This is a genomic window from Catenulispora sp. GP43 (assembly GCF_041260665.1).
GTDB lineage: Bacteria > Actinomycetota > Actinomycetes > Streptomycetales > Catenulisporaceae > Catenulispora.
In genome coordinates this window covers 618,590-732,003 of record NZ_JBGCCT010000002.1, presented here as the reverse complement: position 1 = coordinate 732,003, position 113,414 = coordinate 618,590, and the positions used below count along the sequence as shown (strand labels likewise).

100 protein-coding genes (2 of these 100 running past the window's edge) are annotated in these 113,414 nt (G+C 72.0%); 59 read left to right on the top strand and 41 right to left on the bottom strand.

All coding sequences use genetic code 11. The annotated features are described in order from the left end of the window. Nucleotides 1-553: the 5' portion of an EfeM/EfeO family lipoprotein gene (locus ABH926_RS07020; RefSeq protein ID WP_370364527.1), read on the bottom strand. Its footprint begins 614 nt before the window's first position; only the first 553 of its 1,167 coding nucleotides appear in the window; the start codon lies at nucleotides 551-553; the stop codon falls past the left edge of the window. A gap of 120 nt (nucleotides 554-673) precedes the next feature. Then, on the bottom strand, nucleotides 674-1,573 hold the full coding sequence (locus ABH926_RS07015) for an alkaline phosphatase family protein (RefSeq protein ID WP_370364578.1): 900 nt from the start codon (nucleotides 1,571-1,573) through the stop codon (nucleotides 674-676). A 256-nt stretch (nucleotides 1,574-1,829) separates the two neighbouring features. Between ABH926_RS07015 and ppk2 the strand changes: the two genes are divergently transcribed. Together ppk2 and ABH926_RS07005 are read left to right on the top strand one after the other, a co-directional pair. Next, the gene (gene ppk2 / locus ABH926_RS07010) at nucleotides 1,830-2,780 is read left to right on the top strand and encodes a polyphosphate kinase 2 (protein ID WP_370364526.1); all 951 of its coding nucleotides are present in this window, start codon (nucleotides 1,830-1,832) and stop codon (nucleotides 2,778-2,780) included. 69 nt (nucleotides 2,781-2,849) lie between these two features. After that, entirely contained in the window at nucleotides 2,850-4,961 is a 2,112-nt protein-coding gene (locus tag ABH926_RS07005; RefSeq protein ID WP_370364525.1) for a cell wall-binding repeat-containing protein, read from the top strand. Between the two features lie 138 nt (nucleotides 4,962-5,099). Here the strand turns inward: ABH926_RS07005 and ABH926_RS07000 are convergent, their stop codons facing one another. Next, complete coding sequence (locus ABH926_RS07000) at nucleotides 5,100-7,619, bottom strand: BTAD domain-containing putative transcriptional regulator (RefSeq protein WP_370364524.1); 2,520 nt, start codon at nucleotides 7,617-7,619, stop codon at nucleotides 5,100-5,102. A 192-nt stretch (nucleotides 7,620-7,811) separates the two neighbouring features. Between ABH926_RS07000 and sbnA the strand changes: the two genes are divergently transcribed. From sbnA to ABH926_RS06910, 18 genes are all read left to right on the top strand, one after another. Further along, entirely contained in the window at nucleotides 7,812-8,825 is a 1,014-nt protein-coding gene (sbnA, locus tag ABH926_RS06995) for a 2,3-diaminopropionate biosynthesis protein SbnA (protein WP_370364523.1), read from the top strand. Further along, a complete protein-coding gene (locus ABH926_RS06990; RefSeq protein ID WP_370364522.1) occupies nucleotides 8,812-9,759 on the top strand; it encodes an ACP S-malonyltransferase in 948 nt (315 codons plus the stop codon). Before sbnA ends, ABH926_RS06990 begins: the two co-directional genes overlap by 14 nt. Further along, nucleotides 9,756-10,538 carry a 3-oxoacyl-ACP reductase FabG gene (gene fabG / locus ABH926_RS06985; protein WP_370364521.1) on the top strand — a complete coding sequence of 261 codons (783 nt, stop codon included), beginning with the start codon at nucleotides 9,756-9,758 and terminating at the stop codon, nucleotides 10,536-10,538. The genes ABH926_RS06990 and fabG overlap by 4 nt, the downstream gene beginning before the upstream one ends. A 36-nt stretch (nucleotides 10,539-10,574) precedes the next feature. Then, nucleotides 10,575-10,898: an acyl carrier protein gene (locus ABH926_RS06980; RefSeq protein WP_370364520.1), complete on the top strand. Its 324-nt coding sequence runs from the start codon at nucleotides 10,575-10,577 to the stop codon at nucleotides 10,896-10,898. Next, nucleotides 10,895-11,428, top strand: coding sequence for a 3-hydroxyacyl-ACP dehydratase FabZ (gene fabZ / locus ABH926_RS06975; RefSeq protein WP_370364519.1), 534 nt, complete (start codon nucleotides 10,895-10,897; stop codon nucleotides 11,426-11,428). The genes ABH926_RS06980 and fabZ overlap by 4 nt, the downstream gene beginning before the upstream one ends. After that, the gene (locus ABH926_RS06970; protein ID WP_370364517.1) at nucleotides 11,415-13,727 is read left to right on the top strand and encodes an N-acetyltransferase family protein; all 2,313 of its coding nucleotides are present in this window, start codon (nucleotides 11,415-11,417) and stop codon (nucleotides 13,725-13,727) included. Before fabZ ends, ABH926_RS06970 begins: the two co-directional genes overlap by 14 nt. Further along, the gene (locus ABH926_RS06965; protein ID WP_370364516.1) at nucleotides 13,724-14,776 is read left to right on the top strand and encodes a hypothetical protein; all 1,053 of its coding nucleotides are present in this window, start codon (nucleotides 13,724-13,726) and stop codon (nucleotides 14,774-14,776) included. The genes ABH926_RS06970 and ABH926_RS06965 overlap by 4 nt, the downstream gene beginning before the upstream one ends. 3 nt (nucleotides 14,777-14,779) lie before the next feature. Beyond that, nucleotides 14,780-17,188 (top strand): beta-ketoacyl synthase N-terminal-like domain-containing protein, encoded by a 2,409-nt coding sequence (locus ABH926_RS06960; protein WP_370364514.1) that lies wholly within the window; start codon nucleotides 14,780-14,782, stop codon nucleotides 17,186-17,188. After that, nucleotides 17,188-18,231, top strand: a complete 1,044-nt coding sequence (locus ABH926_RS06955; RefSeq protein WP_370364513.1) for an ABC transporter ATP-binding protein — start codon at nucleotides 17,188-17,190, stop codon at nucleotides 18,229-18,231. Before ABH926_RS06960 ends, ABH926_RS06955 begins: the two co-directional genes overlap by 1 nt. A gap of 8 nt (nucleotides 18,232-18,239) precedes the next feature. Continuing rightward, complete coding sequence (locus ABH926_RS06950; protein WP_370364512.1) at nucleotides 18,240-19,421, top strand: ABC transporter permease; 1,182 nt, start codon at nucleotides 18,240-18,242, stop codon at nucleotides 19,419-19,421. Further along, the gene (locus ABH926_RS06945; protein WP_370364511.1) at nucleotides 19,418-20,896 is read left to right on the top strand and encodes a pyridoxal-phosphate dependent enzyme; all 1,479 of its coding nucleotides are present in this window, start codon (nucleotides 19,418-19,420) and stop codon (nucleotides 20,894-20,896) included. Before ABH926_RS06950 ends, ABH926_RS06945 begins: the two co-directional genes overlap by 4 nt. Further along, the gene (gene sbnB, locus ABH926_RS06940) at nucleotides 20,890-21,876 is read left to right on the top strand and encodes a 2,3-diaminopropionate biosynthesis protein SbnB (protein ID WP_370364510.1); all 987 of its coding nucleotides are present in this window, start codon (nucleotides 20,890-20,892) and stop codon (nucleotides 21,874-21,876) included. The genes ABH926_RS06945 and sbnB overlap by 7 nt, the downstream gene beginning before the upstream one ends. Nucleotides 21,877-21,908: 32 nt before the next feature. Next, nucleotides 21,909-23,291 carry a carotenoid oxygenase family protein gene (locus ABH926_RS06935; protein ID WP_370364508.1) on the top strand — a complete coding sequence of 461 codons (1,383 nt, stop codon included), beginning with the start codon at nucleotides 21,909-21,911 and terminating at the stop codon, nucleotides 23,289-23,291. Nucleotides 23,292-23,418: 127 nt separating this feature from the next. Further along, entirely contained in the window at nucleotides 23,419-23,922 is a 504-nt protein-coding gene (locus ABH926_RS06930) for a SigE family RNA polymerase sigma factor (protein ID WP_370341551.1), read from the top strand. A 33-nt stretch (nucleotides 23,923-23,955) separates the two neighbouring features. Then, on the top strand, nucleotides 23,956-24,420 hold the full coding sequence (locus ABH926_RS06925) for a hypothetical protein (protein ID WP_370364507.1): 465 nt from the start codon (nucleotides 23,956-23,958) through the stop codon (nucleotides 24,418-24,420). An 82-nt stretch (nucleotides 24,421-24,502) separates the two neighbouring features. Continuing rightward, nucleotides 24,503-25,852, top strand: coding sequence for a preprotein translocase subunit SecY (gene secY / locus ABH926_RS06920; protein ID WP_370364506.1), 1,350 nt, complete (start codon nucleotides 24,503-24,505; stop codon nucleotides 25,850-25,852). Nucleotides 25,853-26,067: 215 nt separating this feature from the next. Then, nucleotides 26,068-26,700 (top strand): hypothetical protein, encoded by a 633-nt coding sequence (locus tag ABH926_RS06915; RefSeq protein WP_370364505.1) that lies wholly within the window; start codon nucleotides 26,068-26,070, stop codon nucleotides 26,698-26,700. Nucleotides 26,701-26,887: 187 nt separating this feature from the next. After that, on the top strand, nucleotides 26,888-29,296 hold the full coding sequence (locus ABH926_RS06910; RefSeq protein WP_370364504.1) for a lamin tail domain-containing protein: 2,409 nt from the start codon (nucleotides 26,888-26,890) through the stop codon (nucleotides 29,294-29,296). A gap of 41 nt (nucleotides 29,297-29,337) precedes the next feature. On the opposite strand, the gene ABH926_RS06905 is transcribed toward ABH926_RS06910, so the two are convergent. Together ABH926_RS06905 and ABH926_RS06900 are read right to left on the bottom strand one after the other, a co-directional pair. After that, nucleotides 29,338-29,865 (bottom strand): S26 family signal peptidase, encoded by a 528-nt coding sequence (locus ABH926_RS06905; RefSeq protein WP_370364503.1) that lies wholly within the window; start codon nucleotides 29,863-29,865, stop codon nucleotides 29,338-29,340. Between the two features lie 370 nt (nucleotides 29,866-30,235). After that, on the bottom strand, nucleotides 30,236-31,198 hold the full coding sequence (locus ABH926_RS06900) for an amidohydrolase family protein (RefSeq protein WP_370364502.1): 963 nt from the start codon (nucleotides 31,196-31,198) through the stop codon (nucleotides 30,236-30,238). 137 nt (nucleotides 31,199-31,335) lie between these two features. Between ABH926_RS06900 and ABH926_RS06895 the strand changes: the two genes are divergently transcribed. Both ABH926_RS06895 and ABH926_RS06890 read left to right on the top strand, forming a co-directional pair. Then, nucleotides 31,336-32,247, top strand: a complete 912-nt coding sequence (locus ABH926_RS06895; RefSeq protein WP_370364501.1) for a LysR family transcriptional regulator — start codon at nucleotides 31,336-31,338, stop codon at nucleotides 32,245-32,247. 10 nt (nucleotides 32,248-32,257) lie between these two features. After that, complete coding sequence (locus ABH926_RS06890; RefSeq protein ID WP_370364499.1) at nucleotides 32,258-32,635, top strand: hypothetical protein; 378 nt, start codon at nucleotides 32,258-32,260, stop codon at nucleotides 32,633-32,635. A gap of 48 nt (nucleotides 32,636-32,683) precedes the next feature. Here ABH926_RS06890 and ABH926_RS06885 read toward each other — a convergent pair whose 3' ends face one another. Next, nucleotides 32,684-33,043, bottom strand: a complete 360-nt coding sequence (locus tag ABH926_RS06885) for a hypothetical protein (protein WP_370364498.1) — start codon at nucleotides 33,041-33,043, stop codon at nucleotides 32,684-32,686. A gap of 95 nt (nucleotides 33,044-33,138) precedes the next feature. Here ABH926_RS06885 and ABH926_RS06880 point away from each other — a divergent pair, with 95 nt between their 5' ends. Then, nucleotides 33,139-34,620, top strand: a complete 1,482-nt coding sequence (locus ABH926_RS06880; RefSeq protein WP_370364497.1) for an SDR family oxidoreductase — start codon at nucleotides 33,139-33,141, stop codon at nucleotides 34,618-34,620. Here ABH926_RS06880 and ABH926_RS06875 read toward each other — a convergent pair. Continuing rightward, complete coding sequence (locus tag ABH926_RS06875; RefSeq protein ID WP_370364495.1) at nucleotides 34,560-35,159, bottom strand: DUF4383 domain-containing protein; 600 nt, start codon at nucleotides 35,157-35,159, stop codon at nucleotides 34,560-34,562. The two genes, ABH926_RS06880 and ABH926_RS06875, sit on opposite strands and share 61 nt — an antisense overlap. Before the next feature lie 168 nt (nucleotides 35,160-35,327). Continuing rightward, the gene (locus tag ABH926_RS06870; protein WP_370364494.1) at nucleotides 35,328-36,044 is read right to left on the bottom strand and encodes a TetR/AcrR family transcriptional regulator; all 717 of its coding nucleotides are present in this window, start codon (nucleotides 36,042-36,044) and stop codon (nucleotides 35,328-35,330) included. A gap of 120 nt (nucleotides 36,045-36,164) precedes the next feature. Between ABH926_RS06870 and ABH926_RS06865 the strand changes: the two genes are divergently transcribed. Continuing rightward, complete coding sequence (locus tag ABH926_RS06865; RefSeq protein WP_370364493.1) at nucleotides 36,165-37,166, top strand: zinc-binding dehydrogenase; 1,002 nt, start codon at nucleotides 36,165-36,167, stop codon at nucleotides 37,164-37,166. 71 nt (nucleotides 37,167-37,237) lie between these two features. Here the strand turns inward: ABH926_RS06865 and ABH926_RS06860 are convergent, their stop codons facing one another. The 4 genes from ABH926_RS06860 to ABH926_RS06845 form a co-directional block, all read right to left on the bottom strand. After that, the gene (locus ABH926_RS06860) at nucleotides 37,238-38,371 is read right to left on the bottom strand and encodes a hypothetical protein (RefSeq protein WP_370364492.1); all 1,134 of its coding nucleotides are present in this window, start codon (nucleotides 38,369-38,371) and stop codon (nucleotides 37,238-37,240) included. 76 nt (nucleotides 38,372-38,447) lie between these two features. Then, nucleotides 38,448-39,155, bottom strand: coding sequence for a LuxR C-terminal-related transcriptional regulator (locus ABH926_RS06855; protein WP_370364491.1), 708 nt, complete (start codon nucleotides 39,153-39,155; stop codon nucleotides 38,448-38,450). A 55-nt stretch (nucleotides 39,156-39,210) separates the two neighbouring features. Next, on the bottom strand, nucleotides 39,211-39,789 hold the full coding sequence (locus tag ABH926_RS06850; protein ID WP_370364490.1) for a helix-turn-helix domain-containing protein: 579 nt from the start codon (nucleotides 39,787-39,789) through the stop codon (nucleotides 39,211-39,213). Further along, nucleotides 39,786-40,553, bottom strand: a complete 768-nt coding sequence (locus ABH926_RS06845; protein WP_370364489.1) for a metal-dependent hydrolase — start codon at nucleotides 40,551-40,553, stop codon at nucleotides 39,786-39,788. The genes ABH926_RS06850 and ABH926_RS06845 overlap by 4 nt, the downstream gene beginning before the upstream one ends. Before the next feature lie 34 nt (nucleotides 40,554-40,587). Between ABH926_RS06845 and ABH926_RS06840 the strand changes: the two genes are divergently transcribed. Next, the gene (locus tag ABH926_RS06840; protein ID WP_370364488.1) at nucleotides 40,588-41,514 is read left to right on the top strand and encodes a hypothetical protein; all 927 of its coding nucleotides are present in this window, start codon (nucleotides 40,588-40,590) and stop codon (nucleotides 41,512-41,514) included. Between the two features lie 22 nt (nucleotides 41,515-41,536). Here the strand turns inward: ABH926_RS06840 and ABH926_RS06835 are convergent, their stop codons facing one another. Then, on the bottom strand, nucleotides 41,537-41,854 hold the full coding sequence (locus tag ABH926_RS06835) for a hypothetical protein (protein ID WP_370364487.1): 318 nt from the start codon (nucleotides 41,852-41,854) through the stop codon (nucleotides 41,537-41,539). Nucleotides 41,855-41,924: 70 nt separating this feature from the next. Here ABH926_RS06835 and ABH926_RS06830 point away from each other — a divergent pair, with 70 nt between their 5' ends. Both ABH926_RS06830 and ABH926_RS06825 read left to right on the top strand, forming a co-directional pair. Continuing rightward, entirely contained in the window at nucleotides 41,925-42,782 is an 858-nt protein-coding gene (locus ABH926_RS06830) for a LysR family transcriptional regulator (protein ID WP_370364486.1), read from the top strand. A gap of 77 nt (nucleotides 42,783-42,859) precedes the next feature. After that, a complete protein-coding gene (locus tag ABH926_RS06825) occupies nucleotides 42,860-44,002 on the top strand; it encodes a nuclear transport factor 2 family protein (RefSeq protein ID WP_370364485.1) in 1,143 nt (380 codons plus the stop codon). Nucleotide 44,003: 1 nt separating this feature from the next. On the opposite strand, the gene ABH926_RS06820 is transcribed toward ABH926_RS06825, so the two are convergent. The 3 genes from ABH926_RS06820 to ABH926_RS06810 all read right to left on the bottom strand — a co-directional run bounded on the left by ABH926_RS06820 (nucleotide 44,004) and on the right by ABH926_RS06810 (nucleotide 46,210). Beyond that, the gene (locus tag ABH926_RS06820; RefSeq protein ID WP_370364484.1) at nucleotides 44,004-45,125 is read right to left on the bottom strand and encodes a TIGR03364 family FAD-dependent oxidoreductase; all 1,122 of its coding nucleotides are present in this window, start codon (nucleotides 45,123-45,125) and stop codon (nucleotides 44,004-44,006) included. Between the two features lie 162 nt (nucleotides 45,126-45,287). Next, nucleotides 45,288-45,752 (bottom strand): PPOX class F420-dependent oxidoreductase, encoded by a 465-nt coding sequence (locus tag ABH926_RS06815; RefSeq protein ID WP_370364483.1) that lies wholly within the window; start codon nucleotides 45,750-45,752, stop codon nucleotides 45,288-45,290. A 23-nt stretch (nucleotides 45,753-45,775) separates the two neighbouring features. Beyond that, on the bottom strand, nucleotides 45,776-46,210 hold the full coding sequence (locus ABH926_RS06810; RefSeq protein ID WP_370364482.1) for a cupin: 435 nt from the start codon (nucleotides 46,208-46,210) through the stop codon (nucleotides 45,776-45,778). A gap of 273 nt (nucleotides 46,211-46,483) precedes the next feature. On the opposite strand from ABH926_RS06810, the gene ABH926_RS06805 reads away from it, so the two are divergent. Together ABH926_RS06805 and ABH926_RS06800 are read left to right on the top strand one after the other, a co-directional pair. Next, nucleotides 46,484-47,380 carry a helix-turn-helix domain-containing protein gene (locus ABH926_RS06805; protein WP_370364481.1) on the top strand — a complete coding sequence of 299 codons (897 nt, stop codon included), beginning with the start codon at nucleotides 46,484-46,486 and terminating at the stop codon, nucleotides 47,378-47,380. A gap of 61 nt (nucleotides 47,381-47,441) precedes the next feature. Further along, nucleotides 47,442-48,290, top strand: coding sequence for an SAM-dependent methyltransferase (locus ABH926_RS06800; protein ID WP_370364480.1), 849 nt, complete (start codon nucleotides 47,442-47,444; stop codon nucleotides 48,288-48,290). Between the two features lie 24 nt (nucleotides 48,291-48,314). Here the strand turns inward: ABH926_RS06800 and ABH926_RS06795 are convergent, their stop codons facing one another. Both ABH926_RS06795 and ABH926_RS06790 read right to left on the bottom strand, forming a co-directional pair. After that, entirely contained in the window at nucleotides 48,315-48,680 is a 366-nt protein-coding gene (locus ABH926_RS06795; protein WP_370364479.1) for a cupin domain-containing protein, read from the bottom strand. A gap of 67 nt (nucleotides 48,681-48,747) precedes the next feature. Then, a complete protein-coding gene (locus ABH926_RS06790) occupies nucleotides 48,748-48,945 on the bottom strand; it encodes a DUF1059 domain-containing protein (protein ID WP_370364478.1) in 198 nt (65 codons plus the stop codon). A 221-nt stretch (nucleotides 48,946-49,166) separates the two neighbouring features. Between ABH926_RS06790 and ABH926_RS06785 the strand changes: the two genes are divergently transcribed. Continuing rightward, nucleotides 49,167-50,330, top strand: coding sequence for a DUF2332 family protein (locus tag ABH926_RS06785; RefSeq protein ID WP_370364477.1), 1,164 nt, complete (start codon nucleotides 49,167-49,169; stop codon nucleotides 50,328-50,330). Between the two features lie 16 nt (nucleotides 50,331-50,346). Here the strand turns inward: ABH926_RS06785 and ABH926_RS06780 are convergent, their stop codons facing one another. After that, entirely contained in the window at nucleotides 50,347-53,031 is a 2,685-nt protein-coding gene (locus ABH926_RS06780) for a penicillin acylase family protein (RefSeq protein ID WP_370364476.1), read from the bottom strand. Nucleotides 53,032-53,079: 48 nt separating this feature from the next. Here ABH926_RS06780 and ABH926_RS06775 point away from each other — a divergent pair, with 48 nt between their 5' ends. Continuing rightward, nucleotides 53,080-53,811, top strand: coding sequence for a VOC family protein (locus ABH926_RS06775; RefSeq protein ID WP_370364475.1), 732 nt, complete (start codon nucleotides 53,080-53,082; stop codon nucleotides 53,809-53,811). An 18-nt stretch (nucleotides 53,812-53,829) separates the two neighbouring features. Here the strand turns inward: ABH926_RS06775 and ABH926_RS06770 are convergent, their stop codons facing one another. The 5 genes from ABH926_RS06770 to ABH926_RS06750 form a co-directional block, all read right to left on the bottom strand. Next, nucleotides 53,830-55,230 (bottom strand): GGDEF domain-containing protein, encoded by a 1,401-nt coding sequence (locus ABH926_RS06770; protein ID WP_370364474.1) that lies wholly within the window; start codon nucleotides 55,228-55,230, stop codon nucleotides 53,830-53,832. Next, entirely contained in the window at nucleotides 55,227-58,592 is a 3,366-nt protein-coding gene (locus tag ABH926_RS06765; RefSeq protein WP_370364473.1) for a putative bifunctional diguanylate cyclase/phosphodiesterase, read from the bottom strand. Before ABH926_RS06765 ends, ABH926_RS06770 begins: the two co-directional genes overlap by 4 nt. 101 nt (nucleotides 58,593-58,693) lie before the next feature. Further along, nucleotides 58,694-59,383 carry a hypothetical protein gene (locus ABH926_RS06760; RefSeq protein ID WP_370364472.1) on the bottom strand — a complete coding sequence of 230 codons (690 nt, stop codon included), beginning with the start codon at nucleotides 59,381-59,383 and terminating at the stop codon, nucleotides 58,694-58,696. Between the two features lie 32 nt (nucleotides 59,384-59,415). Continuing rightward, the gene (locus ABH926_RS06755) at nucleotides 59,416-60,534 is read right to left on the bottom strand and encodes a winged helix DNA-binding domain-containing protein (protein WP_370364471.1); all 1,119 of its coding nucleotides are present in this window, start codon (nucleotides 60,532-60,534) and stop codon (nucleotides 59,416-59,418) included. Next, nucleotides 60,534-61,028, bottom strand: coding sequence for a nitroreductase family deazaflavin-dependent oxidoreductase (locus ABH926_RS06750; RefSeq protein ID WP_370364470.1), 495 nt, complete (start codon nucleotides 61,026-61,028; stop codon nucleotides 60,534-60,536). The genes ABH926_RS06755 and ABH926_RS06750 overlap by 1 nt, the downstream gene beginning before the upstream one ends. An 84-nt stretch (nucleotides 61,029-61,112) precedes the next feature. Between ABH926_RS06750 and ABH926_RS06745 the strand changes: the two genes are divergently transcribed. Further along, entirely contained in the window at nucleotides 61,113-62,003 is an 891-nt protein-coding gene (locus tag ABH926_RS06745; protein ID WP_370364469.1) for a GNAT family N-acetyltransferase, read from the top strand. Nucleotides 62,004-62,019: 16 nt separating this feature from the next. Here ABH926_RS06745 and ABH926_RS06740 read toward each other — a convergent pair whose 3' ends face one another. After that, nucleotides 62,020-62,778, bottom strand: coding sequence for a hypothetical protein (locus ABH926_RS06740; RefSeq protein WP_370364468.1), 759 nt, complete (start codon nucleotides 62,776-62,778; stop codon nucleotides 62,020-62,022). A gap of 119 nt (nucleotides 62,779-62,897) precedes the next feature. On the opposite strand from ABH926_RS06740, the gene ABH926_RS06735 reads away from it, so the two are divergent. After that, on the top strand, nucleotides 62,898-64,055 hold the full coding sequence (locus ABH926_RS06735; protein ID WP_370364467.1) for a GDSL-type esterase/lipase family protein: 1,158 nt from the start codon (nucleotides 62,898-62,900) through the stop codon (nucleotides 64,053-64,055). A gap of 76 nt (nucleotides 64,056-64,131) precedes the next feature. On the opposite strand, the gene ABH926_RS06730 is transcribed toward ABH926_RS06735, so the two are convergent. The 3 genes from ABH926_RS06730 to ABH926_RS06720 all read right to left on the bottom strand — a co-directional run bounded on the left by ABH926_RS06730 (nucleotide 64,132) and on the right by ABH926_RS06720 (nucleotide 69,124). After that, entirely contained in the window at nucleotides 64,132-66,336 is a 2,205-nt protein-coding gene (locus ABH926_RS06730; RefSeq protein WP_370364466.1) for a germacradienol/geosmin synthase, read from the bottom strand. Nucleotides 66,337-66,384: 48 nt separating this feature from the next. After that, a complete protein-coding gene (locus ABH926_RS06725) occupies nucleotides 66,385-66,552 on the bottom strand; it encodes a hypothetical protein (protein ID WP_370364465.1) in 168 nt (55 codons plus the stop codon). Between the two features lie 169 nt (nucleotides 66,553-66,721). Further along, nucleotides 66,722-69,124, bottom strand: a complete 2,403-nt coding sequence (locus ABH926_RS06720; RefSeq protein ID WP_370364464.1) for a phosphoketolase — start codon at nucleotides 69,122-69,124, stop codon at nucleotides 66,722-66,724. An 87-nt stretch (nucleotides 69,125-69,211) separates the two neighbouring features. Between ABH926_RS06720 and pta the strand changes: the two genes are divergently transcribed. The 6 genes from pta to ABH926_RS06690 all read left to right on the top strand — a co-directional run bounded on the left by pta (nucleotide 69,212) and on the right by ABH926_RS06690 (nucleotide 77,840). Beyond that, nucleotides 69,212-71,344, top strand: a complete 2,133-nt coding sequence (gene pta / locus ABH926_RS06715) for a phosphate acetyltransferase (protein ID WP_370364576.1) — start codon at nucleotides 69,212-69,214, stop codon at nucleotides 71,342-71,344. Continuing rightward, the gene (locus tag ABH926_RS06710) at nucleotides 71,341-72,483 is read left to right on the top strand and encodes an acetate/propionate family kinase (protein WP_370364463.1); all 1,143 of its coding nucleotides are present in this window, start codon (nucleotides 71,341-71,343) and stop codon (nucleotides 72,481-72,483) included. The genes pta and ABH926_RS06710 overlap by 4 nt, the downstream gene beginning before the upstream one ends. A 101-nt stretch (nucleotides 72,484-72,584) precedes the next feature. Continuing rightward, nucleotides 72,585-74,786, top strand: coding sequence for a hypothetical protein (locus ABH926_RS06705; protein WP_370364462.1), 2,202 nt, complete (start codon nucleotides 72,585-72,587; stop codon nucleotides 74,784-74,786). Continuing rightward, on the top strand, nucleotides 74,783-76,177 hold the full coding sequence (locus ABH926_RS06700; protein ID WP_370364461.1) for a hypothetical protein: 1,395 nt from the start codon (nucleotides 74,783-74,785) through the stop codon (nucleotides 76,175-76,177). The genes ABH926_RS06705 and ABH926_RS06700 overlap by 4 nt, the downstream gene beginning before the upstream one ends. A 32-nt stretch (nucleotides 76,178-76,209) precedes the next feature. After that, the gene (locus ABH926_RS06695) at nucleotides 76,210-76,968 is read left to right on the top strand and encodes a class I SAM-dependent methyltransferase (RefSeq protein ID WP_370364460.1); all 759 of its coding nucleotides are present in this window, start codon (nucleotides 76,210-76,212) and stop codon (nucleotides 76,966-76,968) included. Nucleotides 76,969-76,979: 11 nt separating this feature from the next. After that, nucleotides 76,980-77,840, top strand: coding sequence for a shikimate dehydrogenase (locus ABH926_RS06690; RefSeq protein WP_370364459.1), 861 nt, complete (start codon nucleotides 76,980-76,982; stop codon nucleotides 77,838-77,840). An 83-nt stretch (nucleotides 77,841-77,923) separates the two neighbouring features. Here the strand turns inward: ABH926_RS06690 and ABH926_RS06685 are convergent, their stop codons facing one another. The 3 genes from ABH926_RS06685 to ABH926_RS06675 all read right to left on the bottom strand — a co-directional run bounded on the left by ABH926_RS06685 (nucleotide 77,924) and on the right by ABH926_RS06675 (nucleotide 81,559). Next, on the bottom strand, nucleotides 77,924-78,619 hold the full coding sequence (locus ABH926_RS06685; protein WP_370364458.1) for a DNA polymerase beta superfamily protein: 696 nt from the start codon (nucleotides 78,617-78,619) through the stop codon (nucleotides 77,924-77,926). A gap of 26 nt (nucleotides 78,620-78,645) precedes the next feature. Continuing rightward, nucleotides 78,646-79,866, bottom strand: a complete 1,221-nt coding sequence (locus tag ABH926_RS06680) for a cytochrome P450 (RefSeq protein ID WP_370364457.1) — start codon at nucleotides 79,864-79,866, stop codon at nucleotides 78,646-78,648. 85 nt (nucleotides 79,867-79,951) lie between these two features. After that, entirely contained in the window at nucleotides 79,952-81,559 is a 1,608-nt protein-coding gene (locus ABH926_RS06675) for a hypothetical protein (RefSeq protein WP_370364456.1), read from the bottom strand. 93 nt (nucleotides 81,560-81,652) lie between these two features. Here ABH926_RS06675 and ABH926_RS06670 point away from each other — a divergent pair, with 93 nt between their 5' ends. Then, nucleotides 81,653-82,186: a GNAT family N-acetyltransferase gene (locus ABH926_RS06670; RefSeq protein WP_370364455.1), complete on the top strand. Its 534-nt coding sequence runs from the start codon at nucleotides 81,653-81,655 to the stop codon at nucleotides 82,184-82,186. 43 nt (nucleotides 82,187-82,229) lie between these two features. On the opposite strand, the gene cpt is transcribed toward ABH926_RS06670, so the two are convergent. Next, nucleotides 82,230-82,763 (bottom strand): chloramphenicol phosphotransferase CPT, encoded by a 534-nt coding sequence (gene cpt, locus ABH926_RS06665; RefSeq protein WP_370364453.1) that lies wholly within the window; start codon nucleotides 82,761-82,763, stop codon nucleotides 82,230-82,232. 128 nt (nucleotides 82,764-82,891) lie between these two features. Then, nucleotides 82,892-83,686: a crotonase/enoyl-CoA hydratase family protein gene (locus tag ABH926_RS06660; RefSeq protein WP_370364452.1), complete on the bottom strand. Its 795-nt coding sequence runs from the start codon at nucleotides 83,684-83,686 to the stop codon at nucleotides 82,892-82,894. 56 nt (nucleotides 83,687-83,742) lie between these two features. Between ABH926_RS06660 and ABH926_RS06655 the strand changes: the two genes are divergently transcribed. Then, nucleotides 83,743-84,027 carry a hypothetical protein gene (locus ABH926_RS06655; RefSeq protein ID WP_370364451.1) on the top strand — a complete coding sequence of 95 codons (285 nt, stop codon included), beginning with the start codon at nucleotides 83,743-83,745 and terminating at the stop codon, nucleotides 84,025-84,027. Nucleotides 84,028-84,072: 45 nt separating this feature from the next. On the opposite strand, the gene paaN is transcribed toward ABH926_RS06655, so the two are convergent. After that, nucleotides 84,073-85,740, bottom strand: coding sequence for a phenylacetic acid degradation protein PaaN (gene paaN, locus ABH926_RS06650; RefSeq protein WP_370364575.1), 1,668 nt, complete (start codon nucleotides 85,738-85,740; stop codon nucleotides 84,073-84,075). Nucleotides 85,741-85,861: 121 nt separating this feature from the next. Here paaN and ABH926_RS06645 point away from each other — a divergent pair, with 121 nt between their 5' ends. Genes ABH926_RS06645 through ABH926_RS06630 form a run of 4 tightly spaced genes read left to right on the top strand, consistent with a single transcriptional unit; the run spans nucleotide 85,862 to nucleotide 90,508 of the window. Further along, nucleotides 85,862-87,412 (top strand): 3-hydroxyacyl-CoA dehydrogenase NAD-binding domain-containing protein, encoded by a 1,551-nt coding sequence (locus ABH926_RS06645; protein WP_370364450.1) that lies wholly within the window; start codon nucleotides 85,862-85,864, stop codon nucleotides 87,410-87,412. Then, on the top strand, nucleotides 87,409-88,614 hold the full coding sequence (gene pcaF / locus ABH926_RS06640; protein WP_370364449.1) for a 3-oxoadipyl-CoA thiolase: 1,206 nt from the start codon (nucleotides 87,409-87,411) through the stop codon (nucleotides 88,612-88,614). The genes ABH926_RS06645 and pcaF overlap by 4 nt, the downstream gene beginning before the upstream one ends. Then, on the top strand, nucleotides 88,611-89,918 hold the full coding sequence (paaK, locus tag ABH926_RS06635; RefSeq protein WP_370364448.1) for a phenylacetate--CoA ligase PaaK: 1,308 nt from the start codon (nucleotides 88,611-88,613) through the stop codon (nucleotides 89,916-89,918). The genes pcaF and paaK overlap by 4 nt, the downstream gene beginning before the upstream one ends. Beyond that, nucleotides 89,915-90,508 carry a TetR/AcrR family transcriptional regulator gene (locus tag ABH926_RS06630; protein WP_370364447.1) on the top strand — a complete coding sequence of 198 codons (594 nt, stop codon included), beginning with the start codon at nucleotides 89,915-89,917 and terminating at the stop codon, nucleotides 90,506-90,508. Before paaK ends, ABH926_RS06630 begins: the two co-directional genes overlap by 4 nt. Before the next feature lie 90 nt (nucleotides 90,509-90,598). On the opposite strand, the gene ABH926_RS06625 is transcribed toward ABH926_RS06630, so the two are convergent. Then, a complete protein-coding gene (locus tag ABH926_RS06625) occupies nucleotides 90,599-90,910 on the bottom strand; it encodes a hypothetical protein (protein ID WP_370341447.1) in 312 nt (103 codons plus the stop codon). A 42-nt stretch (nucleotides 90,911-90,952) separates the two neighbouring features. Beyond that, a complete protein-coding gene (locus ABH926_RS06620; RefSeq protein WP_370364446.1) occupies nucleotides 90,953-91,327 on the bottom strand; it encodes a VOC family protein in 375 nt (124 codons plus the stop codon). Nucleotides 91,328-91,615: 288 nt separating this feature from the next. On the opposite strand from ABH926_RS06620, the gene ABH926_RS06615 reads away from it, so the two are divergent. Continuing rightward, nucleotides 91,616-92,017, top strand: a complete 402-nt coding sequence (locus ABH926_RS06615; RefSeq protein ID WP_370364445.1) for a hypothetical protein — start codon at nucleotides 91,616-91,618, stop codon at nucleotides 92,015-92,017. Here the strand turns inward: ABH926_RS06615 and ABH926_RS06610 are convergent. After that, nucleotides 91,987-92,790, bottom strand: a complete 804-nt coding sequence (locus tag ABH926_RS06610) for an aminoglycoside 3'-phosphotransferase (protein ID WP_370364444.1) — start codon at nucleotides 92,788-92,790, stop codon at nucleotides 91,987-91,989. The two genes, ABH926_RS06615 and ABH926_RS06610, sit on opposite strands and share 31 nt — an antisense overlap. Nucleotides 92,791-92,922: 132 nt before the next feature. Further along, nucleotides 92,923-94,098, bottom strand: coding sequence for a uroporphyrinogen-III synthase (locus ABH926_RS06605; protein WP_370364443.1), 1,176 nt, complete (start codon nucleotides 94,096-94,098; stop codon nucleotides 92,923-92,925). Between the two features lie 191 nt (nucleotides 94,099-94,289). Between ABH926_RS06605 and ABH926_RS06600 the strand changes: the two genes are divergently transcribed. Genes ABH926_RS06600 through ABH926_RS06580 form a run of 5 tightly spaced genes read left to right on the top strand, consistent with a single transcriptional unit; the run spans nucleotide 94,290 to nucleotide 101,899 of the window. Next, complete coding sequence (locus tag ABH926_RS06600; RefSeq protein ID WP_370364442.1) at nucleotides 94,290-96,413, top strand: molybdopterin oxidoreductase family protein; 2,124 nt, start codon at nucleotides 94,290-94,292, stop codon at nucleotides 96,411-96,413. Further along, a complete protein-coding gene (locus ABH926_RS06595; RefSeq protein ID WP_370364441.1) occupies nucleotides 96,410-97,555 on the top strand; it encodes an NAD(P)/FAD-dependent oxidoreductase in 1,146 nt (381 codons plus the stop codon). Before ABH926_RS06600 ends, ABH926_RS06595 begins: the two co-directional genes overlap by 4 nt. 46 nt (nucleotides 97,556-97,601) lie before the next feature. Further along, nucleotides 97,602-100,181, top strand: a complete 2,580-nt coding sequence (gene nirB, locus ABH926_RS06590) for a nitrite reductase large subunit NirB (protein ID WP_370364440.1) — start codon at nucleotides 97,602-97,604, stop codon at nucleotides 100,179-100,181. Next, nucleotides 100,181-100,561 (top strand): nitrite reductase small subunit NirD, encoded by a 381-nt coding sequence (nirD, locus tag ABH926_RS06585; RefSeq protein WP_370364439.1) that lies wholly within the window; start codon nucleotides 100,181-100,183, stop codon nucleotides 100,559-100,561. The genes nirB and nirD overlap by 1 nt, the downstream gene beginning before the upstream one ends. A gap of 33 nt (nucleotides 100,562-100,594) precedes the next feature. Continuing rightward, nucleotides 100,595-101,899: a nitrate/nitrite transporter gene (locus ABH926_RS06580; protein WP_370364438.1), complete on the top strand. Its 1,305-nt coding sequence runs from the start codon at nucleotides 100,595-100,597 to the stop codon at nucleotides 101,897-101,899. A gap of 19 nt (nucleotides 101,900-101,918) precedes the next feature. Here the strand turns inward: ABH926_RS06580 and ABH926_RS06575 are convergent, their stop codons facing one another. Next, nucleotides 101,919-102,428 (bottom strand): Lrp/AsnC family transcriptional regulator, encoded by a 510-nt coding sequence (locus ABH926_RS06575; protein WP_370364437.1) that lies wholly within the window; start codon nucleotides 102,426-102,428, stop codon nucleotides 101,919-101,921. Nucleotides 102,429-102,547: 119 nt separating this feature from the next. On the opposite strand from ABH926_RS06575, the gene pdhA reads away from it, so the two are divergent. From pdhA to ABH926_RS06560, 3 genes are read left to right on the top strand one after another with little or no spacing between them, the layout of a single operon-like run. Beyond that, nucleotides 102,548-103,687 carry a pyruvate dehydrogenase (acetyl-transferring) E1 component subunit alpha gene (pdhA, locus tag ABH926_RS06570; RefSeq protein WP_370364436.1) on the top strand — a complete coding sequence of 380 codons (1,140 nt, stop codon included), beginning with the start codon at nucleotides 102,548-102,550 and terminating at the stop codon, nucleotides 103,685-103,687. Further along, the gene (locus ABH926_RS06565; RefSeq protein ID WP_370364435.1) at nucleotides 103,684-104,700 is read left to right on the top strand and encodes an alpha-ketoacid dehydrogenase subunit beta; all 1,017 of its coding nucleotides are present in this window, start codon (nucleotides 103,684-103,686) and stop codon (nucleotides 104,698-104,700) included. Before pdhA ends, ABH926_RS06565 begins: the two co-directional genes overlap by 4 nt. Next, entirely contained in the window at nucleotides 104,697-106,043 is a 1,347-nt protein-coding gene (locus ABH926_RS06560; RefSeq protein ID WP_370364434.1) for a dihydrolipoamide acetyltransferase family protein, read from the top strand. Before ABH926_RS06565 ends, ABH926_RS06560 begins: the two co-directional genes overlap by 4 nt. A gap of 3 nt (nucleotides 106,044-106,046) precedes the next feature. Here ABH926_RS06560 and ABH926_RS06555 read toward each other — a convergent pair whose 3' ends face one another. Beyond that, on the bottom strand, nucleotides 106,047-107,309 hold the full coding sequence (locus ABH926_RS06555) for a serine hydrolase domain-containing protein (protein ID WP_370364433.1): 1,263 nt from the start codon (nucleotides 107,307-107,309) through the stop codon (nucleotides 106,047-106,049). Between the two features lie 78 nt (nucleotides 107,310-107,387). Then, entirely contained in the window at nucleotides 107,388-108,647 is a 1,260-nt protein-coding gene (locus ABH926_RS06550; protein ID WP_370364432.1) for an MFS transporter, read from the bottom strand. A 71-nt stretch (nucleotides 108,648-108,718) separates the two neighbouring features. Between ABH926_RS06550 and ABH926_RS06545 the strand changes: the two genes are divergently transcribed. From ABH926_RS06545 to ABH926_RS06525, 5 genes are all read left to right on the top strand, one after another. Continuing rightward, nucleotides 108,719-109,726 (top strand): GlxA family transcriptional regulator, encoded by a 1,008-nt coding sequence (locus tag ABH926_RS06545; protein WP_370364431.1) that lies wholly within the window; start codon nucleotides 108,719-108,721, stop codon nucleotides 109,724-109,726. Nucleotides 109,727-109,766: 40 nt separating this feature from the next. After that, the gene (locus ABH926_RS06540) at nucleotides 109,767-110,999 is read left to right on the top strand and encodes a hypothetical protein (RefSeq protein WP_370364430.1); all 1,233 of its coding nucleotides are present in this window, start codon (nucleotides 109,767-109,769) and stop codon (nucleotides 110,997-110,999) included. Between the two features lie 92 nt (nucleotides 111,000-111,091). Further along, a complete protein-coding gene (locus ABH926_RS06535; RefSeq protein WP_370364429.1) occupies nucleotides 111,092-112,072 on the top strand; it encodes an ABC transporter ATP-binding protein in 981 nt (326 codons plus the stop codon). Then, complete coding sequence (locus ABH926_RS06530) at nucleotides 112,069-113,211, top strand: ABC transporter permease (protein ID WP_370364428.1); 1,143 nt, start codon at nucleotides 112,069-112,071, stop codon at nucleotides 113,209-113,211. The genes ABH926_RS06535 and ABH926_RS06530 overlap by 4 nt, the downstream gene beginning before the upstream one ends. 2 nt (nucleotides 113,212-113,213) lie before the next feature. Further along, on the top strand, nucleotides 113,214-113,414 hold the 5' portion of the coding sequence (locus ABH926_RS06525) for an endonuclease/exonuclease/phosphatase family protein (RefSeq protein ID WP_370364427.1). It continues 558 nt past the right edge of the window; only the first 201 of its 759 coding nucleotides appear in the window; its start codon is at nucleotides 113,214-113,216; its stop codon lies beyond the right edge, outside the window.

The window sequence follows — 113,414 nt, the reverse complement described above, 5'->3', positions numbered from 1 at the left end:
CGGTGAGCCAGTCGATCTTTGCGGCTTGCAGATCGCCACGCGCGACGTCCGCGTCCAGTGTCTGAGCGGCCGTGAGCAGCTTCGGCAAAGCGGTGCCCAGCCAGGCGCGGTAGGCGTTGACCGGTGCGGTCAGGTCCAGGTCGGGCAGCGGCTTGTAGCCGGCGACCGCGCCGGGGGTCGTACCCGAGACAGAGAACTGCGACGTGGTGTGGATCGTGCCGTTGGACAGGACGCAGCGGATCGCGTACCGGCCCGCGCCGAGGGTGGTGGCCAGGGGCAGCGTGTGCCCCGGCGTCAGCCACGGGATCTCCGCGTAGACCCGGTCGGCGGGGTCCACGAGGTAGACCGTCGCGAAGACGTCCGTGTCGTCGGTGACCGCGAAGGCGACGCGGCCGGCGCCGGCGGCCGGGGGAGGGGTGCCGCATCCGGCGGCGCGGACGGCGATCGGGCCGCCGGCGGCCGCGGAGTGCGACCGCGCGACGCCCGTCGCCGCGGCGACCGCCACCGAGAGCGGCAGCACCGCGAGGCGAACCTGCCAGGAGGCACGGCGCATGAAGGTCGGAGTCCCTTTCCTTGTCTTCCTTGTCCTGGTGCGGTCCCGGCTCACAGCATGCCGCGGACGGCCCGAGGGTGCCCGGGCCGTCCGCTGCGCACTGCGGGGTGTCGCGTGCGCCTAGCTCCAGATGTCGCTGATGACAGCGGCACCCGAGCTGTTGCCGACCGGGGTCAGGCCGTACATCTGCTCCAGCGTGGCCAGCACGTTGTAGTGGTTGACCTGCTCGCTGTAGTGGCCGGTCTTCACACCGGCGCCGACGAAGATCGTCGGGATCTGGTTGCTCTCGCTGTAGTCGTCCTCGTCCCAGGTCACGATCAGCAGGCTGTTGTTGGCCTTGGCCCACGTGGCGTAGGCCGACAGGTTGTTCTTCAGCCAGGTGTCGCCGGCGCTGACGGTGCCGTCGTGCATGTCGTCGTTGAGGTTCGGGATGACGAACGACAGCGTCGGCAGGCTGGCGTAGTTGGAGCTGGACGGGAACTGGGTGAACGGCACCGAGTCCGAGCCCGGCACGTTGCTGAAGTTGACCCACGGCGAGTGCTTGCGCGCGTACTTGCCGGAGGAGCACGTCGTCGAACCGGCTTTCGGCAGACCTTCGGAGTAGCCCTTGAAGGTCTTGCCGGCCGCCAGCAGCTCCGAGCCGAGGTTGGCGGTGTTGCCCTCGCTGACCGGGCAGGCGTCCGAGGACAGGCCGAACGTGCTGCCGCCGAACAGCGCCATGTAGTTCGGCTCGCTGGGGTGGCTGACGGCGAACGAGTCGGTCAGCAGCGCACCGGAGGCAGCCAGGGAATTGATGTAGGGGGCGCTGGAGCTCCCGATGATGTCGCTGTAGGAGTGGTTCTCCTCCATCACCACGACGACGTGCGCGGGGGTCGGCACCACTCCGGCCGTGGCCGGGGCGGCGGCCGGGGCGGCCGAGGCGGTGGCGTACGGGATGACGGCGGCGGCCACGGCGACCGCGCCGACGGCTGCGGACAGTGACAGGGCCTTGCGGGAGATGCGCATGGATTCTCTCCTGATGGCGGGGAGGCGGTGGGAGTGGTGGGCGTGGGGAAGCCGGCACCGGGGATGCTAGACACAGACCGTGACGAATGGAACACCGACCGGGGCAAAGGATTCGTTAACATCAAGAAGCTGAATGCTGCGGCGCGGGAAACAGAACCGCCGCGCGTCGCCGGTCGCCATGCCTTGCCATACCCTGCCACGCCACGGGAGTTAGCCCAATGTTCGGCGCCCGGTCGATCACCAGGCGAACTCGCTCGGGGATATTGCCCTTGTGAGCGCAGAACCGACCCCCGACCCGCAGCCCTGGGACCTCGCCGACGTCACCGAGACCGCCGGTCTGCGCATCGAGGAGGCGGACGACGACGACCCGATCCTCATCGGCCCGGACGGCGTCCCGGTGGACACCTGGCGCCAGGACTACCCCTACCGGGAGCGCCTGGACCGCACACGGTACGAGCACGACAAGCGGCTGCTGCAGATCGAACTCCTGAAGCTGCAGAACTGGATCAAGGAGACCGGCGGCCGCCTGGTGATCCTGTTCGAGGGCCGCGACGCGGCGGGCAAGGGCGGCACGATCAAGCGGTTCACCGAGCACCTCAACCCGCGCGGGGCCAGAGTGGTCGCCCTGGAGAAGCCGACCGAGCGCGAGCGCACGCAGTGGTACTTCCAGCGCTACGTGACCCACCTGCCGGCCGCCGGCGAGATCGTGATGTTCGACCGCTCCTGGTACAACCGGGCCGGCGTGGAGCGCGTCATGGGCTTCTGCGACCCGGCCGAGTACCTGGAGTTCATGCGCCAGGCGCCGGAGTTCGAGCGCATGCTGGTCCGCGACGGCATCACGCTGGTGAAGTTCTGGTTCTCCGTCTCGCAGGCCGAACAGCGCACCAGATTCCTGATCCGCCAGGTGGACCCGGTACGCCAGTGGAAACTGAGCCCGATGGACCTGGCCTCCTTGGAGCGCTGGCAGCAGTACACGGACGCGAAGGAGGCGATGTTCTTCTACACCGACACCGCCGACGCGCCCTGGACGGTCGTCAAGAGCAACGACAAGAAGCGTGCGCGGATCGCCGCGATGCAGCACGTGCTCTCGATCTTCCCCTACGCGAACAAGGATCTTGAGATCGTACAGGCGCCCGACCCGCAGATCCTCGGTTCGGCCGCTTTGCTCGTCGAGCGATCCGACGCAGATCCGCAGCGTGTGCTGCCCCGCCTGTCTCAATAGACTTTGCGCGGCCCGGCATCCAGCTCGGGCATTCGCAGGACTGGGGAGGGACCCGTGACGTTTCGCAGTATGCGCAAGCCGTTAGCGGTGGCGGCGGTCGTCTCGTCGGCGATCGCCGGGGCCGCGGCGCTCGCGCCGGCGGCCGGTGCCGTCAATCCGGGGGGCGTGCCCGCGAAGAGCCCGCTGACCGTCGCCGACGGTACCGATCAGATCCAGGTGGTGGGCGGCAACGCCCTGCACGCGCCGGCCAATGTCTCCTCAATCGCGTGGTCGCCCAAGGGCGACCGGTACGCGTACATCGACAACACCAACGCCGTACACACCGTCAACCGCGACGGCAGCGGCGACGTCGTCGTGGCGGCGGCCACCGGCGTCCAGCGGCTGCACCCGACCTGGGGGGACGACGGCTTCACGGTCGGCTGGAGCGAGCTCGCGGGCTCCTCGGACGCCTCCGTCCTGCGCGTCACCAGCGCCGACGGCAGTGCCCTGAACTCCTCCGACCCGACCTGGGCGCCGACCGGCTACACGCCGAGCGCGTCGTTCGCCGACGACGTCAAGCCCGAGTTCGGCGGGGACCTGCTGGTCTTCGAGCGCGACATGCCGAACAACGGCCCCGGCCCCAGCGTCGTCATGCTGCGCGGCTACGACGCCGCCGGCCACGCCTTCCAGAAGCAGATCGCCGGCACCGGCCTGGTCTCCGGCAACGCCTGGGACCCGACCATCTCCCCGGACGGCAAGACCGTCGCCTTCCTGCAGAACGTCAACCTGGCCCCCGGCTCGAACATGCCCGCGGTCTTCACCGTGGACATCGCCCCGGACGGCAGCACGGTCGGCGCGCCGCGGCAGATCACGTTCCCGTCCGCGTCCGACGCCTTCAACCTGGCCCGCCCGACGTTCTCCGCGGACGGCAAGACCATCGCCGTCACGACCACGAACATCGACCCCTCCTCGCCGGCGCGCGGCACCTACACGGTCTCGGCCACCGTCGCCACCCCCGGTGTCAATCCCCTGACGAAGGTGTCCGACCACGACGGCACCGCCGCCTACGACACCGCCGCCTACGGCTTCGTCCACCGGCTGGCCGGCTACGACCGCTTCGACACCGCCGACAAGGCCTCGCAGTCCGTGTGGCGCACCCACACCGATGCCAACGACCCCAGGCCGCAGGCGAACGTCGCGGTCCTGAGCCGCTCGGACCTGTTCGCCGACGCCCTCGGCGGCTCGGCACTGGCCGCGCACGCCGGCGGCCCGCTGCTGCTGACCTCGACCGGCCAGCTCGACAAGTCCACCGCCGCCGAGCTGACCCGGGTCCTGGCCCCCGGCTCGACCGTGTACCTGCTCGGCGGCGACGCCGCGATCTCCCCGGCGGTCGAGACGGCGGTGCGCCACCTGGGCTTCGTCCCGAACCGCATCGCCGGGCCCGACCGCTACGCCACCGCGGTGGCGGTCGCCGAGCGCGCCGCCCCGAACCCGCGCGACATCCTGGTCGCCACCGGCGACGACTTCCCGGACGCGCTGTCCGCCGGCGCGGCGGCCGCGAACGACGCCGGCGGCGTCGTGGTCCTGACCAACGACAAGGCCATGCCCTCGGTGACGCGGGCTTACCTGCAGAAGTACGCCTCCCAGCTCCAGCGGCAGAACGGCACCGTGACCGCCTGGGCGGTCGGCGGCCAGGCGCTGGCGGCCTACGACACGCTGCCGGGCGTCTGGTACCGGGTCGACGTCCACGGCGCGGACCGGTACGCGACCTCGCTGAAGCTGGCGACCGAGTTCTTCGGCGGCGGCCAGCCCGCCTTCGGCGTGGCCACCGGCGCGAACTTCCCCGACGCCCTGTCCGGCGGCGCCCTGATGGGTGCGGTCGGCGGCCCGCTGCTGCTGGTCAACCCGGCCGTCGGTCTGTCCCCGGCGGACGCGGCCTACCTGAGCCTGAGCCATGAGACGTTGCAGGACGCCTATGTTCTCGGCGGTCTCAGTGCTCTGCCGAAGGCCGTCGACAATCAGGCCGGTTCGTTGGTGGCCGGCGCCGCAGGCTGGGTCGATCTGGGTGCCGACGGTGCGGTCGTCTCGCAGGCCGTCGGTACGGCGAACGGCAATACGGACATCGCCCGGGCGCGTGGCAACGCTACGGACCCGGCACACGCCAAGGCTGAGCCGCACGGGAACGCGCAGCCCTCGCGCTGATCCCGGGCTGATCCCGGGCTGATCTTGGGCTGAACCCGGGCTCACCGGGGCTGATCCCGGCGAGTGAGTGAAGACCGGCCGTGGCGGGAGGCGCCACGGCCGGTCTTTGTCGCGGTGGACCTCCTACCGTCGAGTGAATCAGCGCCCGAACGCCACCACCGGGACATGGACCCGCGCCGGCTCGACCCGTCCGGTCCAGGAGTACCCGGCGGCCGGCCGCTCGGGCCAACCGCGCTGCCGGTCCAGGACCGCCGACAGCGTCCAGGCCAGCTGCCAGGCGTGGGCGTCGTAGCCGGCCTCGCCGGCCCACTGCACCGTCGGGCGCAGCACGTGGTACTCGGCCAGCAGCCACTCGCGCGCCTGCTCCGGGTCGGCCGGGGCGTCGACCACGATGTCGGGCGGCGGCGCGGGCAGCGGGTCGGCCAGCGGCAGGACGATCGGCGCCGACGGGTCGGAGGCCACCGCCGCGGCGTACGTGGTGTGCAGGTAGTGGTCCAGGACGCGATGCACCGCGGCGTCCTGCTCGGCCGGATCCAGGGTGCGGGACCGGTCGACGGCGTAGGCGCGCAGCAAGTCGTGGAACGTGAAGCGGCCGAGGGCGTGCTCGGTCAGCAGATGGGCGCTGGAGAGCTGCGCCAGGTCCTGCTCGGCCTCGTCCCGGGGGACGCCGGCCAGGCTCGCCGCGGCCGGCACCGAGATGTCAGAGCCCTGATGCAGACCGAGCAGCGCGAACAGCCGCTGCGCCCGCTCCTCCAGCGCCCGGTACGACCAGGAGAACACCGCGCGAAGATCGGTGGCGCTGTCGCCGCCGTGCAGCAGGTCCAGCCGGTTGCGCGGGACGCGCAGCTGCGCCGCGATCGCGTCCAGCGCGAACCGCGGCCGTAGTGCGGCCCGGGCCGCCACGATCGCCAGCGCCAGCGGCAGGCGGGCGCAGTGCTCTGCGATGTCGTCCACGGCCGCCGGCGCCGTGCGCACCCTATCCGGGCTGAGCCGCTGGGCCAGCAGTTCGCGCGACTCCTCGGCGGAGAGCAGGTCCAGCGACAGCGCGAACGCGCCGGTGGTGGCGATCAGCCCCTGCAGCTGGCTGCGGCTGGTGATCACCACATGGCAGGTCGGCGCGGAGGGCAGCAGCGGCAGGACCTGCTCGGCCTCGCGGACGTTGTCCAGCACCAGCAGCATCCGCCGATTCGCCAGCAGACTGCGCAGCAATGCGGCGCGCGCGTCCACCTCGGACGGGATCCGCCGCCCCGGCTCGCCGAGCGCCTCCAGGAACCCGGCCAGCGCGTCGGCCGGCGCCACCGGCCGCTCGGTGGGGTCGAACCCGCGCAGGTTCACGTAGAGCTGCCCGTCCGGGAACCGGTCGCGGACCCGGTGGGCCCAGTGGACGGCCAGCGCCGTCTTGCCGACCCCGGCCGTGCCCGACACCACGGCGATCGCCACGGCCGTGCCGCCGGCGTCGATCTGGCCGGACAGCTTCGCGAGTTCACCGGTCCGGCCGACGAAGCCGAAGACGTCGGCGGGCAGCTGCGCCGGCACCGGTACCGGCGAAAGCACTGGTACTGGCGCCGGCACTGGCACCGGCGGCTGTACTGGCACTGGCACCGGCGATTGCGGCGCCGCTGGGACGCTGCCGGTCCGGACCGGGGGTGCCGGCCGGCCCGGCGATGCCTGTCCGAATCCCGCCTGTCCGAATCCCGCCTGATCGAATCCCGCCTGATCGATTCCTGCCTGCCCGAGTCCCGCCTGACCGAATTCCGCCTGATCGAGTCCCGCCTGCCCCAGTCCTGCCTGGCCGAGTGCTGCTTGCCCGAGTCCAGCCCGACCGAGTCCAGCCTGACCGAGGGGAACCCGGCCGCGCGAAGCCTGGCCGGGAAAGGGCCCCGGCGGCCGCCGCACCATGCTCCCCGCCGCCGGCCGTACCGCCTGCCGCGCCGCCGGCGGCCACACCCGCAGCAGCGCATAATGCGCCGCGGCCAGCTCCGGCCCCGGATCCAGGCCCAGCTCGTCGGCCAGCCGATGGCGCGCGTCGTGATAGACCGCGAACGCCCGATCCCGTTGCCCGGCCGCGTGATACGCGCGGATCAGGCGGGTCTGCGCGGCCTCGTCCAGCGGATGGTCCGCGGCGTCCTGGGCCAGCAGCGGCAGCGCCTCGGCGGCGGCCCCGGTGGCGATCATCGCGTCGGCGTAGCCGCCGAGCGCCGCGTGCCGCTCCCGGGCCAGTGCGACCACCGTCGGGTGCCCGGCCAGTGCGGGGATGTCGGCCAGCGGCGCGCCCCGCCACAGCCCCAGCGCCTTGCCGAGCAGGGCCGCCACGCCGCGCTGGTCGACCGCGGCGTCGCCGGCCGTGCCGACCAGGTTCCGGAACGACACCAGGTCCACGCCGTCGCCGGGCGGGCGCAGCACGTACCCGCTGCCGACCGTGGGCAGCAGGGCGCTGGAGGCGCGCGCCGGCCGTGCGGGTTCCAGCAGCCGGCGCAGCCGTTTGACGTAGGTCTGGATCACGTTGACGGCGCCGGACGGCGGCTCGCCCGCCCACAGCGCGTCGATCAGCTGCGTCCGCGACAGCGCCTGGCCGTCGGCGAGCACCAGCAGCCCGAACAGCGCACGCTGCGCGGGCGGCCCGAGGCTCAGCTCGGTCCCGGTCCGCCATGCGCGCACGGGTCCCAGCACCTGAATGCGCACCCTGCATCGCCCCCAAAAAGAGCACTGAAGCATTTGTGGCCCGAACGATTCAGCATGCTGATTCAAACAGCTGTGCGCCGGGCGCGTCCATCGCCGTCCACCGCCGGCGTCCACTCGGTCCAGTCCGCGTCCAACGGCCGTCCAGACCCCTTGGCAAGACTCTGGCGCATGGCAGCTGAGGCTCTCGACGGCCTGCCCGCGATCATCGGGCGGACGCCCCTGATCGAGCTGGAGAATCTGGTGCCCGGCTTTCGCGGCCGGGTGCTGGCGAAGATGGAGAGGTTCAACCCCGGCGGCAGTATCAAGGACCGCACCGCGCAGTCCATCGTGCACACCGCGATCCGGGACGGACGGCTGCGGCCCGGCCGCTCGGTGGTGGTCGAGTCCAGCTCCGGCAACCTCGGTATCGGCCTGGCCCAGGTCTGCCGCTACCACGGGCTGCGGTTCGTGTGCGTCGTGGATGTGAAGGCCACCTCGACGAACCGCCGGCTGCTGCGCGCGTACGGCGCCGAGCTGGAGGTCGTTACCGAGCCCGACCCGGACACCGGCGAGTACCTGCCGGCCCGGCTGCGCCGGGTGCGCGAGATCGTCCAGAGCACCCCGGACGCGTTCTGGCCGAACCAGTACGCGAACCCCGACAACCCGCGCGCGCACCGGCGCACCATGGCCGAGATCGACCAGGCCCTCGGCGGGCGGCTGGACTGCCTGTTCGTCTCGGTGGGCACCTTCGGCACGCTGCGCGGCTGTGCCGAGTACGTCCGCGAGCGCGGCCTGCCCACCCGGGTCATCGGGGTGGACGCGGTCGGCAGCGTCATCTTCGGCGGGCCGCCGGCGCCGCGGCTGCTGCCCGGCCACGGAGCCGGCATCCGGCCGCCGCTGGCCGACGCCGCGCTGGCCGACGAGGTCCTGTACGTCTCCGACGCGGAGAGCGTCGCGGGCTGCCGGCATCTGGTGCGCCGCGAGGGGATCCTGGCCGGCGGCTCCTCCGGCGCCGTCACCGCCGCGCTGCTCCGCCACCACACCGCGCTCCCGCCGACCGCGACCTGCGTCCTGATCTTCCCGGACGGCGGGGACCGCTACCTGGACACGATCTACGACGACGCCTGGGTGCGGCGGCACTTCGGCGACGTCCGGAACCAGCCGAGCCGAACGACGGGGGAGACCGTACATGTCAACGGATAGCGGTGCCGGCACACGCGGGGTGCGAGCCCTGTTCCCCGGGCAGGGCAGCCAGACGCCCGGCATGGGACGGGCCTTCGCCCTGGCGCGGCCGGAAGCCGCGGCGGTGTTCGACGAGGCCTGCGACGTGCTGGGCCTGGACATGCGCGCCCTGTGCTGGGAATCGGCGCCGCAGGAGCTGGCCGCCACCCACAACGCCCAGCCCGCGCTGGTGACGGCGGCGGTCGCGGCGTGGCGGGTGCTGGAGGCGCACGGCGTGCGCGCGGCGGCCGCGGCCGGGCACAGCGTCGGCGCGGTGGCCGCGCTGGTCGCCGCCGGCTGGCTGCCGTTCTCCGACGCGGTCCGCCTGGTCCGGCTGCGCGGCGAGCTCATGGCCGGGGCGCCGGGCCGGGGCGGCATGTGCGCGGTGATCGCCACCGGTACCGAGCGCGCCGACGCGCTCCAGACCGCCGACCGGCACGGCCTGGACCTGGCCGCCGACAACAGCCCGCGCCAGTGCGTGGTCTCCGGCGACCTGGACGCGGTGCACGCCTTCGCCGCCGAACTCGGCGCCCGGACCCGGCTGCTGGACGTCTCGCACGCCTTCCACAGCCGTCTGATGGCCCCGGTGGCCGAGCGCTGGAAGAGCGCCGTGAGCGAGCTGCGCCTGACCGCCGGCGCCCCGGTCGGGCTGCTGACCACCGGCGAGTTCAGCGGCGACCCGGCCGAGGTGGCCGCCGACCTGGCCGCCACGCTGTGCGCCCCGGTGCGCTGGCGGGAGCTGATGACCGCGGTCGCGGACGAGCGGTTCGAACCGGCCCGCTACGCGGCGCTGGGACCCGCGCAGGCCCTGGTCGGCCTGGCCAAACACCATCCATCCAAGCCGCGGGTGGCCCTGTTGGACACCCCTGTCGCGGTGGACGCGTTCGTGCGCCGCCTGGAGGTTGAGAAGGCATGAGTACGAACCCTGACGAGATACCGGCGGTCCTCTCCGGCCGCTTCCCGGCCGGCACGGCGGCGCTGGTCACCGGCGCCTCCCGGGGCATCGGCCGGGCCTGCGCGCTGGCACTGGCCCAGGCCGGCTGTGACGTGGCCGTGCACTACGTCTCGCGCGAGGACGCGGCCAAGGAGGTGGCCGAGCAGATCCGCGCGCTGGGGCGCCGGGCGATCACCGTGCCGGCCGACATCGGCGTGGAGAGCGAGGTCAAGGAGCTGTTCCGGCAGGTCCGGGCCGAATTCGGGCGCCTGGACGTGACCGTCGCGAACAGCGGGATCACCGCCGACGGCTTCCTGGCCACGATGAGCCTGGCCAAGTGGCAGAAGGTCATCGACACCAACCTCACCGGCGCGTTCCTGACCTGCCGGGAGTCGGTCAAGGCGATGCACCGCACCGGCGGGGCGCTGGTGCTGATCGGCTCGACCAGCGGCGTGGTCGGGCAGCCCGGACAGCTCAACTACACCGCGAGCAAAGGCGGCCTGATCGCCTTCGCCAAGGGCCTGGCCCGCGAGGTCGCGCAGCGCGGCATCCGGGTCAACGTCGTGGCGCCGGGGTTCATCGAGACCGACATGCTGCGCGGGATGGAGCCACGCTCCCGCGCCGAACTGGTGGGCACCGTACCGATGGGGCGCGCCGGCCACCCGGCGGAGGTCGCGGCCGCGGTCGCGTTCCTGGCAGGTCCGGCCGCCTCCTACATCACCGGCAAGGTCCTCGTCGTCGACGGCGGCCTGACCCCGTAGCAGAACCCTGATCACTACCGGAATGGGAGTACCGAGATGGTGCTGGACTACGACGAGCTGCTGGAGCACGCCCGGGCGCGTGCCGCGCTGAACCGGCGGGTCAAGACGCTGCTGGTGCAGAGCCTGGACCTGGACGTGTCCCCGGAGCACATCGGCGACGACCAGCCGCTGTTCGGCCGCGGGCTGGAGCTGGACTCGCTGGACACGCTGGAGATCGTGGTCATGTTCGAGGAGCACCTCGGCGTGACGATCACCGACGACGACCGCGCCGAGTTCGGCTCGGTCAACCGGCTGGTGGACTTCGTGATCGGCACGCTGGGCGAGATCCCGCGTGTGGAGACCGAGAGCGTGTCGGCATGAGCGCTCAGGCGACTGAGAATGCGACCGCGACGGCGAACGGATCGGTGCGCACGCCGCTGCTCAGCTTCGGCGCCGACCGGATCCGGGCGATGCTGCCGCACCGCTGGCCGATGCTTCTGCTGGACCGCGCCTATGACGTCGAGCCCGGGAAGCGCGGGCACGGCGTGAAGAACGTGACGGTCTCAGAGCCCTTTTTCGCCGGCCACTATCCCGATCAGTCGATCATGCCCGGGGTTTTGATCGTGGAGTCGATGGCACAGCTGACCGCCGTCGTGCTGGCGTCGTCCTGGGCGATTGAGGATTCTGAGAATCAGGCCGCGCGCGTGGGCTACCTCGGCGCGATCAAGCAGATGAAGTTCAGCCGGCTGGTGGTCCCCGGCGACCAGCTGACGCTGTCCGCCGAACTGGGCCGCGGCTTCGGCGGTCTGACCCCGGTCCAGGTCCGGGCCAGTGTCGGTACGGAGCCGGCGGCGGCGGGAACGCTGGTCGTCAGCGAGCGCGGCGGGCCCGGCGGCGATGGCCCCCAGTGAGACGGCTGCCGACGCCCTGGTCGTTCGGCCGTATATGGACAGCGACGCGGCGGCCGTCGCAGAGCTCTACAACAAGCACCGCGACGCGCCGAACTTCGTCGACCGCCCCCTGGACGCCGCGATGGTCCGCGCCGAGCTGGCCGAGCGGGGCACCGTCGTCTTTCTCGTCGCCGAACTGGCCGGCGAGATCCTGGGCACCGTCGGGATGTTCCGCGGCAGCGGACGCCGGGTGGTGCGAGCCGACGAGGTCTTCGGCGACATGTTCTTCCTCAGCCCCTGGATCCGCGGCGGCGCCGTGGCCGGCCGCATGTTCTCCCAGGCCTTCCTGGCGCTCATGCCGCTGGAGATCGGCACGATCCGCCTGACCGTCAGCCCGGCCAACGACCGCGCCCTGCCGCTGTACCGGCAGCTCGGCTGCACCCTGGTCGGCCCGGCCGGCGCCGGCGAGGACGGCAACATCGAGCTGGTCAGCCACCTGCCCCGGCTGGTCGCCCGGATGCAGCGGGACCACGCGGACCTGATCCCGGCCAGCCGCCGCATGACGGCCGGCTGGCGCTACCAGGCCGACGCCGGCACCGACCGGCCGCTGGGGGAGCACACCGAGACCGTCTCCGGCCGCCGGGTCCTGCGCACCGCGCTGACGCTGGACGGCCTGGTGTTCCGTGCGCTGCTGGAGCCGGAGACCGGCGAGATCCTGCACACCGAGGCCGACACCGGCGCCGGCCCCGGGCCCGACCCGGTGCTGCCGCCGGCCAGGGCCGAGCAGCCGGCGGCGATCTCGCTGTTCCGCGAGGGGCCGCTGGCCGTCGTGCTCGACCACGGCGACGGAAGCGTCGCGGTGCACCACGACCGGCACGTCGGCCCGGTGCTGACCCAGAGCTGGCCGGTGCCCGGGCCGCCGTACCTGACCGGATGGCGGCGGGCACTGCGGCGCGAGCTGGAGGTCGAGCCGCTTCAGGGCGCGTCCGGCGGCGGTTGGCGGGTCGCCGAGCGGTACGGTGCGGCCACGCTCTACCGCGAGACCGAGCTGGCCGGCGGTGTGCTGCGGCAGCGGGTGTGGTGGCAGGGCCCGGCGCCGGCTGTCGTTGCGGAAGCGCGGTTGCGGACGATGGTGGTCGGCGGGCTGCGGTCCGGGCTGCTCTTCACCGGGGACCGGTACGTGCCGGCCGGGCGAGGGCTGTATCCGATCGACGCCACCGAGTTCGGCGCGGCCGGGTTGGTTCTCGGCGCGGATGACGGACCTGCTTGGTGGGACGCGCTGACCGGACTGGCGGTACGAATACTGAGTCCTGGCGGGGATTCGTCGGCGCGGCTGATCGCCGAGAATGTGCTCGCCCTCGATCTCGATGCTGGCGCCGAGTACCGGATCGCCTTTACTGACGCGGACTGCCCCGGCGATGTCGTGCCCGATGCGCAGCCGCGGATCGCCGAGGGCTGTCGGACGCGCACCCTGGCGACATCGCAGGCCACGAACAAGTCCGCCGACCCGGAACCGGTTCAATGGTCGCCAGCGGAGGTCGCGCGGCGGCAGGTGTATCGCCTCACGCATCGAGACGATGTGCTGCTGCTCGATCCGGCCGGCGGGGGACTGGTCTCCTGGCGTGCTGCCGGAGTGCCGGTGCTCGCCACGCCGTTCCCGCGCAGCCGGGTCTTCGCCCGGAACACCGCTTGGCGCGCCGGGCTGTGGGCTGGCCGACACGGTCCGCGTGAGGAACCTCGGCGCGGCATGGGCTGGGGCGGTCCGGAGCCGGAGCGGGACTGGAGCTTCGATGCCGCGGCCGGTCAATTCGCCGCCCCTGATCTGGCTTGGTCGATCCAGCCTGATGCACTGGGGATCCGCCTCGCGGCACAGGCGCCGGCCGCAGACAGTGACGGCGAACTGATTCTGTGGATCACCCCCGCAGCGAAGTCGGCCGTCGCGCTGGTGCCCGGGGCGCCGGGGGAGGCCTGGCTGCTGGAGAAGTCAGGGCCCTGGCAGCGCTGGTGTGATCGGCTCGCCATCCGCTTGGACGACGGCCGCTGGTTGCACGCCGCCGCTCTTGATTCGAGTGCCCCCGAGTCCACCGCAGCCTCTGATTCTCTCGCCACCAAACCCTCCGCCGCCGAAATCCTCCTCCGCGCCACTCCCTCCGGACTCCTCCTCGCCCTCGTCACCCGGCACCCCGCCGGGCACTCGGGCGCCGCGGCCTGGCGGCTGACCGTCCTGGACGACGCCGACGCGGCCCACCGCCTCCTCATCCCCGCCTCCGCCTCCGCCTCGCACACCGAACTCGTCCTCACAGGAGCAGCAGAACAATGACCGATGCCACCGCCACCACCCCCGCCGCCGTCGCGCGCCACTACGACCACCTTCGCCGCACCGTCGGCGTCTACGCTCCCGCCGCCGGCCTGGTGAGCCTCACCGGGCTGGAGCGCGGCCTGGTGCTCAGCCGGCTTCTGGCGCGCGAGAGCGAGTACGTCGAGCCGAACACCGCGCGCGACTCCCTCGTCCTGGACGCCGACGGCGGCGTGTGGGACGCGGTCGTCCACATCGAGCTCGATGACACCGGCTGGCTGCTCTCGCAGTCCCGTGCCGACCTCGCCGATCTGGTGCGCGCGGTCGCCGCGGACCTGGACGAGGCCGAGGTCGCCGACGCCGCCGCCGAGTACGAGGCCGTCGCGTTCGAGGGCCCGAAGGCCTGGCGGATCGCCGCGCAGCTCGTCGACTTCGAGGTCTCCAGCCTGGTGCTGCACGGCGCCGCCGTGGTCGCCCCGGCCGGCGGTGGCAGCGGCGGGAATGGCGGCAATGGCGTCCTGGCCCGGATCGGCAGCACCGGTGAGTTCGGGTACGTACTCCTCGCGCCGGTGGCGTCCGGTTCCGCCGCGTGGGTGCTGGAGCAGGCCGAGGCGCTCGGCGGCGGGGCGGTCGGCGCCGAGGCGCTGGCCCGGGTCCGGGCCGAGGCGCGCCACCCGCAGGTCCCCGTCTACTCGGAGGGCCTGACGGTGCGGGAGGCCGGTCTGGAGTGGCTGGTCAGCTGGAACCGGGAGGACGACTTCCGGGGCGCCGCCGCGCTGAGCGCGGACCCCGAGCCGGAGCGCGGCCTGATCCACCTGACCGCCCCGGCCGGCACCGCCCCGGCGGCCGGGACCGCGCTGTACGCCGGCGAGGTGGCCGTGGGCGCGGTGCGCGAGGTCTTCGCGACCGTGGACGCCGCCGACGATCTGGCCCTCGGCCTGCTGGACAAGCCCTTCGACGTGCCCGGCCTCACGCTGCGCGGCACCGGTCCGGACGGCGCCGCGGTCAAGCTGCGCACCGTCTCGGCGCCGGTCGTGGTGCCGTTGTCGTGGTCCGAACGAATCGGTGCGTGAGCCATGCGCGTCGTCATCACCGGACTCGGCATGGTCTCGGCGGTCGGCGCCGACGCCGCCGCCTGCTGGGCCGCGATCAAGGCCGGCCGCAGCGGTATCGGCGAGGTCGGCGCCGTCCCCACCGACGGGCTCGTCACCCGGGTCGGCGGCCAGTCGCCGATCGCGGACGTGCCGGGCGAGGACCGCTGCCTGACCCTGGCCCACGCCGCCGCGCGCGAGGCCGTCACCCACGCCGGGCTGAGCGAAGCCGGCTACGCCCCCGAGCGGGTCGGCGTCGTGGTCGGCAGCAGCCTGGGCAGCATGCGCAGCATCGAGCAGTTCCACCGGCAGTGGCTGACCCGGGACCTGCGGCACGCCGATATCAGGCTGCTGAAAGGCTACGAGATCCACAGTGTGGCCGACGTCGTGGCCGCGCGCCTGAACCTGACCGGCCCGCGCTCGCTGCTGTCCAACGCCTGCGCCGCGGGCGCCGTCGCCATCGGCTACGGCCTGGAACTGCTGTGGGCCGGCGAGGCCGACGCGGTGCTGGTCGGCGGCGTGGACCCGTTGGCGAGCCTGTCGTTCAGCGGCTTCAACAGCCTCGGCGCGCTGGACACCGGCCCCTGCTCGCCCTACACCCGCTCGGCCGGGCTCAACCTCGGCGAGGGCGCCGGCTTCCTGGTGCTGGAGAGCGCCGACGCCGCCGAGGCGCGCGGGGCCGCCGCCGTCGCCGAGATCGCGGGATACGGCCTGTCGGCCGACGCCCACCACCAGACCGCGCCGGACCCCGGCGGCGACGGCGCGGTCCGGGCCATGGCCGCCGCGCTGGCCAGCGCCGGCAACACCCCGGACGAAGTGGACTACATCAACGGCCACGGCACCGGCACCCCGACCAACGACGCGGTGGAGCCCAAGGCGATCCTGACGCTCTTCTCGCCGTATGGGGCGCCGCCGCCGACCAGCTCCACCAAGTCGATGATCGGGCACACCCTCGGTGCGGCCGGCGCGGTCGAGGCCGTGGTGTGCGCGCTGGCGGTGCGCGACGGGATGATGCCGCCGACGGTCAACACCGGCGGCGCGGCCTCGCCGAGCGGGCTGGACATCGTGCCGGAGAAGGCCCGGCCGGCCGAGGTGAACCTCGTGGTGTCCAATTCCTTCGCCTTCGGCGGCAACAACGCCGCCGTCGTGGTCCGCAACCCGGCCAGGTTCGGCACGCCCCCGGCCGCGATCGCCGCCGCCGAGGGCCGCGAGGTCGTCATCACCGGGATCGCCGGGATCGCCGGCGGCGCGACCGACCACCCCCGGCTGCTGGCCGCGCTGGCCGCCTCCGACCCGGTCTACACCGGCGAGGTGGACGTGCCCGGCTACGGCATCCGCCCGGCCGGCACCGTCGACCTGGCGAAGATCGCGGCCGGCATCAACCCGGCGGTGCTGCGGCGCATGGACCCGGCCAGTCGGCTCGGGGCCGCCGCCGTGGCGCAGCTGCACCAGCTGATCGGCAAGCCGGACCGGCTGCTGGCCGAGCGCACCGGGCTGATCTTCGCCACCGGCCTGGCCCCGATCACCCCGGTCGAGCAGTTCAACCGGGGCGTCATCCTGTCCGGTCCGGCCGGGGCCAACCCCAAGTTCTTCCCCAACACGGTCGTCAACGCCGCCGCCGGGCACATCGCGATCCTGCACCGCTTCCGCGGCGTGACCGCCACGATCTGTGGCGGCGGTACCAGTAGTCTCAATGCCCTGCATTACGCCTACCGCCTGATCCGGCGCGGCGCCGCCGAGCGCATCGTGGTGGTCGTCGCCGACGAGTGCCCCGAGGCGGTGCTGGCCGGGCATGTGAAGGTGCCCGGGTTCCTCAGCCACAAGGGCGTGCGGCCCTTCCACGGCGGCGGCACCGTGCTGGCCGCCGGCGCCGTCGCCGTGGTGCTGGAGTCGGCGGCCGGCGCCGAGCGGTCCGGGGCGACCGCCCTGGCACGGGTCGCGGGCTTCGGCCTGACCGGCGACGACAGCGGGATGGCGGCGTTGCGAGGCGACGGGCACGCGTGGAGCCGGTCGTTCACCGAGGCGCTGCGCGCGGCCCGGCTCGATCCCGCCGACATCGGCATGGTCGCGGCGGCGGCGATGGGGCGCGAGAGCGTGGATGGTCCTGAGTCCCTGGCCCTGCAAGCCGCCGGTCTGGCCGGACGGCCCGTCACCGCCACCAAATCAGTGCTCGGCGAAACCCTCGGATCGGCAGCCGGCCTGGGCCTGCTGGCCGCGGTGCGGGCGCTCGGCGACGGCTCGGTCCCCGGTACGTGGGGCGTGGACGTGGCCCCGGCCGAGGTGCCCGGCCTGGTCCCGCAGAGCGGCTGCGTATCAGAGGTCGAGCACGCCCTGATCTCCAGCTTCGCCTACGGCGGCAGCTACTTCTCCCTCGTCGTGTCGAGGGCCGATTGATGGCCTGGCTCGACGTCGCGCAGGCGGACCCGGAGCCGGCCGGCGCCCGGGTCCGCGAGCCGCGGGCCGTCGTGCTCAACGCGGACAGCCTGGTTAAGCGGTTCGGCGACCGGACCGTCGTCGACGGGATCTCGGTGCGGGTGGCCGTGGGGGAGATCGTCGGATTCCTCGGCCCGAACGGCGCGGGCAAGTCCACCAGCATCGCGATGTTCACCGGAGCGCTGCGGCCCGACACCGGCACCGTGCACGTGGACGGCGTCGACATGGCCGCCGAACCGCGCCGCGCCAAACGCCTCATCGGCGTGGTGCCCCAGGAGATCGCGCTCTACCCGAGCCTGTCGGCCCGGCAGAACCTGCGCTTCTTCGCAGGCGCCTACCGGCTGCCGAACAAGCTGCGCCGCGAGCGGATCGCCTGGGCCCTGGACGTCGTGGACCTGGCCGACCGGGCCGACGACCGCGTCTCGTCCTACTCCGGCGGTATGCAGCGGCGGGTCAACATCGCCGCCGCGCTGCTGCACCAGCCGCGCCTGTTGTTCATGGACGAGCCGACCGTCGGCGTGGACGCCCAGAGCCGCGACCAGATCTTCGCCGCGGTGCTGCGGCTGCGCGACGAGCTCGGCATGTCGGTGGTCTATACGAGCCACTACATGCCCGAGGTGGAGCGCCTGTGCGACCGCTTCGTCGTGGTCGACGACGGCCGGGTCATCGCCGAGGGGACCCACGGCGAGCTGCTGCGTCCGCTCGGCGAGGGCCTGCTGGAATGGTCGGCGACCGAGCAGGAACTGGCCCTGCTGCCCGACGGCGTCCAGAGCCTGGCCGCCCGGCTGGCCCGGCACGGCGAGATCGAGGTGGTGCCGGCACCCTCGGGTCAGGGCCCTGACGTCCTGCGCCTGCGCGCCCACAGCATGGCCGGCGCGCTGCGCGAAGTCGCGCAGATCGCCGCCGACCACACCATCGGCCTGGGCGGCATCCGGCTCGGCCGCCCCGATCTGGAATCCCTGTTCCTGAGCCTGACCGGCCGACACGTACGGGACGGCGCCTGATGCTGACCATGCTCCAGAAAGAACTCAGGGTTCTGCTGGCCGACCGCGGCGCGATGATCACCCTGTTCCTCTCGCCGATCATGTTCATCACCGTGATGAGCCTGGCCCTGGGCAGCTCCTTCGCCAACCTCGGTTCCTCCGGCAAGCTCAGCATCTGCGTCGTCGACCAGGACGGCGGGACCGCGGCGCGCTCCCTATTCAGTGCCCTGACGAGCACCGGGGAGCTCAGGGTCACCAGCCAGACCGAGGCGCAGTCCCAGGTCCGGGTCAAGGCCGGCACCGACGCCTTCGCGGTGGTGATCCCGGCCGGATTCGAGCAGCAGATCGAGTCCGGCGCGGCCCCTTCCGTGCGCTACGTGGTCGACCCCTCGGCGGTCCGGCAGGTCGTGGACCCGCTGGAATCGGCGATCAACGGCGTGGTGCTCGCGGTCGGCGCCCAGACCCGGACCGACCTCGCGCTGAACCGCTTGGCGGGCAGCCAGTCCGATCCGGCGGTGAAGTCGGCCGTCGCCGAGATCACCGGCCTGGACCGGGCCGCGCACACCGTCGACGCCACTACAGCCCTGCCGTCCGGCTCCACGGCGGTCAAATACCCCACCGTCTACCAGCAGAACGTGCCGGGCTACGCGGTCATGTACGTGTTCTTCATCGTCACCGTGATGGCCGGCTCGATCCTGGCCGAACGGCGCGAGGGCACCTTCCGCCGGCTGCTCAGCTCGCCGATGCCGCGCTGGCAGCTGCTGCTCGGCAAGGTCGCCCCGTACTTGCTCGTCGCGCTGGTCCAGGTCGGTGTGCTGCTGGCCTTCGGGCGGCTGGTGTTCGGCATGGGCCTGGGCGCGCACCCGCTGGCCCTGCTGCCGCTCAGCGCCGCACTGGCCTGCTGCGCCGCCGCTCTCGGGCTGCTGCTGGCCTCCTTCTCCCGCACCGAGGCTCAGGTCAACGGGATGGGCACGGTCGTCGTGCTGGTCCTGGCCGCGCTCGGCGGATGCATGGTGCCCGGCGTCTTCATGCCGCAGTTCATGCGGGACATCGCCGACTACGTCCCGCAGGGCATCGCGCTCAACGGATACCAGGACGTGCTCGTGCGCGGCGACGGGCTGGCCTCGGTGCTGCCGGCCTCGGGCGTGCTGCTGGCCGTCGCGGCCGGGCTCTTCCTGCTGGCCGTCCCCCGGTTCAGGTTCGTCCGATGAGCGCGCTGCATCTGCACCTGACCACCGCCGCGCCGTCGCCGCGCGACGCGTTCGGCCGCGACACCAGCCCCTCGGGCCTGGCGCTGCTGCGCGACGCGGCCCGGCGCGCGGCCGCGCCCCGGACCTGTCCGGCGCGCGACGAGGCCGGGCGCTGGCACTGGCCCGGCTCGCCCTGGCGCGGCTCGGTCTCGCACGCCGGGCCGCGGGGACTGGCCGGGGTGACCGAGGGCACCTGGATCGGCGTCGACATCCAGGACGAGCGGCCCCGGCCCGGAGCCATCGGCTGGCTGGCCGGCGTGCTGGACCTGCCGGCCGACCGGGTCACGCTGCGGCACTGGGCCGAGACCGAGGCGCTGCTGAAGGCCAAGGGGATCGCCGGGGTCCGGCCGGCCGCCGTCGGGCTGCCCGCCTGGCGCGAGGGCTGGCGGCAGACGCCGTGCGGGTGGTGGCTGTGGAGCCGCACGCTCGCGCGGACCGGCGAGCACATCGCGGTGGCCGCGCAGCAGCCGCGCTCGCTGCGCTGGTCTTCGCCCCCTGATGCGCTCAGCCCCATCGTCAACGGCCGGCGGGCGGTTCAGCACGCGGCGCTCGGCGCGCCGCCGGAGCAGTCGGTGCGGCGCGGGATCCTGGCGACGATCGGTGACACGCCGCTGGTCGGGCTGCGCCGGCTCGAGGCCGCGCGCGGCGTGCGCGTCTTCGCGAAGCTGGAGCGGTTCAATCCGACCGGCAGCATCGAGGACCGGGTGGCGCTGGGCGAGGTGCTGGCGCCGATCCGGGGCGGTGATCTGGTGCCCGGCGGGGTCTTGGTGGCCGATGCGGCTTCCGCCGACCTGGCTGTGAGCCTGGCTCTGGTCTGCTGCTACTTCGGTGTCGAGCTGCACGCCGTCGTCGACGCCGAGGCCGTCACCGACTGGCATCGCGCGATGGCGAGCGCGTACGGCGCGCGGCTCGTGCCGGTCGGCGGCTCGGCGCGGGTCGCGTGCGCCGATGAACTGGTGGCGGCGTTGCCCGGTTCGTATCGGCTGGGACGCAGCCGCCGGGCCGGCGGGACCGGGGGCGGCGACCTACTCGGCGAAGTCCGTGCGGCGCTGCCCGCCGAGCCCGACTACGTGTACTGCCCCACCAGCAGCATGACCGCGCTGCGCTTCTGCCTGGCCCACATCCGCGCGCATCGCTTGGCCACGCGCGTCGTCGCGGTCGACGACGCAGGACGGGGCGACCGGCTCGCGGACCTGCCCCTGGGGCGGTTCGACCGGGCCGTGGCGGTCGGGCCGGACGACGCCGAAACCGGCCGCCGCCTGCTGCTGGAGGCCGAGGGCATCCTCGCCGGCGCGTCCTCCGGCGCGGTCCTTTCGGCATTCACCCGTACCGCCCCGCCGCCGCCGGACTCCGTCTGTGTGCTGATCTTCCCCGACGGCGGCGACCGTCCCACGGGCCCCGAGCCCAAGTCCCCAGAGGAGAACGTCCCGTGCTGATCCTGCGCCAGTCCGACGTCCGCGCGCTGGTGGAAGGACGCGAACGCGAGATCACGCAGATCGTCGCCGACGCCTACGCCATCCATGCCGAGGGCGCCACGTCCCTGCCCCACTCGGTATTCCTGCGCTTCCCCGACCGGCCCCGGGACCGGATCATCGGCCTGCCCGCGTACCTCGGCGGCCCGAACCCGGCCGCCGGCATGAAGTGGATCGCCAGCGTCCCGGGCAACATCGGGCGCGGCCTGGAGCGGGCCAGCGCCGCGATCGTGCTCAACGACGTCGTCACCGGCCGGCCCGACGCGCTGATCGAGGGCTCGGTCATCTCGGCGAAGCGCACCGCCGCCAGCGCGGCCCTGGCCGCCCGCCTGCTGACCGCCGAGCCCGCGCCCGAGGCGGTGTCTCTCATCGGCTGCGGCGTCATCAACCTCGAGGTGCTGCGCTTCCTGCGCGCCGAACTGCCACAGCTGGTGCGGGCGACCGTCCACGACCTGGATCCGGCGCGGGCCGCCGGGTTCGCGAGGCGTGCGACGGACGAGCTCGGGATCGCGACGCGGACGGTCGGCACCGCTGCCGAGGCGCTGGCCGCGCACCGGCTGGTCTCGCTCGCCACCACCGCCGCCACGCCGCACCTGGACCTGGCGCCGCTCGCGCCGGGCAGCACGGTGCTCCACGTGTCGCTGCGCGACATCTCGGTCGCGGACATGCTGGCCGCGCAGAACGTCGTGGACGACACCGATCACGTGAACCGGGAGGGCACGTCGGTACATCTGGCGTCGCAGGCGAGCGGCGGCACCGGCTTCGTGGACGCCGAGATCGGGGACGTGGTGCGCGACCCGGGATCGTTCCGGCGCGACCCTGATCGAACCCTGATCTACTCGCCGTTCGGCCTCGGCATCCTCGACATGGCGCTGGCCGCGCATCTGCGGCGGGAGGCCGGGGCGAAGGGCCTCGGCGTCCAGGTCGACGACTTCGTGTCCTGATCTACCGTCCCGCATCGAGTCAGGAGCCCGGCGTGCCGGATCACAGCCGCTTCCGCACCGGCCTGTCCGCGCCGGTCACCGAGGAGATCACCGCCTTCGACCTGCCCGTCACCGGCCGCATCCCGCCCGAGCTGGCCGGCCGCCACCTGCGCAACGGCCCCAACCCGCTCGGCGCCGACGATCCCGGCTCCCACTGGCTGCTGGGGGCGGGCATGATCCACGGCGTCCGGCTGCGCGACGGCCGCGCCGAGTGGTACCGCAACCGCTGGGTGCGCTCCCGCGAGGTCGCCACGACGCTGGGCGAGCCGTGGCCGGGCGGCCCGGTGCACGCCGGCAAGGACGCCGCGCCGAACACGCACGTGCTCCGGCACGCCGGGCGGATCCTGGCCACCATGGAGGCCGGGCCGCTGCCGTACGAGCTGTCCGAGGAGCTCGGCACCGTCGGCCCCTGCGACTTCGACGGCACGCTCGGCGGCGGCTTCGCGGCGCACACCAAGGCGGACCCGCGCACCGGCGAGCTGCACGCGATCACGTACTTCTGGTCCCGGCGGCATGTGCGGCACGTGGTCGTCGACGCCTCCGGCAAGGTCACGCGCACCACCGAGATCCCCTTGCCACACCGGCCGATGATGCACGACTTCGCGCTGACCGAGCGGTACGTGGTCCTGTTCGATCTGCCGATGACGTTCAGCAAGGCGGCGGTCGCCGCCGGGCACCGGCTGCCGTACTCGTGGGACCCGGCGCAGCAGGCGCGGGTCGGGCTGCTGCCGCGCGATGGCGCGCCTGCCGACGTGCGTTGGTTCGAGATCGAGCCCTGTTGGCTGTTCCACGCGCTGAATGCCTACGACGACAGCGATGCGGACTCCGACCGTGTGGTGGTGGACGTCCTGCGCTACGCACGCTCGTACGAGATCACCACTATGGACGGCCCGGGCCCGGTGACCTTTGAACGCTGGACCATCAGCCTGACCGCCGGAACGGTTGCCAGGCGCCAGTTGGACGACCGTGCCCAGGAATTCCCGCGGGTCGACGAACGTGTACTGACCCGGCCACACCGCTATGGCTACAGCGCGGTGGTCGGTGAGCTCAATCGCAATACCCTGACTCTCGACGGCGCCTTCGCCGACGCGGCCTTCGCCAACACGCTCCTCAAATACGACTTCGCCACCGGCACCACCGAGGCCCACAACCTGCCGCGCACGGCGATGGCGGGCGAGGCCGTGTTCGTGCCGAGAGCACCCGATGTGTCCGAGGACGACGGCTACCTCCTGGCCTACACGCACAACCCGGAGCGCGGCGCGGCGGACCTGCTGATCCTCGCCGCTCAGGACTTCGCCGCCGAGCCGCTGGCCCGGATCCACCTGCCGGCGCGGATTCCGCTGGGGTTCCACGGAAACTGGCTGCCGGACGAGTGAGATCGGCGGGCAGGAACCCGCTTCAGCCGCTTCAGAATTCCTCTCCTGAACCTGTCACAAAGCTTGAGTCCTCGCGCGTTGAACCATATGTGGACGTCAACCAGCGCGGGCGATGAAGGCAGAGGAGATGAAGGATGATCGGCAAGCCTTCCAGGACTTCACTGCCGCACACGGGGCCCGGCTCTTCCGTACTGCGTACTTCCTCGCCGGCGGCGACTGGCATCTGGCCGAGGACCTCATGCAGGACACCCTCGTGAAGGTGTTCGTGGCCTGGCGCCGGGTCAGCAGAGTCGAGAACCCCGCGGCCTACGCGCAGACGGTCCTCACCCGCACCTTCATCAGCCAGCGGCGACGGAAGCGCTCGGGGGAGCAGCCGATCGCCGAGCCGCCGGAGCGGGTCATCGAGGACGTCGACTCCGCGGTACGGCTGACGCTGCTCGCCGAGCTGGCCAATCTGTCGGCCAGGGACCGGGCCGTGGTCGTGCTGCGGTACTGGGAGGACCTCAGTGTCGAGGACGTAGCGGCGGTCCTGCACATCAGCTCCGCCTCGGTGCGCACCCAGTCCTCGCGGGCGCTGGCCCGGCTGCGGGTCGCGCTCGGCGAGGTGTTCCCCGAACGGCTGCTCGGCTGACCGCCACCCACCCCAGGAAAGGACGGCCCACCTGTGTCCACCGACATCTTCGAGACCGCCGCGGACGGCACGGGAACGGTGCGCGCGGCCTTCGACGCCACCGCGGCCGAGTGCCGGCCCGACATCGACGCCCTGACCCGCCGGGCGCTCGACCGCGGGCAGCGGGTCCGGCGCCATCGGCTGGTCGGCAAGGTCGTCGGGTCGGCGGCCGCGGCGGCGGCGATCGGGCTGGGTACCGCCTACGCGCTCAACGATTCGGGGTCCTCGGCGCGGCCCACCACCATCCCGGGCAGCGGCAACGGTAGCGGCACCTATGGCGGGAACCCGGGTTCTGATCTGGTGCGGCCGCCCGCTCCGGTGCCCTCGAGCTCCGCCGCCTCCACGGCGCCGATCACGCCTGCCCCGACCTCCACAGTAAGCGCATCGGTGGCCGACGCCGTGGCGACCTGGCGCGCCGCGCACCGCGGCACCTTCACCGGCCTCAGGGCAGCTGTGTAGCCGTCTGGCGGTCACAGGCGCCCGGCCCCAACACCCCCGCTCTCAACAACCTAAGATTTCCAGCTCCCACGGAGGGCCGTCGATGCTCACCGCGTTCTTCCGCGCGTTCCGCACGCCCGATTTGCGAAGAAAGTTACTCTTCACGCTCGGCATCATGGCCGTCTACCGGCTCGGCGCGCACATCCCGCTGCCCGCCGTCGACGCCAAGGCGCTGGCCGCCTGCACCGGCGCCTCGACGAAGGCCGGCACCGGAAGCCAGGCCTTCGGGCTGCTCAACCTGTTCTCCGGCGGGGCGCTCCAGCAACTGTCCATCTTCGCCCTCGGGATCACGCCCTACATCACCGCCTCGATCATCCTGCAGCTGCTCACGGTCGTGGTCCCGCGCCTGGAGGCGCTGAAGAACGAGGGCCAGGCCGGGCAGACGAAGATCACGCAGTACACGCGCTACCTGACCATCGGCCTGTCGGTCCTGGAATCGACGATGACGCTGACCGCGGCCCGCAACAACCCCGGCTACCTGCTGGGCGGCAAGTGCCAGGGCGTCGCGGTCCTCTACCCCGCGGTGACGTGGGAGGGCATGGCGGTGATGGTCGTGGTGATGACGGCCGCCTGCTCGCTGCTGATGTGGCTCGGCGAACTGGTCACCGACCGCGGCGTCGGCAACGGCATGTCGGTCCTGATGTTCACCTCGATCGCCGCCAAGTTCCCCGGCTCGGTGTGGGCGATCAAGCTCTCGTCGCACACCCTCGGCGGGTGGCCGGCGTTCTTCGGGGTCCTGGCGCTGGGCGTGCTGACCGTCAGCGCCGTCGTCTTCGTCGAGCAGGGTCAGCGTCGCATCCCCGTCCAGTACACCAAGCGGATGGTCGGCCGGCGCGCCTACGGCGGCTCCTCCACGTACATCCCGCTCAAGCTGAACCAGTCCGGCGTGGTGCCGGTCATCTTCGCCTCGTCCCTGCTGCAGATGCCGGTGATGCTGGCCGGCCTGACCGGCGGCACGGACTCGGCCAAGGGCTGGCAGGGGTGGGTCAACCGGCACTTCAGCGTGACCCAGCACGGATACCCGCTGACCTACACGCTCAGCTATCTGCTCCTGATCCTCGGCTTCGCCTTCTTCTACATGTCGATCACCTTCGACACCGTCGAGATCGCCGGCAACATGAAGAAGTACGGCGGCTTCATCCCCGGCATCCGCGCCGGCAGACCGACGGTCGAGTACCTGAACTACACCGCGACGCGCATCACCTGGCCCGGCGCGATCTACCTCGCGGTGATCGCGGCCATCCCGATGATCGCCCTGGACCGGCTGCACGCGAGCGTCGCCTTCCCCTTCGGCGGCACCACCATCCTGATCATGGTCGGCGTCGGGCTGGAGACCGTGAAGCAGATCGAGTCGCAGCTTCAGCAGCACAATTACGCGGGTTTCCTGCGCTGAGCGGCTGAGCGGCTGAGCGACTGGGGACCGTAGAACGGCCGCGCTGGAGATATCAGACCTCGATGTCTCCAGCGCGGCACAGCTTTGGAACTCAGCCCCCGCTTGAAACGGAGGTGGATGATCACCCAGCATGATGACGGTTCGCGGTCGCCATTCGCGGTATACGGCGAGGAATCGCAGATGCGTGCGAACAACCGACCTGAAGGGGACTCCCGGTGACGACCATACGTAAGACCCTCATAGTCTGCGCAGCCGTCGCAGCGCTTTGCGCCGGTTGCAAGAGCACCCCGTTGAGCGGCGCCCAGAACACCCCGAGCGGATCGGCCGCGGGGACCAGCGCGCCGGCCGGCGGCGGTGCGAACGCCCCGCTGGCCCGCACCCGGCTCGCGCCGAGCCAGGTCGGAACCGTCCCGGCCAACCTGCACTGCCGCATGAGCGGCAATGCCCCGACCACCTACCGCCCCGACCCGTCCTGCACACCCGGCGCCGTCCAGGACGCGGTTACGCAGTCCAATATCGACTCCACGATCTGCACGACCGGCTACACGACGAAGATCCGGCCCGCGGTGTCCGCGACGGACAGGATCAAGCACGCCCTGTACAGCGCCTACGGCGTTCCCGACAGCACGAAGAGCGAGCTGGACCACCTGGTCAGCCTCGAACTCGGCGGCAGCAACGACACCGCGAACCTGTGGCCCGAGCCCGGCCCGCTGCCGAACCCGAAGGACAGCGTCGAGAACGCTCTGCACAAGGCGGTGTGCGCGCACAAGGTGACGCTCGCGGCGGCGCAGCAGGCGATCGCGACGAACTGGACCACCGCGCTGGCGGTCACCGGGGCCGGGAAGTAGGCACGCCCCCCACCGGAACCCCCATAGGTGAAACCCCCACCGCCTCCATCATCGAGGACTGATCTGCCTGGTACGGGGAAGGCTCGAGTGTTGCGCTCAGCACCAGATGCCCGCTTGCCGGACGCCTGAGGTTTGCCCAAGCACCGCACAATGCGAGTCGATCCAGACCCTTTCTTCGAGGAGGACCGTGTCCAGGACCCGTTCCCTGACCGCCATGGCGGTCTCGGCCAGCACCGTCGCCGCCGTGCTGCTCCTGCCGTCGGCGCATGCGACAGTGTCGACCGACGTCGTCGTGAACGAGGTGTACGGCGGCGGCGGAAACTCCGGCGCCACGCTGAAGAACGACTTCATCGAGCTGCGCAACGACGGCTCGGCACCGGTGTCGCTGGCCTCGTGGTCGGTGCAGTACATCTCGGCCGCGCCGGGGGCGAGCACCACGTGGCAGGTCACCAACCTGACCGGGAGCATCGCGCCGGGCGCCACCTACCTGGTCGGCGAGGCGGCCGGGGCCGGCGGGACCGCCGACCTGCCGACGCCGGACGCCACCGGGGCGATCAACCTGTCCGGCACCGCGGGCACCGTCGCGCTGGTCACCTCGCAGACCGCGCTGACGTGCAAGACCGCCGCCGACTGCGCGGCCGACGCGAGCATCAAGGATCTGGTCGGCTACGGCACCGCCGTCATCCACGAGGGCGGCGCTGACGCCCCGGCGGCCGGCAACACCACCTCGGTGGCGCGCAACGCCTCCGGCACCGACACCGACGACAACGGCGCCGACTTCACCGCCGGCGCGCCGACGCCGACGCCGGGCGGCTCCGGGACCGGCGGCGGCTCGACCCCGGGCCCGCTGCGGATCCACGACATCACCGGCACCACCTGGATCTCGCCGGAGAACGGCCAGTCGGTGACCAATGTGCCCGGCATCGTGACCGCGGTGCGGACCAGCGGCTCCAAGGGCTTCTGGATCCAGGACCCGAACCCCGACGCCAACCCGGCGACCAGCGAGGGCATCTTCGTCTACACCAGCTCCGCGCCGACCGTCGCGGCCGGGGACTCGGTCCTGGTCTCCGGCAAGGTGCAGAACTACTACCCGCTGGCCGGCGGGGACACCACGGCGACCACCTCGAACCTGTCGGTCACCGAGATCGGCTCGGCCACGGTCACCAAGCTCAGCAGCGGCAACCCGCTGCCGGCGCCGATCGTCCTGAACGCCTCGGACGTCCCGGCGACCTACGCGCCGGACCTGGGCGGGGCGAACATCGAGAGCACGCCGATCACCCCGGCGCGCTCGGTGCTGGACTTCTACCGCTCCATCGAGGGCATGCGGGCCGAGGTCGACGACGCGCGCGTGATCGGCCCGTCGGACAAGTACGGCGAGCAGTACGTGACGGTGAAGCCGACCGAGGCCGTCACCTACCGAGGCGGTTCGGAACTGCTCGGCGAGAACCAGACGCCCTCGGGCCGGCTGGAGGTCGTCGCCGACGACGGCAGCAACCCGCAGGTGACCGTCGGCGACACCTTCGGCGGCGCGACCGTCGGCCCGATCGACTACTCGCAGTACGGCGGCTTCCTGATCGCCGCCGCCACGCTGGGCACCGTGCAGCACGGCGGCCTGGCGCCGGTGGTGGCCTCCCCGGCCTCGGCCAAGCAGTTGTCGATCGCCACCTACAACGTGGAGAACCTGGCGCCGTCCGACCCGGACACCAAGTACCAGGCCCTGGCCGCCGGCGTGGTGAAGAACCTCGCCACGCCGGACATCATCTCCCTGGAGGAGATCCAGGACAACAGCGGCGCCACCGACGACGGCACCGTGGCCGCCGACCAGACCATCGGCAAGCTGACCGCCGCGATCGTCGCCGCCGGCGGCCCGCAGTACAGCTACCGCGAGATCGACCCGGCCAACGACCAGGACGGCGGCCAGCCCGGCGGCAACATCCGCACCGTGTTCCTGTACAACCCGGCGCGGGTGAGCTTCGTCGACTCCGGTGACCCGAGCGTCAACCGCACCACCACGAGCACGCAGGTGGTGGCCAAGCACGGCGAGCCGGCGCTGACGCTGTCCCCGGGCCGCATCGACCCGACGAACCCGGTGTGGAGCTCCAGCCGCAAGCCGCTGGTCGGCGAGTTCCGCTTCCGGAACCAGGACGTCTTCGTCATCGCCAACCACTTCGACGCCAAGCTCGGCGACCAGAACCAGGACGGCCGCTTCCAGTTCCCGGCGCAGTCCTCGGCCCTGCAGCGCTCCGGCCAGGCCCAGGTGGAGCACGACTTCATCCAGAAGCTGCTCGACGTCGACAAGCACGCCGACGTCGTCTCCCTGGGCGACCTGAACGACTACCAGTTCAGCCCGGCGCTGAACTCGCTGCGCACCGGCACCGCCGACGGCACCGGCCCGTCGATCCTGACGGACCTGATCAGCACCCTGCCGACGAACCAGCAGTACACGTACGACTACGAGGGCGTGTCCGAGGTCCTGGACCACATCCTGGTCAGCAAGGGGATCAAGGACTACAGCTACCAGGTCGTCCACGTGAACTCGGAGTTCGCGAACCAGACGAGCGACCACGACCCGCAGGTCGTGGAGTTCAAGCCGTAAGGGCGAAGGCGGGGGACCTCCAAACGGGGGTCCCCTGTCTGCTACCGCAATGCGGAAGCGCGCGGGCGCCGTCGTACCGAGACCCCGAGCACCTCGGTGGTCGGGAGGTAGCCGAAGTGGCGGGAGTCCAGGCTCACCGGGTCGTCCCCGCGCACCAGCAGAAAGCCAGGCGGGACAACGGATCCCGCGTCGGTGGCGCCGACGGCGTGGCGGATCTCCTCGGGAACCCGGTCTCCCTCGATGGCGACGACTCGTTTCACCATCCAGTCGACGTCCGGCCGTGCTGGTGCTGGTGCTGGTGCTGGCGCAGGTGTCTGTGTCGCTGTCGCTGCCGTCCTCGCGAGCTGCGGATGCCGGAACACGATCACGTCGCCGACCCGGGGCGTCCGAAGCCGGCCGCGCCGAACCACCAGCTTCTCGCCGTCGGTGTAGGTCGGGCTCATACTGCCGCCGCTCACCGTGATCAAGACCAGTGCTCGGCGCGCGGCGAGAACCCCGAGCGCCCCCACCGCCACGCCCGCCGCGAACACCGCTCTGCCGCCGATCACGGTCCTGCCGTCGAGCTTCATGCCGCCCCCACTTGGTGATCCTGATATCCCTCAGCCTGAAGCCGGAACAGCTGAGCGTACTGCCCGTCCGCAGCCATCAGCTCGTCATGGGTTCCCCGTTCGCTGATGCCGCCATTGGTGAGGGCCACGACCAGGTCGGCGTCACGCAGGGTATCGAGACGGTGGGAGATGACCAGGCTGGTCCGTCCGGCGCGCCGTGCCGCCAGCGCGCGGTGGACCTGGTGTTCGGCGGCGGTGTCCAGGCCGGAGCTATGCCGGGCCTTCCTGCGCGCGGACCGGCCCCGCGAGGCGCTGGAGAAGTTCGAGGAGGCGATGGAGGCGCCTCCCCGCGGTGAGGCTACTCAAGCGGCTGCGGGGCGCCGATGCCGCCTCAGACCGTGATCCCCAGGATCCGCTCGGCGTTGCCATGGGCGATCTTCGCCCGGTCCTCGTCGCCGAGCGGTGTGTTGGCGAGCCCCGCGACGGCGTCGGCGGTGGTCTCGTAGGGATAGTCGATGGAGAACATGATCGAGTCGGCGCCGATCTCCAGGACGGCGCCGGTCAGGGCGGCGGGGGAGAAGACGCCGCTGGTCGTGATGACGATGTTGGTGCCGATGTAGTGCGAGGGCCGGTGGCGCAGCGGGTTCTCCGGGGTGAACGTGCCATACCGGGAGTCCAGGCGGCTGCGCATGAAGGGCAGGAACTCGCCCATGTGTCCCAGGATCAGAGTGGCTGCCGGGTGCCGGTCGAAGACGCCGCCGAACAGGACGCGCAGGGCATGACCACCCGTCTCGGCGGCCCAGCTCCACGCGGCGCTGTACATCTCGGGGTGCCCCTCCAGCACCTTCCAGCTGTCGGCGGGCGGGGCGCCGGGGTGCAGGTAGAGCGGGACCGACAGCTCCTCCAGCGCGGACCAGAACTCGTCGTAGCGCGGCTCGTCGAGGTAGTGGCCGCCGAGGTGGTCGTTGATCAGCGCGCCGCGGAAGCCGAGGTCGCGGACGGCGCGTTCGAGTTCCTCGACGGCGGCCTTCGGATCCTGCATGGGCAGCGCGGCGAATCCGCGGAAGCGGGTCGGGTGCTCGGCGACGACGCCGGCGAGGTAGTCGTTGGCGACGCGGGCGTTGTCGCGCGCGGCCGAGGCCGCCTGGTCGAGCTGGATGCCGGGGACGGTGAGGGAGAGCACTTGGATGTCGATGCCGTGCTCGTCCATGTCGGGCAGGCGGTATTCGGTCATGTCGCGCAGCTTGCGGGTCCAGGTGGCGACCAGTTCCCGGCCGATCGGGAGGTTGTCCCAATCCAGTTCCGCGCGCCATTGCGGGACGGAGAAGGCCTCTTCGAGAGCGATGTGTCGCATTGCTGATTCGCCTTTCCACAGGGGGAGAACAGCGTTTGATCAAGTCTGTGCCCGGCCCGCGCGGGCCGTCCAAGACCGATCTGTCATCTCGATGCATCTCAGGCATCGGTGCTGATGGCGGTGGCTAGACTCGCCACATGTCCGACTCGTCGCCGCCCCCGGCAGACCTGGATCTGCGCCTGGTGAGGTACTTCACCGTCGTCGCGGAATTCGGGCACTTCGGACGGGCGGCCGAGGAGTTGCGCGTCGCGCAGCCCTCACTGAGCCGCCAGATCCGCCGCCTCGAGCAGCACGTCGGCGCCCGCCTGCTGGACCGCACCCCGCACGGCACTCGCCTGACGGCCGCCGGCGAGCAGTTCGTCCCCCGGGCCAGGGCGCTGCTTCGCCTGGCCGCGCAGGCCGCGGCCGTCGCCCGCCAGGCCGCCGAACCCAGCGCGATCACCATCGGCCTGCTGCCGAACGTCGATGTGGCGGCGGCCGTGCGCGGGTTCCGGTCGCGGCATCCCGAGGCCGCGGTCCGCGTCGTGGATCTGGCGTGGAACGAGCCGCGCGAGGCGTTGCTCCGGCGGCGGGTGGACGTCGCGGTGACCAGGTTGCCGATCACCGCGCGCGGCCTGCGCGTCACCCCGCTCTACCAGGAGGCGCGGGCGCTGGTCGTCCCGCGGGACCATCGGCTGGCCGCCCGGGACGCGGTGACCCTCGACGCCTTCGCCGACGAACCGCTGATCTCGCTGTCCGATCCCGCGTGGAACGCGTTCGCGCACGTCGATCCGCGCCCCGACGGGAGCCGTCCGCTGGACGGCCCGCGCGTCGAAGTCCTCGAGGACACCCTCGAGCTGATCGCCGCCGGCCAAGCCGTCGCCATCCTCCCGGCCGGGCTGGCCGGGGCGCGTCCGGACCTGGTCGCGATCCCGGTGTTGGACGCCGACCCGGTGCGGGTCGTCCTGGTCACCCGCGCGGGCGAGGACAACCGGCTCGTCGCGGACTTCCAGGCGCAGGCTGTCACCGGCGCCTCCGCTGCTATCGACTCTGAGTCCAATAACTCTTAGGATCACCGACATGCCCCGACTGACCTCTTCGCACAGCGCGCTGGCCGGCTTCCTCGCCGCGGCGGCCGCCACCCACTTCCTCGCGCCGCGCCCCTACGACGCGATGGTGCCCCGCTCGCTGCCCGGGAGCCCGCGCACCTGGACCCACATCAGCGGTGTGGCCGAGCTCGCCGTGGCCGCCGCTGTCGCGAATCCCAGATCGCGCCGCCAGGGCGGTCTCGCGGCCGCCGCGTTGTTCGTCGCGGTGTTCCCCGCCAACGTCAAGATGGCGCGGGACTGGAGCGACCGGCCGGCCCCGCTCAGGGCGGCCGCGCTGGGCAGGCTTCCGCTCCAGGTGCCGCTGGTGTGGTGGGCTCTCAAGGTGGCCGGTAAGGCCGCCGGGAAGTAGTACCGGAAGAACCGGCTCAGTCCAGAACCGGCTCAGTCCAGAACCGGCTCAGTCCAGATCCAGTGCCGTCATGTCCTGGCCGCCGAACGCCTCAGCGGTGGCCTTGCGGGCGTAGGGATTCGCGCGGTACTGCTTCAGCGTCGGCACCTGCTTCCACAGGATCCTGATCTTGGCCGGCGCGGCTCGATCGACGACGACCGGCAGGTCCATGCCGTCCACGACCCACCGGCTCGCGGGCTCCGCCGCCCAGTGCGAGACCGGCGTCGGGGGCAGCCCGGGAGCGTTGACGACGCCCACGTACTTCACGCGCGAGCCCCGCCGGTCCTTGGCGGTGAGCCGGAGCGTGCCCACCACCGGGTCCCGGTACCTGCGCACAAACCGCCAGATGGTGAATCCGAGGTCGCCCATGCGCGACAGTATGGCGTCCCGTCCGGCAGCGGTGGAGCCTTCCTCAATGGTGTGGCCGGAATGCGTCACCGGAGGTGGGCCCGGACCATGGAACTGTGAAGCCATCAGCGTTGGTGACAGGCGCCACCGGCTACATCGGCGGGCGCCTGGTCCCCGAACTCCTCACCGCCGGATTCGACGTGCGATGTCTGGCCCGCGACCCCGACCGCCTGCGCGACCACGCCTGGGCCGACCGCGTCCGACGCGTGCGGGGCGACGTCCTGGCGCCGGAGACGCTCAAACCGGCGCTGGAAGGCATCGATGTCGCCTTCTACCTCATCCACTCCCTGACCACCGGCCCCGGCTTCGAGCGGACCGAGGAGACGGCGGCGCGCAATTTCGCTGCCGCCGCCCGGGAAGCGGGCGTTTCCCGCATCGTCTACCTCGGCGGCATGGCGCCGGAAGGGACCCCTGCCGCGGAGCTGTCGCCGCATCTGCGCTCCCGTCTCCGCGTCGGCCGAGCCCTTCGCGCGTCGGGGATCCCGACCGTCGAGCTGCGCGCCGCGGTCGTCATCGGGTCCGGATCGGCCTCCTTCGAGATGCTGCGCTACCTCACCGAGCGCCTGCCGGTCATGGTGACCCCGAAGTGGGTCGGCACCCGCATCCAGCCGATCGCGGTCCGCGACGTGCTGCGCTACCTCGTCGGCAGCGCCGCCGCGCCGGACGACGCCGTGGGCTCCGGGGGAGTGTTCGACATCGGCGGTCCGGACGTCCTGACCTACCGCCAGATGATGCTGCGCTACGCGCGGGTCGCCGGTCTGCCGCGCCGCTGGATCCTCCCGGTCCCGGTGCTGACGCCGGGCCTGTCAAGCCACTGGGTCGGCGCGGTCACCCCGGTGCCGGCCTCGATCGCCAGGCCGCTGGTGGAGTCGCTGCGCCATGAGGTGGTCTGCGCCGACCACCGGATCGCCGAGCTGGTTCCGGACCCGCCGCGGGGCCTGATCGGCTTCGACGAGGCGGTCCGGCTGGCCCGCGCCCGCGTCCAGGAGGCCACCGTGGCGACCCGCTGGTCCTCGGCCTCGGTGCCCGGCGCGCCGAGCGATCCGCTGCCCACCGACCCGGAATGGGCCGGCGGCAGCCTGTATCGCGACGTGCGCGAGGCCGAGGTCGACATCGCGCCGGAGCGGGTGTGGCGCGCCGTGGAGGCGATCGGCGGGCAGACCGGCTGGTACTCGTTCCCGCTGGCCTGGGCGGTCCGCGGCTGGCTGGACCGGATGGTCGGCGGCATCGGCCTGCGCCGCGGCCGCCGCGACCCGCACACCCTGCGCCTGGGCGACACGCTGGACTTCTGGCGCGTCGAAGCACTCGAACGCGGCCGCCTGCTGCGCCTGCGCGCGGAGATGAAGCTGCCCGGCCTGGCCTGGCTGGAGATGCGTGTCGAGGCCACGCCTGAAGGGCGCACTCGCTACTGCCAGCGCGCCCTCTTCTTTCCCCACGGACTGTTCGGTCACCTGTACTGGTGGTCCGTGGCCCCGTTTCACGCGGTCGTCTTCGGCGGCATGGTCCGCAACTTGTTGAGGGCGGCGCGCGGGGACTGAGGATCGGCGGCGAGCGTCTCGGCCGGAGCCGTCGCGAGCTGTCCCTGGGCGAGCTGCTGTTGTGCGAGCTCTGCGACGTCGGGATGCCGCGCCTGGTAGTAGGGATTGTCGTACGGCAGGTACAGATTGACGCGTCCGTACATGCCGAACGTCATCATGATCAGCCCGACGACGAAGCTGAAGAAGACGTTGGACAGGCCGAAGGCCAGGAAGTTGGCCTTCGTGTCCATCACCGCCAGGCCCATCAGGCCGGCCAGGATGAACACCACGCCCATGATCATGTTCACCGTCGAGGCGACGTTCCCGCCGATCCGGGCCGCCGCCAGCAGGAGCACGGCGGTCGCGATCGAGGCGACGGACAGCAGGCCGTTGCTCGACATGCCCATCACGTGCTCCCCGCGGGTGCCGAAGAAGGGGATGGAGTCGAGCAGGCCCATGATCCCGAACACCAGCAGCACCACGGCGGACAGGATCGAGCCCCAGCGGTAGACCTGGCCGAGGCGGTGGTCGGGGGGAAGGTGTTCTTGCAGCGCCACCATGGCAGAGCCCCTTTCGGGAACCGGACGCGCCGGTGTCCGTCGGCCACCCGCGGTTTTTGAGCGAGTGATTTAACCGACTGCTCAATCCTGGCACGGGGTGGCGCGGCGGGCAGGTCGGCGGCGGGTCGGGGTTCACCCGTTTGGCGCAATCCGGCGCCGGTGGAGTTGTCAGTCGGCCTCGGAGTCACCCGATTTAGCGCGTCCACCAGCGGATTCGCCGGTGGATCCGGCGGCGGGCCCGGCGGCCGCGCGCCCCTTCTTGGCGGTCCGGCGCACCGCGCCCCGCAGCGCACGCTGCGTCACCGGGCTCATCCGGTCCAGCCGCTCGGCGAGCATCCCGAGGTCGTCCAGGGCCGCGGCGGCAAGGTCGTCGCCCTCCGGATCGACCACCGCCATCAGCTCCATCCCGATGAAGGAGGCTGACACCGCGTGCGCCAGGCCCGGCGCGTCCGCGACCTCGGCCAGTACCGAGCCGGCCAGGACCCGGTTCAGCACGTCCTCGATCTCGGCGATCCACAGCCGCAGCGCGTCCCGCGTCGCCGCCGCGAACACCGGGTTGGTCTGCGCCCCGGCCAGCAACTGCCCCAGGATGGCGACGTTGCCCGCCTCCCGTTCCCGGACCCGCACCTCCCGCCCGACGTGCCGCAACTCCCGCAGCGAGCGCACCTGGGCGAACCGCTCCCGGTACAGCGCGACCTGCTCCTCGGTGGAGCGCAGGGTCGCGGCGGCCAGCAGCTCGTCCACACTGCCGAAGTGGTAGAAGATCAATGCCTGGTTCACCCCGGCCGCCGCGGCGATGGTGCGGGCGGACACGCCGGCGATGCCCTGCATGCGCAGCGCCTTGATCGTGCCTTCCAGCAGGCGGTTGCGGGTGTCGGTGCTCATTGCTCAGACGCTAGCCGATCAGGGTGCGAAAACCCGGCGTGTGGGCCCGGGAATGAAGCCGGTGCGCCGGCATGTTGATCACCCTCGATCGACTTCACCTCCCGAGCCGAAGGCAGGCCCATGACCTCCTCGCCGAGCACGATGCGCGCTGTCCGACTCTCCGGCCCCGGCCCGGTGGAGAACCTGGAGCCGACCACCCTGCCGCTCCCGCCCGAGAAGGACGGCTGGGTCCGCATCCGCGTCGAGGCGTTCGGCCTCAACCGCTCGGAGCTCAAGCTCCGGCTCGGCGTGAGCGTGGGGGTCAGCTTCCCCCGGGTGCCCGGCATCGAGGCCGCCGGCACCGTCGACGCCGCCCCGGCCGGCAGCGGCCTGGTCCGCGGGCAGAAGGTGGTCGCGATGATGGGGGACATGGGCCGTACCTACGACGGCGGATACGCCGAGTACACCTCGGTTCCGCTGGCCCAGGTCATCCCCGTCGACACCGACCTGCCCTGGGAAGTGCTCGGCGCGCTGCCGGAGATGGTGCAGACCGCCTACGGCTCGCTCACCGTCGGGCTGGACATCCAGCCCGGCCAGACGGTGCTGATCCGCGGCGGGACGTCGTCGGTCGGCCTGGCCGCCGCGGCTCTGGCGAAATGGCGCGGCTGCACCGTGCTGTCCACGACCCGGCAGGCCGATCGGCTGGCTCTGCTGAAGGAGCGCGGGGTCGACCATCCGCTGCTCGACACCGGTGAGGTCGCCTCCGCTGTGCGCGAGCTGTACCCGGACGGCGTCGACGCGGCCCTGGACCTGGTCGGCACGCCGACGCTGCCCGACACGCTGCGCACGGTCCGGGTGCACGGCACGGCCTGCTTCGGCGGCAGCCTGTCCAACCAGTACAGCGTGCGGGACTTCTCGCCGAACGAGTACCTGCCGCGCGGTGTACGGCTGGCCGGCTACTTCGGCGATGCCAGCGACCTGCCGCGGGACGTGTTCCAGGAGATCCTCGACGCCGTCGCCGCCGGGCGGCTGGCCTTCCCGGTGGACCGCGTCTACGAGGGACTGGAGCAGGTGCGGCAGGCGCACGACGACATGGAGCACGATCGCGCCACCGGCAAGCTCGTGGTGCGTGTCCGGCACTAGGGGTGAGGGTCCGGCGCGTGCCCGATGCCCGATGCCCGATGCCTGATGTCCGACGCCCACCGCTCCGCGCGTCAGCGCAGCGAGCTGCCGATCATCAGCGGATTCATCGCGCCGTCCGAGGTGTCGTACGCACCGGACACCGTCAGCTGCCCGTCGCCGTAGACCGCGGCGTACGGCGCGTCGAACACGCCGCGGGCCGGCAGCCCCAGATCGGTCCACTTCCGGCCGTCGAAGGCCTCGCTGTAGGGCGTGCCGTCGGCCCGGGTGTAGCCGATGAACGCGATGCCGGAGGGGGTTTCGGCGATCGCGAAGACCTCGCCGGCGCCGGGAGCCGCGACCCGGGTCCAGCGGCGCCCGTCGTAGTGCTCGACGAGCGGCCCGGAGGCGGAGCCGGCGTCGCCGGCGGCCCAGATGTCGTGCGGGCCCTCGGCGAGCACCTGGTTGAGCTCCCCGCCGCCCGGTTCGGCGGGCAGGCCCGGTACCCGGCTCCAGGTCTCGCCGTCGAAGTGCAGCGCCAGCGGCTGCGCGTTCAGCGAGCCGACCGCCCACACGTCGTCCGGGCCGGTCGCGGTGACGGACGTCAGGTAGGCGGCGGCGGCGTCGACCGGCAGTTTCGTCGCCTGCCACGCGGTGCCGTCCCAGTGCTCGACGATGCTGTCCGGCACGATCTCCTGGCCGCGCACCACCTCGACGGTGCCCACGGCCCAGGCGTCGTGCTGATTCAGGGTACTGATGCCGAGCAGATCGGCCGCGAAGACGTCGGAGGGCACCGGCACCGGCGCGGTGCGCCACCTCCGGCCGTCCCAGTGCTCGGTGAAGATCGGCTTCCCGTACGAGTCGGCGGACCCGGGATCGTTGTCGCCGACCACCCACACGTCATCGGCGCTGTGCGCGGAGATCGCGTTCGCGCGCGAACGCAGCGCGTCTCCCGGAGTCGCCACCGGCTGCCATCCCTTGCCGTTCCGGTCGTCGCGGGACAGCACCACCGGATTCAGGATCGTCGCCTTGCCGGCGGTGGGTGTCACCCGGAATCCGGCGGCCCACGTGATGTGCGGCGTGAGGCTGGTCAGGGCCAGGATGTTGCCGGAGGCGACCGGCACCGGCTGCGCCTGCCATCCCGCCGCGGCCTGGGCGCCGCCGGCCGTCGTCACCGCGAGGGCGCCGGCGGCCAGCAGTACCGACAGCGGCCGTGTCTTGGAGGTCATCGTCTCTGCCTTCGTGTCCTGAGACGACCGAATGCCGCCTCTAGTGGTAACTAGAGGCGGCAGGACCCTGAAACAGTTACAGCCACCCTCGCCGAGCGGCCTTGATGCCGGCCTCGAACCGGGAGCCGGCGTCCAGGCGCCGCATGAGGTCCGCCATGATGCGCCGCACCGTGCGCAGCGAGACCCCGAGCTTCTTGGCCGCGGTCTCGTCGGTGGCGCCGTCGGCGAGCATGGTCAGCAGGATGCGTTCGGTGTCGGACAGGCCGGTGCCGCTGTCGACCGGGTTGCCGACGTCCAGCGGGGCGGCGTTGTGCCACACCGATTCGAACAGCTCCAGGAGCGAGGCGACGACGCCGGGCGCGCGCACCAGCAGCACTCCGCTGCCGCGGACGGTCCGGTCCACGGGGACGACGGCGACACGGCGGTCGCTGATGTAGAGGCGCTGCGGGAGGGTGGGGCTGGTGCGGACGTCTGCTCCCGCGGCCTGCATCTCGCGGGCGTAGCCCAGCAGGGGAGGGTCGTTGCGGATGGCTTCGAGGTAGAGCAGCCGGAGGGCCACGCCGCGCTGGAGCAGGTCGGCGTCCAGGGGCCTGGCGTCGGCGAGCATCTGGGCGGGCAGGCCGGTCATCGGCAGGAGCGAGTCGACGCTGGTCGTGGTGGCGTAGCTGAGCTGCTCGAACCGGGCGTGGACCGCGTCGGCGCCGGCGATGTGCTCGACGCGGTCGTCGTCGGCGTCCCGCGCGGAGGCCGTGACGGTCCTGGTGATCCGGTCGGTCTCGTCCATGCCTCCATGCGTATCAGAGGCCGCCGACTGTGGACGTGGCCGACGGCTCCCTCCCTCAACCGATGATCGGCGAGGCGATCACCACCGTCACATCAGCCGCCTGTGCGCCGGTGCGATAGACGTGCGGGGCGTCCCCGGCGAAGGCGAACAGGTCGCCGCGACGCAGCTGGGTCGGCGCGTCGGCGGGGCCGGCGGTCAGTCGGCCGCTGGAGATCAGCAGGTGCTCGATGGTGCCGGTCGCGTGCGGTACGCCGTCCAGCTCGGTGTGGGCCGGGACCCGCAGCCGCCAGATCTCAAGGCTGTGTCCGCTGCTGATGCGCCGCAGCAGTTCCCGGCCGACCTCGCCCTCGGCCAGCTCCGTGCCGGGGACCAGGACCGGTCCGGGATCGGTGTCGCGGGTGAGCAGGTCGGTCAGCGGGATCAGCAGGGCGACGGCCAGGGCGTCCAGCGTCTCGATCGTCGGATTGCCTTTGCCCGCCTCGAGTTGCGACAGCGTCGCCTTGCTCAGTCCGGCTCGGCGGGCCAACTCGGCGCTGCTCATGCCGCGCTGCTCGCGGCGTCGGCGGATCTGCGCGCCGATCGCGGCGGCGGTGCTGCTGGCGGGCGGCCGGTCCCGGGAGGGGTCGGCCATCATCGCTCCCGGTGCGCGGCGTCGTAGGAGACCCGGATCCGGCCCTTCTTCACTTTGAGTGTCGGCAGCGTGATGCCGGCCAGATCGCCGAGGCTGCGCACGTGCGTGCCGCCGCAGGGTGCCGCGTGCAGGCCGTCCAGGTGCACGATGCGCCGTCCCGCGTCGTCGAGCTCCCAGGTCACCGCCAGGTCGCGCGCGACAGCCCCGGCCACGGCGGCGCGCACCGCCTCGGTGGCCTCCTCGCGACCGTCAGGGCTCTGCAACCGCACGTCCGATTCCGGCGCCGTGAACTCGATCCGGGCCTGCCCCGGGAAGTGGTTGCTCGCGGCCAGGGCCCAGCCCTGAGCCCGGCAGGCCGCCTCGACCAGATGCCCGGCGGTGTGCAGCGCGGCGTGCTGCATGCGGGCCTGGAGGTCTATCCGGGCTTTGACTCGCTGTCCTGTCTCGAACGCCGGCAGCGTCGGCAGTGTCGGCAGCGGATCGTCACCCGAGCCCTGCGGGGACGCCGCAGACACTGCGGACACCGCCACGATCAAGCCGGTATCCCGATCCCGCACCGGAACGATCTCGTGGTCGTCCACCCAGCCGCGATCGGCGGGCTGGCCGCCGCCCTGCGGATGGAAGAGACAGTGCTCCACGGCCACCCACGGCGCGCCGTCGAGCGTGCCGACCGCGACTACCCGCGTGGCTGCCTGATCCTCGTAGGTGTCGTGGTAGTACGCGCTGACCTGGCCGAAGCCTTCTGGCGTACCGTTATAGTGAACCATCCGTTCACTATAACTCACCGAATAGATTGACCGGATGAGCTTTGAGAGCCGGCGCATGGAGACAGAGCTGGCCGCGCTCCGCTTCCTGTCTGACGATCTGGGACTGTCGCTCACCCCGCGAGTGATCGCGGCCGATCTGTCCGCTCGACTCCTCGTCCTGGAGGATCTCGCGCCTCGTGTCGCGCTGGACCACCTCATCTGTCGCGACGGCGTCGAGGCGCATCGCGGGCGCCTGGCCGCCTTCGCGCGCGTGCTGGGGGAGTTGGGAGCGGCCACCGCCGGCCACGCGGAGCGGTACCGCGAACGCCTAGGCGCGCCGGATGACCCCGACCGCTTCGCCGCGCTCTGGACCCGGGCGCACCAGGACGCCGCCGCGATCGGGGTGCCCATCGCCGGACCGGCCGCGTCCGACCTCGCCGCCGCGCTCGACGAGCTGCGCGCGCCGGGCTCGTTCCTTGCGCTGAGCAACGGGGACGCGGAGTCCAACAACTGCCTCGTCCATGAATCAGGGCCCGCCGATGCCCGGCTGATCGACTTCGAGGCGGCCGGGTACGGCCATGCCCTGCTCGATGCGGTCTGTCTGCACGTTCCCGGACCGCGGTGGCTCTCCGTCGGCGACCCCGCGGCCGGCGGCCTCGCCGACGAGTATCGGCGGGCGCTGGCTTGCGGCGTGCCTGAGGCGCAGGATGACCGGCGCTACGGATTCGCTCTCGCCGCGGCCTGCGCCTCCTGGGCGTTGCTGCGTCTCCAGCGTTTCGCCCTCCTCGACGAGCGCTCGCCCGGCGACCACAGCCGACTCCAAATCGTGGAGACCGTGGAGTCGGCTGCCCGCACCGCCACGGCTCATCGCGCCGTGCCGGGACTGGCCGGCTGGCTGCGGCGCGTGGGCGAGACGATGCGGCGCCGGTGGCCCGACGCGGATGTGGACCTGTCCGATCGGCCCTACGCCCCGCGCCGCTGAAGCTGTCCGGCCGCGGTGCCGCTCAGGCCAGCGGCTCGTGGTTCGCCCAGCCGACCTTGTACGGATGGCGTGCCTGCCAGTGGTGGATGACCTCCTCGATGCCCGGCGCCGCGAAGGCCTTCCCCAGCGCCTCGCGGTCGGCGACGGTGATCTGCACGATCGCCGTCGCGATCAGCGCCGGGATCTCCTCCTCGCCGGGGACCGGGATGTGGCGCGCCGCCGTGAAGGACTGGAGGACGCCGCTCTCGCGCAGGACGCGTTCGATGTCTGAGAGATATTGATCCAGCTCGGTGTCCGGCAATGGATCGGCGAACGAGACAATCATCGTGTGGTTGATCATGCGCCAATTCTCGGCAGCGTGGACCGGCGCTGTCCAAGATCTGTTGGGTCTTCGGCGATAACCTGGAGGCATGAGTGACTTGGAGACCCGCGAGCTGGAGTACTTCCTCGCGGTCGCGGACGAGCTGCACTTCGGCCGGGCCGCCGTCCGGCTCTCCATCGCGCAGCCGGCGCTGTCGAAGGCGATCCGGCGGATCGAGAACCGGCTCGGCGTCGTGTTGTTCGAGCGGTCCAGCCGGCACGTCGCGCTGACCGCAGCCGGGACGGCGTTGCAGGAGTACGGGCGATACGCGCTCAACGCCGTCGGCGCCGCCGTCCGACAGGCGCAAAGCGCCGGAGGCGTGCGGACCCACCTGCGGTTCGTGCTCAAGCCCGGCGGCGACGGCGGGCTGCTGTCCGCGATGCTCGCCGCCTATGCCGAGCAGCCGGACGCCCGGCACGTAGACATCTTGTTCAGCGGCCCCGCCGATCGGGCCGACTTCCTGCTCGACGGCCGCGCCGACGTCGGTCTGCTCTACGCGCCGTTCGACCCGCTGGACGGCCTGGCCCACGAGCGGCTGTACACCGAGGACCGGGTCGCGGTCGTCGCGACCGGGCATCGGCTGGCCGGGCGGGACTCGGTGCTCATGGCCGATCTGGAGGGCGAGCAGCGGCCGCTGTGGAAAGGCATTGCCGGGCAAGGCGATGACGGCTCGCCGGGCGCGGTGTCCGACGTCATGCAGATGCTGCACATGATCGCCGTGAGCCGCGTGGTCGAGGTGCTGCCGCGCTCGCTCGTCCCGCCGCTGCCGGCCGGCGTGGTGCTAGTCCCGGTCGCCGACGCGCCGCCGAGCCACCTCGTGCTGGCCTGGAACGAACACGACCGCCGGCCGCTGGTGGCCTCGTTCGTCCAGGCGGTCCTCAAGGCGGTCCTCAAGGCGGCGCGGTGAAGGTATGCGGATCATGCATGGGATGTCTGCAAAACCCGCGCTTGTCGCAGGGGTAAGGGGTACTGCACGCTCGGCAGATGAACAAACCGCAGACGATCGCCGTCCTCGGCCTCGGGCATTTGGGCTCCGCGATCGCGAAACGCCTTGCCGGGCAAGGGCTGGACGTCGTCGGATGGACGCGCTCGGGCGCGGGGGATCCGAACGAGGCGGTGGCGGAAGCCGACGTCGTGCTGCTGTGCCTGTTCGACGGGACCGCGTGCCGGGAGGTGCTCGATCGCGTTCAGGACTCTGTGAAAGCCGGCGCGGTCATCCTCAACACCAGCACCATCGCGCCCGCCGAGGCAGCCGAGCTCGCGCGGCGATTCGGGCCGGACTATGTGCACGTACCGGTGCTGGGGTCGGTGCGTGCCATGGAGGCCGGTGCGGTACAGCTTCTCGCCGCCGGTGACGCAGAGCCCTTCGACAGGGTCCGGCCGGTCCTGGACGCGCTCGGCACTGTGCGCCGGATCGGCGACGCGGCCACCGCCGCGGCACTGAAGCTGGTCGCGAACTCCAGCCTCGCCGGCGCGGTCCTCGCGCTGCGCGACGCGCTGCAGCAGGCCGAGGCGCTGGGGCTGGCGCGCGACGAGGCGCTGGACGTCCTCGAACTCGGCCAACTCGGCGGGCTCGTCTCGCGCAAGCGGAGCCATCTCACGCAGCCTCCGACGGCTTCGGACGCGGAGTTCACCATCGGCGCGCTGGCCAAGGACATGGCGCTGCTGGCCGACGCTTCTACCAGGCCGGTGCCCAGCGCCGCCGAACTGGCCGACGCCGCCGGGGTGCCCGGGGCCGATATCGCGGTCGTGGCCACGACGCCGGCCGTGGACGAATCAGTTCTCGAATCAGTGCTCGAGCCGCTGCGTGCCTACATCCGCGGTCACGCCACCGGGGATCCCGTGCACTTCCGCGAGGCGTTCCTGCCCAGCGCGCACGTCGAGGGAATCCGGGACGGGGCCTTCGTCTCCTGGCCGCTGGAGCAGTACTGCTCGCTGTTCGCCGGTCGGCCGGCCGCTGACGAGGCGACGCGGACGCGCCGGATCGACAGCGTCCGTGTCCACGGGACGGCCGCGTCGGCGAGCATGACACTGCACCACGGCGCAGACACGTTCACCGACATCTTCCTGCTGGCCAAGGCCGAGGGACGGTGGCGGATCGCGAACAAGGCCTACCACCGGTACTAACTCAGCGCCCGACCACGTCCTGCACGATCTCCCGGGCGAAACCGAACGCGGTCGTCATCCCGACCCCGGCGGTCACCGCCGCGACGCGCACGCCCTCGGCCGGCGTGGCGTCCAGGAACGGCTGCGGGGCCGAGGCGTAGACGCCGCGCCAGCGCTCACGGACCGTCAGCCGCTCGACGCCGAGCAGCTTCGCCGTCTCGCGCAGGACCGCCGCGTCGAGCTCCTCGTCCTGGAACGGCGCGAGGGTGGTCGCGTAGCTGTGGGTGTCGCCTATGGTCAGCGTCCCGTCGGGGCGCTGCGTGAACATCAGGTTCAGGCCGATGCCGACCAGGTCCGGCGTCTCGGCGGTGAGGCGGTCGCGCAGCGCGGGCAGCGAGGGGCAGTCGGCGAAGCCGCCGTAGCGGAGCATCGAGTACCCGGTCTGCACCGCCGGTTCTATGGCGCGGCCGGAGGGGTTGTCGACGCGGAGCATGCGCAGGGCGCAGCGCTGGACCCCGTGCTCGGCGGCCAGGCCGGGGAAGTGGCGGTCCACGTCGTGGCCGGTGGCCAGGATGACGTGGTCGGCATGGATGAGGCCGCGGCTGGTCGCGGCCCGTCCGGTCTCGATGTCGTGCGCGGTCGTGTTCCAGCGGAAGCGGACGCCGCGCGCCGCGAGGTGCCCGGCGATCTTCGCGGCCGCCTCGCGCGGGTCCACCCGCAGGTCCTGCGGCAGCCAGGCGCCGCCGACCACGCCCGGCCCGAAGGAGGCGTGCCCGGCCACCTCGGCGGCTGTGACCATCCGGGCCTCGTCGCCGCGCAGTCCGGCGAACTCCTCCAGGACGGCGAGTTCGTCACCGCTGCGCGCGACCATCAGCGTCCCGGTGCGCCGGGCCCAGAACCCGGCGGCCTCGGACAGCCGGAGCCAGGTCTGGCGGGCGACCCGGCCGTAGTCCAGCGCCTTGCCGGACTGCGCGGTCGCGCAGGCGTGGCCGAAGTTGCGCACCGAGGCCCCGACCGCCCGCTCGTCGCGCTCGACGACGATGACCGACAGGCCGCGCTCCACCGCCTCGTGGGCGCAGGCCAGGCCGACGATCCCGGCTCCGATGACGAGTACGTCCGCTGATTCCGAATCCGGATTCGCCATGTGGTCCCGTCCCTTGCCGCGTCGCTGGTCGTCTTGATCGGCAAGCTAGGACGCCCGGCGCCGACACGCTGGAACACGATCCGAACGCCACGTTAACGGCACCTGTCCAAACGGGGCGATGACGCGATCGGCGGTCGCCGGCCGGCGACCGCCGCGCCCGGCTCAGTCCGCGAGGCGCGCGGGGAACCCGCCGGTGGCGACCGGACCCCAGCGGCGCGGCGTGACCCGGATCAGCGACTTGCCCTGCTTCACCATCGCCTCCCGGTACTCGTCCCAGTCCGGGTGCTCGCCGGAGATGTTGCGGAAGTACTCGACCAGCGGCTCGACCGAGTCCGGGACGTCCAGGACCTCGGCGTCGCCGTCGATCTGGACCCACGGGCCGTTCCACTCGTCCGACAGCACCACGACGCTGACCGCGGCGTCGCGGCGCGCGTTGGCGGTCTTCGCCCGCTCCGGGTAGGTGGACATGACCAGGCGCCCGGAGTCGTCGACGCCACAGGTCAGGGGGGAGGCCTGCGGGGTGCCGTCGGCGCGGCGGGTGATCAGCAGGGCGCGGTGGCGCGGCCGGACGAAGTCCAGCAGGTCCGCGAGTTCGACGGAGGTGTTGGTGGCGATGGTACGGGGCATGTCTCCGACCTTACCCATCCGGCTCACTGAAAACGGCAACCCGGATTCGGCGCGTCTTCTGATAGTGGGCTGTTGACCGGATCCACGTACAGCACGTCCATCACCAGCGGTGTCGTCCCCAGATTCCGGTCGATCTGGACGTTGTCCGCCCCGCCGGGCTCCACGAACGACGAGTTGCTGCTGTAGACCTCGGTCGACCCGCAGTCCGACTCGTTGTGCGTCAGCGTGCCCTGTTCGACGTACACGGCCAGCGTCCCGTCGTGCCACTGCCACCCCGTGCTGCCGCCGGGCTGGACGGTGATCTGACGAAGCACGCGCTCCTCGCCCGCGAGGGTGCTCCGGCCCTTCTCGATGGCCGACACCCCCGACGCGGCCGTGGCGCCCGCCACCCCCGGCGTGAGCGCGGTGACGGCGGCGATCGCGCCGGCGAGGGCGAGACGATGGCGGACCAGCGGCATGGACGGCTCCCTGTTCGAGGTCTGGTATGAGATGGTTCGCCCCAGGTTACCCAGGATGCGCATACCGGTGTGTGACCTCGGAGGGTGAAAGCAGGGCGCCTGCCGCGGCCAGGGCGCCGAGGCTGCCGAAACAGCACCTTGACCTGCCCCCTCACGCACGGCTCCGGCAACGTCTACCCTTAAGGGAGGCACAGCGGCACAAGGCAATACGGGGCACGGTCCGAGCCGCTTCACATCAGTACTGGGAAGCACTGGGAAGCACTGGGAGCACGGATGAGCTCGGTACCGGCTGAGCGCTCGGTCGATCCCCTGGTCGGATCCGAGGACAGCGGCCCCACGGTTCTGCGCATGCTGCTGGGATCGCAGCTGCGCAAGCTGCGCGTCGCCGCCGGCGTCACCCGCGGTGCCGCCGGCTACGAGATCCGCTGTTCGCACACCAAGATCAGCCGTATGGAACTGGGCCAGGTCAGCTTCAAGCGGCGGGATGTGGCCGATCTGCTGACCCTGTACGGGGTCGGCGACGAGGCCGAGCGCGAGGCCATCCTCACCCTGGCCGGCCAGGCCAACGCCCGGGGCTGGTGGCACGGCTTCGCGGACCTGATGCCGGGCTGGTTCGAGGTCTACGTCGGCCTGGAGGAGGCCGCCTCGGTCATCCGCGTCTACGAGGCGCAGTTCATGCCCGGGCTGCTGCAGAGCGAGGACTACGCGCGCGCCGTCATCCGCGACGGGTATCCGCTGGCCTCCGCCGACGAGATCGAGCGCCGCGTGCGCCTGCGGATGAACCGGGCCCGGCTGGTGCACAGTCCCGAGCCGCCGCGGATCTGGTCGATCGTCGACGAGGCCGCGGTGCGGCGCCAGCCCGGCGGCGCGGCCGTCATGCGGGCCCAGCTGGAGCACCTGGTGGAGCTGTGCAAGCTGCCGCACGTCACGGTCCAGGTCGCGCCGTTCGCCCGCGGCGGACCGGCGGCGGCCGGGCCGTTCACCATCCTGCGCTTCGCCGAGCCGGCGCTGCCGGACATCGTCTACCTGGAACAGCTCACCGGGGCGGCGTACCTGGACAAGCGCGAGGACCTGGACGCCTACACGACGGTGGTGGACCAGCTGGCCGTGCAGGCGCTGTCGCCCTCGGAGACCGTCGCCTTCCTGACCCGGATGATCGAAGGCTACTGACGGGTACCGATAGTAGGGCTCTTATTCCGTTCCGGGCCGTCCTCGGGGAAAGATGGCCCCTATGACCAACGAAGCGCAGGACCGGCCCGCGGCGCACATCGACAGCAGCGTTCCGCACTCGGCCCGGATCTTCAACTACTGGCTGGGCGGCAAGGACAACTATCCCGCCGACCGCGTGGCGGGCGACCATTTCCGCGAGGTCTTCCCGGAGATCGTCGACCTGGCGCGCAGCGGCCGGCAGTTCCTTGTGCGCACCGTGCGCCACTTGGTGGTCGAGACCGGCGTGCGCCAGTTCCTGGACGTCGGCACCGGGCTGCCCACGGCCAACAACACCCACGAGATCGCGCAGGGCATCGCGCCGGAATCGCGCATCGTGTACGTGGACAACGATCCGCTGGTCCTGGCGCACGCGCAGGCGCTGCTGGTCGGCACGCCCGAAGGCGCGACAGACTACATCGAGGCCGACCTCGACGACCCCGAGACGATCCTGACCCAGGCCGCCAAGACCCTGGATCTGAACGAGCCGGTCGCGATCGTGCTGATGGGCATCCTGGCGCACATCGAGGAGTACGACCGCGCGCTGGCGATCGTGCGCCGCCTGATGGACGCCGTCCCCTCCGGCAGCTACCTGGTGGTCCGCGACGGCACCGACACCAACGCCGCCTACCAGGAGGCCATCAGCCGCTACAACCAGAGCGGCGCGGTGCCGTACAACCTGCGCAGCCCCGAGCAGATCGCCGGCTATCTCGAGGGGCTGGAACTGGTCGAGCCCGGCCTGGTGCCGTGCCCGCTGTGGCGCCCGGACCCGACGGACATCGGGACGCCGGTGGAGCTGGCCGTCCTGGGGGCCATCGGGCGCAAGCCCCGACGGGGCCGCTATGACGAGGCAGGCCGACCCCACGCCGCGTGAGCGGCGTGAGTCGCCGACCCCGCCTCAGTTCGCCTTGGCGTAGTCGGTGAACCCCTGCCAGTCGATCATGACGCAGGGCTCCTGGCCGACCACCCAGGCGTCGTGCCCGGGAGCGATCTCCAGGAACTCGCCGGGGCCGATGTCGGCCTGGTCGCCGTCGTCCATGACCACGTGCATGTGGCCGGACAGGCAGTAGCCGATGTGCGCGGCTTCGCAGCTCTCGGTGTGGGCGATCGGTTTGACGTGCTTGGACCACTGCCAGCCCGGTTCGAAGACGGCGCGGCCGAAACCGCCCTCGTCCATGGCGACCAGGTCTAGGTGGCCCATGCCCTGCTCGAAGGGGCGGGTCTCCTCGGGCTTGTCCAGCGATAGGTGTAAGAGGCCTTTCATAGGTCCTCCCGGGTTCTGGCCCGGCCCCGCCGGGGCCGGGCGGCGGTGGTGGCGCGGTGGCGCGGTGTCAGTGGGTGACCGGGACCTTCTCCTCGACGAGGAAGGTCTTGAGCTGCTCGCGGAACTCCGGCGTGTCGGTCTCGCCGTGCACGGCGACCGCGTGCATCGTCGCGGCGTCCAGGACCTCCTGCTCCTCGCCGGAGATCGTCAGCGTGCAGTTCATCTCGCTGGGGAACTGTCGGCAGTCGGCGACTTTGCGGGTCATGGGATTGCCCTCTTTCCAGGAGCCGTCACCGCCCCGGCGGCGCGCCGAGGCGGCCTACCCCTCATTCAAGCCCGGTCGGGAGCACGCGGCGATCGTGCTACTGCATTTAGGTGACCCTTTGGCCGTCTCGGCGCGGGCGAGCCGTGCGGCGCGCGGCGATTGCGATTACGCTGCGCACTCGGACGCGGTGCCGGAACGGCTCGGGGATCTACAGTGACCCCATGACCGACCCCGGCGGCACTCCGCGCGACCTCGTCCCCGTCTTCGAGGGCTTCCGCGCCATGAACGCCGTCCAGACCTCGCCGCTGTACGACCACCTCAACACCGCGTTCATCGCAGAGCCCGAACTCGCGGCGCCCCTGCTGGCGGCACCGCCGACCGAACGGCTGCCGCTGCTGATGTTCGCCGCGGTCCACTACCTGCTGCGCAACGCCCCCGACGACGCCGGGGCCGACGCGGCCCTGGCCGCCTACTACCCGTCCCTCGGCGGCACCAGGACGCCGGACGCGGAGCTGGTCGGCACCTTCCGGGACTTCGTCGCCCGGCGCGACACCGAACTGCGGGCCCTGACATCGACGCGGGTCACGCAGACCAACGAGGCCCGGCGCGCGGCCGTGATCCGTCCGGCCCTGGCCGCGGCGCAGAAACGAGCCGGGGAAAGGGAGATCGCGCTCGTCGAGATCGGGTGCAGCAGTGGCCTGATGCTCCTGCCGGATTGCTACGGCTACCGCTACCGCCAGCCCGACGGTTCCGTGTTCGCCTTCGGGGACCTGGCGGTCCCCGAGCTCGTGCTGGAGACCGAGGTCCGCGGCAGCGCCGCCGTCCCGGACTGGCCGGCCGCACCGCTGCGCATCGCCTCGCGCGTGGGCATCGACCGCAACCCGATCGACGCCGCCGACGCCGACCAGACCGACTGGCTCCGCGCCTGCGTCTGGCCCGAGCACCTGGACCGCCTGGCCCGGCTGGAAGCCGCCCTGGCGCAGGCCCGGCAGGCCCGGCTGGACCTCCGGCGCGGGGACCTGTTCGACCTGCTGCCCGCCGCCGTCGCCGAGGCACCGCGCGACGCGGTCGTGGTGGTGCTGTCCTCCCACGTCCTGCCCTACCTGGCGACGGCGGACCGGCCGGCCGTCGCCGAGCGTGTCGCAGAGCTCTCCCGGACGCGGGATCTCATGCTCGTCCTCAACGAGGACCATCGGCTGAGCCGCCTGTTCGGCGTCCGGGCCCCCGGCGAAGACGGCTACGTCGCCTCGTCGCTCGTCGACTACACCGGCTCCGGGGGGCCGACCGCGCCCACTGCCCCGACCGCGCCGACCGCGCGGACCGAGCCGACCGCCACCGCGTTCGCGAAGGTCGACCCCCATGGGAGCTGGCTGGAGTGGTTCTGAGCGGTGGAGGCGGCCGCTATGGCGTCAGTGTGAGCTTGTCCTTCGTGGCGGCCAGCACCGCGGGCCTGGAGTACGGCCACGGCAGCGTCCGGAAGGTGCGCCACAGCGGCAGCTGGTCCAGGTAGTGCGGATCGTCGACGTGGCCGGAGGCGCCGGTGAGGTTCACCCAGGTCGAGGCGTCCAGATCCGACAGGTCGACGACCATCCGCATCGAGGGCAGCTCGTCGACCGAGAAGTCCTTGGCGATGTCGAATCCGGTCGCGTCCACGACCGACGAGCCGCCGGACACCGGCACCGGATCGCCGTTCACCAGCCACTTGACGAACCGCGGCCCGCCGGTGCCCAGCGTCTGGTTGGTCGGCGTCAGCTTGTGCAGCGCGCCCCACTGCCAGCCCTTCACATCAGAACCCTGTTGTGAGGTCAGCTCGGCGCTGGCCTGATCCATCGCCTCGGCCAGCAACGCGTCGCGGTTCCCGTTCCACCAGAAGCTGGACGCGTCCGGCAGCAGGTTCGTCGCCACCGCGAACCAGCGGTCGCCGCCGTCCACGTCGACCGAGGACGGCAGCTTGGCCTCGAAGGCGTCCTTGCAGATGAACTTCCAGACCTCGTAGAAGTACGCCGCGGCGGCCGAGGTGTCAGGGGTCGTATAGTCCCAGCCGTTGAACAACGTGACCGCTGCCTGTGTCTGCTTCGTCGATGACGCCGGAAGCTTTTGCAGATACGGCACCAGCACGGACGCGAACTCGTTGCGGGTGTCGGACTGGATGGCGCGCATCCCGGCGGCGTCGATCTTCTTGCCGTCGGCGGTGGCGGCCTGCAGGCGCTTGGTGATCTCGTTCGCGCGGTATCCGTAGTCGAAGTCCTCCGAGAGCAGATACGGATACTGCGGCCCGATGATCGGGTTGTTGGCGGTGGCCACGAAGCCGTCGGCCGGGTTCAGCACGTGCGGCAGCTGGTCGAAGGGGATGTAGCCGGTCCACTCGTACTGGTCGGTCCAGCCGGGCACCGGCCAGCGGCCGTCGCCGTTCCTGCGGATCGGGATCTGGCCGGGGGTCTGGTAGCCGATGTTGCCGGAGGTGTCCGCGTAGATCATGTTCTGCGACGGCACGGCGAAGTCCGCCGCCGAGGCCCGGAACGACGCCCAGTCGGTCGCGCGGTCCAGGGCGAACAGTGCGTCGGCGGTGTGCCCGGGGGTCAGCGCCGTCCACCGCAACGCCACGGCGTATCCGTTGCCGGCACTGGCGATGTCCTTGTCGGCGTCGGAGACCAGCGGGCCCTGGTTCGTGGTGCGGACGGTGATCGGGACGGACTTGCCGCCGGCGACCTTGATGGTCTCCTGCCGGATAGTCAGGGGCACCTGGTGGCCGTCGTACTCGTAGGTGCTGCCGCTGACCTTCTCCAGGACCAGGTCGCTGACGTCCTCGGTGCCGTTGGTGAAGCCCCAGGCCACGGTCGGGGTGTGGCCGATCACCACGCCGGGGGTGCCGGGCATGGTGAATCCGGTGACGTCGTAGGGGCAGGCCGCGTCCACGGTCGTGCAGTGCAGGCCCATCTGATACCAGATCGAGGGCAGCTGCGGGGCCAGGTGCGGGTCGTTGGCCAGCAGCGGTTTGCCGGTGGCGGTCAGGTCGCCGGAGACCACCCAGGAGTTGGAGCCGACGCCTTCGACCGTCGGTTGCAGGAAGGCGGGGAGGGCGGAGACTGTGTGCGACAGATTGGCCAGTGCACTGGCCGCCGACGCCGGGAGTGCGGCTCCGGACAGCGGGGCGTCCGCGGTCGGGTCGGCGTTCTGGTCGAAGGCGCCGTTCACGACAGCACCCTGATGCACGATCACCGGATGCGAGGCCGGGTAGGGCGGGAACAGCTGGTCCACCTGGTTCTTGGCCACCGTCTGCGAGGACAGGGCGCGGTCGATCTCGGACTGCATGTTGTCGCGCAGGTCCCAGGCCAGGGCCTTGAGCCAGGACAGCGAGTCCACCGGGGTCCAGGCGTAGGGGGTGTAGTCGGTCTGCAGGCCGAGGATCGCGTACTCCACTGACGCTTTGGAACCCTTGTGATCCTTCAAATACGCGTTCACGCCATCGCAGTAGGCGTTCAGGTACGCCTTGGTCTGCGCGCTCAGGCCGTCGTACTCCTGCTGGGCGACGTCGCGCCAGCCCATCGTGCGGATGAACTTGTCGGTGTCGACCTGGCCGGAGCCGAACATCTCGGACAGCCGGCCGGCGGTGACGTGGCGGTAGACGTCCATCTGCCAGAAGCGGTCCTGGGCCTGGACGTAGCCCTGGGCGAAGAACAGGTCGTGCGTGGTGGAGGCGTAGAGCTGCGGGACGCCTTGGGCGTCGCGGTCCACTTCGACGCTCGCCGACAGGCCACTGACGTGCAGGGTGCCCTTGGTCTGCGGGTACGAGGCGTGCAGGGAGGCGTTCACCCACCAGGTGCCGGCGCCGGCCAGGGCCACGAGCAGGACCGCGACGGCCGCGGCGGTGATCTTGAGCTTTCTGAAGCGGCGGCGCGGGCGCGGGGCGGGAGTCGGAGTCGGAGCGGGGGGCGCCTCGGGCTCCGGTTCGGCCTCGAGTTCCGGTTCTGTCTCGGGCTCCGGTTCGGCCTCGGGCTCGGGTTCAGCCCCGGCTTCGGACTGCTCGCCGGCCGTCGCCGCGGACGGCGGGACGGTCGGTTCCTGGGGATCGTCGTCGGTCCGCATCGCGGCAGATTACGGGGCCCCGTCGGGCGTTGGGAATAGCCTGGCGGCATGCTGAAGTGGGCTTGGTTGTCTATTGACCGTCCGGAACACGCGTTCGAGGAAAGTGCCCGGTTCTGGACCACAGTCACGGGCAGCACGCTGTCCGCGCGCCGGGGCGAGCGCGGCGAGTTCGCGACGCTGCTGCCCGCCGGCGGCGGCGACGCGTCGCTGAAACTGCAGGGCGTGCTGAGCGGGAACGGCGCGCACATCGACCTCGAGTTCGACGACTTCGAGAGGGCCCTGGCGCGGGCGGTCGACCTCGGCGGCACGGTGGTCGAGCGCGACGGCGAGTGGGCGTATGTGACCTCCCCGACCGGATACGGGCTCTGCGTCACCGCCTGGCACGGGGCGTGGCGGGCGGCGGGCCCGTTCGCGGCCGCCGACGGCCGGCGCAGCCGGCTGGACCAGGTGTGCATCGACATCGCGCCGTCCGCGCACGATGCCGAGGTCGCGTTCTGGGGCGGCCTGACCGGCCTGCACGTGGTGCCGAGCAGCCGGTGGGAGGAGTTCAGCTGGCTGGAGCGGCCGGCGGGGTTCCCGGTCGAGGTGCTGTTCCAGCGGCTCGGCGAGGAGCGCGCGACGTCGGCGCACCTGGACGTCAGCAGCTCGGACGCCGACGCCGAGCGGGCGTGGCACGAGTCGCTGGGCGCGGAGTTCGTGCACGAGGGCGGGAACTGGCTGGTGATGCGCGATCCCGGGGGCGGGACCTACTGCCTGATCCGGCGCGAGCCAGAAGCCTGAGATACTGCCCCGGCCGGCTCAGGGCATATCCTCCCGCCGCCGGTTCGGCGCCACGCGTACCCGGTCGCGTCCGGACTCCTTGGCCGCGTACAGCGCCATGTCGGCGGCGATGACCAGGTCGTCCAGCGCCGCGGCGGAGTCCGGGACGGTCGCCACGCCCACGCTGACGGTCACCGGATGCGTCCAGCCGCGCGAGGCGGCCCAGACCTCGGCGCGCAGGGCGTCGGCGCGGGCCCTGGCCTGCGGCGCCGGGCAGTCGGGGAGCAGGACGCCGAACTCCTCGCCGCCGACGCGGCTGACGGTGTCGCTGGCCCGCACCAGGCGCGGCAGCAGGTCGCCGAGCGCGGCCAGGGTGTCGTCGCCGGCGGCGTGCCCCCAGGTGTCGTTGATCTTCTTGAAGTGGTCGACGTCCACCGCCAGCAGCGACAACGGCGCCCGGGTCCGCCGCTGCCGGGCCACCTCGCGCTCCAGCGCCGCGTCGAACGCCCGCCGGTTGCTCAGCCCGGTGAGCGGATCGGTGCTGGCCTGCTCGGCCAGCGCCGCCTTGAGCCGGTCGGCCTGGTCCCGCACCCGCAGGATCACCACCAGCGTGAGCGCCATCGAGGTGGTGGTCTCCACCCACGCCTCGAACCGTCCCGGCCCCGACCCCTCGGCCAGGATGACGACGAGGCACCCGGCGACGATGGCCAGCGTCCAGTACGCGGTCCGCCGCGGCAGCAGATACGCGGCGAACAGCAGCGGCCACACGAGCAGCAGCATGCCGTCGACGGCGTTGCTGTGGTTCACCGAGAGCGTGACAGTGATCAGCAACGCCGCGACCGCCGGCGTCGCACGCAACACCGGATCCGGTGCGGGCATCGGCAGCATCACGAAGACCAGCCCCCACGTGGCCGCGATGGCGCACGCGCCGAGGAACGTGAACCACCCGACGGAGAAGATGCCGCTCTGCACCCCGAGCACGAGCGTCAGGAACGCGCCGAGCCCGGCCCCGATGAGCAGCAGCTGCCCGGCGAAGCGTGTGGCGAACCGCCGGTGCTCCACCTCGGAGTGCTCCCAGACGGCGGTCACGGACAGGTGCCGGGGATGCGGCCGACGGAAGCGGCGGTGCCGGATCGCGGGGGAGGAGGGGTCCTTGGGGAAGCGGGTCGACGCGGCCAGCTGCGGCGGCTGTGCGGGGGCGATGAGGCGCGGCGCGGCTTCGGGGGAGGGGTCGGGGGCGGGGGCAGCTGGCTTCGGTGGGGCTTCGGGCTGCTGCTCGGCTGAGAGGCCGGCGGCGGCCGGCGATGAGCGCGGGGCTGCGGGGTCGCGGGGCCAGGGCCCGGGCGCGTTGCCGGTGGCGCTCGACCGCGAAGCTTCAGCCTGCTGCTCCGCCGCCCGGTCGCCGCCCGATCGCGCCCCGCTCTGCCGCCCGCCGCTCACCAGCCCGCCCCGTTCTGCTCCTCGCCGTCGCGCTCGCCCTCGCCGCCGTTCGCGTCCTCCGCGTCCCCGGCGTCTCCCGCATCCCCGGCATCCCCGGCATCCCCCGCGTCCTCCGCATCCGCCCTGAGCGGCAGCTTCACCCGCCCGTCGCGCATCAGCCGCGTGGCGTCGCGGACCGGCATCGGGCGCGCGTACAGGTACCCCTGTCCGAGATCGGCGCCCATGCGGGCCAGGGCCCGGCGCTGCTGCGCGGTCTCCACGCCCTCGGCGACCACCATCAGCGCCAGCGACTTCGCGATGCCGATGATGCCCTGCACCAGGGCCGTCTGCCTCGGTTCGTCGGGGACGCCGTCCACGAAGGCCTTGTCGATCTTCAGCGCGCTGACCGGCAGGTCCCGCAGGTAGGACAGCGAGGAGTAGCCCGTGCCGAAGTCGTCCAGGGACACGCCCACGCCGCGGCGGGTCAAGGTCCTGAGGTTGGCCAGGGCGGTGCCGGCCCGGTCGATCAGCGAGCTCTCGGTGGCCTCCACCATCAGGAACGCCGGGTCCAGCCCGGCGTCGGTGAGGGCCCTGCCGACCTCGTCGGGGAAGCCGGGGTCGCGCAGCTGGTGCGCCGAGACGTTCACCGAGATCTTCACCGGGGCCACGCCCTGGGCCAGGCGGGTGATGTTCCAGCGCGCCGCCTGCTCGGTGGCGGTGCGCAGGATCCAGCGGCCCAGCGGCAGGATCTGGCCGGTGGCCTCGGCCAGCGGGATGAACTCGTCCGGCGGCATGATCGTGCCGTCCGGCTGCGGCCAGCGCACCAGGGCCTCGAAGCCGCCGATGTCGCCGTCGTCGAGCCAGACGATCGGCTGGTAGTAGAGCTCGAAGGAGCCCTCGGCCAGGGCGCGGTCCAGGCCGGAGCGGCGGGCCGCGGTGAGCGCCAGGTCGGCCCGCAGCCGGGGGTCGTACTCGCGCCAGGTGTTGGGGCCGGCGCCGCGGGCGGCGTGCAGGGTCATCTCGGCGTCGGCCAGCAGCGAGGCCCCGGTGGCCTCGGTCGTGCAGGTGGCCAGGGCGCCGGAGGTGGTGACGGCGATCGGCCCGACGTAGAACGGCTTGTCCTCGCCGGGCATCCCGGTGGGCAGCACCGGGGTCTCGTCGGCGCGACGCACGGCCAGCACCGCGAACTCGTCGCCCCCGGTGCGGGCCAGCACGTCGCCGGGCCCGAGCCGGGACTTGATCCGCTCGGCGACGTCGCGCAGCACCTCGTCCCCGGCCTCGCGGCCGTGGAAGTCGTTGATCTCCCGGAACCGGTCCAGGTCCATCAGGATCACGCTCACCGACACCGTCGGCGAGGCCAGCTCGACCGCGTCCTCCAGCCCGCGCAGGAACGCCAGCCGGTTCGGCAGGTCCGTGAGCGGGTCGCGGTAGGCGTGCCGCTGCAGCGTGCGCGCCAGCCCGCGCGCGGTGGTCACGTCGTGCAGCGACAGCACGAAGCCGCCGACCGTCGGCTCGGCGCGCAGGTCGGCGATGGTCGCCTCGACCTCGTGCGGATCGCCGCCGCCGGACACGATCTCCCAGTCCCGGCTCACCGGCGGCTGCGGCGTCGGGTCCCCGACCCGCACCGCGACCTCGGCGGCGTAGACCTTGCCGATCACCTCGGTCAGCGGCCGGTCCCGCAGCGGCCGGTCGCCGAACAGCCGCCCCGAGGACGGCGAGGCGTAGCGGACCACCAGCTCGGTGTCGACGATCAGGATCGTGTCCGAGGTGTTCTGCACCAGCGCCCGGAAGTACGCCTCGCTGTCCCGGCGGGTGATCTCCTGGGTCAGCGCGATCCGCTCCAGCGCCGCGGACGCCTGCCGGCCCAGGATCTCCAGCGCCCCGCCGAGCACCGCCAGGTCCTCCTCGGCCGCCGCGACGACCAGCACGCCGGAGGTGCCGTCCAGCGGCACCACCCCGGTGTGGTCCTGCGCGCCCAGCCGCTTGGCCATCGGCGGCGGCAGGTCGGCGGTGTGCATGACGTTGACCGGATGGAAGTGCTCGCGCCGCTTCGTCCCGCCGGCCGCCGTGCTGGTGTACGGCTCGTCCTCGGCCGCGGCGAGCACGGCGGCGGCCGCGCAGACCGTGCTCAGCGTCGTGCGCCACCGCGCGGACTCGCTGTCCGCCAGCGCGGCCGGGGGATGGGCGTGTCCGACCCCTGCGCCGCCGTTCAGGCTCCCGGCCTCGGCCACCCGCACCCCTTCGGTCCCGTTCACGGCCACCAGCACCGTGTGCGCCGCCTTGCGGCCGGCGAACAGCCCCGCCGCCCCCTCGGCCAGCGCCGCGGCCACCTGCCCGCGCCCGCCGGCCACGCCCAGGCCCTCGCTGGCGGCCAGCAGGATCGACTCCCGCGCCAGCGCCTGCCGGTGCTGGCGCACCATCACCGCGACCCGCGCCAGGATCATCAGGTACACCCCCAGGCCGATCACCGGCCCGGCCCAGCCGGTCGGCAGGTCGCCCTCGGCCAGCTCCACGGCGTTGATGGCCGGCGTCACCAGCGCGGCCAGCACCAGCGGGGCGATCCGGGGCGGCCGGGACCAGGCGGTCGGCAGCGCGTCGCGGGCCGACCGCACCGGTCTGGTCAGGTCGTGCGCCGAGGGCACCATCGCCGCGGCCGCCCACAGGCCCGCGAACAACAGCCAGGCGAGTTCCAGCAGCGCGTTGCCGGCGTGCGAGTCGAACCAGTCGGCGGAGTTCAGCCGCAGCGAGGACTCCACGAGGTCGGCGCCGGTCTGGAACAGCGCGCCGACACTGAGCAGCCACAGCGCGGCGCTGCGCGGCCCCGGCGAGATGAGCAGCCGCAGCAGCATGCCCAGCAGCAGCAGGTCGCCGAGCGGGTCCAGGATGGCGATCAGCCGGTAGTCCCAGGGCACTCCGGTGTCCTGGTAGCCCGGCACGATCAGGTAGACCCAGGCCGCGTAGGCACCGGCGAACACCACGATCAGCGCGTCCAGCGTCCCGGCCGAGTCCCGGCCGACCAGCCGGTGCTTCATCACCAGCCGCAGACCCAGCAGCGCCAGTGGGTAGCCGAGCAGCCCGAGCCAGTCGGCGAAGTTCGGCACGGTGTGGCGCGCGTAGGCGAAGTCGGTGTGGTTGGAGGCCGTCAGCAGCCCGGCGGAGGCGGCCAGCAGGTACCAGGCGTGCGCGTACGGCGGCCGGTTGGCCCGGATCCCCACCGCCATCGCGGCGGTGGTCCACGCGGCGATGGCGAACCACGCCGTGCTGCGCACGGTGCCGTGGGACGGGAAGAACACAGCCAGGATCACCACGAGCGCGACGGCCAGGATGCCGAACAGGCGCCGTTCGCGCCCTGGCCAGCCCGACAGCAGCGACGGTGATCGCATGCCTCAAAGCTGTCACAGGCGCCGTCGCGGCGCCTGTTGAGGGCGAGGCGCGGGTGTCAGATGAGCGTCAAGGGGTGGTCACCGGCCGTATACGCACCCGGTCAGCCGCGAGGCTGGTAGACGACCCCGATCGGCTTGGGCCGCGGGTTCGGGCCGAAGTGCACGACGTACCATTCCCCGCGCCAGGAGATCAGCGAGAACAGCCCGAAGGACTTCGTCTTGCCGCCGGCGGTATAGGTCAGCCGCGATCCGTAGACGCGGTAGTACGACAGTTTGTTCGTCTCCTCGCCCGGCAGGATCCACTCCGCGGCCTTGGCCGGCACGCTCACCCCGACCAGCTTCGCGTCCTTGGCGTCGGAGCCGAGCAGCCGGTGCGCGGCGTGGATGTCGAGCTTGTAGAACCCGATGAGCCGGTTCTCATAGTCCGACCCGGCGTTGGACAGGGCCTTCACCTGGAGATAGGCGCTCTTCGGGAAGAAGAACGGCATGGCCTCGGCCGGGTCGTCGTCCACGATGCCCTGCCACAGGGCGTTGACCCCGGCCGTGAACTGCGGGTCGGTGTCCGTGGGCATGGCCTTGGTCTGCGGCAGCGTCCCCGGATCGACGCTGGGGGTGCTGGAGGGGGCCGACGGCGCCGCCGGCTGCGAGGGCGTCGACGCCGGAGCGGACGGCGTACCGGGAGCGCCGCCCGCCTCGGTGCCGGATGTCACCGCCGCCGGCACCGCGCTCGGGCCCGACGACGAGCCGCCGCAGCCGGCCACGGCGAGCAGCAGCACAGTCGAGGCCGCCATAGCGCACAGCGCTGTACGCGTTCTCATAAGGTTCAACCGTTCTCGTCCTCATGCCATCGCACATCATGATCGGCCCCGGGCGCCAGGAATTCCAGCAACCTGGCTCCTTCGGATTCCAGATCCGCGCGCTGGGCCTTGGTGGCCGGCACCAAGGGAGTCAGATTCATGGTCCCCTTAGTGCGCTTCTTGTCCGTCTCCAGCTTCCACACTCCGCGGATCCATCCGTCCATGGTGAAGGTGGAGATCGGCGTGTTGCCCGAGAAAACCCTCTCCTTGGGTACCCGCGGGTCGTTGATGCGGGCGCGGTCCTTGTGCCCGATGAATACGTTGTCGTAGTCCGGGAGGAACCGTGCGGGAGCCGGCACGTCTTCCCCGGGACGCGGCGCGTCCGGCAGGTCGAACAGTTCGGTCCCGGATTCACTCCGGAAGACCACGAGGTTCGCCCGGAGCTTCTCGAACACTTCGCGCAAACCGGTGAGTCCGCTCCAGCTCTGGGCGTCCATGACCGAGGCAGGTCCGAACGCTGTGAGATAGCGCAGGACCATGTCCTCGGCTTGCATAGCGGGAACCGCTTTAGCGTTTCCCAACCAGTGCTCCGCCGTAGTGTGCTTCGCCAGTCCGCCCTGCTGCCACAACCCGCGCGGGGTCACCTGAACCAGCGCGAGGTTGTTGCGCGCCGCGACGCCGAGCGCCTGGACGTCGTGCCCGGGATAGGACTCCGCCAGCAGGGTGCCGAGGTCGTTGAACGTGCGCGGCTCCTGCTCGACGAACTTCCGTGCGCGCTGTGAAAGCTCTGCCAGGTCGATGCCCTGCAGACGCTTCCCGAAGGCGCCCTTAAGGCTCCGGTCCTGGACCGGCTGGAGCAGGTGACGCAGCGGCAGACAGTCCCGCGCGGTCACCGTGTGGATCGTCGAACGCTGGAGGCTGATGCGGACGAACTCGCGGTCCTCGAAACGCTGTGAGAAGTCCTGCGCGTCGAAGTCCGTCAGGCGCGACCACAGTCCCACATAGTGGTTCGGCGGGATCTGCGTCTGGAGACCGACCAGGTGTTCCACGGCTTGCGCCGCGTCCATGTCCGAGCGTCGCAACAGCAGCTGCCGGTCGAGCGTGGCGCGGTTGAGTTCGCGCTCGCTCAGCGTGCGGACGCTCATCAGGCGGCCGTGGTCTTCTTCACCGGTTCCAGCGCGAAGATGTTGATGTGCCGGCCGGAGCGCTCGGCGTAGTTCTCGTAGCCCGGCCAGTTCTTCGTCAGGATCGTGTTCCAGACCAGTTCGCGCTCCTCGCCCTCCAGGACGCGGGCACGCACCGGCCCGGACGCCCCGCGGACCGCGACCGACGCCTCCGGGTTCGCCAGCAGGTTCAGCGCCCACGCCGGGTTCTGCTCCTGGCCCCAGTTCGAGCCGACCACCAGCAGCGCGCCCTCGTGGCGCGCGTAGAGCAGCGGCACCGTGCGCTGCTGGCCGGACTTGCGGCCGGTGGTGGTCAGCAGCAGCGTCGGAAGCCCGGTGCCGGTGAGCATGAACACCCGGCCGCCGGTGGCCCGGCCCAGGAAGCGGTCCACGTGCGGGGCCACTCCCTTGAAGGCGGCCGCGAACCACTTCTGGCGGCCCAGACGCGTGACGAGGGCGTTCCACGGGTTGGTCATGGCCTCATCATGGCATCCGAGGTGCCCGGCCGGGGCCCGCGTGTCGCACCCGGTACGGCGGTCCCGGCACGCAAAGATGTTGCCATGACGGACAGCCTGCAGATCACGCGCGCGTCCCTGGCCGACTGGCCCCTCATCCAGGGCTGGTGCGCCGACGAGGGATGGAACCCCGGAGACCACGACGGACCCTGCTTCCTCGCGCAGGACCCCGAGGGCTTCTTCGTCGGGCGGATCGGGGGGGAGCCGGTGTCGGCGGTGTCCGTGGTGAACTACGGCGACGCCTTCTCCTTCCTCGGGCTGTACCTGGTCAAGCCGGAGTTCCGCGGCCGCGGCCACGGCCTGGCCACGTGGAAGGCGGCGCTGCCGCGGGCCGGCGCGCGCACCGTCGGGCTCGACGGGGTTCTCGCGCAGCAGGACAAATACCGGAAGTCGGGCTTCACGGACGCGCATCGCACCGTGCGCTTCGTCGGCGGCCTGACCTCCGACGGCTCGGGCCCGGCGGCCGCGGTGCCGCTGGCCCAGGCCGGCTTCGGCGAGGTCGCCGACTACGACGCGCTGTGCTTCCCGGCACCGCGCCCGGTGTTCCTGCGCGAGTGGTTCGCCGCGCCCGGGCACATCGGCAGGGCCCTGATCGTGGACGGCCGGCTCGTCGGCTACGGCGTGCTGCGCGCGGCCCACGACGGCCACCGCGTCGGCCCGCTGTTCGCCGACTCCCGCGTCTTCGCCGAGGTGATCCTCGACGCGCTGGTCGCCGGGGCCGCCGGCGACCCGGGGTTCACCGGGCGCGGCGGGGCGGGCCGCAGCGGGGCGGCGCGGATCGTGATCGACGTGCCGGAGACCAACCGCGAGGCGCTGGCGATGGTCGGCGCGCTGGGCCTGGAGCCGTCCTTCGAGGTGGCCCGGATGTACACCGGGCCGGTGCGCGAGGTGGACCACGGCAGGGTGTTCGGGATGACGACGCTGGAGCTCGGCTGAGGCCCGGTAAGGGTTTCTAGAGCTGGTCGTAGGTCTTGAAGGAGTAGAACGCGGTCCCGCTGAGCCGGTTGGCGCCCGAGGGCGAAGGCAGGCCGAAGCGGCGGTTCAGCTCCCCGGCCGCCCGGCCGCAGCCGCTCACCTCCGGCACGGTGAAGGTCTGGTCCAGGACCTGGAAGGTGATGATCGGCGGGTTCTGCGACAGCCAGTTCGTGGTGCCCGGGACCCGCGCGGCGGCGACCTGGACCGGCGCCGCGTCGGTGCCGATCGAGCAGCCCCGGCCCAGGCGCGGGCCGGTGAGCTGGAAGGTGAGGCTCATCGCGCCGGTCTGGCTGTAGAAGTCCGGGGCGGCGGTCAGGTGCGGCCGCATCCACAGCTTCGGGCCGTGGCCGCCGCCGGACTGGCGTCCCGGGACCGGCAGGCGCGCGGCGTGGAAGCCGCCGAAGACCTGGCCGGGGGTGCCGTCGGGCATCGGGCCCTCGGCGTGGGTGACGGCGGTGAAGTCGAAGGGGAGCGCGGCGCCGCCGATGGTGGCCGTGCCCTCGGCGACCAGGACTTCGCAGCGCCACTTGGCGGGGTCGACGCCGGCGGGCAGCTGCGGGCAGTCGCTGTAGTCGAAGGTCGGTATGGCGACGGATCCGGTCGGGGTGGCTGCGGCGGCCGTGGCGGGCCCGTTGGTCGTGGCGTTCGTGGTGCTCGCGGCGTTCGCGGCGACCGGCATGGCGACGGTGGCGGCGGCGATACCCGCGGCCGCGAGGAGAGCTGACGTCTTTCGCATGGGCTCCACGATGGCCGAGCCGGGGGCGCGCAGGTCAGTGAGCTGCCACCCGTGTGGGGGTAGGGCTGGCCCCCTAATTCCCGCGCCCGTCGGCGATCTTCCCTGTTACCCTCGCCGCCATGACAGACGCGCTGCGGCAGGTGCCGCTCATCGACGGGCCGGCCGAGATCCGCGGAGCGCTGGAGGTCGTCCCGACCGAGGTCGGTGTGTTGCCGCGACGGCTGCCGGAGTGGACCATCGCGCAGTCGGACGTGTCGATGCAGCGGCAGGCCACGGCCGGATCCGGGGTACGCGTGGCGTTCCGGAGCGCGGCCACGGTGGTCGAGCTGGACGTGCTGACCACGGTGTCGATGATGGCGGAGAACGAGCCCCACCCGGACGACGCCGGGACCTTCGAGATCACGTGCGACGGCGCCGCCGTCGGCGAACCCGTGCGCGCCCCGGTGGGCAACGCGCTGTTGCTGGACCAGACCTTCGCCGAGGCCGGCTTCGTCGCCGGCCGGCCCTCGACGGTGCGCTTCGCAGCGCTGCCGACCGGCCTGAAGGAGATCGAGATCTGGCTGCCGCAGTGGGTGAAGACCGAGCTCGTGGCGCTGCGCGCGGACGCCGAGGCCGAACCGCCGGCCCCGACCGGCCGCCGGGTGTGGCTGCACCATGGCAGCTCGATCAGCCAGTGCAACGAGGCCGACTCCCCGCTGGGCGTGTGGCCGGTGATCGCGGCCCGGGCGGCCGACGTGGACCCGGTGAACCTCGGCCTGGCAGGGAACTGTTACCTGGACCCGTTCGTCGCGCGCTCGATCCGCGACGCCGAGGCCGACCTGATCAGCCTGAAGCTGGGCATCAACTTCACCGCCAAGGCCGCCTACGTCCTGCGCACCCTCGGCCCGACGATCCACGGCTTCCTCGACACGGTCCGCGAGGGACACCCGGACACGCCACTGCTCATCATCTCGCCGATCGCCTGCCCGGCCCTGGAGCGGACGCCGGGCCCGACGGTCTGGCGCGACGACGTGTTCATCGCGACCGGCGCCCCGGCGACGGTGGCCGCCGGGGCGCTGACGCTCGAGGTGGTGCGGCGCGAGCTGGCGCGGATCGTGACGGAGCGGGCGAAGCAGGACCCGAACATCCACTACCTGGACGGCCGGCGGCTGCTGGGGCCGGACGAGGCCGACGAGTACCTCGGCGAGGGGCTGCACCCGACGCCGGCCGGGTATCGGCTGATCGGGGAGCGGTTCGCGGAGGTGGTGTTCGGGGCCGGCGGGGTGTTCGGCGGGTAGGTGCCCGCGGGACCCCGGGCGCGGCCGCCTGGTTCGCGCCGGCCCCGGGTCGTGCGTGCCACCACAGCGGAGCAGATCAGCTGGCTGCGTAAGGCCGACGCGGCATACTCGCGGCGTCGCCGCCGAGCGAGCCCCGGGCGGGGCGCCCGAGGCGGGCCACCCGCCGCCGGTGCTGCTCGGCCTCCGGATAGCGTCCGGTCTTCTCGTGCCAGTTCAAGATCGCGGCCATCCAGTCGCGCAGTTCCTGAACGTGAAGCTCCAAAGCCGTGCGGGTCGCGGACGACAGGCGCATCGTGTCGGCCAGGGCCGGAATCTCGACGTCGGCGGCGTGCCGGAAGGTGTCGAGCCGGGCCGTCATCAGGGCGCTGAGGATCTGCACGGCCCGGTCGCGGTCGCAGTCGAAGAAGTCCTGTAGGACCAGGACGCCGTTGTGGACGTCGCCCTCGAACTGGATCTCCTTCTGGTAGGAGTACAGGTCGTTCAGCAGGCAGCTCCAGTCGGCGGCGGCGTGCTCCAGCGCCGTCACCGGACGGCTGCGCAGCACCTCGGGCGGGACCGATCCGTGGCTGATGCGGGACAGCGCCATCGTCAGGTCCGAGCCGAAGGTGTCGCGGCGCATCTCGACGTAGTCGATCGGGTCCGGGATCCGGCGCACCGCGTTGTTGTCCAGCTCCCACAGCCAGCTGTCGATCATCGCCTGAGTACCACGGCGCAACGCCTCGCGGGCCGCCGGCGACGCGCCGGTGGTCGAGCGGCGCCACAGGTCGGCGAGGCCGCGTTCGAGAGCCGACGCCGGCGTGGGAGGGGTGTCGGACATCAGGGTGCTCAGACGCTCGTTGCAGAGGCGGGCGCCGGCCCGATCGTTGGTCGCTCCGAAGACCGCCGGGTAGTAGTCGTCGGCGTACGTGCCCCACACCAGCCAGGCGGTCGCGAGGTCGAGCTCCTCCAGCGAGGCGTCGGGATGGATGCCCGCGGCGCACAGAGCGAAGTCGGCGCCGACGAGGTGTTTCTCGTCCCAGACGCCGTCGAAGTAGCCGATCTGGCGCGACCAGTCCACCGCGTGGCGGCGGGCGACCGCCAGGTGTGGGCTCAGGCGCAGCTCGGCCTGGGCGTCGAAGGCGGGGATCGGGGTCGGGCCGACTTGCTCGTAGGCGGGGTGGCTCAGCCGCTTCAGGCGGGCCGGCATGGTCTTCGCGACGGAGGCCAGGATGCGCGCGGCGGAGGTGCCCAGGCCCAGCGGGCCGGGCAGCGAGGCCGGGGTGGAAGTGGCGCCGTCGGCGGCCGCGTCGGAGGCGTCGTTCATGTAGCGCGAGGAGCGCAGGTGCCACTCATGGCCGCCGGCCTGCCAGTCCTGCAGGCCCTTGACATACAACCCGACCTGCAACGCCTCGGCCGGCCCGACGCCGTGCTCGGCGAACAGCGGCGCGAGCTCGGTCAGCGCGGTCTGCTCGAACTGGTGCAGGCGGCTGGTGAGCAGCTGGTTGGTGTGGTCCGCGGCGGTCTGCGGATCGCAGCCGAGGAAGCGCTCCAGGACCAGGACGCAGTTGGAGTTCTCGCCCTCCTGCTCGACCTCCCGCTGGTAGGAGAACAGGTCGTTGCGCAGGTGGACGGCGTCGGCGAAGGTGTCCTTCAGCACCCGCAGCGGCCGGCTCGCGGCGACCCGGTCGGGCACCTCGACCCCGTTGGCGTGCTCCACGAGATGCGCCGACCACGGCGCCCCGCCGACCTTGCGCCGCATCTCGATGTAGTCCACCGGATCGGACACCCGGTCCTCGGTGATGTTCGCCAGCTCCCACAGCGACTCCTCGAGCAGATGCCGGTTGCTCTCGGCGAACCGCCGCCGCCAGGCCTGGCTCTTGGCCGGCACCGTCCGCAGCCACAGATCGGCCAGCCCCGCCTCCACCGCATTGGTCGGCTCCGGCATCGCCGCCAGGTCGCCGACCGGCATGAACGCGGGCAGACGGTCCAGATACGCCCGCGCCCCGACCATGTCGCGCGGCTTCTTGTAGACCTCCAGGAAGTGGTCGTCGAAGAAGAAGACCCACGCATACCAGTCGGTGACCAGCGCCAACTCCTCGGCGTCACAGTCAGGGTGCGTATACGCGCACAGCAGCGCGTAGTCGTGGCGGTCGAAGTCGTCCTCATCCCAGACCCCCGACCCCTCGATCATGCTGAACTGGCGCGCCCACGCCTTGGAATGGACGCGCGCGTACTCCAGATGCGGATTCAGGCGCGCGGGGTACGGCATGTAGAAATCGGGCAGCTGGAACGGCTTCGGCATGCTTTCGAAGCTAGGCGGGGTGCGATCGGCCGAAAAGGGGTGGCGCGGTCAAACCAGGGGATCGGGTGAAATCTGCGTGCTGATGTTCCAGGAGGGCGGCAGGTCGGCGTCGCAGAAGACGCAGAAGGGGTCGCCGTCGCGGACGATGTTGATCTCGCCGCAGCCGGTACAGCGGCGGAACAGGATTTCGGTGGTGAAGGCGGCGGGGCGCGTCACGCCGAGGCGGTCCAGGGCCGAGGCGCGGTTCCGGCCGGAGACTGGGCGACCATCGCCCTGATGTCGGCGGGCCCGACGTAGGGATAGACGAGGTTCGCCACGCCACCGAACCTACAACGCGAAGCGGCCCGAGCCGCAAAACCCCGGGCCGCCACTCCAAACCGTGCCCCTAATAGGGCCACACCCACCCCGAAATCGCCGGGTCGTCCTCCCCGAACTCCCGCGTGTACTGCCGCGCCTTCAGCCGCGCGTCCAGCAGCTGCTGCCGGACGTGCCCGGCGCGCTCGGCGAGGTCCGGGACCCGGTCGATGGCGTCGATGGCGAGGTGGAAGCGGTCGATGTCGTTCAGCATCGCCATGTCGAAGGGTGTGGTGGTGGTGCCCTCCTCCTTGTAGCCGCGGACGTGGAAGTTCACGTGGTTGGTGCGGCGGTAGGTCAGCCTGTGGATCAGCCAGGGGTAGCCGTGGTAGGTGAAGATCACCGGCTTCGCCGTGGTGAACAGGGCGTCGAACTCCTTGTCGGACAGGCCGTGCGGGTGCTCGTCGCTGCCTTGCAGGCGCATCAGGTCCACGACGTTCACCACCCGGATCTTCAGGTCCGGGAAGTGCTGGCGCAGGATGTCCACCGCCGCCAGGGTCTCCATCGTGGGGACGTCGCCGGCGCAGCCCATCACCAGGTCCGGTTCGCCGTCGCCGTCGGTGGAGGCCCACTCCCAGATGCCGATGCCGCGGGTGCAGTGCACGATCGCCTGGTCCATCGACAGGTACTGCAGCTGCGGCTGCTTGCCGGCCACGATGACGTTCACGTAGTCCCGCGAGCGCAGGCAGTGGTCCGCCACGGACAGCAGGGTGTTCGCGTCCGGCGGCAGGTACACGCGGATCACGTCGGCCTTCTTGTTCACCACGTGGTCGATGAAGCCCGGGTCCTGGTGCGAGAAGCCGTTGTGGTCCTGGCGCCACACGTGCGAGGTCAGCAGGTAGTTCAGCGAGGCGATCGGCGCGCGCCAGGGGATGTGGCGGGTCGTCTTCAGCCACTTCGCGTGCTGGTTGAACATCGAGTCGACGATGTGGATGAACGCCTCGTAGCACGAGAAGAGCCCGTGCCGCCCGGTCAGCAGGTAGCCCTCCAGCCAGCCCTGGCACATGTGCTCGCTCAGTGGCTCCAGGACCCGGCCGTCCACCGACAGGTGCTCGTCGTCCCACGGCACCGTCTCGGCGTTCCACATGCGGCCGGTCGCCTCGAACAGCGCCTGCAGCCGGTTGGACGCCGTCTCGTCGGGCCCGAAGACCCGGAAGTTGTCGGCCCCCGAGCTGTCGGTCATGATGTCGCGCAGGAAAGTGCCCAGGACCTTGGTGGACTCGGCGTGCTCGATGCCGTGGCCCAGGGGATCGACCGCGTAGTCGCGGAAGTCCGGCATCTTCAGGTCCCGCAGCAGGATGCCGCCGTTGGCGTGCGGGTTGGCGCCCATCCGCCGGTCGCCGGAGGGCGCGAGTGCGGCCAGCTCCGGCATCAGCGCGCCGGCCGGGTCGAACAACTCCTCGGGACGGTAGGAGCGCATCCACTCCTCCAGCACCTTCAAATGCGCCGGATTGGTGTGCACGTTCGCCATCGGGACCTGGTGCGAGCGCCAGGAGTCCTCCGTGCGCTTGCCGTCCACCGTCTTCGGGCCGGTCCAGCCCTTCGGCGTGCGCAGGATCAGCATCGGCCAGGCCGGGCGCGCGCCGCCGTCCTTGCCCCTGGCCGCCCGTGTCCGGATGTCCGCGATGCGGTCGAGCATCTCGTCCAGCGTCGCGGCCATCGCCTGGTGCGCCTCCAGCGGGTCCGCGCCCTCCTCGCCGACGACGGTGAACGGCTCGTACCCGTAGCCGCGCATCAGCTGCTCCAGCTCGGCCTGCGGGATGCGGGACAGCACGGTCGGGTTGGCGATCTTGTAGCCGTTCAGATGCAGGATCGGCAGCACGGTGCCGTCGCGCACCGGGTTCACGAACTTGTTCGAGTGCCAGGACCCGGCCAGCGGCCCGGTCTCCGCCTCGCCGTCGCCGACCACCGCGCAGACCAGCAGGTCGGGGTTGTCGAACGCGGCGCCGTACGCGTGCACCAGGGAGTAGCCCAGCTCGCCGCCCTCGTGGATCGAGCCCGGGGTCTCCGGCGCGACGTGCGAGGGCACGCCGCCGGGGAACGAGAACTGGCGGAACAGCTTGCGCATCCCGTCCTCGTCCCGGCCGATCCCCGGATAGACCTCGCTGTAGGTGCCCTCCAGATAGACGTTCGCCAGCACGCCGGGGCCGCCGTGCCCGGGACCGGCGACGTAGATGGCGTCCAGGTCGCGGGCCTTGATGACCCGGTTCATGTGCGCGTAGATGAAGTTCAGCCCCGGCGTGGTGCCCCAGTGGCCCAGCAGCCGCGGCTTGACGTCGTCCAGGCTCAGCGGCCGGCGCATCAGTGGGTTGTCCAGCAGGTAGATCTGGCCCACCGACAGATAGTTGGCGGCGCGCCAGTAGGCATTGATGGCGTCGAGGTCCTTGGCGGACAGCGGGCCCTTGCGTTGCGCGGCTCGAGAAAGGCGTGTCACCCGTCCAGCCTCTGTCGGCTGTCCCAGGCCGCGCCCCTTGTGCTGCGCCGGACGGGTCACCCTGGCATGATCGCGGATGTGGACGGAGTGGATCGGGAGGCGACCGCGGCGCAGGGCCTGTACATCACCGCGACCGACGCCGCCAGCGGGAAGACGGTCGTCGCCCTGGGGGTGGCCGAGGCCATGTCGCGGCGGGTGCGCCGGCTCGGGGTGTTCCGGCCGGTGGTGCCCGGCGGCGGGGCGGTCGACGCGGTCGTGGACCTGATCCGCACGCGCTACCGGATCGAGGAACCCTACGAGGACTGCGTCGGCACGACGTACGACGCGGTGCACCTGGACCCGGCGCGCGCGGTCGAGACGATCGTCGACCGGTACCGGGCCCTGGCAGCACGCTGCGAAGCCGTGGTCGTGGTCGGCTCGGACTTCACCGATGCCGCGAACACCACCGAGTTCGGCTTCAACGCCAACGTCGCGGCCAACCTCGCGCTCCCGGTGCTGCTGGTGGTCGGCGGGATGGAGCGGACGCCGCAGGACGTGGCCGCGGTGGTCCGGGTCTCGCGGCAGGAGCTGACCCGGCTGCACGCCACCGAACTGGCCGTGGTCGTGAACCGCGTGCAGCCCGGCGCCGAGGAGATGGTGCGGCGGGAGATCGCCGCGGCGTTGGGGTCGGAGACCGGCGCCGCCACCCCGCTGCTGTACACCATCCCCGAGGTCCCCGGCCTGACCGCGCCGACGATCCGCGACCTGGTCCGGGCCGCCGACGGCCGGCTCATCAGCGGCGACGAGGCCCTGCTGGACCGCGAGGCGGCCTCCCTGGTGGTCGCGGCCATGTCACTGCCGAACGTGCTGGACCGGCTCACCGAGGGCGTCGCGATCATCGCGCCCGGGGACCGCACCGCGGGTCTGGTGCCCGGATTGCTGGCCGCGCACGAGGCCGCGAACTTCCCGTCTTTGTCAGGGGTCTTCCTCACCGGCGGGTTCACCCTCCCGGCCAGCGTCTCGCGGCTGTTGGAAGGCGTGTCCTCGCCGCTGCCGATCATCGCCAGCCACGAGGACACGCTGCCGACCGCGCTGCATCTGGCGGCGGTGCGCGGCGAGATCACCGTGGGGCATCCGGGCAAGGTGGAGACCGCGCTCGGCGCCTTCGCGCGCAGTGTCGACACCTCCGTGTTGCTGAACCAGCTCAACGTGACGCGCTCGGTCGCCGTCACTCCGCTGATGTTCCAGGCGCAGCTGCTGGAGCGCGCCCGTTCGCAGCGCCGGCGCATCGTGCTGCCGGAAGGCGGCGACGACCGGATCCTGCGCGCCGCCGACATCGTGGCCCGCCGCGGCGCCGCCGACCTGCTCGTCCTGGGCGAGGAGGAGAAGGTGCGGGCGCGGGCCAACGCCCTGGGCCTGGACCTGGCCGGGGTGCGGATCGTCAGCCCGACCGATCCGGTCCTGGTCGAGGAATTCGCCCACGAATACACCCGGCTGCGCGAGCACAAGGGCATGACCCTGGACAAGGCCCGCGACATCGTCCAGGACGTCTCCTACTTCGGCACGATGATGGTCCACACCGGCCGCGCCGACGGCATGGTGTCCGGGGCCGTGCACACCACCGCGCACACCATCCGCCCCGCCTTCGAGATCATCCGGACCGGGCCCGGCGTCTCGGTGGTCTCCAGCGTCTTCTTCATGCTGCTCGCCGACCGGGTCCTGGTGTACGGCGACTGCGCGGTCATCCCCGACCCGGACGCCGGTCAGCTCGCCGACATCGCGGTCTCCTCGGCCCGCACCGCCGCGGCCTTCGGCGTGCAGCCGTGGGTGGCGATGCTGTCGTACTCCAGCGGCGAATCAGGGTCCGGACAGGAGGTCGAGAAGGTCCGCGCGGCCGCTAAGCTGGCCCACGAGCGCGACCCGGACCTGCCGCTGGACGGCCCGATCCAGTACGACGCCGCCGCCGATCCGGAGGTCGGCGCGCTCAAACTGCCCGGCAGCGCGGTCGCCGGACGCGCGACGGTGTTCATCGTCCCGGACCTGAACACCGGCAACAACCTCTACAAGGCGGTGCAGCGCAGCGCCGGCGCGATCGCCGTCGGGCCGGTGCTGCAAGGGCTGCGCAAGCCGGTCAACGACCTGTCGCGCGGGGCGCTGGTGCAGGACATCGTGAACACCATCGTGATCACGGCGGTGCAGGCGCAGGGCGAAGAGGGCGCGGGCGAGGTGAGCGGACGGTGAAGCAGGTCCTGGTCCTGAACTCCGGCTCGTCGTCGATCAAGTACCAGCTGCTCGACATGGACGACCGCGAGCGGCTGGCGGTCGGCATCGTCGAGCGCATCGGCGAGTCCGCCGGCGCCGTCGCCGACCACGCCGCCGGCATGCGGGTGGTGCTGGACGAGCTCGAGGACGCCCTGGACCGCTCGCAGCTGGCCGCGGTCGGGCACCGGGTGGTGCACGGCGGCGAGCGATTCCGCGGCCCCACGCCGATCGACGACGAGGTCTGCGACACGATCAGGAAACTGATCCCGCTGGCGCCGCTGCACAACCCGGCGAACCTGACCCTGATCGAGGCGGCGCGCTCGGCGTTCCCGGACACGCCGCAGGTGGCGGTGTTCGACACGGCGTTCCACCAGACGCTTCCCGCGCCCGCCCACACCTACGCGGTCCCGAAGGAATGGAGCGAGGACCTCGGAGTCCGGCGCTACGGCTTCCACGGCACGTCGCACCAGTACGTCTCCCGGCGCGCGGCGGAGCTGCTGGGACGGCGCCCGGAGGAGGTGAACATGATCGTGCTGCACCTCGGCAACGGCGCCAGCGTCTGCGCGGTGCGCGAGGGTAAGAGCGTTGACACCTCGATGGGCCTGACCCCGCTGGAGGGCCTGATCATGGGCACCCGATCCGGCGACCTGGACCCCGCGGTCCCGGCGTACATCGCGCGCCGGACCGGCCGCGGCGCCGAGGAGATCGACGTGACGCTGAACAAGGACAGCGGCATGCTGGCCCTGGCCGGCAGCAACGACCTGCGCGACATCGACGCCGCCGCGGCCAAGGGCGACGAGGCCGCGCTGCTGGCGTTGGACGCGTACTGCTACCGGATCCGCAAGTACATCGGCGCCTACCTGGCGGTGCTGGGGCGCGTCGACGCCGTGGTGTTCACCGCCGGGGTCGGCGAGAACTCGGCGACGGTGCGGGCCGGGGCGGTCGCCGGGCTGGAGAAGCTGGGGATCGCGGTGAGCCCGAAGCGCAACGCGCAGCAGTCGAAGGAAGCGCGGTACATCTCGCCGTACTGGGCGGAGACGGCGGTGCTGGTGGTGCCGACCGACGAGGAGATCGAGATCGCCGACCAGGCGCTGGAGGTGCTCGGCCGGGGTGCCTGACTGACACCACGCAACGCCCGTGGCGTCGATGCCCCCGCACCCCGCGTGCGGCATCATGGTCATGCCACAAAAGCGCGCAGGCGGGAGGCAGGTCGGGGGCGATGAGCATCGCGGCCGAGGGCGGGGCCACACCGCCGACGGTTCCGGACGCGGCCGCGCGGGTTCTGCTGTTCACGCAGGTCGCGCGGCCCGATGATCTGCCGCTGGTTCTCAGCGCCCTGAGTACCGTCGAACTCAACGCCGGCATCGCGCGCCTCGGACCGGCTCTGCCGCCGGCGGTGGTCGACCACGTAGTCACCCACGGTCCGCCGGCCGCCCGGACCACCCTGGCCTGGCAGCTGCGGCTGCCGTGGCGGCCGCGCACTCCTGCGCGACTCCCGCGCGACCACGATGCCGCGAACGGTCTGGACGCCGCACGTCGCAGACTCCTGAGCCGCGCCGAACCCGACCTGGACCGCGCGCTGTTCGGACGGTTGGAACAGGGCGGCATCGCCTGGGTGCGCTCGGCGATCCTGCGCGATCGGGTGGGATCCGACGGTCAGCCGATCGTGCTGCCGGACCTGCGCGCGAAGCTCGCCGGTTTCCTCGGCACGGCGGTCCTGCCGCTGTCGCCGGCGCATCTGGCCGACACCGACACCGGAGACCCCGAGTTCGAACTGCTGCGCGTCCTGGCAGGCGCCGCCGATCTGAGCCTGGCGTTGCCGGCGGCGCGCGTGCTCGGCCTGCCCGGCCCGATCCCCGCGGTCCAGCCCGGCTGGCGCGACCAGAGCTGGGTGCGGCGCTGGGACCGGCCCGGTGCCGGGTCGCGGTCGTGGCGGCTGGACTGGGACGAGGTGCTGGCGCTGGCCGACGGCCACGAGAGTGTCGCCGGCGACCGCGGACGCTTCCTGGCGCAGATCGCAGGGCTCGACGAAGCCGCCGGGCGCGAAGACCTCCCCGAGGACGTCCGGCGCCGGCTGCTCGCCGACTACCCGCCGGCGGCCTGGCACGTCGGCCGGCCCGACGTCGCCACCCTGCACCGGATCGCGGCGGCGGTGGCCGCTCTGCGGCCGCGATGGGGGAGCTTCGAGGAGGAGCCGGAGTTCGTCGAGGCGATCAGAGAACTGATCATCAGAGGTCTGTCCCTCGGTACGCTGAGCGCCGCGGAGGTCATCGAGCACGCCGTCCCGGCCAGTGCCGTCCTGGACCTGGCCTGGCGCAGCGGCGAGGAGATCCTGCCGGCTGCGCGCGGCCGCGCCGATCTGGCCGAAGCGCTGCGCAGCCTGCTCTACAAGCGGATCGGCGACGACATCCCGTTGTGGACTGTTCTGCTGATCCGCTCGCTGGTGTGGACGGGAACCGTGGCCGAGCTCGTCGATTCCACCGCCGTCCTGGGCCCGAGGCAGGCCCTGCCGGACGAGGACGACATCGACGACGTGATCGACGACGTCCCCAGCGCGAACGTGCTGCTGTGTTTCGCGCGGCCGCACGTGGGCCTGGAGGTCCTGTCCGAGGGGCCCGGAGAGCTCAACCCCTTCGAGCTGGCCCTGCTCGAAGGGCGGCCGCTGCCCCCGGGGCTGGTCGAGCGGGTGCTCGCCGCCGACGTCGGGCACGACGCCCGCAGCGCGCTGGCGGCCAACCGGGTGGCCCCGGCCACGGCGTTGCGACGTCTGCTGCTCGATCCCGCGGACCCGGCGCGCACCCGGCTGGCGATGCTCCACGACGTCGCCGATCCGGCCCTGCGCTCCGACGTGCTCTTCATCCTGGAGCGCATGGGGATCCCCTGGACCCTGATCACGGACTTCGTCCAGAACCTCGGCGAGGCCCGGATCTACCAGCTCGTCGCCGCCGCCGAGGACGCCGAGCGCCTGCACTTCCTGCTCAAGAAACTCGGCGGGTATCTGGGGCCTGACACCTCGGCGCTCCTCCACGGGCGCCTGGCCGAGGCAGCCGGTCCCGAGCCGGTCTGGGACGTCGCGACGCTCGCGGCCGGGACGGTCGACACCGTGGGGCCGGCGGTCCGGGCGTCGATGGCCGGCGGCGACGCCGAACCGCTGCTGAAGGCCGCCGAGACCGTGGCACAGCGGGAGATCCCGGGCGTGACCGTCCCGGATCCGCACGACCAGTGGACCCCGCATCCCGACGACCCGGCGAGCTGGCCGCTGGAAAACGCGGTACGGCAGCATCTTGACAACAGCCCGCACCGGTGGCGGATCATGGTGCGCCGGCTGATGGAAGCCGGCCCCCTGGAATACGCGCAGCTCGTCGATCTGGTCGAGGCGGTCGGCGACGGTGCCGGGGAGGCCGCGAAGGGATCGCCGTGAACCGTGTCGAAGACCGGGGACGCACCCCGGGATCCCAGCCGCCCCGACCGCCCCAGCCGCCGCCGCTGCCGTCGCATCCCACGATCGACGACTACGAACGGGCCGTCGCGGGCTTCCGGCTGCGACCCAATCCGGAGGCCGAGTTCGGCTATCTGCGGGAAGTGGCGCTGGTCGGGGCGCGGCTGGGCACGATCCGGCCGGCGGAGATCGTGCGGCACGTGCAACCGGCCGCGGTGGCGGTGACGCTGGTGATGGAGCCGGACATCGTGACCGTCGGCGACGCCGTCGCACGGGCCATCCTTCGCGGGGACAGCGCGGGCCCGCAGTACTGGGCCCGGATGGTGCGCGAGGTCGACACCGCGCGATGCACATTGGCCGCGCTGGTGAAGGCCAGGCCTGATTCGGGGCGCGGAGTCATCGCGCGCGGGATGCGGCGTACGCCGAATGAGCAGGCCGCCGGCGTGGACCTGTCCGGGCAGCGCTGGCGGGCGGCCAACGTCGTGCTCGCGCTGGCCCCGCCGCTGGCCGCCCGGGCGTTCCTGGCCTCCGGCGCGACGATGCACAAGCAGCCCTCCGCCGCGGAGCTGACCGCGTTGCGGGAGCAGGCTTCGCTGATCCTGGACATGGCCGCGCAGGCGCCGCTGTGCCGCGAGCTGGTGGGGCACGCCTTCGGGTCGCTGGGGGACACCGCGCTGCGGATGCGGCTGGCCGAGAACCCGTTCACGCCCGACAGCGTGCTGGCCCGCCTGGTGCGCGAACACGACACGGAGCCTGAAGTCACCCGCGCGGTGCAGGTCCACGAGTTCGCCGGCGGGACCGCGCGGCGGCTGGCGTTCCTGGCGGTGCGCGACGAGCCGGACGCGGTCTTGCGCGGACTGCGGGAGCTGCTGCGGTTGCGCGGGGAGGAGCCGTTCCTGGAGATGGTGCAGGCCGCGCCGGCCGAGGAAGCCGCGTGGGTGCGTTCGGTGGTGGCGGCGGCCGGTTCCGACTTGCAGCCGGAGACGAGGCTGCGGGCCTATGTGCGGCTGGCCGAGATCTCCGCGCCGGAAGTGGTGTGGGCGGTCGAGCTGACGCGGACCGGGGCGCTGGAGCGGATGATGCCGGAGGTGCGGGCGTCGATGGCCGCGGGGACGGCCGAGCCGCTGATCGCGGCGGTGCGGGACGAGACCGCGGACGCCGTCGCGGCCGCGCGCCGGGGAGCGGCACGGCTCGCCGGGCGTGGCGGCGCGGTCCGGCCGAGCCATCGCGGACACGCCGAGACCGAACACGCCGAGGAGTGGAACCGGCAGTCGAGTGCGCGGGCCCGGGCCGAGCGGCATCGCGTCGCCGCCGCAGAGATGAAGCGCTGGCGCAGCGACAAGGCGTTGGACGATCCGGTGCCTTTGGTGTGAGGCTGTGGGGAACCGCGAACCAGGGGGCCCGAATGCGCTCGTTCTACGACGAACTCGCCGACGACTACCACCTGATGTTCCAGGACTGGGACGTCAGCATGGACTATCAGGCCTCGGTGCTCTCGGCGGTGATCGAGGCGGGCACCAAGCGGTCGGCCGGACGGGTGCTGGACTGCTCCTGCGGCATCGGGACCCAGGCCATCGGGCTGGCCCGGCTGGGCGGCGCGAGCATGATCGGCACCGACCTCAGCCCGCGCGCCGCGGCCCGGGCCGGGCGGGAGGCCGCCGCGCGCGGCGTGAGCCTGCCCACCGCGGCGGCCGACATGGGCGCGCTGCCCTTCGCCGACGGCGTGTTCGACGCGGTCCTGAGCGCCGACAACTCGGTGCCGCACCTGCTGACGCCGGACGCCCTGACCGCCGGCCTGGCCGAGATGCGGCGCGTGCTGCGGTCCGGCGGACTGCTGGTGCTGACCGTCCGCGACTACGACGAACTGCGCGCCAAGCGCCCCACGACGACCTCGCCGCAGGTCTCGGAGCAGGAGGCCGGACGCGCGATCGCCTTCCAGCTGTGGCACTGGCACCCCGACGGCGAGCGGTACGACCTGGAACACTTCCAACTGGTGCCGACCGGGCCCGAGAAGTGGGACGTGCGGGTCCGGCGCGCGACGTACTGGGCTCTGCGGCGCGCGGAGCTCGCTGAGTTCGCGACGGCGGTCGGGTTCCGGGACGTGCGGTGGATCGAGCCGCCGGATTCCGGTTACTACCAGCCGATTCTGACGGCACAGCGGTGAAGGGCGGCGGCATGGCCGAGGTGAGGTTCGTCGGCGTCTCGACCGGCGCATCGCTGATCCACACGGCTTTTCCGCACTGGGCCCGGGTACTGGGGATCGAGGCCGAGGTGGCCGGGGTCGACGTCCCGGTGGGAGCCTCGGCGCAGGTGTACCGGGCGGTTCTGGACGGGCTGCGCGAGCCCTCGGTGCTCGGCGCGGTGGTCACGTCGCACAAGGTGGGGCTGTTCGCCGCCGCGGCCGACGCCTTCGAGGAGCTTGATCCCCTCGCGCGGCAGTGCCGGGAGATCAATTCGATCCGGAACGACGGCGGGCGGCTTCACGGGTACGCGCGCGATCCGATCTCGGTGGGCCGGGTCGTCGAGGAGATCTGGCCGGATCGCGACGGCGAGCTGCTGTGCCTGGGCAGCGGCGGGACGGCGATCGCGCTCGGGGAGTACCTGCTGCGGCGGGGGCACACCGGTCGGCTGCGGTTCGTCGATCGGGAGCCGGCGGCGGTGGCCAGGCTGCGCGCGGTGCTCGACAGCCCGCAGGTCGACGCCGAGGCGGCGGACGGGCCGTTCGACGCCGAGATCGCGGCGCTGGCGCCGGGGGCGCTGGTGGTCAACGCGACCGGGTCGGGCAAGGACCGGCCCGGTTCGCCGGTGACCGACGCGGTGGCGTTCCCGGTGGGCGGCGTCGTGTGGGAGCTGAACTACCGCGGCGATCTGCACATGCTGCGGGCCGCGCGATCGCAGGCTTCTGCCAGAGGGCTGCGGGTCCACGACGGACTGTCGCTCTTCTGCCACGGGTGGGCCGCGGCCTTGACCACCGCGCTCGATCTTCCGGAGGATCCCGGTCTCGGGCAGAAGTTCATGGACGCGCTTGAGCTGTGAGGCGCTGGGGCTTTCCGCTGAGATGTCGGCGACCGGCGACCGGCGACCGGCGACCGGCGCTGCAAGCCGCAAGCCGCAAGCCGTCAGCCCTCCCAGAAAGCCTTCCGCACCCGCAGCAGCCAGTCCTCGGCCGCCGCGCTCTCCGGCTCCCTCGGCAGCACCGTGCGGGCCGTCGCGAAGCGCTCCTCGGCGTCGGCCATGAAGGGGCGGGCGGCGTCGGGGTCGGCGGCCACGCTCTCGCCGAAGGCGTGGTAGCGCTCGGGATCGGGCAGGCGGATGGTGACGTGGCCGGTGGTGTAGAGCTCGTGGCCCTGGTTCACCAGCCGCATCAGATGGCGGGCGTGCTTGGCGATCTTGCGGTGCGTCCAGGAGGGGTCGCGGGACAGCAGCTTGCGGAACTGCTGGGTGGCGTAGCCGAGGTAGGCGTCGTGCACGCGCGGCGCGGACAGGAAGGCCGTGCGCAGGCTGATCGCCTCGTCGCCCAGGGGCGTGCGCCGCTCGTACAGGTCGTCGGGGAGCCACAGCAGTTCCGAGGCCGTCGGGTTGCCGCCCAGCGCCAGGCGGGCCAGCTTGGCCGCCTCGTGGAAGGTCACGTCCGGGCTCGTGGTGACGTGGCTGTCGCGCGGGGTGTGCAGGCCCAGCAGGCTCAGTGTCGGGGCCGCGAACATGCCGAGGCGGTCCACGTCCGAGTCCGGGCCGGCCAGGCCGTAGGCGGTGGAGCCGACGATGCCGGACAGCAGGACGGTGCCGTGCTGGAAGTCGTCGTCAACAGGCGTCATGGCATCCCCCCGGAAAGCGGAAAAACTCAAGTCACCGTAACAGGCAGGCGCTCGTACCCGCGAAGGATAAACCGCTGGTTCCGGGTCGGTTCCCCGGCCGGGGCCAGCGCCGGGAACCGGGCCAGCAGACGCGGGAACCCGATCGCCGCCTCGGTCCGCGCCAGTATCGATCCGACACAGAAATGCGGCCCGGCCCCGAAGCTCAGCGGGCCTATCTCGGTCCGGGTGGGATCGAAGCGCTCAGGGTCCTCATAGCGCCGCGCGTCCCGGTTCGCCGCGCCGATCATCACCGCGACCTCCGTTCCGGCCGGCGCCGGGACGTCGCCGACCGACAGGCCGTCGGTCAGCGCGATGCGCGTCGTCATCTGCACCGGCGAGTCGTAGCGCAGCACCTCCTCGGCGAAGCCGGCGTAGCGCAGATCCCCGTTCCGCAGCCCCGCGCCGACCTCCGGGTGCTCGAACAGCAGCCGGACGCCGTTGCCGAACAGGTTCGCCGTGGTCTCGAACCCGGCGATGAGCAGCAGAGCCAGGTTGCACAGCAGCTCGGCCGCGCTCAGCCGCGAGTCGTCGGCGTCGCAGACCGCTATCAGAGCGCTGACGAGGTCGTCCTGCGGCCGCATGCGCCGCTCGGCGAGCAGCCCGCCGAAGTACAGCTCCAGCTCCAGCCAGGCCGCGTCCGCCCCGTCCAGCCGGCTCAGGTCGTCGACGAAGTCCAGGACCGCGGCCAGTTCGGTGGCCAGGACCCGGAAGGTCTCCCGGTCCGCCGGCGGGATGCCCAGCAGGTCGCAGATCACTGAGACCGGGAGCCGATAGGCGAAGTCGTCCATCAGGTCCACGGCCGCACCGTCCGCACCGGCTTCGGCCAGCCGGTCCAGCAGCGCCTCGACGGCCCGCTCGATGGCCGGCTCCAGCGCCGCGACCCGGCGCGGGGTGAACACCGAGGAGATCAGGGAACGCATACGGCCGTGGTCGGGGGCGTTGGTGTAGATGACCGAGCGCTCCATGCTGCGCAGCGAGGGCCGGCGCTGCTGCTCGTCGTCCCAGACCCGGCCGCGCCACTCGACGTCCCAGACCCCGAACGAGGCGTTGCGCAGCACCTGGTTGCACTGGTCGTAGGACGGGACCATCACGAAGCCGTCCGCCGCGTCGATGACCGAGCCCAGCCGGTGAGCCTGGTCGTAGAGGGGATAGGGGTCGTCACGGCCTTCGGTGGTGAGCAGCGCCCCCATGATTTCCAACGGCTCCATGACCGCACAAACGGCGGCGCGGTCCGGGAATGTTCCCGGACCGCGACCCCTGTGAATAAGTTGTCTTATTCGTAACTGAGGATTCTTACTTGGTGGTCAGCGTGACCGTCAGGATGCTGCGGTAGCTGGCCAGGTCGTTCGCGCCGACGGTGTACAGCGCGGACGGGTCGGTGCCCAGCGCGGTGCCCGGCTTGGGCAGCGGCTTGGGGGTGCGGTAGCCGGCGAAGACCATGGTCGCGGTCTTGCCGTCGTGGCCCAGGACGACCTGCGGGCCGTAGATGCGCCCGCTGTAGTACAGCGCGGGGGCGGTCTTCGGGAAGGTGGTGTCCACCGACAGCAGCGGGTTGGTGAAGCCGTCGACGATCGTCCAGTTCACGCCGTCCTTGCTGGTGGCGTAGCCGATGTAGTGGAAGCCGTCGCTGTCGCCGTCGTAGCAGTTGCCGGCGGCGTAGAACAGGCCCAGGGTGCCGTCGGGGTTGCGCACCACGGTGCCCGAGGGGCTGACGAACCGGGTCGCGGTCGCGCTGGTGCTCTCGTTGTCGCCGAGGCCGTTGACCGGACCGTTGTCGGTGAAGTGGATGCCGTCGGTCGTGGTGGCGCTGCGGACCGTGGAGCGGTCCTCGTTGTTGCCGTAGTACGGCGCCTTGTTCTTGCCCTCGCCGATCTGGTTCAGCGTGGCGAACGGGACGGCGCAGGCGTTGGCCTGGTCGGCGGTCTTGAAGTAGTCCAGCTGCTTCTCGACGTAGAGCACCGTCACCGAACGGCCGTCCCGGTTCGGCAGCACGCCGAGGATGCCGTCGGGGGAGATCAGGCCGGTGGTGGCCTGGGTGTTCGCCGGCACCACCGGGTAGGTGGTGGCCGCCGCGCCGCTGACCGCCGAGCCGGTGCCGCCGGTGCAGCCGGTGAACGTGGTCGCGGTGGAGTCGGTGCAGCGCACGTCCTGGATGCCGGCCGAGGTCTGGATCCGGACCGTGCCCGGGATCTCGAACGCCGAGGTGTCGGCGGCCGGGATGGTGGCCGCCGGCAGGGTCACGGCGGCGGTCAGCGTCGTCGTGGCGCCGGTGCCGACGGCCTGCGCCGAGGGCAGCTTGGCCAGCGGGTTCCTGGCGTCGGCGTCGACCCGGTGGACCAGCAGCTGCGAGCCGGGGGTGTCGGCGGTCGGGCGGGTCAGCGTGTACAGGAAGTCCTTGCCGCCCACGTGCAGCACGGTCGGGTGGCCCTGGCCGTCGTCGTTCAGCGCCGGCGAGGGGCACTGGCCCTGCTGCGACTCCAGCGCCTGGCCCTGGTAGGTCCAGGTCTTGCCGCCGTCGTCGGACTTGGCCGCCAGGACCGCCTCGTCGGTGTCCTTGGGCCGGTAGTCGAAGAAGCCGGTCAGGTGCTGGCCGCTGCCGGTGACGTTCGGGAAGTAGGCCGGCTGGAAGAGCTCGGTCCCCGGATTGCGGGTGACCTTCCCGGAGGCGTCGCAGTACCCGGCCGTCGGGGAGCCGTACGTGGCCGGGGTCTGGCCCAGCGTCCACGGTCCGCCCTTGAGCGTGGCCGGAGCGACCTGCCCGGACAGGGTCCAGGTGGTCGGCCGGCCGCCGTGGTGCCGCCCGGCGGCCATGGCGGTGGCCGGGACCAGGACGGCCGAGCCGACGGCCAGCGCGACCGCCGAGACCGCGAGGCGTCGCTTGGACGCGAGGTAGATTCTCATGGAGCGGAGTTGTACAGCCCCGGCCGGAGGGCACGGTGAACAGCGGCCATATCCGATGCGCATTCACGTGAACTCTTTGCTAGGAAGGGGATCATGCGGATTCGAGTAGGCGGCCGGGACGACGTCCCGGCCTTCCTGGCCTTCGGCGACGAGGCCGTGGCATGGATGAACGCCCGGGGCAACACCCAGCAGTGGGGCACCGAGCCCTGGACCGGCAACGAGAAGCGGCGCGAGGGGTTCCTGCAACGGGCCGACACCGGCGGGATGCGGGTCCTGGAGGACGAGGACGGCATGCCGCTGGGCATCATGGTGATCACCGAGGAGCGCCAGCCCTACGTACCGGACGCCGAGGAGCGGGAGCTGTACGTCAACTTCCTGATCACCTCCCGCAAGCACGCCGGCCGCGGTACCGGACGCGCCCTGATCGAGCGTGCCAAGCAGGAGGCGGCCGAGCGGGGGATCGACCTGCTGCGGGTGGACTGCTGGGCCGGCGAGGACGGGAACCTGGTGAAGGTGTACGAGCGGTACGGGTTCACGCGGGTGCAGGAGTTCACGGTACCGGTCGGGGACGGGGAGTGGCCGGGGATGCTGCTGGCCATGCGGTTGTCGGAGTCGGCTGAAGGCTGAATGACCGGGGGCCGCTCTCAGCTGTCGCGGGCCGGGTCCGAGCTCAGCTGACGCGGGCGGCGATGATCCGGGCGCAGTCGGCGGCCGCGGCGTCGGTGGTGTCGACCTCCAGGTCGTAGCGGACTCCGCGGTGGACGAGGTCCGCCTGGAGTTCGGCCATCCCCGGCGTGCGGTCGCCACGCAGGCTCTCGCGATCCGCGGCGACCCGGCCGTCGCAGCGGACGCCGACCCAGAGCACGTCCAGATCGCCGAGGGCCCGCTCCCACCGCTGCTGCGACACCGCACCCCCGAGGAAGACGTCGTCCACGACGACCTTCGCACCGGCGCGCGCGGTGGCCGCGACGCCGGCCATCCAGGCGGCCGCCAGCATGTGGAAGTCGGCCCCGACACTGACCTCGCCGCCATCGCCGATCTGCAGCCCGGCGTCGGCGGCGAGCATCCGGGGCGGGAGGGCGTCGACGAAGCCGTCGATGCCGAAGGCCAGCCACGCGTCCGGCAACGCGGCCTGCAGGTAGCGCGTGATGCTGGTCTTGCCGTAGCTGGAGCCGCCATTGAGGATGATCACGTGAGCGGTCATCGAGCCACAGTAGGTTGTGGCGGTCGCGGGGCGAAGCGGATATCGCGCCGATTCACCTGGTTCGCCGCCTGGCCCGCTGCCCCACCCGCCGCCTGGTCTGCCGCGTGACCCGCCGCCCGCCCCGCCGCCTAACTCGCCGAAGCCCCGTGCCGCCCCGCCCCGTCGGCGAACCGCTGCGCCCCGGACACCGACTCGGCCAGCGACACCTGCCCGTGCCGCAGCTCGTTGCGCAGCGCCGCCTCTTCCTCCAGGCCGTCCTGTTCGAGGGCCGACATGCGGTCCTCGCGCAGGCACAGCTGCGGCAGCGCGGCGATCTCGGCGGCCAGCGCCTCGGCGGCCTCCCGGACGGTCCCGTCGGGCACCACCCGGTTGGCCAGCCCCCAGGCCAGGGCCTCGTCGGCGGGCACCGCGCGCCCGGTGAGGATCATGTCCATGGCGCGGCTGTGGCCGATCAGCCGCGGCAGCCGCACCGTCCCGCCGTCCACCAGCGGCACCCCCCACCGCCGGCAGAAGACACCGAACACCGCGCTGTCCTCCACCACCCGCAGGTCGCACCACAGCGCCAGCTCGAGCCCGCCGGCCACCGCGTGCCCGGCCACCGCCGCGATCACCGGCTTGGACAGCCGCAGCCGCGAGGGCCCCATCGGCCCGTCCCCGTACGCGAGCATCCCGGCCGGCACCGCCCCGGCGGTCAGAGCCTTGAGATCGAACCCGGCGCAGAATGTCCCGCCGTCACCGTAGAACACCGCGACATGCGCCTCGGCGTCCTTCTCGAAGTCCTGGAACGCGGCCAGCAGCGCGGCGGCCGTCGCCGGGTCCACGGCGTTGCGGACCGCGGGCCGGTGCAGGATGACGGTGGTGACCGGGCCGTTCTTCTCTACGCGGACGGCCGGGGGTTCGACGGCAGGGGGCTCAGCGTTCATGGGGGCAGTCTGGCCCGGCCGGCGTGGGTTGGCCACTGCTCTGCCAGGATGCCGAGATGAGCTACCGCATCGCGTTCCCGGCCGAGATGGACGAGGGCGACTGGGCCCTGCAGGAGGCCAAGGGCTGGCTCGAAGCGAAGATCGTCTGGGACGGTGGCGAGCGGACGGTGACCTTCTACGACCAGGCCAGGCTCATGCAGTCGATCTCGGATGACATGCGGCGGCTCGGATTCTTCGCCGAACCGGGCATCGTCGTGCTGCCGACGGTCACGCGCGCGGGGATCGAAGCCGCCGTCGCCGCCCTGGCGGAGCGGGGCTTCGTCGACCTCCAGCACCCGTGATGGTCCGGGGCCGTCCTCGAACAGTCCCGGACCATTGCGGCATCTCTAGATGTGCCGCCGCGACTGCACCACCCGGAACCGGCTAGCCACATAAGCCAGGTCCGACAGCGCCGCGTTGGCCGCCGGGTTCGCCCCGGTGGCGTGGAAGTCGGAGAAGGCCGCGCTCTGGTTCACGTACACCCCGCCGGTGAGGTTGACCGACAGGTTCACGCCGGCGTCCAGGGCGGCGTCCTCGGTCTTGGCGATGACCTCGTCGTCGGTGGAGTACACCGCCGCGGTGATGGCGCCGTGGTCGCGGACCGTCGTGCGGAAGGTCTCCACGGCCTGCTCGGTGCTGTCGGCGGCGATCAGGAAGCTGATCGGGCCGAACCACTCGCCGGTGTAGACCTCGGTGTCGGCGACGTCGATCGCGGCGATCAGCGGGGTGCGGACCTCGGCGGCGGGGTATTCGGCGTTGGCCACGGGGCGGGAGGCCAGGACGGTCTTGCCGACCGACTCGGCCTGCTTCAGGCGGTCCGCCACGCCGGGGTTGCACACCGCGCCGAGCAGGGCGTTGGCGCGGGCGTCGTCGCCGAGCAGCTTGTCCACGGCGCCGGCCAGGTCGGCGGCGAAGTCGTCGAAGGACTTGTGCTCGCCGGCGACGGTGATGCCCTCGCGCGGGACGAAGATGTTCTGCGGGGTGGTGCACATCTGGCCGCTGTACAGGGAGAACGAGAAGGCCAGGTTGCCCAGCATGCCCTTGTAGTCGTCCACCGAGTCCACGATCACCGTGTTGATGCCGGCCTTCTCGGTGTAGACCACGGCCTGCGGCGCGTTGCGCTCCAGCCAGACGCCGAACTCGGTGGAGCCGGTGTAGTCGATGATGCGGATCTCCGGCCGCAGCGCCAGCGTCTTGGCCAGCCCCTCGCCCGGCTTCTCCACCGCCAGGGCCACCAGGTCCGGGTCGAAGCCGGCCTCGGCCAGGGTGTCGCGCAGGATCGCCACCGAGATCGCCAGCGGCAGGACCGCGTTCGGGTGCGGCTTGACGACCACCGCGTTGCCGGTGGCCAGCGAGGCGAACAGGCCGGGGTAGCTGTTCCAGGTCGGGAAGGTGTTGCAGCCGATGACCAGGCCGATGCCGCGCGGGACGGCGGTGAACTTCTTGGTCATGTGCAGCGCCGGCTTGGGCCCCTGCGGCTTCTCCCACTCGGCCGCCGCGACCTGCGCGGTCTGCGCGGCGTAGGCGTAGGCCACGGCCTCCAGGCCGCGGTCCTGCGCGTGCGGGCCGCCGGCCTGGAACGCCATGCCGAACGCCTGGCCGGAGGTGTGGTGCACGGCGTGCGCGATCTCGTGGGTGCGGGTGTTGAGCCGGGCCAGCGCCTCGATCAGCACCGCGGCCCGGGCCTCGGGGCCGGCGTCGCGCCACTTGGGCATCGCCGCCTGCATCGCCGGCAGCAGCACGTCCAGGTCCGGGTGCGGGTAGGTGACGCCCAGCGCCACGCCGTACGGCGACCTCTCGCCGCCGACCAGCTCGTCGGTCCCGGGCTGGGCCAGCGGGAACGGCCGGTCCAGGTAGCCCTCGTAGGCCAGCTTGCCGGCGGTGGCGGCCTCCTCGCCGTAGGCCTTGGGGATCTCCGGGTAGGGCGTCCAGAACGCCCGTTCGCGAATCGCCTCCACCGCCCGATCGAGGGTTTCGCGGTGGCGGACGGAGAACTGCTCGGCCGTGGCGGTCATCATCGACTCCCGGAATGCTGGTGTGGCGGCCCTGACGGGATCTAGAGTAAACCGAACGGTCGGTCGGTTCCAGGGTGGGACACCCCCTGGTTGCCCCAGCCTGCGAAGGAGCGATGATCCGATGGTGGGGAGCGAGGCGAGCGCATCACTCGTGGGAGTGATCGGCGCCGGCACGATGGGCGCCGGGATCGCCCAGTTGGCCGTGCAGGCCGGGCATCCGGTCGCGGTCTACGACGCGGTCGAGGGAGCCGCCGAGCGCGCCGTCGCGGGCATCGGCAAGCGCCTGGACTCGCTCGCGGCCAAGGGCAGGATCGCTGCTGAGGAAGCTCAAGCGGCCAAGGACCGGCTGTCCGCGATCACCGCGCTGGACGCCCTGAAGGACGCCGCCCTCGTGGTCGAGGCGGTGATCGAGGACCTGGGCGTCAAGCAGAAGCTGTTCGCCGGCCTGGAGGACGTCGTCGGCGCCGACTGCCTGCTGGCCACCAACACCTCCTCGCTGTCCATCAGCGCCATCGCCGGCGGCCTGCGCGAGCCCGAGCGCCTGGTCGGCATGCACTTCTTCAACCCGGCGCCGCTGATGCCGCTGGTCGAGATCGTCGACGGCCTGGCCACCGACCCCGACGTCAGCGCGGCCGTGGCCGAGCTGGCCGAGGCGTGGGGCAAGACGACGGTCCGCTGCCGCTCCACCCCCGGCTTCATCGTCAACCGCGTCGCACGCCCCTTCTACGCCGAGGCCCTGCGCGCCTCCGAGGAGCAGGCGGCCGACTTCGCGACCATCGACGCGGTCCTGCGCGAGAGCGGCGGCTTCAAGATGGGGCCGTTCGAGCTGATGGACATGATCGGGCTCGACGTGAACCTGGCCGTGTCCACCTCGGTGTGGGAGGCGACCGGCTACGACCCGCGCTACACCCCGGCGTGGACGCAGAAGGAGCACGTCGCGGCGAAGCGGCTGGGCCGTAAGAGCGGCCGCGGGTTCTATGAGTACGGCGAGGATGTGGAGAAGCCCGCGCCGAACTACGCGGAGGCGCACGAGCTGGTGAAGACCCGCATGCCTTTGCTGCACCGCAGCCACGGCAAGACCGCGACCTCCTACGGCGACGGCCGGATCCTGGTGGACCTCGCCCTGGACCCGGACGGCATGCCGACGGTCGCCCTCGCCCCGGCGGCCGACACCCCGAACGTGGCGCTGACCGCGGTGATCGCGGCCTTCCAGAGCCAGGGCAAGAAGGTCGTGGTGCTGGAGGACGTCCCCGGCATGGTGGTGACCCGGACCGTCGCGCGGCTCGTCAACGAGGCCGTGGACGCGCTGTACCGTGGCGACGCGGAAGAAGACGACATCGACACCGCGATGAAGCTCGGGGTCAACTACCCCAAGGGGCCGCTGGAGTGGGGCGAGGACCTGGGCTTCGGCTACGTCTGTGAAGTCCTCGACAACCTTGAGGACGTCTACCGCGACGGCCGCTACCGCGCCTCGCCGCTGCTGCGCCAGCTCGCCCACGCCGACCGGCTCATGGACCGGCCGCTTGAGAGCCGCCTGACCGAATACCGCGGACAGGCCGTGCTCGACGCGCTCCGAAAGGCCGCCGCACACCACGCGGCCCAGCACCCCGACCAGCACCCCGACGAGGACCCCGACCAGGACCCCGCCACACCGGACAAGGACCCAGCATGACCGACGCCTACCTCGTCACCGGCACCCGCACCCCCTTCGGCCGCTACGGCGGCGCGCTGGCCCCGGTCCGTCCCGATGACATGGCCGCGCACACCATCCGCGAACTGCTCGCCGGTGTCCCGCAGATCCCCGGCGCGGCCGTGGACGAGGTCTTCCTCGGCGATGCCAACCAGGCCGGCGAGGACAACCGCGACGTGGCGCGCATGGCGCTGCTGCTGGCCGGGCTGCCGGTGACGGTCCCGGGCGCGACCGTGAACCGGCTGTGCGGTTCGGGGCTGGAGGCGCTGGTGCAGGCCGCGCGGCAGATCCGGCTCGGCGAGGCGGACATCGTGGTGGCCGGCGGGGTGGAGTCCATGTCGCGGGCGCCGTTCGTGATGGGCAAGGCCGACACCGCCTTCGCCCGCAGCGCGGACGTCTTCGACACCACCATAGGCTGGCGCTTCGTCAATCCCCTGATGAAGAAGCAGTACGGCATCGACTCCATGCCCGAGACCGCCGAGAACGTCGCCGCGGACTTCCACGTCGGCCGCGAGGACCAGGACGCCTTCGCGCTCCGCTCCCAGGAGCGCGCGCTGCGGGCGCAGGCGAACGGCCGCCTGGCCAAGGAGATCAGCCCGATCAGCATCCCGCGCCGCAAGGCCGACCCGCTCGTCGTCGACCAGGACGAGCACCCGCGCAGCACCTCCTTGGAGGCGCTGGCCAAGCTCGGCACGCCGTTCCGCGAGGGCGGTACCGTCACCGCCGGCAACGCCTCCGGCGTCAACGACGGCGCCGTGGCGCTGCTGGTCGCCTCCGGCGAGGCCGTCGAGCGGTACGGCCTCACGCCGCTGGCCAAGGTCGTCACCTCGCACACCGCCGGCGTCGAGCCGCGCATCATGGGCATCGGCCCGGTGCCGGCGACCCGCGGCCTGCTGGAGCGCGCGAAGCTGGGGATCGGCGACATCGACGTCGTCGAGCTGAACGAGGCCTTCGCCGCGCAGTCGCTGGCGTGTCTCAGGGAACTGGGACTCCCCGACGACGCCGAGCACGTCAACCCCAACGGCGGCGCCATCGCCCTGGGCCACCCGCTCGGCGCGTCCGGCGCGCGTCTGGCGCTGACCGCCGCGCTGGAGCTGGACGAACGCCAGGCGCGGTACGCCGTGGCCACGATGTGCATCGGCGTGGGGCAGGGGATCGCGGTGCTGCTGGAGCGTGCGGCATGAGTTCGCTTCCTGACATCTCCGCGCGGGAACTCGATGACGCCGAGCGCTCTTCTGTCGAGGAACTCAGGGCTCTGCAAACCGAGCGGATGGCCTGGACGCTGAACCACGCCTACGCCAACGTCCCGCACTACCGCGCGGCGTTCGACGCGGCCGGCGTGCATCCGCAGGACTTCAAAGAACTGGCCGACCTGAAGCACTTCCCCTTCACGGCGAAGAAGGACCTGCGCGACAACTACCCGTTCGGCATGTTCGCCGTGCCCAGGGAGCAGGTCGCGCGGATCCACGCCTCGTCGGGGACGACCGGTAAGGCCACCGTCGTCGGCTACACCGCGACGGACCTGGAGAACTGGGCCGCCGTCGGCGCGCGCTCGCTGCGGGCCGCCGGGGTCCGGCCCGGCGACCGGGTCCACGTCGCCTACGGCTACGGCCTGTTCACCGGCGGCCTCGGCGTGCACTACGGCGCCGAGGCGCTGGGCTGCACCGTCATCCCGATCTCCGGCGGACAGACGGCCCGGCAGGTGCAGCTGATCCAGGACTTCGAGCCCGACGTCATCTGTGTGACGCCGTCCTATCTGCTGGCGATCGTCGACGAGATGGAGCGGCAGGGCATCGACCCGGCCTCGACCTCGCTGCGCGTCGCGGTGCTCGGCGCCGAGCCGTGGACCGACGCGATGCGGGCCGAGATCGAGGAGCGGCTCGGGGCGCACGCCGTGGACATCTACGGACTCTCCGAGGTGATGGGGCCCGGCGTCGGCAACGAGGACGTCGCCGAGAAGGACGGCACGTACCTGTGGGAGGACCACTTCTATCCCGAGATCGTCGATCCGGCCACCGGCGAGGTGCTGCCGGACGGTGCCAAGGGCGAGCTGGTCTTCACCTCCCTGACCAAGCAGGCCATGCCGATCGTCCGCTACCGCACCCGCGACCTGACCCGGCTGCTGCCGGGCCTGAGCCGGCCGATGCGGCGGATGGAGCGCATCACCGGGCGCAGCGACGACATGATGATCGTGCGCGGCGTCAACCTCTTCCCCAGCCAGATCGAGGAGGAGCTGCTGACCGTGGCCGGGCTGGCGCCGCACTTCGTCTGCGTCCTGACCCGCCCCGGGCGGCTCGACGAGCTGTGCGTGCGGGTCGAGGCCCGGGACGCGGTGGTCGACCGGGCCGCGGCGGCCGGGCGGCTGGCGTCCGGGGTGAAGGAGAGGTTCGGCGTCACCATCACCGTTGACGTGCTGGACCCCGGCGGCCTGGAGCGCTCGCAGGGCAAGGCCCAACGCATCCTCGACATGCGGGGCGACCACACATGAGCGTCTCTTCCCGGCGCACCACCTACACGCCCGACTCCCTGCTGGAAGTCGCCGTCGCCGTGTTCAACGAGCGCGGCTACGACGGCACCAGCATGGAGGATCTGGCGCGGGCGGCGGGGATCACGAAATCGTCGATCTACCACCACGTCAAGGGCAAGGAGGAGCTGCTCACCCGCGGCGTCAACCGGGCCCTGGACGCGCTGAACGCCTCGCTGGACACCCTGGAGGCGCTCCCGGACGCCGGGGAGCTGGACCGGGTGGAGCAGGCGGTGTTCCGCGCGGTGCAGATCCTGGTCGAGGAGCTGCCGTACGTGACGCTGCTGCTGCGCGTGCGCGGCAACACCGAGACCGAGCGGGCCGCGCAGGCCCGGCGCCGCGAGATCGACCAGCGGCTGGCGGGCTTCGTGGAGCGCGCGGCGGCGGCCGGGGCGCTGCGCACGGACCTGGATCCGCGGCTGGCCTCGCGGCTGGTGTTCGGGATGGTGAACTCGGTCGTGGAGTGGTACCGGCCCGGGCCCGGGCGGTGGTCCGCGGACGACGTCGCGTCGGCGGTGACGCACTTGGTGTTCGACGGGTTGCGGCGGCGCTGATCAGGGTGCTGATGAGGGGCTGATCGGCGCCGCCGCGGCGGCTACGGCGGCCACCGGGCTACGGGACCACGGGGCCACGGGACCACGCGGCTACGGCTCGAGGTCGTCCAAGCCCGACGGTCGCATGTTGGCCAGCTCGAACTTGATCGACAGCTCGTCGACGACCTCTTCCAAGGTCCGGCCGGTGGCCGCTGCGTTGTCCTGCGCCAGGGCCGCGAGCAGCTGGACGGCCGACAGAAGCGTTTCGCGGACGTCCGATCCCGGGCCGTCCTGATGGACGTTGAGGCCCAGGGCGTTGTTCCTCATGGCCATCACGACGGGTCCTTCGTGGACCAGGGTCCGCAGGAGGGTGAGGACCAGTCGCGGGTGATCAAGACCGAAATAGCGTCGTTCTCTCGTCACGCCCCCAGTGTCGCACAAGTGTTCGAACGATGCGGGCCGTCTCTACAAGTAGGGCCGCGTGATCAGCTCGATCCCGTGGCCGGCCGGGTCCAGGAAGTAGACGCCGCGGCCGCCGTGCTCGTGGTTGATCTCGCCGGGCTTGGTCATCTGCGGGTCGGCCCAGTGGGTGACGCCGTCCTCGCACAGGCGCCGGTGGGCACGGTCGAAGTGCTCGTCGTCGAGCAGGAAGGCGTAGTGCTGCATCTGGATCTCGACCGGCGGCTCGGCGAACTGGAGCAGGACGCCGTCGGCGAGCTGGATGTTGGTGAACGGGCCCCAGGACGGTGCTTCGGCGGCTTCGAGCAGTTCGCGGAAGAAGCGGGCCGATTCCTGGCGGTCCTTGGCGGCGATGATGGTGTGGTTGAACGTCGCGGGCATGCGGTGTGACCTCTCCGAGGGTTCGGGTTCAGCAGGACTCGTGGTTGGTGGGTGCACGAGTTGCTGGGAGGTCCGCGTGCCGGGCGCCGGGAGGGCCCCTGGCGTACCCGACGGGCGATCAGCCTGCCACCGGGTCGCCGATCCGTGCGTGGCGCGAGGCCGGTCCGGTGTTCACGGTTTCGACGCTACCGGATTCTTCGCCGACTTTCAGCCGCGCGCGGGTTGTGAGCGCCGCGCAGATTCGGGAAGATCTGCGGTAGACGCGGCGACTGAAGGAACTTTGGCGACATGATCGATGGCCACGCGCCGGTCGGCACGATCGGCGACCTCTTCGACCCGGAACCGGCGACGTGGGGCCTGCGCGGGGATCCGTATCTGTGGCGGTCCATGCGCACCATGCTGGCCAAACGGGTCCTGCCCAGCTCCGAGAAAGACCTGGTCGAGATCCTGCGCTCCGCGTTCCGCTGGCTTGCCGGGAACGACCTGCAGGACCAGACCACGGACCGGATCTACCGCGAGGAGCTGGCGCGCGGCGGGATGACCAGTGGGCAGGTCGATCTGGAGATCTGGCGGAACGTGCTGGTGCCGCTGCTGGTGGAGCGGTGGCGGATCGCGATTCAGGGTCCTGCGACTGCTCCGGCGGCGGCCCCCGCATCGGCTCAGGGGCCGACCTCCCACAGCAGCCGGTAGTACTCGGTGCGCTCGGGGTCGGGGTCGATCCCGTACGCGTCGAGCAGCGGCTCCTCCCAGCCTGGGCCGTAGTTCCAGGTCGTCGACCAGGTGGCGATCGCCAGGTCCGACCAGCGGTCCGCGACGCCGAGCGCGCCGAGGTCCACGTGCCCGGCGAAACGGCCGTCGGCGGACAGCAGGGTGTTCGGGGCGCAGGTGTCGCCGTGGCAGACCACGAGCAGGTCCACCGGCGGGATGTCGGCCACCCGCTTGAGCGCGTCGGCCGGCGCCAGGCCGGCGAAGTCGGGGTGCAGCGTGCGGTGCGCACGCCCGGCGGCGGCGCGCTCGGCCTCGGCGACCCGCTCCTGGGCCGAGGCGCTGAACGGGCACTCGGCGACGGGCAGCGCGTCGTGGAGGCCGCGCAGGGCCTCGCCGATGACCCGGACGGCGGTCGCCGGATCCTGCTTCCACCGGTCGGTCACGGCCATGTCGCCGTCGAGCGCGGCGGTGACGAGCCACGCACCCTGCGAATCCGAGTTCTGCTCCAGCACCCGCGGCACGGTCACGAACGCCCCGGCCCACCGCATCCGCGCCGCCTCACCGGCCAGATCCACGCCGCTGCCGGCCGGCGCCCACTTCGCGAAGCGGGCGGCCGGACCCTCGCCGAGGCGGAAGGTGGTGGCGCCCTCGTTGTGCCAGACCGGCAGGATCGGGCGGCCGGCGGCGGTCTGGCGGATCTGGTCGGGGACCGGGTGGTCGGGGGCGGGGATGGAGGTGAAGCTGAGCGAGGTCACCTTGGCAGGATGCCAGCGATCGGGGATGCGGACCTTGGATTATTCGGGCCGACCGCAGACCGCAGACCGCAGACTCGACCGCCGAGCCGACCCCTGGCTGCCAGCCGCCGGCCCCGCCCCGCCCCGCCATCCTCAGCTCGGATCCACCGCCAGCCGGTACCCCCGCTTCGTCACCGTCGCCACCACGTCCGCGTGCTCCCCGAGCGAGGTCCGCAGCCGGGCGACCGTCGCCTCGACCGCGTGCTCGTCGCGCCGCATGCCGGTCCAGACCCGGCGCAGCAGCTCGGCGCGGCTGAGTACGCGTCCGGGCTGGCGGGCCAGCTCGCGCAGGACGCCGGCCGGCAGCGGCGACAGGGGGACCGCGCGGCCGTCGATCAGGACCGCGTTGCCCTGGACCACGATGTCGCGGCCGGGGGTGTTCAGCCGGCGGCGGACTCGGGGCGGCAGTTCCTGGGTGATCACCCGGGCCAGGGAGCCGAGCCGTCCGCGGTCCGGCCACACCGGGGTGATGCCGTGTGGCTCCAGAGGCGCCGCGCAGACCGGTCCGATGCAGGCCGCCAGGACGTCCGCCTGCATCGCGTCCACCACCCGGGTCAGGCTGCCGTCGTTCTCGGCCGCGGCCAGGAACGCCGCCGCGCCGGGCGCCGAGGTGAACGCCACCGCGTGCACCTGTCGCCGTACCACCGCCTCCACCAGGCGGCCGACCGCGGTCGTGTCCTGCGGCGCGCCCCACTGGTACACCGGGACCGGGACCACGTCGGCGCCGGCGCCGCGCAGCGCGTCCAGGAAGGCGGTGTCGGCGCTGCCGTGCAGCTGGACCGCGATCCGGGTGCCGGCCAGGTCCCGGGCCAGGAGCCAGGACAGCAGCTCGGTCGAGGACTCCGACGGCGGCGAATAGGTTTCGCGCATTCCACACTGCCGGATCGCGCCGGTCGCCTTCGGGCCCCGGGCGACCAGCGCGGCCGAGCCCAGGACCGCCGCCAGCGGGTCGGCCAGGCCCCAGCCCTCGACCGTCGAGATCCACGCGCGCCACCCGATCCCGGTCGTGGCCACCGCGTAGTCCAACGGCTCGCGCAGGCACTCCTCGGTCGCGGCTCGCAACATCCGGTCATCGGCCAAAGGGATGATGCGCATGGTCGGGGCCATCATGATCTCGGCACCGCGCCGCCGCAGCATCGCCCCGAGCTCCTCCCGCCGTCTGTCGGAGGTGATCGCCACGACGCAGCCGACCAGGGGTTCGGGGAGCGGTCCGGCCTGGGAGGGGGTCGGTGAACCCTGTGTGTCGGATTCGGTTGTCGCGGTGTCCATGAGCCGCACTATCTCCGGGCCCGATTACGGTGGTGTTGCCGACCGGATACGGGGCGGTAAGACGGTCCGCGCCCCAGTTCGAGTCCCACGGGCAACCCGTCATGTCGCGGAGTTGACGATGTGAGACCTCCGTCGCGCACGGGTAACGGCGGCGCGCCGCGCTGGAAACGCACACTCGCGAGGCTGGGCCCATGGACTCGCCCTCCCCGCTCAGCCGCACGCACTGCCCGTACTGCGCACTGCAATGCGGGATGGAGCTGCACGCCGACGGCGGCGGGGGCACTGAGCTGCGCGCCGCCGGATGGGAGGCCTTCCAGGTCAACAAGGGAGCGCTGTGTCAGAAGGGTGCGACCTCCACGGAGCTGCTGAACCCGGCGCTCCGGCTGACCTCGCCCCTGCTGCGCCGCACCCGCGGCGCCGAGCTGGAACCGGTGAGCTGGGAGGAAGCCCTCGACGTCGCGGCCGGCCGGCTGGAGTCGATCGCCGCGGACCGGGGACCGGCGGCCGTCGGCGTCTTCGGCGGCGGCGGACTCACGCACGAGAAGGCGTACTCCCTGGGCAAGTTCGCCCGCGTGGTCCTGCAGACCCCGCACATCGACTACAACGGCCGCTTCTGCATGAGCGCCGCCGCCGCGGCCTCCCAGCGCGCCTTCGGCGTGGACCGCGGCCTGCCGTTCCCGCTGGCCGACGTGGCGCACACCGACGTGATCCTGCTGGTCGGCTCCAACCTCGCCGACACGATGCCGCCGGCGCTGCGGTACTTCACCACGCAACGCGACAACGGCGGCCGGCTGATCGTGGTCGACCCGCGGCGGACGCGGACCGCCGAGCAGGCAGACCTGCACCTCCAGCCGGTTCCCGGGACAGACGCGGCGCTCGCCGCCGGGCTGCTGCACGTCCTGATCGCCGAGCACCTGATCGACAGCGCCTTCATCGCCGCCCGCACCAGCGGCTTCGACGAGGCGCGCGCCGAAGCCCAGCGCTGGTGGCCCGAACGTGTCGAGGCGGTGTGCGGCGTCCCGGCAGGGGACCTGCGGGAGGCGGCGCGGATGTTCGCCGGCAGCGGCTCCAGCACCGGCTCCAGCACAGGTTCAAGCACCGGCATGGTGCTGACGGCGCGCGGCACCGAACAACAGGCCGACGGCGCCGACGCCGTGAACGCGTGGATCAACCTCGCGCTCGCCGCCGGCAAGGCGGGCCGTCCGTACTGCGGCTACGGCGCCATCACCGGCCAGGGCAACGGCCAGGGCGGACGCGAACACGGCCAGAAGGCCGACCAGCTTCCCGGCTACCGCAAGATCACCGATCCGGCGGCGCGCGAACACGTCGCGGGAGTCTGGGGGATCAGCCCCGAGGCCCTGCCGGGGCCGGGACGGCCGGCGGTGGAGCTGCTGGCGTCGTGCGGTACTGATATACGTGCTCTGCTGGTGGCCGGATCGAATCCGGTGGTGTCGGCGCCCGATGCGGAGTTCGTGACATCGCGGTTGCGGGCGCTGGACTTCCTGGCGGTGTGCGACGTCGTGCTGTCGGAGACGGCGGCGATGGCGGACGTGGTGTTCCCGGTGACGCAGTGGGCCGAGGAGACCGGGACCGTGACGAACCTGGAAGGCAGGGTTCTGCTACGCCGGCAAGCCGTGGCGCCGCCCGACGGAGTGCGCTCGGACCTGGACGTCATGGGCGCCCTGGCGGAGCGCCTGGGATGGCCGGGCTTCCTGACCTCGCCGGAGAAGGTGTTCGCGGAGCTCGCCGAGGCCTCCGCCGGGGGAGTCGCAGACTACTCGGGGCTCTCGCACGAGCGGCTGGACGAGACCTCCGAGGGCGCCGGTCTGCACTGGCCCTGCCCGACGCCCGATCACCCCGGCACGCCGAGGATGTTCCTGGACGCCTTCGGGACCCCGGACGGCCTGGCGCGGTTCGTGCCGGTGGCGTGCGAGCCGGCGATCGAGGAGCCGTGCGCGGACTTCCCGTACCGGCTGACCACCGGACGTGTGCTGGCGCAGTACCAGTCGGGGGCGCAGACGCGCCGGGTGCGTGCGCTGAACGCCGCCGAGCCGGGACCGTTCGTCCAGCTGCACCCTGATTTGGCGGCGGCACTCGCGGTCGCGGAGGGGGATCCCGTGCGGGTGACGAGCCGGCGCGGTACGGCGATTGCACCCGCGCGGATCAGTGGCCTGATTCGCCAGGACACCGTGTTCATGCCGTTCCATTGGGCCGGCCCGGGGCGCGCGAACACCCTGACGCGACGCGCGACGGACCCGGTGTCGGGCATGCCGGCGTTCAAGACGGCGGCGGTCCGGGTGGAGGCGGCGCGGTGACGCGAGTGGTGACGCGGGTGGTGGTGGCCGGTGCCGGGCTTGCCGGGCATGAGGTGGTGCGGCGGCTTCTGGCCGATGCGCGGTTCGACGGGACGATCACGTGGCACGCGGGGGAGGCCGGCTACCCCTATAACAGGGTTCTGCTGACAGATCTGCTTGCCGGGCAGCACGCGCCGGGGGCGATCGAGCTGCCGACGCTGAATGACCCGCGCCTGACTTACCGGACCAGCCCGCTGCGCGGCATCGCCAGGGCCGAGTTCGATCACTTGGTGCTGGCGACCGGGGCCGAGCCGGTGATTCCGCCGGTGCGGGGGAACGCGGTGGCGCTCAGGACGCTCGCCGATGTGCGGACGATCTTGAATGAGGTCGACAGGAAGCTGCGCCGCGTGGCTGTCGTCGGCGGTGGGCCGCTCGGCGTGGAGACCGCTTGTGCGCTGGCCAGCCGCGGGATCCGCGTCGAGCTCCTGCACCGCGGCCCGTACCTCCTCTCCCGGTGGCTCGATGCCGAATCGGCCGCCCTGCTCGGCGGATCCCTGACCAGGGCCGGCATCGTCGTGCACTGCGACACTGACGTCAGCGCCGCGACCGGCGGCACCTGGCCGAGTGCCGACCTCGTCATCCTCGCCTGCGGGGTGCGGCCCCGCATCGCGCTGGCCCGGGCCGCCGGGCTGCCGGTCGGTCGCGGAATTCTGGTCGACACATCCGGCCGCTCCCTCGGCGACGAGCGGATCTTCGCCATCGGCGACTGCGCCGAGGCAGTCGATCGGCCGGCCGGCGCCCTCGCAGCCCTCGACGACGCCCGTCGCGCCGCCTCCGCGATCGCGGGCGGCACGTCCCCGCTGCCGGCGGCCGCGCCGCCTCTGCGCCTGCGGACCTACGGCATCCCCGGTGCCGACGTCGCCGTCCTGGGCCGGCCGGGCGCCGAGGCCGCCATCCAGTTCACCGACCAGCGCCGCCGTACGCGCAAGGTCCTGGCGCTGGACGGCGACGTGCCGGTCGCGGCCGCGCTGGTCGGCGATGTCGGTGCGGCGGCTGCCCTCGCGCAGGCCATCGCCCGGCCGGCGGCGCCCGCGCCGCGGCTGCCGGCCGCCCTTCTCACATCGGGGGCCGGGCGCGGTGCGGGCGGTTTCGGCGGCGTGTAACAAAGCCGAAGCGGGAGGGAAACGGCGCGGGACGAGTCTTGAGGGCATGAGCCCCTCGCAGCGCACCGTTCTCGTCGTCGGTCACGGCATGGTCGCCCACCGCTTCGTCTCCAGCCTGCTGGAGCACGGGCATCCGGCGCCGGCCGTCACCGTCTTCGGGGCCGAGGACCGGCCCGCCTACGACCGGGTCCGTCTCTCCTCGTGGTTCGACGACCGCGACCAGGGCGGCCTGCACCTGGACCCGTATCCGGACGGCGCCGTCGAGGTCCTCAGCGGGGTCGCCGTGGTGGACGTCGACCGCCGGGCGCAGACCGTCACCACCGCGGACGGCGGCGTGCGCGGCTACGACACCCTGGTGCTGGCCACCGGCTCCCGGCCGTTCGTGCCGCCGGTGGAGAACCACCAGGCGCCCGGCTGCTTCGTCTACCGCACCCTGGACGACGTCGAGGCCATCGCCGCGTACGCTGCCGAGAACGGCCGCAGTGCCGGTGTGGTGGTCGGCGGCGGGCTTCTCGGACTGGAGGCCGCCAAGGCCCTGACCAGCCTCGGACTGAAGACCACGGTCGTGGAGTTCGCGCCCCGCCTGATGCCGCTGCAGGTCGACGACGGCGGCGCGGCCGCGTTGCAGGGCCGCATCGCAGAGCTCGGCGTCACCCTGCACACCGGCACCCGCCTGGACAAGGTCGTGGTCGACGCCGAGGGCGTGACCACAGCCGTCCAGGCGGTCCGCGGCGACACCACCGAGACCATCGACGCCGACCTGGTCGTCTTCGCCGCCGGCGTCCGCCCCGAGGACAGCCTGGCGCGCGCGGCCGGCCTGGACGTCGGCGAACGCGGCGGCATCGCCGTCGACGAGCTCTGCCGCACCTCCGACCCGCGCGTCTACGCCATCGGCGAGTGCGCCCTGGCCGCCGACGGCCGGGTCTACGGCCTGGTGGCGCCGGGCTATCAGATGGCCGAGGCAGCCGCCGCGCACATCGCGAAGGAAGCCGAGGACCGCGCCTTCACCGGCGCCGACACCTCCACCAAGCTCAAGCTGCTCGGCGTGGAGGTGGCCAGCTTCGGCGACGCGTTCGGCACCGAGGACGGCGCCATGTCCGCCACCTACAGCGACTCGCGCCGCCAGGTCTACCGCAAGCTCACCATCGCCCAGGACGGCCGGCTGCTCGGCGGCATCCTGGTCGGCGACGCCGACGACTACGGCACGCTGCGCGCCCTGGTCGGCGCGCAGCCGCCGGCCGCGCCGGAGGCCCTGCTGCTGCCGGCCGGGACCGCCGGCTCCGCCGCGATCGGGCCGTCCGCGCTGCCGGACGCCGCCGTGCTGTGCTCCTGCCACAACGTCACCAAGGGCGCGATCTGCGCGGCGATCCACGACCTGGCCGGCGAGGGCGACGGCGTGGTGACGCCCAAGGAGATCGGCGCCTGCACCAAGGCCGGGACCGGATGCGGGTCCTGCGTCACCTCCGTCAAGGCGCTGATCAAGGACTCCGGAGCCGGCGGCGGCTCGGCCCTGTGCGAGCACTTCTCGCAGACCCGCGCCGAGCTCTACACCGTCGTCCGCCGCGATCGCATCACCACCTACGCCGAACTGCTGGCCAAGCACGGCACCGCCGCGACCGCTGCCAACCCTGTCACCGACGGCTGCGACGTCTGCAAGCCCGCCGTCGGCTCCATCCTGGCCTCCCTCGGCGGCCTGCTGGCCGCCGAGGACAGCAAGCCGCACGTCCTGGACGGCGGCCAGGCCGCCCTGCAGGACACTAACGACCACGTCCTGGCCAACCTGCAGCGCAACGGCTCCTACTCCGTCGTGCCGCGCATCCCGGGCGGCGAGATCACGCCGGACAAGCTCATCGTCATCGGCGAGGTGGCGCGCGACTTCGGCCTCTACACGAAGATCACCGGCGGCCAGCGCATCGACCTGTTCGGCGCGACGATGGCCGACCTGCCGAAGATCTGGCGGCGACTGGTCGATGCCGGCTTCGAATCAGGGCACGCCTACGGAAAGGCGCTGCGGACCGTGAAGTCCTGCGTGGGCTCCACCTGGTGCCGCTACGGCGTCCAGGACTCGGTGAAGATGGCCATCGACCTGGAGCTGCGCTACCGGGGCCTGCGCGCGCCGCACAAGATCAAGATGGCGGTGTCCGGCTGCGCCCGGGAGTGCGCCGAGGCCCAGTCCAAGGACGTCGGCGTCATCGCCACCGAACGCGGCTGGAATCTCTACGTCGGAGGGAACGGCGGGGCCCGGCCCCGGCACGCCGACCTGCTGGCCACCGACCTCGACGACGAGACGCTGGTCCGCACCATCGACCGCTTCCTGGCCCTGTACATCGCCGAGGCCGACCGGCTGGAGCGCACCGCGACCTGGGTCGAGCGCTACGAGGGCGGCCTGGACCAGCTCCGCAGTGTCCTGATCGACGACGTCGAGGAGCGCGGCGCGGAGCTGGAGGCGCTGATCGCCGCGCACGTCGAGGCCTACACCGACGAATGGCGCGCGGTGCTGGACGACCCGGTGAAGCTGGCCCGCTTCGCGACGTTCGTGAACGCGCCGGAAGCCCCCGACCCGACCGTCGCGTTCGTCCCCGAACGCGGGCAGATCAAGCCGTTGCTCACCCTTGGGAGGCGCTGATGTGGACACCAGTGTGCAAGTACGCGGAGCTGGAACCGGGCCGCGGCGTGGCGGCGCTGGTCGGCGACGAGGCGGTGGCCTTGTTCCGGCTCGGTGACGGATCGCTCTACGCGGTCGGCAACACCGATCCCTTCTGCGGCGCCTCGGTCATCTCCCGCGGCATCACCGGCATGCGCGGCGACGGCACCGCCACGGTCGCCTCCCCGATGTACAAGGACGTCTTCGACCTGGCGACCGGCGTCGCCCTGGAGGCCCCGGACGTGCGGCTTCCGGTGTTCGCCGTGCGCCGGCACCGGGGTGTGGTGTGGGTCGCGCCGGATGTCACATCCGGGACGGCGGCGGATGCGGAACTCCTCACGGAGCCGACTCCGGCGGCTTGAACAGGCGAAACAGGGCATTCGTAGGTTGCGGGTATGTCAGCAATCACTACCGAACGGACTCTGTCGGACAAGGCCCTGCTGGACGCCTGGAACCCTGAGGACGAGGAGCTGTGGGCGGTCGGCGCGCGCCGCATCGCCGGCCGCAACCTCGCCCTGTCGATCCTGTCCGAGCACATCGGCTTCTCGGTGTGGTCGCTGTGGTCGGTGCTGGTGCTGTTCCTCGGCCCGGACTACCACGTCGACGCCGCCGGGAAGTTCCTGCTCACTTCCCTGCCCACGCTGGTGGGCTCGGTGCTGCGGCTGCCGTACAGCTTCGCCGTCACCCGGTTCGGGGGCCGGAACTGGACGGTCTTCAGCGCCCTGGTCCTGCTCGTGCCCTGCGGCCTGGCCGCCTTCCTGATCAAGCCGGGGGTGTCGTACTCGACGCTGCTGGTGCTGGCGGCGGTCACCGGCGTGGGCGGCGGGAACTTCGCCTCCTCGATGACGAACATCAACGCCTTCTACCCCGACCGGCTCAAGGGCTGGGCGCTGGGGCTCAACGCCGGCGGCGGGAACATCGGCGTCGCGGCCGTGCAGCTGGTCGGGCTGGCGGTGCTGGCCTGGAGCGGCAAGGGGCATCCGGGCCTGGTCGCCGGGATCTACCTGCCGCTGATCGTGGTGGCGGCCGTCGGCTCGGCGCTGTACATGGACAACCTGCCGAACCGGAGTGCCGAGAAGGGCGCGATCCGCCAGGTGGCCAGGCGGGGCCACACCTGGATCGTGTCGGTGCTCTACATCGGCACCTTCGGGTCCTTCATCGGCTTCGGCTTCGCCTTCGGCCAGGTGCTGCAGGTGCAGTTCAAGAGCCAGTTCGCGACCCCGGTGGACGCCGCCTACCTGACGTTCCTGGGCCCGCTGCTGGGCTCCCTGTCCCGGCCGGTCGGCGGCCGGCTGGCCGACCGGCTCGGCGGTGCCAGGGTCACGCTCGCGACCTTCGCGCTGATGGCCGCCGGTGCGGGCATCGTCCTGGCCGCCTCGCGCGCGGCCTCGCTGCCGGTGTTCGTGACCGGCTTCGTGCTGCTGTTCGTGTTCAGCGGCGTCGGCAACGGCTCGGTCTACAAGATGATCCCGGGGCTGTTCGCCGGGGAGGCCGACGCCGATGCCCGGCGTCTGAGCGGGGCGCTGATAGGGCTGGCCGGGGCCGTTGGGGCGTTCGGGGGAGTGCTGGTGAACATGGCGTTCCGGCAGTCGTTCCTCAGTACCAAGAACGGTGACGCGGCGTACTGGACGTTCCTGGTGTTCTACGCGCTGTGCGCGGCGCTGACCTGGGCCGTGTTCCTGCGGCGGCGGGTCGCCTGAATCACTCTGGGCGCCTGAGTCACTCCTCGGCGTCGTCCGGCACGAGCTCCGGATCCCCTGGCAGCGCCGGCAGATGGTCCGTCTCGTCGAAGACCAGCAAGGTGCGGGTGGAGCGCACCCCTGGCATGTTCTGGATATGGGCGAACACCAGGTCCCGCAGCGTCTTGTTCGAGGCGCTGCGGACCAGCAGCAGCACGTCGAAGTCGCCGCTGACCAGCGCCACGTGCTCGACCCAGGGCAGGGCGGCCAGGCTGTCGCGGATCTGGCGCCAGCTGTTCTGCTCGACCTTCATGGTCAGGTAGGCCGAGGTGCTGAAGCCGACGCGCTCGGGATCCACCTGGATCGTGAAGCGGCGGATCACGCCCTCGTCGAGCAGGCGCTTCACCCGGGTGTAGACGTGCGCCCGGGAGACGTGGACGGCGGCGGCCAGGTCGCGCATCGACATCCGGCCGTCCTGCTGGAGCAGGTGGACGATCCGGCGGTCCGTGTCGTCCAGGGTGGACGGTTGGCCCGGGTTAGCGGTACTCATGCTTCCGATTGTCTCCGATCTTGCGAGGTTACTGGTCAGGCGGTGTCCGCCGAACAAACAATCGGCATCACACAGCCGATGGCAACGCCGCCACGTGGCTATGTTGAGTTGGAGACGACGTGACAGTTCTAGCCACGCCCGACAAGACCGGGTCGGGCTTCCCGCTGGGGTTCGACGCGATCCTGGACCCCTCGCCGCTGCAGTACCTCGACGAGCACGGCGCGCTGTCCGGCGCTCTGCGCGACGACGCCCCCGAGCTGGACCCCAAGGAGCTGCTGGCCACCTGGCGCGCCATGGTGATCGGCCGGCGGTTCGACGTCCAGGCCACCACGATGGTCCGGCAGGGCCGGCTCGCGGTCTACCCCTCCTCCTTCGGCCAGGAGGCGTGCGAGATCGGCGCGATCCTGGCGCTGCGCCCCACCGACTGGTTCTTCCCGACCTACCGCGACTGCGTCTCCATGGTGACCCGCGGCATCGACCCGGTCGAGACCCTGACGCTGCTGCGCGGCGACTGGCACTGCGGCTACGACCCGCAGCACTGGCGCACCGCCCCGCAGTGCACCCCGCTGGCCACCCAGGCGCCGCACGCCACCGGCGTGGCCCTGGCCGCCAAGCTGGCCGGCGACGCCACCGTGGCGCTGGCGTTCTGCGGCGACGGCGGCACCTCCGAGGGCGACTTCCACGAGGCGCTGAACTTCGCCGCGGTCTACCAGGCCCCGGCCATCTTCTTCGTGCAGAACAACCAGTACGCCATCTCGGTGCCGCTGGCCAAGCAGACGCACGCCGCGGCGCTCGCGCACAAGGCCGTCGGCTACGGCATGGCCGGCGTGCGGGTCGACGGCAACGACGTGATCGCGGTGCGCCGCGCCGTCTCCGAGGCCGCCGAGCGCGCCCGGGCCGGCCAGGGCCCGACGCTGATCGAGGCCGTCACCTACCGGATGCAGGCGCACACCAACGCCGACGACGCGACCCGCTACCGGGACGAGTCGGAGGTCGAGTACTGGAAGGCGCGCGACCCGCTGGCGCGGCTGGAGACCTACCTGAAGGCCTCCGGACTGCTGACCGAGGACGTCGTGGCCGAGGCGAACCAGGCCGCCGAGGAGCTCGCCGCCGACATGCGGACCCGGCTGGGCGAGGAGCCGGAGGTGGACCACCGCGACATGTTCGCGCACGTCTACGCCGAGCCCACGCCGCAGCTGCTGGAGCAGGCCGCCGCGCTCCAGGCCGAAATCGACGCCGAGAGCGAGGCCGGCCGATGACCGCGACTCTGGACGGCGCCAAGACCCAGGGTGCCGAGGTGCGGGAGATCTCCCTGGCGCAGGCCGTGAACCGGGCGCTGCGCGACGCGATGACGGCCGACGAGAAGGTGGTCGTCTTCGGCGAGGACGTCGGCGTGCTCGGCGGCGTCTTCCGCGTCACCGACGGCCTGACCCGCGACTTCGGCGAGAACCGCTGCTTCGACACGCCGCTGGCCGAGGCCGGCATCATGGGCACCGCGATCGGCATGGCCATGTACGGCTTCCGGCCGGTGGTGGAGATGCAGTTCGACGCGTTCTCCTACCCGGCGTTCGAGCAGATCGCCTCGCACCTGGCCAAGATGCGCAACCGGACCCGCGGCAGGCTGCCGCTTCCGGTGGTCGTCCGGGTGCCCTACGGCGGCGGGATCGGCGGCGTGGAGCACCACTCGGACTCCTCCGAGGGGTACTTCGTCTCCACCCCCGGCCTGCACGTGGTGACGCCGGCGACGGTGTCGGACGCGTACACGCTGCTGCGCGCGGCGATCGAGTCCGACGACCCGGTGATCTTCATGGAGCCCAAGCGGCTGTACTGGTCCAAGGACCAGCTGACGACCTCCGGCCCGGAAATCGGCAAGGCGGCCGTGCGGCGTCAGGGTACTGACGCGACGCTGATCGCCTACGGTCCGACGGTGCAGACCGCCCTGGAGGCCGCCGAGGCCGGCGCGGCCGAGGGCTACGACCTGGAGGTCGTGGACCTGCGCTCGCTCGTGCCGTTCGACGACGAGACGGTGACCGCCTCGGTGCGCAAGACCGGGCGCGCGGTGGTGATCCACGAGGCCGTCGGGTTCGGCGGCACCGGCGCGGAGATCGCCGCGCGGGTGTCCGAGCGGTGCTTCCACTGGCTTGAGGCGCCGGTGCGCCGGGTGACCGGCTTCGACATCCCCTACCCGCCGCCGAAGCTGGAGCGGCACCACCTGCCCTCGGTGGACCGGATCCTGGACGCGGTGGCGTCGCTGCAGTGGGAGGACCGGTGAGCGCCCGGGAGTTCCTGCTCCCGGACCTCGGCGAGGGCCTGACCGAGGCCGAGATCATCGCCTGGCACGTGGCCGTCGGCGAGCACGTCTCGGTGGACCAGGTGGTGTGCGAGGTCGAGACCGCGAAGGCCTCGGTGGAGGTGCCCTGCCCCTACGCCGGCGAGGTCGTCGAGCTGCACGGGGCGGTCGGCGACGTGGTCGACGTCGGCAAGCCGCTGATCAGCATCGCCGCGGCGGTCGCGGTCGGGGCCGCGCCGGAGGAGCCGGCCGATCGGGCCCGGCTCGACGCCGAGGCGCGCAATGGCAAGGCCAAGCAGAGCTCCGGCAACGTGCTGGTCGGGTACGGGACCGCCGAGACCGGTGGGGTCCGGCGGCGGCGCGTGGTCAGCGGGTTCGGCGGGCACGGTGCCGCGCCACCGCGGGTGCATGTCGCGCCGGTGGCCGTTCCCGCCAACGCGGAGCCGGTCGCCACCAAGCAGAACGGCGGCCGGATCGCCGTCATCTCACCGCTGGTCCGTCGCCTGGCGAAGGAAGGCGGGCTCGACCTGGCTTCCGTGCAGGGTTCCGGTCCCGAGGGCCTGATCATGCGGCGCGACGTCGAAGCGGCCCTGGCCACTCCGGCTCCCGCGCCGTCGAGCACCGGCATCGCCGAACGTGAGCGCGTTCCGTTGCGCGGCCTGCGCAAGACGGTCGCGGACAAGCTGTCCCGCTCCCGCCGCGAGATCCCCGATGCGACCACGTGGGTCGACGTCGACGCGACCGGCCTGATGGAGCTGCGTGCGGCGCTGAACAAGGACGCGTCCGCGCGGAAGATCAGCCTGCTGGCCGTCCTGGCCCGGATCTGCGTCGCCGGCCTGGCCCGCTACCCGGAGCTGAACGCGACGGTCGACGTCGAGCGGCAGGAGATCGTCCGGTACGCCGACGTGAACCTCGGCTTCGCCGCGCAGACCGACCGCGGCCTGGTCGTCCCGGTCGTGCACGGCGCGCACCTGATGTCGACCGAGGAGCTGGCGGCCGAGTTCGAGCGCCTGACCGCCGCGGCCCGCGCCGGCTCGCTGCCGGTGTCCGACCTGACCGGTTCGACCTTCACCCTGAACAACTACGGCGTCTACGGCGTCGACGGCTCCACCCCGATCCTGAACCACCCCGAGGCGGCGATGCTCGGCGTGGGGCGGATCGTGAAGAAGCCGTGGGTGGTGGACGACCAGCTGGCCGTCCGGCACGTGACGCAGCTGTCGTTCACGTTCGACCACCGCGTGTGTGACGGCGGCGTGGCCGGCGGGTTCCTGCGCTACGTCGCGGATCTCGTGGAGGAACCCGCGCGGCTGCTGCGCGGTTTGTAAGGCTCACGCGAAAGCCGCGACCGCCAACCTGTTCGCGTTCGCCAGCCCGGCCTCAGCGGCCACGTCGGTGACCCCGGTCGAGACGACCCCGACGTGCCGCAGGTCGCGGCTGGCGAACATGGCGGTGAAGTAGCCCATGTCCTCGCCGGTCTTGCCCCACAGGACGGTGCCGTCGGGGAGGGTGTCGCTGTTGATGCCGAGGCCGAAGCAGGCCTTGCCCTTCTGCGGGCCGGTCTGGCAGTTCCCTGAGTCGCCCGTATAGGGGAGCAGGTCGCCGTTCGCGTCGTGGGGGAGGGCGAACATCTGCGTCAGTTGTGCGCGGGGCAGCAGGCGGCCCTGGAACAGCGCGGTGATGAAGCGGTCGAGGTCGCGAGTTGTGGAGATCATGCTCGACGGGTCGCCGCCCGCCTCGCTCACGTCCGCGACAGTGCCCTGGCTGCCGGTCAGGTAGCCGTGCATGTACGGGCTCGGCATCTGCGGCGCGCCCTGCGGCACGAAGGTTCCGGTCAGGTGCAGCGGGCGCACGATGCGCGCGTTCACCTCGTCGCTGAAGGAGTGGCCGGTGACGTGCTCGATCAGCAGCCCGATGATGCGGTAGTTCAGCGAGTTGTAGGACTGCGCGGTGCCGGGGGCGAAGAGCGGGCCGGGCGCCGGGCGGCCTTCGGGGCGCAGCGTGGAGTCGATGATCTGCCGGAAGGTCTGGTACTCGAAGCGTTCGGAGATCAGTTGGTCGGTGCTCAGGCTCGGGCCGCCGGCGCCGATGTCCGGCAGGCCGCTGGTCATGTTCAGGAGCTGGCGGACCGTGATCGGCTGGAACCTGTCCGGAAGCAGTCCGGGCAGATAGTGCTGCACGCTCTGGTCCAGGTTGACGCGGTGTTCGGCGGCCAGTTGCAGCAGGACCACGGCCGAGAACGTCTTGCTGATGCTGCCGATGCGGAAGTGCGCGTCGTCGGCGACCGGCGTGCCGGTCTGGGTGTCGCCGGACGATCCCTGCCAGATCTGCCCGTCGCTCTGCACGAAGGCGACCGCTCCAGCCGCCGCCTCTCCCGGCCGGATGGCGATCGCCTGCTGGAGCGCGGCCGTGTTGAGTGCCGGGGCGGTGGTGCGCGGCGACATGGCGGCGCCGACTGCGGTGGTGCCGACCGTGGTGGCGGCGGCCGTTGGCGTGGCCGCAGAGGCCTCGGTCGCGAGGGCGACCCCCGTCAGGGCCGTAGCGAAAGCGGTGAAAGCGGCGGCCGCGGCCCTGCGCTTGGTGATGGTTCCCATGCGAGGCAGCGTAGGGGATTGCAGAGACTCTCTGCAAACATTTCTGCAAAGAGTCTCTGTAGAAGGTCGGAGCGCGTCCTAGCGGTCGGCCGTCGCCCGCGCGTTCCGCAGCGTCACGACCATCGTCAGCGCGCCGAGTACGGCGACCGCGAGCAGCAGCGTGCTCGGCGAGGCGACGTTCTTCAGCGCGGACAACAGGTACGGCGCCGCGAAGCCGAGGTACGAGAAGGCCTGGAACACCGCGGTCATGCCCGCCAGATCCTCCGGCGGGGCCAGCCGCTGGACTTCGGCCAGACCGAAGACGAGCAGCACGCCGTACCCGAAGCCCATGACGACCGCCGCCAGCAGCGTCAGCACCGCCTGCCAGGCGCCGAGGCCGCTCAGCGCGGCGACCCCGGCGTCCGCGAGCGTCCCGACCGTCACCAGCGCCACGCCCTGCGTCAGCAGCCGGGGCCGGGCCCGGTCCCGGCCGGCGGGGGAGGCGGCGACGCGGCGGGCGAACGGCTGGATCAGCACCCCGGACATCGCGGTCACCATCGCCGCGGCGCCGGCGTAGAACAGGGAGATGCCCTTCACGTGGCCCGCGGTGAGGCCCGGCAGGTAGACCATGGCGATGGTCGCTGCGCCGAACACCCACGGTGCCAGCGGCAGCACCACGCCGACGAAGCGCCGGTCGGAGAAGCCGCGCAGGCGCAGCAGGCCGCCGCGCAGGACGCCGGATTGGCGGCGCCGCACGGTTTCCGGCGTGCGGGCCAGCAGAACCAGTGCGAACGCGGCGAGTACCAGTTGTGGAATATAAGGAGTCTCATACGCGGTCGGGCCCCACTGTGCCAGCACCCCGGCGACCAGCGGGCCGATGCCGAAGCCGGCCGTCATCGCGATCGACGCGCGCCGGGCTCCGGCGCCGGCCGCCGCGTTCGCGGCCGACAGTTCCTTCACCCAGGCGCTGCCCGCGCTGAACGCCGCGCCGCTGGCCACCCCCATCAGCACGCGGCCGGTGGACAGCCACGCCAGACCGTGCGATCCGAGCATCAGCACCACGCCGGAGAGCATCGACAGCAGCACCGCGAAGGTCACGACCGGCCGGCGGCCCACGCGGTCCGACAGCGGCCCGGCGACCAGCAGGCCCGGGACCAGGCCGGCCGCGTACAGCCCGAAGATGGCCTCCGCGGCCGACGCCGAGACGCCCAGCCGCTCCCGGTACAGCAGGACCATCGGCGCGAACTGGTTGGCGCCCCAGCCGACCGCGGTCAGTGCGAGCGCGGCGCGTGCCCAGGTCTCCTTGTGCGTCCGCGGCGGGCTCTGGACCGCGGTCTTCTCCACGTCTGTAAGGCTCACATGTCTGATGATCCCTAGCCTCCGCGGCGCTGCCCAGTGGCAGGAATGACATGTAGCGCTAAAATACTGCCATGGGTAAGAGCGCTGGTCGGAACACGGGGAAGCACACGGGAAAACACCCGGGCAAGCACGTCGTCGCCGTGGCGGTCGCCGAGGGTGCGCCGATCTTCGAGATCTCGATCCCGGTCGAGGTGTTCGGGCGGATCCGGCCGGGCATGCCGGACCTCGGCTATGACGTCCGCGTCTGCAACCCCGAATCAGGGACCGTCGATTCCGGCGGCTTCACCGCGCTCGGCGCCGACACCTACGCCACGCTGGCCACCGCGGACACCGTCATCGTGCCGGCGGTCCCGGACGTCATGGCCGAACCGCCGGCGGACCTGGTCGCGGCCGTGCGGCAGGCGCACGCGAACGGGGCCCGTGTGGCGTCTCTGTGCTCCGGCGCCTTCGTGCTCGCCGCCGCCGGGCTGCTCGACGGTCGCCGCGCCACCACGCACTGGCTGTACGCCCAGGAGTTCCAGGCCCGCTTCCCGGCCGTGGACCTCGATCCGGCCGTCCTGTACATCGACCACGGCGACGTGCTCACCAGCGCGGGCACCACGGCCGGCATCGACCTGTGCCTTGCGATGGTCGCGGCCGACCACGGCGCGGACCTGGCCAACACCCTGGCCCGGCGGCTGGTGGCGCCGACGCACCGCAGCGGCGGGCAGGCGCAGTACGTCGAGACGCCCGCGCCGCCGCCGGACCGGCAGGACAGCCTGGGCCCGCTGCTGGACTGGATGCGGACCCACCTGTCCGAGCCGCTGTCCGTCGCCGACCTGGCCCGGCAGGCGAACGTCGCCGAACGGACCCTGATCCGCCGCTTCCACACCGCCGTCGGCACCACGCCGGGCAGATGGCTGACGGAGCAACGGGTTCTGCACGCGCGCCGCCTGCTGGAGACGACCGACCTGCCGGTGGAGCGCGTCGCCTCGGCGGCCGGGCTTGGCGGGGCGGCGAATCTGCGGCACCATTTCACCGAGGTGGTCGGGGTCGCGCCCAGCGACTACCGGCGGACGTTCCGCAGACCAGGGGTCTGATTCTTTGGGTGATGACCGAGAGTTCCTCTGTGGAACGGGCTTGGACGACGACTTCGAGCCCGACTACCACGGCGGCTTCGGCCGGCCGTGCCATGTCGAGGCGCGGATCCCGGCGCCTCCGCCGCCACCGGCGTTCGGTGCCCGGCCGTCGATGGCGCACTATCGGCGAGCCCTGAGACACTTCGTCGAGCACCCTGACCGCGCCGGCGTCCTCACGCATCTTCGAGAGCTGACGATCCAGGGTCTGAAGGCCGGCTCGCTGAGCACCCGCGATGTGCTCTTCGAGGTGCGGCCCGCGGCGGTCGCGGTGTCGGTGCTGGCCGAGCGGGAGGTGGCCGCTGCCGGCCCGGTGCTGGCCGCGGTGATCCGCGCGGCGGTCGCCGATCACCCCTCGCGCTGGGCGTATCTGGTCGACCAGGTCGATTTCTGGCCCGGCTCGCTGGCCTCGCTGCTGACCGGACGTCGCGACATCGGCGTCGTCGGTTATCTGAGTGTGCCGCCCTCGCGTCCCCGCGCCTGGATCGGGCACCTGTGGCGTCCGGCCAACATCCTGCTCGCCCTTGCGCCGGCCGAGGGCGCGCGCCGGTTCTTCACCGAGGCAACCGGCCGCACCGCGGTGTGGCGGGCCGGCTCCGCCGAGCGGATGGCCGGTTACATGCCGCTGTCGCGGGCGTTGGTCGAGTACACGCTGAGCCCGCGGGGCAGCCGCCGGGCGCGGGCGAATCTGGCGGGCAACGCGTTCGCCCCCGATGCCGTCCTGGCCTTGTTGCTGGAGCGGCCCGGGGAGGCGGAGATCGCCATGGCGGTGCGGGAGCACGACTTCGCCGGCGGCGCGGTTCGGCGGCAGGCGTATCTGGCGGTGCGCGACCGGCCCGACGCGGTGCGCAAGTCGTTGGCGAAGCTGTTGGAGCACGGCCAGAAGCAGTTCCTCGACTTGCTGGCCGCCGCGCCCGAGGACGACGCGGTCTGGATGCACAGCCTGATCAAGCTCGCGGGGGACTGGTTGCAGCCGCAGACGCGCCGCACGGCCTATGGGCGGCTGGCGGCTGTGTCAGAGCCCGAAGTCGTGTGGAGTCTGGCGCTGGCGTATGCCGGTTCGATCGAGGCGCTGGCGCCGGAGGTCCGGGCGTCGATGGTCGAGGGGTCGGCGGCGCCGTTGGCCGCGGCGGTGCGCGACGGGCCGTTCTGGGACCTGAACGCGGGGGTGAACGCCGCGGCCGCCGAGATGCGGCGGGAGGAGGTGCTGGACCGGCCGCTGCCGTGGCTGCACTGATTCAGCGGCTGCACTGACTTCGTGGCTGTACTGACCACGGCGTTCACCGGCGTCCGGTGGCTAGGATCGGGCCAGGCGAATCGGGAGGCTTGATGCTGGAACTGGATGGGCTGCGCAAACGCTACGGCGACCGCGTCGCGTTGGACGGTGTGACGTTCTCGGTGCGTCCGGGGGAGCTGTACGGCTTCGTCGGCACCAACGGCGCGGGCAAGACGACCACGATGCGGATCACGCTCGGCGTGCTGGAACCGGACGCCGGAACGGTGCGTTTCCAGGGCAGACCGGTGGACACCGCCACCCGCCGGACGTTCGGCTACATGCCCGAGGAGCGCGGCCTGTACCCGAAGATGCGCGTCGGCGACCAGCTCCGCTACCTCGCCGAACTGCACGGCCTGAGCCGCCGCGACGCCGAGAAGGCCACCGCGTACTGGATGGAGCGCCTGTCGGTCGCCGAGCGGGCCGAGGACCGCGTCGAGGCGCTGTCGCTGGGCAACCAGCAGCGCGTGCAACTGGCCGCGGCGCTGGTGCACCACCCGGCGGTGCTGGTGCTGGACGAGCCGTTCTCGGGGCTGGACCCGGTCGGCGTCGACAGCCTGGCCGAGGTCCTGCGCGAGCGCGCCGCCGAGGGCGTGCCGGTGGTGTTCTCCAGCCACCAGCTGGAACTGGTCGAGCGCCTGTGCGACTCCATCGGCATCATCTACCGGGGCCGGATGGTCGCCACCGGGACGGTCGACGTGCTCCGTGCCTCGCGCGCCGAGCGGGCCCTGCGGATCGGGACGGACGCGGCCCCGGGCTGGGCCGACGGCCTGGCCGGTGTGGAGTCGGCCGAGTACGGGCCGACGACGATGTTGATCCTGTCGGCACAGGCCGACGACCAGGCGATTCTGGACGCCGCGCGGGCCCTGGGGCCGGTGCGGGAGTTCACGCCGCTGCGGCCGAGCTTGGCGGATCTGTTCCGGGAGGCGGTCGCGGATCATGGCGGCGAGGGCGGCGACGAGGATTCGGCGCAATCCGGCAGCGGTGATGTCGCCGACGACGCGAGCCGCCCCGAGCCCGAAGGAGCCCCCGCGTGAACCGCAACGCCGTCCGCCTCGTCATGCGCCGCGAGTTCCGCGAGCGCGGCCGGGACCGCGGCTTCGCGATCTCGGTGGCCATCTCCCTGCTGATCGTGCTGGTCGCCGTGGTGATCTCGTCGCTGGTCTCCGGGCACAACAAGACGCCGTCCTTCACCGTCGGCTTCGCCGGTCCGCGCGCCGCCGCCGAGCAGCAGATCGCTGAGCGGCAGGCGCCGGCCTACAAGATCAAGCTGAGCTCCAGTGTGGTCACCGACTCCGCGGGGGCGCAGGCGCTGGTCAAGAGCGGCAAGATGGACGCGCTCGTGGACGGCGGGCAGATCTTCGTGCAGGACTCCGTCGATCCGAAGCTGGCGCCGGTGCTGGCCGGGGCGAATCTGGCCTCGCAGGTCCCGGATCTGGACCAGGTGCAGGGCCAGACGACCGTCAAGCTGGCGCCCAAGGATCCGGATGCCGGGCAGCGCAAGACCGTCGCGCTGATCGCCGAGATCATGTTGTTCAGCCAGATGATCGCGTACTGCATGTGGGTCGCGACCGGGGTGGTCGAGGAGAAGGCCAGCCGGGTCATCGAGGTGCTGCTGTCCAGCACCTCGGCGCGGGTGCTGCTGACCGGCAAGATCATCGGGATCGGGGCGCTGGGGCTGCTGCAGCTGGCGGCCACCGCCGCGGTGGGCATCGGCGCCGGGTCGGCGACAGGGGCGCTGCACATGAGCGGCCAGATCTGGCAGACCGTGGGCATCGTCGCGGTCTGGTTCGTGCTCGGCTACATCTTCTACGCCTCGGCCTACGCCGCGGTGGCCGCGCGGGTTTCGCGGCAGGAGGAGATGCAGACCGCGGTGCAGCCGCTGAACCTGCTGCTGATGGTGCCGTACTTCGCGGCGTTCGCGGCGCTGAGCAACCCCGACGCGGTCTGGGTGCGGGTGCTGTCGCTCATCCCGCCGTTCTCGGTGCTGATCCAGCCGGTGCGCATCGCCGGCGGGGACGCCTCGTGGTGGGAGCCGGTGGTGGCGATCGGGTTGATGGCCGTGCTGACCGTGGGGATCGTCGCGGCCGGCGCCCGGGTGTATGAGAACTCTGTGCTGCGGTTCGGGTCCAAGGTCCCGATGCGGGTCGCCTGGACCGCCGGGAGGAGGGCGTAGTCGTGCCGAAGGTTCGGGTGCTGTCGTTCAACACGCTGTACAAGGACGAGCCCAGGGTGCGTCTGCGCGCGCTGGCGGGGGTGCTGGCCGAGTCCGACTACGACGTGGTCTGCCTGCAGGAGCTGTGGATCCCGCAGAACTTCGCCTTCATCCGCAAGCTCACCAGGTCCGCCTTCCCTTACGCCGCCTCAGGCGTCCGGCTG

Coding starts and splice junctions, on each gene's coding strand:
- ABH926_RS06845 (WP_370364489.1), bottom strand. CDS start 40,553: ATGGTTCACTATAACGGTACGCCAGAAGGCTTCGGCCAGGTCAGCGCG.
- ABH926_RS06805 (WP_370364481.1), top strand. CDS start 46,484: ATGAGCTCGGTACCGGCTGAGCGCTCGGTCGATCCCCTGGTCGGATCC.
- ABH926_RS06680 (WP_370364457.1), bottom strand. CDS start 79,866: ATGGAGCCGTTGGAAATCATGGGGGCGCTGCTCACCACCGAAGGCCGT.
- ABH926_RS06695 (WP_370364460.1), top strand. CDS start 76,210: ATGCGCTCGTTCTACGACGAACTCGCCGACGACTACCACCTGATGTTC.
- fabZ (WP_370364519.1), top strand. CDS start 10,895: ATGAGCGCTCAGGCGACTGAGAATGCGACCGCGACGGCGAACGGATCG.
- ABH926_RS06890 (WP_370364499.1), top strand. CDS start 32,258: ATGCCCCGACTGACCTCTTCGCACAGCGCGCTGGCCGGCTTCCTCGCC.
- nirB (WP_370364440.1), top strand. CDS start 97,602: ATGAGCCCCTCGCAGCGCACCGTTCTCGTCGTCGGTCACGGCATGGTC.
- ABH926_RS06765 (WP_370364473.1), bottom strand. CDS start 58,592: ATGCGATCACCGTCGCTGCTGTCGGGCTGGCCAGGGCGCGAACGGCGC.
- ABH926_RS06850 (WP_370364490.1), bottom strand. CDS start 39,789: ATGATGGCCGACCCCTCCCGGGACCGGCCGCCCGCCAGCAGCACCGCC.
- ABH926_RS06645 (WP_370364450.1), top strand. CDS start 85,862: ATGGTGGGGAGCGAGGCGAGCGCATCACTCGTGGGAGTGATCGGCGCC.
- ABH926_RS06755 (WP_370364471.1), bottom strand. CDS start 60,534: ATGAGCGTCCGCACGCTGAGCGAGCGCGAACTCAACCGCGCCACGCTC.
- ABH926_RS06760 (WP_370364472.1), bottom strand. CDS start 59,383: ATGGCGGCCTCGACTGTGCTGCTGCTCGCCGTGGCCGGCTGCGGCGGC.
- ABH926_RS06600 (WP_370364442.1), top strand. CDS start 94,290: ATGGACTCGCCCTCCCCGCTCAGCCGCACGCACTGCCCGTACTGCGCA.
- nirD (WP_370364439.1), top strand. CDS start 100,181: ATGTGGACACCAGTGTGCAAGTACGCGGAGCTGGAACCGGGCCGCGGC.
- ABH926_RS06655 (WP_370364451.1), top strand. CDS start 83,743: ATGAGCTACCGCATCGCGTTCCCGGCCGAGATGGACGAGGGCGACTGG.
- ABH926_RS06795 (WP_370364479.1), bottom strand. CDS start 48,680: ATGAAAGGCCTCTTACACCTATCGCTGGACAAGCCCGAGGAGACCCGC.
- fabG (WP_370364521.1), top strand. CDS start 9,756: ATGAGTACGAACCCTGACGAGATACCGGCGGTCCTCTCCGGCCGCTTC.
- ABH926_RS06895 (WP_370364501.1), top strand. CDS start 31,336: ATGTCCGACTCGTCGCCGCCCCCGGCAGACCTGGATCTGCGCCTGGTG.
- ABH926_RS06740 (WP_370364468.1), bottom strand. CDS start 62,778: ATGCGAAAGACGTCAGCTCTCCTCGCGGCCGCGGGTATCGCCGCCGCC.
- ABH926_RS06980 (WP_370364520.1), top strand. CDS start 10,575: ATGGTGCTGGACTACGACGAGCTGCTGGAGCACGCCCGGGCGCGTGCC.
- paaK (WP_370364448.1), top strand. CDS start 88,611: ATGAGTTCGCTTCCTGACATCTCCGCGCGGGAACTCGATGACGCCGAG.
- ABH926_RS06825 (WP_370364485.1), top strand. CDS start 42,860: ATGAACAAACCGCAGACGATCGCCGTCCTCGGCCTCGGGCATTTGGGC.
- ABH926_RS06785 (WP_370364477.1), top strand. CDS start 49,167: ATGACCGACCCCGGCGGCACTCCGCGCGACCTCGTCCCCGTCTTCGAG.
- ABH926_RS06750 (WP_370364470.1), bottom strand. CDS start 61,028: ATGACCAACCCGTGGAACGCCCTCGTCACGCGTCTGGGCCGCCAGAAG.
- ABH926_RS06555 (WP_370364433.1), bottom strand. CDS start 107,309: ATGGGAACCATCACCAAGCGCAGGGCCGCGGCCGCCGCTTTCACCGCT.
- ABH926_RS06565 (WP_370364435.1), top strand. CDS start 103,684: ATGACCGCGACTCTGGACGGCGCCAAGACCCAGGGTGCCGAGGTGCGG.
- ABH926_RS06835 (WP_370364487.1), bottom strand. CDS start 41,854: ATGATCAACCACACGATGATTGTCTCGTTCGCCGATCCATTGCCGGAC.
- ABH926_RS07005 (WP_370364525.1), top strand. CDS start 2,850: ATGCGCAAGCCGTTAGCGGTGGCGGCGGTCGTCTCGTCGGCGATCGCC.
- ABH926_RS06885 (WP_370364498.1), bottom strand. CDS start 33,043: ATGGGCGACCTCGGATTCACCATCTGGCGGTTTGTGCGCAGGTACCGG.
- ABH926_RS06950 (WP_370364512.1), top strand. CDS start 18,240: ATGCTCCAGAAAGAACTCAGGGTTCTGCTGGCCGACCGCGGCGCGATG.
- ABH926_RS06775 (WP_370364475.1), top strand. CDS start 53,080: ATGCTGAAGTGGGCTTGGTTGTCTATTGACCGTCCGGAACACGCGTTC.
- ABH926_RS06660 (WP_370364452.1), bottom strand. CDS start 83,686: ATGAACGCTGAGCCCCCTGCCGTCGAACCCCCGGCCGTCCGCGTAGAG.
- ABH926_RS06875 (WP_370364495.1), bottom strand. CDS start 35,159: ATGGTGGCGCTGCAAGAACACCTTCCCCCCGACCACCGCCTCGGCCAG.
- ABH926_RS06860 (WP_370364492.1), bottom strand. CDS start 38,371: ATGACCTCCAAGACACGGCCGCTGTCGGTACTGCTGGCCGCCGGCGCC.
- ABH926_RS06790 (WP_370364478.1), bottom strand. CDS start 48,945: ATGACCCGCAAAGTCGCCGACTGCCGACAGTTCCCCAGCGAGATGAAC.
- ABH926_RS06705 (WP_370364462.1), top strand. CDS start 72,585: ATGAGCATCGCGGCCGAGGGCGGGGCCACACCGCCGACGGTTCCGGAC.
- ABH926_RS06905 (WP_370364503.1), bottom strand. CDS start 29,865: ATGAAGCTCGACGGCAGGACCGTGATCGGCGGCAGAGCGGTGTTCGCG.
- paaN (WP_370364575.1), bottom strand. CDS start 85,740: ATGACCGCCACGGCCGAGCAGTTCTCCGTCCGCCACCGCGAAACCCTC.
- pcaF (WP_370364449.1), top strand. CDS start 87,409: ATGACCGACGCCTACCTCGTCACCGGCACCCGCACCCCCTTCGGCCGC.
- ABH926_RS06735 (WP_370364467.1), top strand. CDS start 62,898: ATGACAGACGCGCTGCGGCAGGTGCCGCTCATCGACGGGCCGGCCGAG.
- ABH926_RS06970 (WP_370364517.1), top strand. CDS start 11,415: ATGGCCCCCAGTGAGACGGCTGCCGACGCCCTGGTCGTTCGGCCGTAT.
- ABH926_RS06965 (WP_370364516.1), top strand. CDS start 13,724: ATGACCGATGCCACCGCCACCACCCCCGCCGCCGTCGCGCGCCACTAC.
- cpt (WP_370364453.1), bottom strand. CDS start 82,763: ATGACCGCTCACGTGATCATCCTCAATGGCGGCTCCAGCTACGGCAAG.
- ABH926_RS06690 (WP_370364459.1), top strand. CDS start 76,980: ATGGCCGAGGTGAGGTTCGTCGGCGTCTCGACCGGCGCATCGCTGATC.
- ABH926_RS06620 (WP_370364446.1), bottom strand. CDS start 91,327: ATGCCCGCGACGTTCAACCACACCATCATCGCCGCCAAGGACCGCCAG.
- ABH926_RS06580 (WP_370364438.1), top strand. CDS start 100,595: ATGTCAGCAATCACTACCGAACGGACTCTGTCGGACAAGGCCCTGCTG.
- secY (WP_370364506.1), top strand. CDS start 24,503: ATGCTCACCGCGTTCTTCCGCGCGTTCCGCACGCCCGATTTGCGAAGA.
- ABH926_RS06820 (WP_370364484.1), bottom strand. CDS start 45,125: ATGGCGAATCCGGATTCGGAATCAGCGGACGTACTCGTCATCGGAGCC.
- ABH926_RS06870 (WP_370364494.1), bottom strand. CDS start 36,044: ATGAGCACCGACACCCGCAACCGCCTGCTGGAAGGCACGATCAAGGCG.
- ABH926_RS06830 (WP_370364486.1), top strand. CDS start 41,925: ATGAGTGACTTGGAGACCCGCGAGCTGGAGTACTTCCTCGCGGTCGCG.
- ABH926_RS06955 (WP_370364513.1), top strand. CDS start 17,188: ATGGCCTGGCTCGACGTCGCGCAGGCGGACCCGGAGCCGGCCGGCGCC.
- sbnA (WP_370364523.1), top strand. CDS start 7,812: ATGGCAGCTGAGGCTCTCGACGGCCTGCCCGCGATCATCGGGCGGACG.
- ABH926_RS06945 (WP_370364511.1), top strand. CDS start 19,418: ATGAGCGCGCTGCATCTGCACCTGACCACCGCCGCGCCGTCGCCGCGC.
- ABH926_RS06535 (WP_370364429.1), top strand. CDS start 111,092: ATGCTGGAACTGGATGGGCTGCGCAAACGCTACGGCGACCGCGTCGCG.
- ABH926_RS06685 (WP_370364458.1), bottom strand. CDS start 78,619: ATGACGCCTGTTGACGACGACTTCCAGCACGGCACCGTCCTGCTGTCC.
- ABH926_RS06615 (WP_370364445.1), top strand. CDS start 91,616: ATGATCGATGGCCACGCGCCGGTCGGCACGATCGGCGACCTCTTCGAC.
- ABH926_RS06960 (WP_370364514.1), top strand. CDS start 14,780: ATGCGCGTCGTCATCACCGGACTCGGCATGGTCTCGGCGGTCGGCGCC.
- ABH926_RS06730 (WP_370364466.1), bottom strand. CDS start 66,336: ATGCCGAAGCCGTTCCAGCTGCCCGATTTCTACATGCCGTACCCCGCG.
- ABH926_RS06865 (WP_370364493.1), top strand. CDS start 36,165: ATGACCTCCTCGCCGAGCACGATGCGCGCTGTCCGACTCTCCGGCCCC.
- ABH926_RS06675 (WP_370364456.1), bottom strand. CDS start 81,559: ATGAGAATCTACCTCGCGTCCAAGCGACGCCTCGCGGTCTCGGCGGTC.
- ABH926_RS06605 (WP_370364443.1), bottom strand. CDS start 94,098: ATGGACACCGCGACAACCGAATCCGACACACAGGGTTCACCGACCCCC.
- ABH926_RS06780 (WP_370364476.1), bottom strand. CDS start 53,031: ATGCGGACCGACGACGATCCCCAGGAACCGACCGTCCCGCCGTCCGCG.
- ABH926_RS06630 (WP_370364447.1), top strand. CDS start 89,915: ATGAGCGTCTCTTCCCGGCGCACCACCTACACGCCCGACTCCCTGCTG.
- ABH926_RS06575 (WP_370364437.1), bottom strand. CDS start 102,428: ATGAGTACCGCTAACCCGGGCCAACCGTCCACCCTGGACGACACGGAC.
- ABH926_RS06930 (WP_370341551.1), top strand. CDS start 23,419: ATGAAGGATGATCGGCAAGCCTTCCAGGACTTCACTGCCGCACACGGG.
- ABH926_RS06900 (WP_370364502.1), bottom strand. CDS start 31,198: ATGCGACACATCGCTCTCGAAGAGGCCTTCTCCGTCCCGCAATGGCGC.
- ABH926_RS06990 (WP_370364522.1), top strand. CDS start 8,812: ATGTCAACGGATAGCGGTGCCGGCACACGCGGGGTGCGAGCCCTGTTC.
- ABH926_RS06815 (WP_370364483.1), bottom strand. CDS start 45,752: ATGCCCCGTACCATCGCCACCAACACCTCCGTCGAACTCGCGGACCTG.
- ABH926_RS06670 (WP_370364455.1), top strand. CDS start 81,653: ATGCGGATTCGAGTAGGCGGCCGGGACGACGTCCCGGCCTTCCTGGCC.
- ABH926_RS06855 (WP_370364491.1), bottom strand. CDS start 39,155: ATGGACGAGACCGACCGGATCACCAGGACCGTCACGGCCTCCGCGCGG.
- ABH926_RS06545 (WP_370364431.1), top strand. CDS start 108,719: ATGGGTAAGAGCGCTGGTCGGAACACGGGGAAGCACACGGGAAAACAC.
- ABH926_RS06840 (WP_370364488.1), top strand. CDS start 40,588: ATGAGCTTTGAGAGCCGGCGCATGGAGACAGAGCTGGCCGCGCTCCGC.
- ABH926_RS06800 (WP_370364480.1), top strand. CDS start 47,442: ATGACCAACGAAGCGCAGGACCGGCCCGCGGCGCACATCGACAGCAGC.
- ABH926_RS06745 (WP_370364469.1), top strand. CDS start 61,113: ATGACGGACAGCCTGCAGATCACGCGCGCGTCCCTGGCCGACTGGCCC.
- ABH926_RS06810 (WP_370364482.1), bottom strand. CDS start 46,210: ATGCCGCTGGTCCGCCATCGTCTCGCCCTCGCCGGCGCGATCGCCGCC.